Source organism: Enorma timonensis, assembly GCF_000321165.1.
GTDB lineage: Bacteria > Actinomycetota > Coriobacteriia > Coriobacteriales > Coriobacteriaceae > Enorma.
The window spans coordinates 1-95,384 of the sequence record NZ_CAPF01000032.1; the positions used below are offsets into that span (position 1 = coordinate 1).

Here is a 95,384-nt window from a genome sequence, read left to right on the forward strand (position 1 = left end):
GAAACGAGCGTTTTATGGGCACCCCCTGAAGTAGCACGGGGTCGCGCGCCAACGAAAGCGCAGGTAGCCGAGTTGCCCGTTTGCCGGCTACTCGGCTACCCCCTCATAAAACGCTCGTTTCGCGCACTTTGGGTTTTCGGCCGGGCGAGCGGAGCGAACACAGCCGGAGCCCTGCCCCTCAAGACCTACTCGACGGCCTCGTCAAGCGTCTCGCATCGGCGCTCGAGCTCGCGCACCGCCTCGGATGCGAGGAGCGCGACCACGGCCCCCACGACCATCGCAGCCGTTATCGCCATCTCACCCATATAACCACCTGCCTCGCATCGCGCACGTCCTGCATGCCAAGCATACGGCGCGCGCGTGAGTCGCCCGCAAAGCTCGTGTAAGCGCTCGGACAAGGGTGCGCCCGCCGCGCGAAGCCGTACAATGGGGTGCGATGGCGATGGAGAGGAGCACCGTGAAGGTCACCATCTACACCGACGGCTCGGCGCGCGGCAACCCCGGCAACGGCGGGTACGGCGCCGTGCTCCTGTACACCAACCCCCGCGGCCAGGAGTTCCGCCGCGAGCTCTCCGCAGGGTACGCGCGCACCACGAACAACCGCATGGAGCTCATGGCCGTCATCGCGGCGCTCGAGGCGCTCAACCGCCCCTGCGCGGCCGAGGTGTACTCCGACTCCCAGTACGTGGTCAAGGCCTTCAACGACCACTGGATCGACGGCTGGCGGCGCCGGGGCTGGAAGACGGCGGCGAAGAAGCCCGTGAAGAACGTCGACCTCTGGCAGCGGCTGCTCGCCGCCATGGAGCCGCACGAGGTCTCCTTCACCTGGGTGCGCGGGCACGCCGATAACGCGCTCAACAACCGCTGCGACGAGCTCGCGACCACCGCGGCCGATTCGGGTAGACTGATGGAGGACACCGGCTTCACCGAGGGCGACGCGGACTGACCGCGCCGGGCGAGGCCCTATCGAGGGGAGTTCATCTATGCTGCGCATCGCAACCATCGGCACGAGCCCCATCACGAGCGACTTCATCGAAGCGGTCGCGGCCTCCCCGGATGCCGTCTTCGTGGGCACGCTCTCGCGCGACGCCGAGCGCGCCCGCGCGTTCACGGCCGAGCGCGCAGGCACGATCCCCTTCACCGAGCTCGAGGCCCTCGCGGCGAGCGACGCGGTCGACGCCGTCTACATCGGCAGCCCGAACGCCCTGCATGCGCCCCAGGCGCTCGCGTGCATCGCGGGCGGCAAGCACGTGCTCGTGGAGAAATCCTTCGCGTCGAACGAGCGCGAGGCGCGCGCCGTCTTCGACGCCGCCGAGCGCGCCGGGGTCGTCGCGCTCGAGGCCATGCGACCGCTGCACGACCCCGCGTTCGTCGCCTGCCGCGATGCCGTGGCCGAAGTCGGGCGCGTGCGGCGCGCGAGCCTGCACCTCGGCAGCTACTCCTCGCGTTACGACGAGCTCAAGGCGGGCCGGCACACGAACATCTTCGACTGCGCGATGGCGTCCGGCGCCCTCATGGACATGGGCGTCTACACCGTCGAGCCCCTCATCGAGTTCTTCGGCGCGCCCGAATCCATCACCGCCGTCCCCGTGCTCCTGGACGAGGGGACGCGCGGGCTCACCAACGGCGCGCTCGACGGAGCGGGCACGATCATCGCGCGCTACGCCGACCACGTCGCGAGCCTGCACTGGTCGAAGATCTCGAACGACGAGCTCCCCTCGCAGGTCGAGGGCGAGGACGCCACGCTCACCTTCGCCGGCACCTCGGAGCCCGCGTGGCTGCGCATCCGCTACCGGGGGACGGTGCAGCGCTCCTCCGCCAAGCAGGCCCGGACGGCGGGCGCCCCGCACATCGAGGAGCGCGACCTCGAACCCGTTGAGAACTCCATGGTGTTCGAGCTCGCCGACTTCGTGACGGCCGTCAACGCGACCCGCTCGGGCACCCCCGCGCTCGACGCGCCCGCCGGCGCGCTCGGCTGCGTGCGCCATTTCCGGGACGTCACGCTCGCCTCGCTCGCGCTCATGGACGAGGCGCGGCGGCAGATGGGCGTCCGCTTCCCCGCCGACGAGGCGTGACGCCGCAGGGCGACGCCCGCTCCGGGCGCGCGGCCGCCCCTCTCAGACGCCGCAGACCCGCGCCCACCCCATCCCATCCGCGTTCCGAGGAGGCGCGATGAACATCTTCGACATGTTCCGCAAGCAGGACGACACCCCTCCCGCCGAGCTCAGAAGCCCGCTCGAGCGCGAGCTCATCGGCGCGCTCCAGGACCGGCTCGCGGACGAGGGCTCCACGGGCGCCCTCCGCTACCACCTGCTCTTCACCGGCAGGGTGCAGGGCGTGGGCTTCCGCTGGACCTGTCAGGAATCCGCCGACAAGCTCGGGATCACCGGGTGGGTGCGGAACCTGCGCGACGGCTCGGTCGCCATGGACGTGCAGGGCACGGCGGCGCAGCTCATCAAGCACCTGGACGCCATGCACCAGACGTACGACCGCATGCGCTGCCGCATGTGGCTCGAGGAGGCGCGCGAGCTGCCCGTCGACGGCGCGGCGGACGGCTTCCGCGTGCGGTATTGAGGTTTGATGAACAGCGCGCCTGATACGATGCGCCCCTGACGTGCAGGATAAAATGCTATCAAGAAACTGGTAAATTGGCGCGACGCGGTAGGACCGAGCGCCGCGACCGAGCGGGCAACTGAGGCGAGGAGGTGCCGGCGATGCAGAGACGCAACACGAGGCAGCGCAAGCTCGTGCTCGATGCGGTGCGGGCGCTGCACGACCACCCCACGGCCGACGAGGTCTTCACCGAGGCGCGACGCCACGACGAGCGCATCAGCCGGGGAACCGTCTACCGCAACCTCGCGCTGCTCGCCGAGGACGGCTCCATCCGCATGCTCAAGACGCCGGGCGGCAGCCGCTTCGACGATCGCTGCGACCGGCACGCGCACCTCATCTGCACCTCATGCGGCACCGTCCGCGACGTGGAGCTCCCCTACGACGGTGCGGCCGATGGCGCCGCCATGCGGGAGACGGGCTTCTCGCACGTCACGCACTATGCGTTCTTCGAGGGCGTCTGCCCCGCCTGCCAGGCGCGCGAGGACGAGGCCAAGGCACGGTAACGGGCGGCCGACGCTCCCGCGCCGAACCGCCCGCTCCTTCCGATATCGGGGTGCTTCCGCCCTACTCCACGACCTCGACGAGCTCGATGTCGAAGTTGAGGTCCTTGCCCGCCAGCTCGTGGTTCGCGTCGAGCTTGACGCCCTCGGGCGTGACCTCGACGACCGTCACCGGCACCGGCTGGCCGGCAGGGGTGGTGAGGAAGAGCTTGTCGCCCACACTGATCTGCTCGATGTTCGGGACCTGGGCGGCCGGGAACTCCAGCACGAGGTCGTCGCGGCGCTCGCCGTACGCCTCCGCGGCGGGGATGTGGACGGTCTTCTTCTCGCCCACCTCCATGTCGACGACCGCGGCATCGAAGCCCGGGATCATCTGGTGCGCCCCGCACACGAACTCGAGCGTCTCGCCGCGATCGTAGGAGCTGTCGAACTGGGTGCCGTCATCGAGCGTCCCGCGGTAGTGCACGCGCAGGGTCTTTCCGGTGTTGGACATCGGGTCCTCATTTCTCGTCGAATGCCGCACCCCTGTGGCGCGGATGTGAAGGCACTATACCCGAAAACGCGCGCCGGGAGCCTCCGTCGGGAAGGCTCCCGGAAAACTCGATGCGGTTGCGTGCGCGCGGCCGTCTCCACGGCGCCGCCACACCACAACCGGGCCGCCGCTTTTACAATGGGATGTCCGAAGTGGAGCGCGGGCGCATGCAGCACGCGGGAAGGAGCATGGTGAGACGCACGCAGGCACAGCCCCAGACCGCCCGGCGGTTCACCGTGCAGGCCGGGGCCGCCGCATACACCGTGCTCGTGACGCGCAAGCGCGTGAAGAACCTCAACCTGCGGGTTCGGGGCGACGGGAGCGTGGTGGCGAGCGTGCCGCCCAGGGTCTCGGATGCGCGCATCCAGGAGTTCCTCGACGGCCGCGCGCACTGGATCGCCGAGCACGTCAAGCGCCGGCGCGCCGCGCGCGAGCGCGCCGAGGGCGCCTCCTCCACGGTGCCTGAAACGGTTCCCCTGTGGGGCGCGGCCATGCCCACGGGAGAGCTCTTCGGCGACGCCCCGCGCGAGGGCACTCAGAAAGCCGCCGGCGAGGCGCCCGCGCCCGACCGCTCGACCTTCGACCGGCTCCTCGCCGACCGCTATCGCCGCGAGGTCGAGCGCGCCCTGCCCGCCGTCGTCGCATCCCTCGAAGGGCGCATGGGCATCCACGCCGCCCGCTGGCAGGTGCGCAGCATGAAGACGCGCTGGGGCTCCTGCACGCCGGGCACGCGCGCCATCCGCATCAACGCGCGGCTCGCGGCCTACCCGCCCGCATGCCTCGAGTTCGTCGTGGCGCACGAGCTCTGCCACCTGCTGGAGCCGAGCCACAACGCGCGCTTCCACGCGCTGCTCGACCGCTTCTGTCCCGAAAACCGCGTGCTCGCCGCGCGCCTCCGCCGGCCGACCCTGCCGGGCAGCCTACCGTAGCCGCACGATCTCCACGCCCGCGCTCGAGAGCGGCAAGCCGATCGGCGCCCACGGCTTCTTGATGCCCACCTTCACGCCCCAGAGCGCGGGGTAGCGGTCGAGCAGCTCCGCGGCGAGCGCCTCGGCGGCTGCCTCGATCAGCTTGTACGTGTGCTCGCGCAGGAAGGTGTCGATCGTGCGGCACACGTCCCCGTAGTCGATCGAGGCCTCGAGGTCGTCGGACGAGCCTGCCGCGGCGAGCGAGGTGTAGAGCACGGCCGAGACCACGAACTTCTGCCCCAGCTCGCGCTCCTCGGGGAAGACCCCGTGGTTCGCGAACACCTCGAGCCCCTCGATCACGATCTTGTCGGCCAGCGCGAGCTCGCCCGGGGTTATGGTCGCGAGCTCGCGGCGGCTCATGGGCAGCCCCGCCTTCTTGCGGTGCGCGAGGGTCGTCTCCTCGCTCTGCGACGTATCTTCGGGGATGGCTTTCGTCGGCTCCATACGTATCGCTCCTTCCAGCTGCTCGCCTCGCCAAGCCGACGCCAGGGGCGGCGCCGCGGGGAGGCAGATGTTTTTTGTGCCAGCTTTTTCTATACCCAAGATGCCCGCCCGGCTGCGGAACATATCCCCTTGACGCGCCACCGGGCGGCGCTACAATCCCGCATGACGATTCGGATGCGGGACGCGGTCGCGCGATCTCGGCCGCCGCCCGCAGTCGGAAAGGAAGCCATCATGGCCATCATGGATTCGCTGGTCATACTCATCCCCGCCGCGCTCTGCGCCGCACTCGGCATCTCCATGATCGTGTCGGGCAACCCCCGCATGCTCCATAGCTACCACTACGCCACGACGCCGCCGGATAAGCTGCCCAAGCTCGCGCGCGCAGAAGGCGCGGGGCTCGTCGGGCTCGCGATCGGCATCGCGCTCATGGGGTTCGTCTCCAATGCTCCCGGCGCGCTCGGCGTCGCGGGCGCGATTGTCGGCACCGTGCTCTTCGTGGCGAGCCTCGCCGAGATGCTCATCGCGATCGTGTACTACAACGGCGGGCTCATGACGTTCTCCGGGCAGACGGCACCCGGCCCCTTCGCCACCATGCGGCCGGCGTGGCGCGTCATCGTCTGCGCGATCATCGGCGCCGCACTCTCGCTCATGGGCATCCTGCCCGGCGTCCACATGATCACGACGGGCGACGTGAGCATGCTCCACAGCTACCACTACATGAACGTCTCCCCCGCCAACCTGCCGCGCCTCGCGACCGCCGAGGGCTCCTGCATGGTCGTCCTCGGCATCGCCGTCTTCCTGTGCGTGACCGCGGCGGCGGGGTTCGTCGGCACGCGTCCCTTCAAGCGCTGGGCGGTCGCGTGCATGGGCGTGGGGCTCGTGTGCCTCTGCGCCGGACTGGCGGGGCTCCTCGGCTTCATCATCTACTACAACGGCTCGCTCATGGGCTCGGCGACGCTCTAGGCACGGCCGCGCGCGGGGAGGCGGGCAAGGGCGCCCCGCTTAGACGCGAATGCTGAGATTCTTCTTCGCATCGCTCCACGAGCAGGCGGCGCGCACGTCCGCGGGGCAGGCGAAGCACGTGCGCGACGCCTTATCCGCTTGGTAGAGCAGCTGGGAGAGGGGCGCGGCGTCGGGGTCGAAGCGCCGGTGGGCGCGGATCGCCGCGCAGATGGCGCCGACCTCCTCAGGCGAGAACGCGCAGGCGGCCGGCAGCCCCTCGAGAATCTCCCGCGCCAGGCGCTCCCCCGCCACCTCGTGCGGCTCGCCGGATGCGTACTGCGTCGCCTTGCCCACATCGTGCAGGAGCGCCGCGGCGTACACCACCTCGCGATCGACGCCGCAGGCGCGTTCCAGGTTGAGGGCCCACATGATGCGCGCCGTGTCGAGCAGATGCGGCAGCCCATGGCGGCAGAACACGCGGTCCTCCTCGAGCGCTGCCAAGCGCTGGTATTCGCGCTGAAAGACCGCGCTCTCCCAGATGGCGTCGACGCGCGGCATCTCCTCCATACACTCCCCTCCCCCGTAAAATTACCCCAGGGGTATTTTTACATGCTCAGTCGTTGCGCACCTCGAAGCTGAAGCTGCACGAATCTCCCAGGTAGTCCTCGAGCCCGACCTCCATGAGCACGCCATCCTCGTCGTAGACGATGTTATCCATCTGCGCGATGGGCGTGCCCTCCGGCACGTTGAGGATCTGCGCCGTCGTCGCATCGGCGCCCGTCGCGCGCACCGTCCGCCGCGCGAGATCGGGACGTACGCCATACAGCTCGAACAGGGTCGAATACAACGAACTGACCTCGAAGTCATACGATTCGATATCTGGGAAGCGGTCGCGCGGCACCCATGTCTTCAAATGCTGGGAGGGCACCCCATCGGTGAAACGCACGCGCTCCAGGTAAAACCAACTATGAAACGGATCCTCAACCTCACGGGCCAACCGCTCGGGAAGCTCGCCTTCCCTGAGCGCCAGCACGCGAGTCGCGGGAATATGCCCGCTTAAGAGCGTCTCCTGGGAAAAACCGAGCAACGTGTTGCTCAGAGGGCCGCTGCGCATGGGCTGGACGAAGCTCCCCCTACCGCGCTCGCGGATAACAAGCTTCGCCCCCACAAGCGCGCCGTAGGCCTGCCGCACCACCGGGCGCGAAAGCCCGAGCGACTCCGCGAGCTCATCCTCTGTAGGAAGCTTGTCCCCGGCCTTGAGCGTTCCATCGCCGATTGCCCGCACGATCGAATCCTCAAGCTGCTTGTAGAGGGGCAAAGGCGAGCGACGATCAATCTGTATGTATCCGATATCCATAGGGTTCCGTTCGCGGCGCGAGATGTGCTCGCGCGAAAAGAGACTTGATATGTAGTTATCGATATGATAGCAGCAGCCTTGACGTTCGCGTAAAAACGACGAGGTCGCGCCCTTGCCATGAGGCAGAATTTGGCAAGCGAGCGCGCCGAACGAAGCCCGGCAAAGCGCCTGGCACGCAAAACGACGCGGCGGGCAGCAACCAGAGCCGCCCGCCGCGCCAAGAGATTACAATCCGACCGTTGACCGGCGCTCGCGTCCTACTCCTCGTCGTCGTAATGTGCGAGCGGCTCCTGGAACGGGTTCACGCCCGTGTCGATGAAGATATCCTTCGCGCCCTGCGCCGCGACGAACTGGAACGGCACCGTATAGGCGAGCGGGGCGGCGTACTTGCCAACGCAGTGCGAGAACACCAGGTCGCGCTCGTCGGCATCGGGCACATCGCACATGCTCACCACGTGCACGCGCGGGGTGTACTTCTTATAGGCATCGCGGAACACGAGCATGCGCTCGTACTCGGCCTCGTCGGAACCGATCATGAACACCGTCTGGTTGGGGCGTAGGCCCATGGTGGGGCCATGCGAGAACTCCTCGAGCTCGTACCCGATCGTGGGAATGCGCAGCATCTCGCCCACCTTGAGCATGGCTTCGAGCATCGAGCCGTAATCGATGCCGTATCCCAAGATGAACAGGCGGTCGCTCTGCAGGATGGAGCCCTTGTTCCGCTCGTACCACGCCTTGCCCTCGGCGAGCACCTGGTCGAAATCATTCACAAGTGCCTCAACCTCGGCGAGCGCCGCATCGTAATCGGCAGCATCGAGCTCGCCGCGGTCGCGCGCCACCTCGAGCGCCCAAAGATAGACGCTCAGCACCGACACCGTGTATCCCTTCGTCTCGGGCGGCGTGAGCTCGGGCCCCACGAGCAGATGCGTCACCACGTCGCAGAACTGCGTGATTCGGCTCTCAAGGTCGCCCGTAATCGCAAGCGTACGGCAACCGATCTGCTTACCGTACTCCATAACCTCGCAGGTAGAAACGGAGGTACCGGACTGGCTGATACCCACGAAGAGAATCTTCTCGTTCGGGATCGACCCCGTCCAATCCGGGCGCTCGTAGTGCTTGAACACGGTGGGATATTGCGCCTCCGCCGTGATGCCGGCGATGTGCTTCATGTAGTACGCCGCGATCTGCGACACGTTATAGGATGTACCGGAACCGAAGAAGATGATCTTCTCGATGCCGTGCTCGCGGATCTCGCGGGCGAAGGGCTCAACGAACACCGCTCGGTTCGCGAATACCTGCGGAAGCACCTCGGCCTGGCTCATGATGTTGCCGAGTACCGTTTGCTCCATGTTCCACTCTCCAATCGAATCGATACCCAGACCCTCCCGGCGCGCACAGGGGAGACGGCGCGCCGGGAGCGGGGTTACAGGAACTGCTTCGTGATGTTCTCGCGCGGATCGCTCGGCACGAGCTGGTCGAAGATTTCCACGCCGAGCTCTGCAAGCTCATGGAAAGCCTCGAGATCAGCGGGCGTGGCATATGCCGTTCGCGCGATCTGCTTGGAGCCCTCACGGCTCGAGATGTTACCCAGCGTCACGTGATCGACCGTGAAACCGGCGCGCGCCATCTGCAGGATAGGCACCGGGCTGTTGCATAGGATCATGACCTTGATGCCGTGATCGATGTGGCGTGAGAACTTATCCGCAGCCTTTGCCGTATCGAACACCGAGAGCTTGCAGCGCTCGGGGCACGCCATGCGCAGCATCGATTTGCGCAGGTCGTCTTTGGCAATGGCGTCGTCCACCACCACGATGCGATCGACATCGTACTTGGGAATCCAGAAGCTGCACACCTGGCCGTGCACGAGGCGGTCGTCGATGCGCGCGTCTACGATAGCCATGCGATCAACTCCCTACATCGCCACGAGGCCCGTGACACCCAGCACGAAGCCGATGACGCAGATGCCCGCGATGATGGCCGTGGTCTTCATGCCCTTCTTGAGGCAGCCATAGACGGCAAGCGTGCACACGAGCGGCAGGAACTTGGGGATAATCTGGTCCAGGTACTCCTGAATGGTGATGGTCATCTCGCCGATGGTGAAGGTGAGCGGGCAGGAGATGGACACCCACATCGCGATCATGGTGCCGATGGAGACCGCGCCGATGATGCCCGCGCAGTACGTGACGAGCTTCATCTGACCGTTCTTCTCAAGCTTTTCCAGGAAGGCGCTGCCCTGCGTGTAGCCGAGCTTGAGACCGAACCAGCGAACGAGCACGTTGGGGATGTTGAACACGAGCAAGAGGATGAACGGGGCGATGGGATTGCCCTGCTGGGCGAACGCGACGCCGAGCGAGCACGCAAGCACGCGGAAGATGCCCCAGAAGAAGGTGTCGCCGATACCGGAGAGCGGGCCCATGAGTGAAACCTTGATGGAGTTCACCGTGCTCGGATCGAGCTCCTTGTCGCGCTTGAAGCTCTCTTCCATGGCAATGGAGATGCCCATGACGAAGGTCGAGGGGGCGCAGGTCATGTTGAACGCTGCGATATGGCGCTTGAGCGCGGCGCGCAAGCCCTCCTCGTCATCTCCGTAGATGCGCCTGAGCGGCTTCATGATGCTGTACAGGAAGCCCAAGCTCTGCATACGCTCGTAGTTGAACGAACCCATGAGGGTGAAGCTGCGCCAGAATGCGCTGCGGAAATCACGCTTCGTGATCTGGGAAGCGGCCTGAGTCGTTTCAGCCATGATGCTAGTCCTCCCATTCGTCATCGTCTGCCACGGCGACCGTCTGCGCCGCAACGACCTGCTGCTCGGACCTGATCTGCCAGATAATCAGCGCGATGGCAACTGCGACGGCAGCCATGCCGACCATGTTGAGATCAAAGCCCACGAAGGCGGCGGGAACGAAGCCCAGGATGAAGTACGGCCACATCGAACCGTCCATGATGATGCTCATGAGCAGGGCGAAGCCCAGGCACGGGAGGAGCGCTGCGATGCCGTTCAGGCCGGCACTCACCCAATCGGGCAGACCGCCCACGATAGCGTCGATAAGATCGCCGCCGAGATACATCAGCATGAAGATGAGCACGAAGGTCTTGATGGCCGAAAGCAGTACGCACATCCAGTGCAGCGCAGTGAGCTTAGCGATCTTGAGCTGCTCGATAGCCTTGTCAGCCTCAAGCATCACGCCGGAGTACGCGGCCATGAGCAGCGTGTTCACGAACTGCATGATGACCGACACGGGGACGCCGAACATGATGGCGCTCTCCAGGCCGGTACCCGTAGCGATGGCAACCGCCGCGCCAACGGTGCCGCCGGTGCCGATGTCCAGACCAGCGGTGGGGCCAATCGCAGTCGCACCCATCCACATGAGCTGCATCTGCGCTCCGAGCACAAGACCCTTGGTGACGTCGCCCAAAATGAGGCCGACGAGGAAGCCCGTGACGATGGGCTCGCGCATCTTGTTCTCGCCGAAGATGTTGCCGTCGAGCTCGGTCAAAACGGCCACGAGCGCGATCAGCACAGCTTGCCACAGTGTGATCATGGTTTCTCACCCCTCTATCCGACAACCTGTCCGACGGGGCCGAGCTGGCCAGTCCCGTTCCCGTCGAAACGACATATTCAGGATATTGTTATATTGTTATCCTGAATTGGTTGAGCAGGGTAAACGGTCGGATTTCTCCGCGAACGGCATGGGCCAGCGCCATGTCAAATAACCCCAGGGGTATTTTTACATGCTGTGCGTGGCGTAGACGCGCTCGTCCTCCCAGAGGCGGACGGCGTCCGAGAGCGGGCAGCCCAGCTCGGCCGCCGCGGTGCGCGTCGCGTTCAGGTCGATGAGGCGCTGGTTCGAGGAGCCGCGGAACCGCAGGGAGATGTCGTGGAGCTCCTGCACCCAGGGGCCGTCCACGAGGATGTCGATGCAGTCGAGCATGCGCCCGGTCACCTCGGTGCGATGGCGCGCGCCCGGCATGAGCTCGTCGAGCGTGTCCCCCGTGAAGCACCAGATGGTCTTGGCAGGCGAGCCGTCCGGCCGCGCGCCGCGCGGGAAGCGCTCGCGCACGCGCTCGAGGAACTCCACGAGCCCCCGCTGGTTCTCGGGTTCCATGGGCTCGCCGCCGAGCACGGTGAGACCGTCGCAGAAGGGGTGGTCGAGGCTCGCGATGATCTTGTCCTCGACCGCGCGCGTGAAGGGCTCCCCCGCCGCGAAGCTCCAGGCGCCCGAGTTGAAGCACCCCGGGCACCCGCGCCGGCACCCGCTCACGAAGAGCGTCGTCCGCACGCCCTCGCCGTTGGCGATATCGAAGTACTTGATCTCTGCGTAGTTCATCGGACTCCCCTCACGCCGATGGCATCGGCTGCTTTCAGAACACTACGCGCTCAGCGGGCGCGCCTCATGGGAACGAGGCCGTAGACCCACACCTCGTCCGCTGTGCGATCGTACTCGTACACGAGGATGAACGAACCAACCGTCATCTTGCGAACCTCAGAGCCGTAGCGCTCGCGGATGGAATCGGCAACATCGGTGGAGCCGATCTCGGGAAACGATTCAAGCGCGGCGAGCGCCTGCACGAGGCTCCTTTTCACCCGCTCCGACCAGATGGCTGCGGCGTCGTCAAGGAAGCCCTCGGTGTAGATCATCCTAGCCACGTTGCGCCGCCCGGCGTTCGATCTCTGCGAGCGCGTCCTCCGTGCCCTCGACATAGCGGCCAGCAACCCTATCCGCGCGGCCGCGCTCAAGCACCATGGCCACCCGCGCCTCGGCGACGGCACGCTCGGCCGCGAGCTCGAGATTCCGGTCGTAAAGCTCCTCGCTCATGAGCACGAACGCAGCGTTCCCATTTTCGGTGATGTGAACGACTTGCTCGCGCGCAGCATCCTTCACCTCGCGCTGCCGCGTCTTGAGCGCCGCAGACGAATAGATCGCAGTCGCCATGGTTGCTCCTTTGAACGCAATCCGATACGTAATATCGTACCTGATAAGGCATCACATTGCGCACGATAACATACTCGTCACATCGCTCGCCCACCCAACTCATAGGGGCATGGCTATGGCAAACCCCCGAACACATCGGCCCATGCGCGGCGCGCAAGCGCCATCCGGGCACAAGACGATGTGTTCGGGGGTTCCACCCAAAAGCCGCTTCCCTACAGGTGCAGCACGCGGTCGCGGATCTCCTCGGTACGACCCTGGTTCCAGAACTGCGTCCCGATGTAGCCGCAGGTACGGCGCGCGACGTTCATCTTCTCCTGGTCGCGGTTGCCGCAGTTGGGGCACTCCCACACGAGCTTGCCGTCGTCCTCCACGATGCGGATCTCGCCGTCGTAGCCACACACCTGGCAGTAGTCGCTCTTGGTGTTGAGCTCGGCGTACATGATGTTCTCGTAGATGTACTGCATCACGCGGATGACCGCCTTGAGGTTGTCCTGCATGTTGGGCACCTCGACGTAGGAAATCGCGCCGCCCGGCGAGAGCGCCTGGAACTCGCTCTCGAACTTCAGCTTGTCGAAGGCGTCGATCTCCTCGCTCACGTGCACGTGGTAGCTGTTCGTGATGTAGCCCTTGTCCGTCACGCCCGGGATGATGCCGAAGCGGCGCTGCAGGCACTTCGCGAACTTGTAGGTGGTCGACTCGAGCGGCGTGCCGTAGAGCGAGTAGTCGATGTCCTCGGCGGCCTTCCACTCGGCGCACTTGTCGTTCATGCGCTGCATGACGGCGATCGCGAAGTCCTTGCCGTGCTCGTCGGTGTGGCTCACGCCCTTCATGTACTTCACGCACTCGTACAGGCCGGCGTAGCCCAGGCTGATGGTGGAGTACCCGCCGTAGAGCAGCTTGTCGATGGTCTCGCCCTTGTCGAGGCGGGCGAGCGCGCCGTACTGCCACAGGATCGGCGCGGCGTCGGAGATCGTGCCCTTCAGGCGCTCGTGGCGGCAGCGCAGCGCCTTGTGGCAGAGCTCCAGGCGCTCGTCGAAGATCTCCCAGAAGCGCTGCTCGTCACGGCCGGAGGAGCAGGCCACGTCCACGAGGTTGATGGTCACGACGCCCTGGTTGAAGCGGCCGTAGTACTTCGGCTTGCCGGGCTCGTAGTTCTTGGCGCGCGCCACGTTGTCGAAGCCGTTGCCCGAGCGGTCCGGCGTGAGGAAGCTGCGGCAGCCCATGCAGGTGTAGACGTCGCCCTCGCCCGGCTTCTCGCCCTTCGAGAGCTTGAGCTCGCGCATCTTCTTGGCGGAGATGTAGTCGGGCACCATGCGCTTGGCGGTGCACTTGGCCGCGAGCTGCGTGAGGTAGAAGTACGGGCTCCCCTCGTAGACGTTGTCCTCGTCGAGCACGTAGATGAGCTTGGGGAACGCCGGGGTGATCCACACGCCCTGCTCGTTCTTCACGCCCTCGTAGCGCTGGCGGAGCGTCTCCTCGATGATGAGCGCCAGGTCGTGCTTCTCGGCCTCGGAGCGCGCCTCGCCCAGGTACATGAACACGGTCACGAAGGGCGCCTGGCCGTTCGTGGTCATGAGGGTCACGACCTGGTACTGGATGGTCTGCACGCCGCGGCGGATCTCGTCGCGCAGGCGGTCCTCCACGACCTCGGAGATCTTGTCGCCCTGCGCCTCGAGGCCGAGCTCGGCGAGCTCGCGCTCCACCTGACGGCGAATCTTCTGGCGGCTCACCTCGACGAACGGCGCGAGGTGCGTGAGCGAGATGGACTGGCCGCCGTACTGGCAGCTCGCGACCTGCGCGATGATCTGCGTGGCGATGTTGCAGGCCGTCGAGAAGCTGTGCGGCCGCTCGATCATGGTGCCGGAGATGACAGTGCCGTTCTGCAGCATGTCCTCGAGGTTCACGAGGTCGCAGTTGTGCATGTGCTGCGCGAAGTAATCCGAATCGTGGAAGTGGATGATGCCCTCGTTGTGCGCCTCGACCACGTCGGCCGGGAGCAGCACGCGCTGGGTGAGGTCCTTGGACACCTCGCCTGCCATGTAGTCGCGCTGCACGGAGTTCACCGTGGGGTTCTTGTTGGAGTTCTCCTGCTTGACCTCTTCGTTGTTGCACTCGATGAGCGAGAGAATCTTGTCGTCCGTGGTGTTCTTCTGGCGCTTCAGGCTCTGCACGTAGCGGTAGATGATGTACTTGCGCGCCACCTCGAACTTGTCGAGCTTCATGAGCTCGTCCTCCACGAGGTCCTGGATCTCCTCGACCGAAACCGTGTGGCCGGCGTTCTCGCACGCCTCGGCGACGTTCTGCGATGCGTAGATGACCTGGCGCTCGGAGAGGCGGTCGCTGTCCGCGACGTCCCCGTTCGCCGCCCGGATGGCGTTCTCGATCTTCGTGATGTCGAACGCGACCTCGATGCCGCTGCGCTTGATGATCTTCATGGCGTGCCCTTCATGGTTATCGGCCTGGTGCCGTAAGATGTCCGTCTGAAAACTTCTGCCGCTCCATCTTACGCGAAGTTGGCATCACCATATGCTGTGAAAGTTTATTCACTGAGCACTATATATTGTGTTTCAGCAGCTCAGGGACGTGAGGCGGGCGGCGGGGCGGTCAGCGGTTTGTTGAGGGGAAAGATAGCTTTCGCGCACGCACATTTAGTACCTGCGGGGACGCACGGGGCGGCATTCGGAACCGCTTGCGGAAATCCATAACTTCTTCGGAAGCCCCTGCGCGCCATCCCCCAGAATCTCCAAAGATTCACCCTTGACCTAGATGTTGTGGCGGCGGCTCCACGCGCGCCCGCGCCCGCGCACGGGCTCGGAAACCCGACCGGGCCGCACCCCATTCAGGAGTACAATACCGCCTCGACAAAGGAGGCTGCATCATGACCGAATGGCTCGTCAAGAGGTTCGTCCGCGACTACGAGAACACCGCCGACCCCGCCGTGCGCACGCGCTACGGGCAGTTCGCGGGGATCGTCGGCATCATCTGCAACATCCTGCTCTGCGCGGGCAAGGGGGTGATCGGGCTCGCCTCCGGGTCGGTCTCGATCGTCGCTGACGCGTTCAACAACCTCTCGGACGCCGCCTCGAACATCGTGAGCCTGCTCGGCTTCAAGCTCGCGAGCCGCCCCGCCGACCCCGAGCACCCCTACGGCCACGGCCGCTACGAGTACCTCGCGGGCCTCGTCGTCGCCGCGCTCGTGCTCACCATCGGCATCAACCTCACGCTCTCGTCCATCCAGAAGATCATCGCCCCCACCCCCACCGAGTTCTCCGGCGCGCTCGTGGCGGTGCTCGCGCTCTCCATCGTCGTGAAGCTCTGGATGGCGGTGTTCAACCGCACCATCGGCCGGCGCATCGATTCCGACACGCTCACCGCGACGGCGATCGACTCGCGCAACGACGTCATCAGCACGGCCGCGGTGCTCGCCTGCGCCTGCATCTCGCACGTGACCGGCATCGAGCTCGACGGCTGGGCGGGCGCCGCGGTGGGCGCCTTCATCTGCGTGAGCGGCGTGCAGCTCCTGGGCGAGACCATCAGCCCGCTCCTCGGCCAGGCACCGAGCCCGGAGCTCGTCGCCCACATCCACGACAAGATCATGAGCTACCCCGGCGTCCTCGGCACGCACGACCTCATGGTGCACGACTACGGCCCGGGCCGGCAGTTCGCGAGCGCCCACGTGGAGATGGCGGCCGAGGCCGACCCCATGGAAAGTCACGACCTCATCGATAACATCGAGCAGGACTTCAAGGAGCACGACGGGCTCATCGTCACGCTACACTACGACCCCATCGTGACCGACGACCCGCAGGTGAAGAACATGCGCAACTGGATCGCCGAGCAGGCGCGCGAGATCGACCCGCGCATCACCGTCCACGACGTGCGCTGCGTGCCCGGCCCCACGCACACGAACATCCTCTTCGACTGCGTGCGCCCGACCGACCTCCCGCTCTCCCCCGCTGAGCTGCGCGAACGCATGACGAAGCTCGTGCAGGGGCACTACCCGCGCTCCATCGCGAAGATCACGATCGATGAGAGCTACGTGAGCTCGAAGCAGTAAGCGCGCCCTCCAGGGGCCCCTCAATCGGGCCGACGATCCCAAACGACGCGAAACGAACGGTTTATAGGCGCCCCTGGAAGTAGCAAGGGGTTGCACGCTAACAAACATGCAGGTAGCCGAGTCGCCCTTGTGTCGGCCACTCGGCTACCCCCTCATAAAACGCTCGTTTCGCGCACTTTGGGAAACCGGGCGCCGCAAGGCACGCTGTTTCCGCAGGATTGGGCAACGGGAAACGTAAATCTTCGGCAGTTCGGCGTCACCACTCCGCGGCAGACCCCATCTCGACGACGGGCGAGAGCAGGCGCACAGCGTTCTCGTCCACGAGGTAACGCGCCCGCGCGCGCTTGAACTGCTCCTTTACGGCGGAAGGCGCAGTCCCGCCCTCGGTGGTGCGCGCCGCGACGATGGCGTCGAGGTCGAGCGCGCCCGCGATGTCCTCGCCGAAGAGCTCGCTCGCCTCGTGGAACACCTCAAACGGCAGCTCGGAGATATCGCAGCCCGCCTTCTCGGCCTCGAGCACCAGGTGGCCCACCACGGCATGCGCCTCGCGGAACGGCATGCCGCGCTTCGCCAGGTAATCGGCCACGTCGGTCGCCGCGAGGTGCCCGCGGTGCATCACGGCGCGCATGCGGTCCGCGTTCACCGTCCAGGTGCCCACCATGCCCGTCATGACCGCGAGGCACTGCTCGAGCGTGCATGCCGCGTCGAGCGCGCCCTCCTTGTCCTCCTGCATGTCCTTGTTATAGGCGAGCGGCAGGCCCTTACACGTCACGAGCAACTGCACGAGGTCGCCCACCACGCGCCCGCACTTGCCGCGGATGAGCTCGGCGAAGTCGGGGTTCTTCTTCTGCGGCATGATGGACGAGCCGGTGGAGTAGGCGTCGGACAACGTGATGAAGCCGAACTCCTGGCTGCTCCACAGCACGATCTCCTCGGCGAGGCGCGAGAGGTGCACCGCCATGACCGAGCAGGCGTACTCGAGGTCGAGCAGGAAGTCGCGGTCGCTCACGGCGTCGAGCGAGTTCTCGATCACGCGCGAGAAACCCAGGAGCCCCGCCGTCATGTGCCGGTCGAGCGGATAGGTGGTGCCAGCGAGCGCTGCCGCGCCGAGCGGCGAGGCGTCGGCGGCGTCGAAGGCCGCGGTAAGGCGCGTGAAGTCGCGCGTGAGCATCCATGCATATGCGAGCAGGTGGTGCGCGAGGAGCACGGGCTGCGCGTGCTGCAGGTGCGTCATGCCAGGCAGGATGGTGTCGCCCGCGGCCTCCGCCGCGTCGAGCAGGGTGCGCCGAAGCCCCAGGTTCGCCTCCATGAGGCGCTTGGCGAGCGCCTTCGCGGCGAGGCGCGTGTCAGTCGCCACCTGGTCGTTGCGCGAACGCCCCGTGTGGAGGCGACCGCCCGCCGGACCGATGCGCCGCGTGAGCTCCGCCTCGATTGCCATGTGGATGTCCTCGTCGGCGATGTCGAAGACGAAGGAGCCGGCGTCGATATCAGCCTCGATGGCGTCGAGCCCCGCGCAGATGGCCTTGGCGTCCTCCTCGGGGATGATGCCCTGCGCGGCGAGCATCTTCGCATGCGCGCGCGACCCGGCGATATCCTGCTTGTACAGCGCCTTGTCAACCGGGAGAGACGCGCCGAACGCCCGCGTCACCGGCGCCGCATCCTCCTCGAACCTACCGCTCCACAGCGCCATCCGCGCCGACCTCCTCGTGCCATCCGCCTCGTCCGCGCGGATGGGTTGAAACGAACACGTCCCCAAATGACCCATCTACATGAGCCCGAGCTGCGCCGCGTGCGCGAACGGCCCGCACGCATGCGTCCACCCCTTGACGGTGTAGACCGCCTCGTGCTCCGTCGGCGCGGGCTCCGCGGATCCGAGCTCTGCGACGAGGGCGCGCGGCCCCTTGCCACCCTGCTCCGTCCACGCCTTGAGCGAGGAGGGAATCGCCTGCGCCTTCGCGATATCGATATCCATGCCGTACATGCTGGCCCCTTTCCGCGGGATGATGATCCTCCAAAGCAATGGCTGCCGGGCTAGAGCGCCGCCGCCTGGGCGACCGCGGGCTCCGCGGCACCGCCCTCGACGACGCCGAACAGCGCCTGCGCGCTCCCGCTCACCGCGTCCTCAGCCTGCGCGAGCTGTGCCTGCTTCATGGCCCAGGTCTTGATGGAGAGCGCCTGGATGTCGATGAAACCCTTCGCGGCCTTCTGGTCGAAGGCGTCGTCGTTGTCGTAGGTGGCGAGCGCCTGGTCGTAGAGGGCGGCGGCGCTGCGGCGTCCCACCACCACGCACGAGCCCTTGTACAGCTTGAGCTTCACCTCGCCGGTGAGCTGCGCCTGCGTCGCGCCCATGAAGGCGTCGAGCGCCTGCTTGAGCGGACTGAACCACCGGCCGTTGTACACCTGGTCCGCCCACGTCTGCTCGAGCCCGAGCTTCATGTGGAGCACGTCGCGCTCCAGGCAGAGGTCCTCGAGCGCCTTGTGCGCCTGGATGATGGCGAGGCCGGCCGGCACCTCATAGCACTCGCGGCTCTTGATGCCCACGTAGCGGTTCTCGATCATGTCGATGCGCCCGTAGCCCGCCGCGCCGGCGATGCCGTTCAGCTGCTCCACGAGCTCGACCAGGCCCATCTGCTCGCCGTTCAGGCTCACCGGCACGCCCGCTTCGAACCCGATCTCCACGTAGGTGGGCTCGTCCGGCGCCTCGGTGGGGTCGACGGTCATCGTCCAGATGTCCGCCGGTGGCTCGTTCCACGGGTCCTCGAGCACGCCCGCCTCGATCGCGCGTCCCCAGAGGTTGTCGTCGATGGAGTACGGCTTGTCGAGGCTCACCGGCACCGGCACGCCGTGCGCCTTGGCGTAGGCGATCTCGTCCGGGCGCATGCCCAGGTCCCACTCGCGCACGGGCGCGATCACCTTGAGCGCGGGGTCGAGCGCCATGATGGAGGTCTCGAAGCGCACCTGGTCGTTGCCCTTGCCCGTGCAGCCGTGCGCCACGGCGGTCGCGCCGTACTTGTGCGCGGCGTCGACGAGGTGCTTGGAGATGAGCGGCCGCGAGAGGGCGGAGAGCAGCGGGTACTTGTTCTCGTACATCGCGTTCGCCGCGATGGCGCAGGTGAGGTACTCGTCGGCGAACTCCTCGCGCATGTCCACGACCTCGCACGCCACGACGCCGAGCGCCTTGGCCTTCGCCTCGATCTTCTCCAGGCCGTCGTGCTCCTGGCCCACGTTGCCGAGCACGCAGATGACGTCGTAGCCGAGCTCCTCCTGGAGCCACTTCACGCAGACGGAGGTGTCGAGGCCACCGGAGTACGCGAGCACGACCTTTTCCTTGGCGGTTTCCTTGTTCATGGGTGCGTCCTTTCAAACAGGGGTGAAGCGGACGAGCCCGTCAAAGGATATGAAGATGTCCGGGGGTATGGGGCAGGCATGGCAAAACCGTAGCGCGTTCGCAGCAGGGCGATATGGGTAGCCCTGGGCGGCACGCTGCCCATACGATGGGACGACGACAAACCTTATCGGGACTCTTGTGCGCGAGATGCGCGGACAGAGACGACCGGTTATCGTCGTCGCGAGATTGCACGCTGGCGTCGCTGCTGGGCGTTGATGGCGCATGCGCCGGGCAGGATGGCGCTCATCGCCATCGCCTCGTATGTCGCCATCGTGTTCTGCACCAGATGCTCCCGTCGCGCGTTGCAATCCCAACTCCGCGAACGGTAGGTGTCGCGGGTTGAACGGTATCCTACCCGATGCCCAAACGCTTTGCCAAGCTAAAGTATTTCGCGATGCATAATGTTTCGAGATTATGAACGAAGGAGCGCGGGCCGCGCTTACCGACGCTGAGCCGCGAGCACGGCATCGATGACCTGCGCCACGCCGCGCTCGTTGTTGGAGGGTGCCACGAAGCGCGCATGCGCGCGCATGTGCTCCTCGGCGTTGGCGACCACGTAGCTGTGCCCCGCGACCTTGAGCATGGGGATGTCGTTGTACGTGTCGCCGAGCGCCATCGCGTCCGCGGGCGACGCTCCCAGGTGCGCGCACAGCCGCTCGAGCCCCTGGCCCTTGTCGACCCACGGGTTCATGATGTCAATCCACATCTTGCCGGCGTTCGTGACCGAGAAGCGCTCGCCCCAGCGGTCGCGGTACGCCTCGGCGTAGACCTCCTCGGCGTCGTGCTCGGGAAAGTAGACCGTGTACTTGTTGACGTCCGCGTCGAGCTCCTCGAGGGAGTCGAGGTAGACGATGTGCTTGTAGAACGTGCGGAAGTAGCTGTCGAAGCACTCGGCGCTCCGGGAGATGAAGCAGGCGTCGAGTCCGCAGACCGTGGGGATGCCGCGGCCGTCCGCAAACGTGAAGGCCAGAAGCTCCTGGTAGGCGGAGACCTCGATGAGGTCCTTGTAGACGAGCTCGCCCCGGTACGAGATGGCGGCGCCGTTGTCCGAGATGAACGCCATATGGTCGGCCACCTCGTCGAACATGGCGCGCAGCGTGTAGCTCGGCCGCCCGCTCGCCGCGCAGAACGTGATGCCCGCCGCATCGAGGGCGCGGATGCGGTCGGGCATGCCGGGCGGCATCGTGCCGTCGTCCGCGAGCAAGGTGCAGTCCATATCCGCCGCGATGACGCGGACGCGGTCGAGTGCGGTATCGTCGAGTACGGTCGCCATAGCTTCCCTTCAACCAGATGCGGTTCCTTCGCGTGCTCGGGTGCCGGAGGTGCTGCGCGAGACGGCAGGTGCGGCGGCCGGGCACCCGGGCACGGGCCGCCGCGCAAACGAGCCTCGCGCGGTGCGGACTACTTCGCGTCCGCCCAGGTCTCGCCGCACGAGACCTCGGCGATGAGCGGCACCTTGAGCGCGACGACGCCCTCCATCTCGGAGCGCACCATGTCAGCGAGCGCCTCGACCTCGTCCAGCGGGCACTCGAAGTCGAGCTCGTCGTGCACCTGCAAGATCATGCGCGCGCGGAAGCCGTCGTCGCGCAGGCGGCGCGCCACGCGGTTCATCGCGATCTTGATGATGTCGGCGGCGCTGCCCTGCATGGGGTGGTTCATAGCCGTGCGCTCGCCGAAGCTCCGCTGCGCGGGGTTGCGCAGCTTGAGCTCGGGGATGGGGCGGCGGCGCCCGAACATCGTCTCGGCGTAGCCCAGGCGCTTCGCCTCCTCGACCGTGCGGTCGAGGTAGGTGCGCACGCCGGGGTACGCGCGGAAGTACGCCTCGATCATCTCGCGCGCCTCCGCGAGCGGGATGTCGAGCGACTGCGACAATCCGAACGCCTGCTGGCCGTACACGATGCCGAAGTTCACGGCCTTCGCGCGGCTGCGCAGCTGGGGCGTGACCTCCTCGACGGGCACGCCGAACACGCGCGCGGCGGTCTCCGCGTGGAAGTCCTCGCCCTCGTTGAAGGCCGCGACCAGGTGCTCGTCGCCCGAGAGGTGCGCGAGCAGCCGGAGCTCGATCTGCGAATAGTCCACCGCCATGAAGACGCTGCCCGGCGCCACCGAGAACGCCGTCTTGACCGTGTGCCCCAGTTCGGAGCGCGTGGGGATGTTCTGCAGGTTGGGGTTGGACGACGAAAGGCGCCCCGTGGCGGTGATGGCCTGGTTGTACGTGGTGTGCACGCGGCCGTCGCCCATCTCGCGCGCGAGCGGCCCCAGCGTGTCGAGGTAGGTCGACTTGATCTTCGTCTTCTCGCGGTACTCGAGGATGAGGCGGACGAACTCGTTGTCGCGCGCGAGCTCCTCGAGCACGCGGGCGTTCGTGGAGTAGTAGCCGCGGTGCGTCTTCTTGAGGCCCTTCGTGGGGAGCCCCATCACGTCGAAGAGGATGTGCGAGAGCTGCATGGGGCTCGAGATGTTGAACGTCTCGTCGCCCGCGAGCTCGCGGATGCGGGCCGCGAGCGCGTCGATCTGCGCCCCGAGCTCGGCGGAGAGCTCGGCCAGGCGCTCCGGCTCGACGTACATGCCCGTGCGCTCCATGATGGCGAGCACGCCCACGAGCGGCATCTCGATGTCGTGGAACACCGCGAGCGATCCCTCGCTCTCGAGCGCCTGCTCGAGTTTGCCCACCACCGCGCGCGACACGACGGCCGAGCGCGCCGCCGCGCTCACGGCGTCCGGCGCGGCGCCCTCCTCCCCCGCCGCCGGGGGAAGCGCGGAGCGCAGGTAGGTGTCCGCGAGGTAGGCCGCGTCGAAGTCGGAGTGCACCGAGTCGAGCAGGTACGCCGCGACCGTGGTGTCAAAGAGGCGCGCGGGGGCTACCGCGAGCGGGTCGTGCGCCTCGGGCAGGGAGGAGTCCACGGGCGAGAGCTCGTGCATGAGCGCCTTCACGTCGGGCGAGGCGAGGCGCGCGCGGTCGAAGAGCAGCAACAGAACCCCCCGGATGAGCCCGGCGGCGCAGTCCGCGCCGTGCTCGGCGGCAACCGCGACGACCTCCGGGGTGGGCGCGGCGGCGCCGTCCGGCTCCTCGAACGAGAGGAGCGCATCGCCTGCGGCCACCCAGAGCGTGTGCGTGAGCCCGAAGAGCGCGCCGGCGGCCTTGTCGTCGTCGATGAGCGCAGCGACCCACTCCCCCGCCTCGATGGCGCCGTCGATGAGCCCGAAGGCCTCCTGCGCGGCGGCCGCGTCGTCCCCGCGCACCGTGAGCACGCGCGGCATCTCGAGCGCGGAGGCAACGGCGCCTCCCGCGTCCTCGCCCAGGAGCGCGAGGAAGCGGTTCTGCATGGACATGATGCCGAGCTCGCCCAGGGTGTCCGAGACGGCCTGGGCGTCGTAGGCCGGGAAGGCCGTGTGCTCGAAATCGAGCTCGACCGGGGCGTTCGTCTGGATGGTCGCCACGCGGCGCGAGAGCAGCGCGTCGTCGATGTGCGCGCGCAGGTTCTCGCCCATCTTGCCCTTGACCTCGTCGGCGTGCGCGATGACCTCGTCGAGCGAGCCGTACTGCGCGATGAGCGCGCTCGCCTTCTTGGGGCCGATGCCGGGCACGCCCGGGATGTTGTCCGAGGTATCGCCCTTGAGGCCGTAGAAATCCGGCACGAGCGCGGGCGTGATGCCGTGGTAGAGGTCCTCGACGGTCTCGGGCGTCATGATCTGCACATCCGAGAGTCCCTTCTTGGTGCCCACGACCTTCACGTGGTCGGTGGTGAGCTGGTACATGTCGCGGTCGCCCGTGATGAGGAGCATGTCGCAGCCGGCCTCCTCGCCCGCGCGCGCGAGCGTGCCCAGGATGTCGTCGCCCTCCCAGCCCTCGGCTTCGAGCACGGGCACGGAGAGGTGCGCGAGAAGCTCCTTCACGCGCGGGAACTGGGCGCGCAGGGCGGGGTCCATGGGCGGGCGCTGCGCCTTGTACTGCGGGAGCATCTCCATGCGCACGCGCGGCTTGCCCTTGTCGAAGGCGACGGCGACGCCGTCCGGGTGGAAGGCGTCGACCATCTTGAGGAACATGTTGAGGAAGCCGAAGATGGCGTTCGTGGGCGTGCCGTCCGGCGCGTTCATGGTGGGCGGCACGGCGTGGAAGGCGCGGTGCATGAGCGAGTTGCCGTCGATGACGGCGAACGTGCGGCGGGCGGCGCCCTCGGGCGCTTGGGCGGTATCTGACATGCGGGGCGTCCTCTCTTTCACGGGTTGGCTCACATCAGTCTACCCCATCACCCGGACATGAGCGCGGCGCGCCCCCTCCCCCGCCGCGAGATGATAAAAAGCGGACAGGCTGGTTTTATCACCAGCCTGTCCGCTTGCATGTATCCGTTGTTGGCAGGGTGGTGCCGCGAGCGCGCTACTTCGTCTTGGGCAGCAGGAAGAGTACCACGCCCGAGATCACGAGCGGCACCACGAGCGCCGCGAACCCCATCGAGAACCCGGCGGCGTCGGCGATGCCCGCGACGACCGTGTTGCCGAACATCGTGCCCGCGAAGCACAGCACGTTCATGGTCGCGTTGGCCGAGGACATCATCGACGGGGCGACGAGGGTGCCCGAGCCGTCGGCGCGCTCGGCGAACGGCAGGTTCAGGATGAGCGTGAACATGAGCGAGGCGAGGAACGTCGAGACGTAGAGGAACACCACGATGACGGCCAGGTTGCTCGACGAGGTCATGAGCCACATCGAGGCGGCCGCGCCCAGGCCGGACACCGTGGCGAGCACGCGCTCGCGCCCGCGGAAGTAGCGGCGCGTGATGGGGTCTGAGACCGCCATCGCGACGCCCATGACCACGGCGTACCCGATAAGGATCATGGTGATGAGCTGGGGGTTCGCCACCATCTCCGCCTGGATGACGGGGATGGTGTCCAGGTAGGACGGCAGCCAGATCATCATGACCATGCTCGCCATGTTGTTGCACAGCAGCGATACGCCGAGCACGATGACCGTCTTGTGCTTCCACGCCGAGAGCAGCGACACCTTCTCCTCGGGAGGCGTGCGCTTGTGCGGCACCACGGCCACCATGAGCACGAACGCCACGATGAAGAAGGCCGCGAGCACGAAGTACGCGAGCTGCCAGCTCTCGTTCACGAGCATCGTGAAGACGGTGTACACGAGGATGGACCCGATGCCCGTCGTGGTGAGGACGATGGCCTGCACGCCCTGGCAGACCTCGGGTTTGAAGCTCTCCACGATGGCCTTCGCCAGGCCGTTGGAATAGCCGGTCTGGCCGATGCCCACCACGAAGCGCGAGAACAGAAGCCCCATGAGCACGCCCGTGGCGCTGCCCGCGGCGGACCCCATGAAGCCCGCGAGCCCGAACGTCGCCGACGAGATGCCCAGCAGCGCCAGGCACGTGGCCATGAACGGCTTGAAGCCGAAGCGGTCCATGATGTAGCCGGAGACGAAGGTCATGATGATGTTGCTCGCGTAGTACATGTTCGTGACGTTCGCGAACTCCGAGGCGCTGTAGCCGAACTGCTCGCGGATGATGGGCGTCGCCACGCCGATGAGCGACTTGTCGATGCTGCACACGAGCCCCACGAAGAACAGGACGAGGAACACGGAGAGCTCTCGTTTGGTCAGTTTGCCGAGCATGCCTTACTCCTTCGGATCGGGATCGCCCGCATGGCGGCGGAGCCAGCCGAGCGCGACGGCCACGTGCGCCGCCACGCCGCACGCCAGCGCGGACTCGTCGAGCACCATCTTGCTGTTGTGCACCGGGGCCCAGCCGGGGGCGCCGACGCCGAGCTGCACGAACGCCGAGGGCACCGCCTGGCTCACGTACGAGAAGTCCTCCGACCCCGCCATGGGCTCGCATCGGTGCACCGCGTCCTCGCCGAGCACGCCGCCGATGAACTCGATCGCCTCGGGCAGGAACTGCGGGTCGTTCTCGGTGGTGGGCATCTCGATGAGGTCGATGTCGCACGTCCCGCGCCAGGCGCGCGCGATGCACTCGGCCATCTCGGGCACGCGGGCGAGCAGGTGGTCGCGGTCGGGCGTGCTGAGCGTGCGCATGTTCGCCTGCAGCACCGCCTCGTCGGGGATGATGTTGGTGAGGGTGCCGCCCGCGAGCGCCCCGATGGAGAACGTCACCATCTTGGAGGGGTCGGCCTCGCGCGTGAACAGCAGGTTGAGCTGGGTGTAGATCTGCGTGGCGATCATGTTGGGGTCGATGGTGAGCTGCGGCTGCGAGCTGTGCCCGCCGCGGCCGCGCACCGTGATGGCCCAGCAGTCCATGGACGAGGTAGACGCGCCGGGGGCGTAGAACACCTGGCCGAGCGGCTTGTCGGGCATGACGTGCAGGGCGAAGGCCGCGTCCACGCGCGGGCTCTCCAAAAGGCCGTCTTGCATCATGAGCGCAGATCCCATGCCCATCTCCTCGCCGGGCTGGAACATGAGCTTGACCGTGCCGGGCAGTTCCTCCTCGTGCTCCTTGAGGATCCGCGCCGCGCCCAGGAGCATCGCCGTGTGCGCGTCGTGCCCGCAGGCGTGCATGGCGCCCGCGCGCTCCGAGGAGAACGGCAACCCCGTCTCCTCGTCCATGGGCAGCGCGTCCATATCGGCGCGGAGCAGGATGCACGGGCTCCCGGAGCCGATCGTGGCCACGATGCCGGTCGTCTCCTCGTAATGGCCGTAGCCGCCGCGCTCGTAGAGGTCGATCGTCTCCTGCGGGATGGCGCCGCCGCACGGGCGCCAGGCGATGCCCATCCCGTCCAGGGCGCGCCCCACATACGCGGCCGTGTCCGGGGTCGCAAAGCCCACCTCGGGGCACCGGTGCAGGGCGCGGCGGTCTTGGATCGCGTCGTCCAGGACGCCCTCCGCCGCCGCTCGTATATCAAACATGGAAGCTCCTCTCACAAGGCGCCCCGCCTGGCCGACGCATGCGCGCGGGAAGACGGGGCACGGGACAGGCTTAGAAGCGCAGGGACAGGCAGGAGAGGCCGCCGTCGACCTTGCGGTACTCGGAGGTGTCGACCACGAGCGTCTTATAGCCCAGGTCCTGGACCGCCTTGAGCACGGTCGGGTAGCCCTCGGCCACGATGACGGTGCCGTTCACCCAGATGCAGTTCGCGCCGTAGGCCTCCTCCTCGGGCACGACGATCTTGTTGTACTGGGCGAAATCCGGCTTGTCGATGAACTCGCCCGAGACGAGCATGTTGCCGTTCTCGATGTAGTTCACGCCGGTCTTGAGGTGCAGCACCTCCTCGAGCGGCACCTCGGAGCCCTCGAGGCCCCAGCCCTCGAGGATCTCGATGAACTGGCGGATGCCCTCCTCGTTCGTGCGTGCGGAGCGGCCGACGTAGAAGTGGTCGCCCACCATCATGACGTCGCCGCCCTCGAGGGTGCCGGGAGCCTCGATGCGCTTCACGTGCTCGTCGTCGAAGAAGCGGCGGACGACCGGCTCGATGGCCACCTTCTCGCCGTTGCGGGTGGCCGCGCCGGGGTTGGTGATGATGGCGCCGCAGCGGGTGATGACCGCCGGGTCCTCGACGAAGCAGCTGTCCGGGTACTCCTCGAGCGCCGGCAGCACCGTCACGTCGACGCCGCACTGCTCGAGCGCGTGCTCGTAGTCGTAGTGCTCCTCGATGGCGCGCTCGTAGATGGGCTGGCCGAGCTCCGGGGCGCTCGTGATGCCCTGGCTGAGCGAGCGGCCGGGACGACGGATGATGACGTGGCTGAACTTGGTCATGGTTCCTCCTTTAGGTTCGGAGCGAGCGGGGCCTCGCCCGCCCGCCGCATGGGGACTACGGTACGCCCGCGCGCAGGGCGCGGCGCTCTTTTGCATATTGTATACAATTTATTAACAGAGGCGCATAGTTTCCGGTGAACGGTCGCGGGCGCCGCGGCAGCGCGCAGCCCCTATACTGGAAGGATGGATCATCACGGATAAGGAACGCCCATGGAAGCCATCCGTCGCCCGCTCAAAGACCATGTATACGAGCACATCGCCCATCAGATCGATGCGGGGGCGCTCTCCGCGGGCGACCGCGTGAGCGAGCAGGCCATCAGCGACGCCCTCGGCGTGTCGCGCACGCCGGTCCGCGAGGCCCTCATCGAGCTCGCCTGCGACGGCTACCTCGACAACATCCCCCGCCGCGGCTTCCGCGTGCGCGGCTTCGACCGGCAGAGCGCGCGGGAGGTCTTCGAGATCATCGGCCCGCTCGACGGGCAGGCAGCGTTTTTGGCCTGCCCGCGCCTCGAAGACGAGGATTTCGCGCAGTTCCGCTTCCTCATCGACTCCATGGACGCCGCCATCGGGCGCGGGCTCGTGAGCCGCTACGACGACCTGCAGCGCGAGTTCCATCACACCTACGCGCTGCGCAGCGGCAACGAGCGGCTCGTCGGGCTGCTCCGGCAGTTCGAGCGCTGCTTCATCAAGCACGGGTACGAGACGGTGGACGAGCCCACCGGGCGCGCGCTCCTGCAGCAGGCGAACGACGAGCATCGGCGCATCCTCGCACTGCTCGAGGCGCGCGACGCGGCGGGCGCGCGCGACTATATCCGCGACGTGCACTGGAGCGTCGAGAACGCCCCCTTCACCGCCTGGTAGTCACATGATAAAAAGCAGACAGGCTGGTTTTTATCATTGGACGACATGATAAAACCCAGCCTGTCTGCTTTTTATCAAAACGAGCGCCGCCGGCACACGGGCACCGGCGGCGCGATGCGTGCGTCAGGCTACGCGGCGAGGCGGCGCAGCGCATCGACGAGCAGCTCGTAGAAGCGCTCGAACGACGCGAGCTCCAGGTGCTCGTCGGGCGTGTGGACGTCCGAGAGCGTGGGGCCGACGGCGATGGCGTCCAGCCCGGGCAGCGCCTCGGCGAACAGGCCGCACTCGAGGCCGGCGTGGATGGACTCGATGCGCAGTTCCTTGCCGAAGAGCTCGCGGTAGCTCTCCTGGAAGACCTCGCGCACGTGCGAGTGCTCGGTATAGCTCCAGCCGGGGTACTCGTTCTCGAACACCGCGTCGAAGCCGAAGGCGTCGGCGAGCGTGCGGATGCGCTCCTTGACATCCTCCTGGAGCGAGGTGATGGACGAGCGGGGCGAGAGCAGGAACTTCACCTGGTCGGCCTCGGTGGCGACCACGCCGATGTTCGACGAGACCTCGACCGAGCCGTCCGCCGCGACGTTGCGGCGCATCACGCCGTTCGGAGCGAGGCGCAGCGCGCCCACGAACGCGCGCGCGTCAGCGTCGCTCATCACCTCGGCCCCCGCATCGTCCACGACCTCGATCGCGCAGGTGAACCCGGGGTCGAAGACCTCGAGCTCGGCGGTGACGGCGTCGACCATGCCCTGCGCGACGTCGGCGGCGGCGTAGGCCTCCGCGGCGTCCACGTACATGAGCACCGCCGTGCTCTCGCGGTTGATGGCGTTGTCCTTCGTGCCACCGTCGATGCTCACCAGGTGCGGCGCGCCCGTGCGCATGAGCTTCTCGATGATGCGCGCCATGATGAGGTCGCCGTTGCCGCGCTCGCGGTCGATGTCCTGACCGGAGTGGCCGCCCTGCAGGCCGGAGATCTCGAGCGTGAGCGACGCGCCATGGAAGGGCTCGCGGGTCACGGCGCGCGTGAGCGTCGCCACCACGCCGCCGGCGCACGACACGGTCGCCACGCCCTCCTCCTCGGAGTCGAGGTTCACCATGATGCGCGCGTCGATCTGCGACTTGTCGAGCGTCTCGGCGCCCACGAGGCCGGTCTCCTCGTCCGTGGTGAACACGCACTCGAGCGCCGGGTGCACAAGGGCGTCGTCGTCGAGCACGCACATCATGAGCGCCACGGCCACGCCGTTGTCCGCGCCGAGCGTCGTGCCGTTCGCGGAGAGCACGCCGTCGTTCACCACGAGGTCGATGCCGTCGTGCTCGAAGTCGTGCTCCACGCCGGCGCGCTTGTCGCACACCATGTCGATGTGGCCCTGTAGCATGACGGCCGGCGCGTCCTCGGCGCCCGCGCTCGCGGGCTTCTTGATGATGACGTTATACACATCGTCCTGGTAGACCCACAGCCCGCGCTCCTTCGCGAACGCGACGAGGAAGTCGCTGATGCCCTTCTCGTTGCCCGACCCGCGCGGGATGGCGCAGATGTCCTCGAAGAAGTGGAAGAGCTTCTCGGGCTGGTAGCCGGTGATCTTATATTCCATTATTCCTCCTTGCGTACCCGTGATCCCGCGCGCTACGGGCGCGTTCACGCACACTGAACACGTACTTGCATACCCATCATGCCAGATGCGCATGCGCGGGGCGCATGCAAATGGTGCCAACGGCCGGCGCCCATCCGGAAACGGTCACAAGTATGCACACAGCGAGAAAAAATATGCAAGATGTGCGCGGCGCGGGGCGCCTTTGAGGGGCGCTGCCCCTGTTCGAGCCTCGATACTGTGTGGGATGCGCGACCCTGTGAGTAGCCGCGCCCAAAAGCCGGCAAAACCGCAGGATTCGCGTGGGCGCAACGCGGGTCTACCCGGCACATCCGAGATCCCACACAGTATCGAGGCTCGAACGTGCGCGCGACCCCACTCTGGAGCGCGGCGCCTGTCCCCCGTCTCACGTTTCTCCGCCCCGGCACCGTGCTACCATGGCACAGGCAGCTACCCACCGAGGAAAGGACCCGACCATGGAACGTCCCTGCGCATGGAAGGCGTACACGCCCGACGCGCTCGCCGAGCTCGAGCAGCTCTGCGGCGAGTACCGCGCGTTCATCAGCGAGAACAAGACCGAGCGCGAGTGTGTGCGCGCGAGCGTGGCGCTCGCCGAGGCAGCGGGCTATCGCGACCTCGAAGCCGTCCGCGCCGAGGGCGGAGCCCTCAACCCGGGCGACAAGGTCTACGCCGTGAACCATAACAAGTCCCTCATGCTCGTGAACCTGGGCACCGAGCCCATGGAGCGGGGCATGAACATCCTGGGCGCGCACATCGACTCCCCGCGCCTCGACCTCAAGCAGAACCCGCTCTACGAGGCCGGCGACATGGCCTACCTCGACACGCACTACTACGGCGGCGTGAAGGCCTACCACTGGGTCGCCACCCCGCTCGCGCTCCACGGCGTCGTGTGCAAGAAGGACGGCACCACGGTCGAGGTCTGCGTGGGCGAGGATCCCGCCGACCCGGTGTTCTGCATCTCCGACCTGCTCATCCACCTCGCGGCCGACCAGATGAAGAAGCCCGCCGCCGAGGCCGTCGACCATGAGAACCTCGACGTCATCGTGGGCGGCAAGCCCGTCGTGATCGAGGGCGACGAGGAGCAGAAGGAGCCCGTGAAGCAGCTCTTCCTGAACATCCTTTCCGAGAAGTACGGCATCGACGAGGAGGACTTCCTCTCCGCCGAGATCGAGGTCGTGCCCGCCGGCGCCGCGCGCGACATGGGCTTCGACCGCTCCATGATCTTGGGGTACGGCCAGGACGACCGCGTGTGCGCCTACACCTCGCTCGCCGCGCAGCTCGCGGTGCCGCAGGTGACCCGCACCGCCGTCACCCTCCTCGTGGACAAGGAGGAGATCGGCTCCGTGGGCGCCTCGGGCATGACGAGCCGCTTCTTCGAGAACACCGTGGCCGAGGTCATGGAGCTCGCGGGCGAGTCCGGCGAGCTGCGCCTGCGCCGCGCGCTCGCGAACAGCCGCATGCTCTCCTCCGACGTGTCGGCCGGGTTCGACGCGCTCTACGCCGACCGCTTCGAGAAGAAGAACGCCGCAATCATGGGGCGCGGCCTGTGCTTCAACAAGTACACCGGCTCGCGCGGCAAAGCCGGCTCGAACGACGCCGACGCCGAGTACCTCGCGCTCGTCCGCGACATCATGGACGAGGCCGGCGTGGCGTTCCAGACCTGCGAGCTCGGCCGCATCGGCGCGGGCGGCGGCGGCACCATCGCCTACATCCTGGCAGAGTACGGCATGGACGTCATCGACTCCGGCGTGGCCGTGCTCTCCATGCACTCGCTGTGGGAGGTCACGAACAAGGCCGACGTCTACGAGGCGTACAAGGGCTACCAGGCGTTCATCACGCGCGCGTAACGCCCTCTCGACATAGGGGCGAGGAGCCCCCGGCCTTTCCCTTTGCTCGCGCGCTTCGCGCAAGCTCGCGCAGGGAAAGCCGGGGGCTCCCGCATAGCGGTAGCCGTAGCTGCTGAAGAGAACGCCTGGTTGCCCTTCGGGGTACGGGAACTAAGGCTAGAAGGGCATGACGAACTTCACGTGGGTGCGGGTCATGCCGTGGTTCTCGTAGAAGCGGTGGGCGTCGTGGCGGCGCGCGTTCGAGGTGAGCTCGATCTGCTCGCAGCCGGCATCGCGCGCAGCCTCGCAGGCGCGGGCGAACAGCGCCCCGCCGATGCCGCCGCTCCGCGCGGTCTCGTCCACCACGAGCTCCATGATCTCGGCGATGTCGGCCGCATGGTGCAGCTGCCCCTCGATGCGCATGTTGATGAAACCGAGCACACGCGCCTCGGTGTCGTCGGACACGTAGACGAACGCGTGCTGGCCGGGCGCCGCGAGCTGCGCCCCGAAGATCGCATCGAACGGTTCCCGCGGCAGCTCGCAGTCCTCGAGCTGGCACATGAGCCCGTACACGGCATCCGCATCGTGCGCGGTGACCGAACGAATCATAGGAACCCCTTCCTCGATGCCCGGCGCAGCACCGGGCCCCTTCCCCTCACATGCATCCCGCGCGGGCGCGCCCCGACGCGCCCTCCCGCCTACCGCTCAGGACGCTCCGCGCGCCAGCGGCCGTCGCCGAGGCCGGCGCGAATCAGGTGCAGAGCCATCGCGCCGAAGACGACGATCGCGACGATGAAGATCGGCGAGCCCTTGCCCACGAGGAACACCATCACGGCATATAGGACGCCGAACGCGCAGAAGAGCGCACCCAGAAAGCAGCCGATGCGCCGAAGCCACGTGGGCACCGTCCGCGCGGGCTTCTGCGCGGACTCGAGCTCGCCGCCCGCGCTCCCCGCTCGCTTCGCCCGCTTGTCCGCGTTCTTCGCCATGCATAACTCCTTGCGCGAAATGAATATCGCCATCACTATACCCTGCGCCAGGCGGCATCGCTACAGAAAGCTCTGGGAACGGCCGCTCGCCGGGGGCGTGCGCGCGGCGCGCCCGTTTCGCCGAAAGCCGCCGCGGGTACAACACACGTCGTATGAACGCCGCATACGGGAAGGAGCTCCCATGAAGGTCATGCTCGTGAACGGAAGCCCCCACAAGTCGGGGAGCACGAACCGCGCGCTCGAGGAGGTCGCGCGCACGCTGGAAGCCGAGGGCATCGAGGCCGAGATCTTCTGGATCGGCCGCAAGCCCGTGGGCGGCTGCGTCGCCTGCGAGGCATGCAGCCGCCTGGGGCGCTGCGCCTTCGATGACGTGGTGAACGAGTTCAGGCCGCTCGCCGCCGAGGCGGACGGCTTCGTGTTCGGCGCGCCGGTGCACTACGCCCACGCGGCCGCATCGCTGCTGGGGTTCATGGACAGGCTCTTCTACGCGAACGGCCGCGCTGGCACGGAGGACGTCCTCGCCTATAAGCCGGCGGCAGCCGTGGCGAGCGCCCGCCGCGCGGGCACGACCTCTGCGTTCGACGACATCAACAAGTTCTTCACCATCAAGGAGATGCCCGTCGTGAGCTCGCGGTACTGGAACAACGTCCACGGCAACGTCGCTGAGGAGACGGAGCAGGACGCCGAGGGCCTCTGGACGATGCGCCAGCTCGGCCGCAACATGGCGTGGCTCCTCAAGTGCATCGAGGCCGGGCGCGCCGCCGGCATCGAGGCGCCCGCGCGCGAGGCGGGGCAGGCCACGAACTTCATCCGGTAGCGCTCGGCGCGCCGGCCGCGGCGCGGGCGCACCTCCTAGGAGACGTACTCGTCCAGGAAGGCGAAGATCGTCTGGTAGTACAGCTCCGGGTCGACGTCCGAGCTCGCGCCGTGGCCGGCGCCGTCGACGATCAGGAGCTCCTTCTCGCCGTCGTAGGCGTCATAGAGCTCCTCGCCCATGTAGGTGGGCACGTAGTCGTCCGCGCCGCCGTGGATGAAGAGGATGGGCAGCTCGCAGGTCGCGAGCGCCGCCTCGGCGTCGGCGTCGGAGAAGAAGAAGCCGTAGCGCGCGGCGCACACGAGGTTCGCCGCCGGCAGGAACGGGAACTCGGGCAGGCCGAAGCGCTCCTGGAGCTGGTCGGTGAACATGGCGTAGGCGCTCGTGTAGCCGCAGTCCTCGACGACGGCCACCACGTTCTGGGGCAGGTCGTCCTCGCCCGACGCCATGAGCACCGTCGCCGCGCCCATGCTCTCTCCGTAGAGCACGATCTCGGCCTCGGGGTCGCGCGCGCAGATCTCGTTCGCCCAGGCGACGACGTCGCGCTTCTCGAGGTAGCCCATGGAGAGGAAGTCGCCCTCGCTGTTGCCGCGGCCGCGCTCGTCCGGGGTGAGCACGTTGTAGCCCGCCTCCACGAAGGGCACGATCGCGGGCGCGATGTCGCGATGGTCGACCGTGTAACCGTGCACGGCGAGCACGTAGCGGTGCGTGGGCTCGTCCGCCGGGTACAGCTGCGCCCACAGCTCGAGGCCGTCCTCGTTCTCGATCGTCCACGCGTCGAGCTCGCGGCCCTGCACCCACGCGTCATAGGTCTGCTGCGCCTCGGTGTCCTGCACGCCCGTATAGGGCTCGCCGTTCATGGAGCCGAGCGTGCCGTCGTCGTTCACCGTGAGCGCGTAGTCGACGAGGTAGTTCCCCGCGAAGCCGGAGATCCCCACGAAGGCAACCACCAGCACGATTGCAAGCCCGATGAGGACGCGCTTGAGCACGCGATGCCCGTTCCCGCCGGTTCGTCCCATATCCGCACCTTTCCCCCAACGCCGAAACGGGCCGCGATCCTCCGCGCCCGCCGCCGGCTCGATGTACACAGGTTGACGAATCTAACATAATCGTCAAGATACAATCGACGGCAACGGGCGATGCGCGGAAGAACCACAACCCGCTTCATGCTGGGGCGCGGGCGGCGCGCCCACCGCTCGATGGGCGCGCCTGCCTTACGCCGGATACGCGTCGTCGGTGACGGGCTCGAGCCACTCGTTCGAGCAGTTCTCGCCCGGGGCCTCGAAGGCGATGTGGCTGAACCAGCTATCGCGCGCGGCGCCGTGCCAGTGCTTCACGCCCGCGGGGATCACGACGACGGTGCCGGGCGTGAGCTCCTGCGGCTCCTTGCCCCACTCCTGGTACCAGCCGCGGCCGTCCACGCAGATGAGGATCTGGCCGCCGCCCTTGTCGGCGTGGTGGATGTGCCAGTTGTTGCGGCACCCCGGCTCGAAGGTCACGTTGGCGAGCGCCACGCCCGCCTCGGGGCCGGTCAGTGCGTTGAGGTACGACTGGCCGGTGAAATACTGCGCATACGCGTCGTTGGGGTTGCCGAGGCCGAACATCGGCGTGAAATCGGTCTGCTCGCTCATGTTTCTCTCCTCTTCTTGGTTTGCTCTTCGGTGTCGTGGGCGCTACTGCGCGGCGTTGTCCACGCACGTGAGCGCGTTCAGGCTGCGCGGGTACCCGATGTAGGGCACCATCTGCGAGACCACGCGGTACAGGAAGTCCTTGGTGCGGCCGAGGTTCAGGTTGCCCGCGGCGTGCGCCGTGACCTGGGGCTCGCAGCCGCCCTGCGCGGCGATGTAGCAGAAGGTCACCATCTCGCGGTCACGGTCGGACAGGCCGCCGCGCGTGTAGTAGTCGCCGAAGCAGTTCTCCGCGAGCCAGCGGTTGATGTGGGCACGCTCCGCAGGGCCCGTCTCCCAGCTCGCGCGCATGCCCTCGCCGAAGTACTCGACCTGCTTCTGGTTGCCCGCGTCGCGGCGCGTCTCGAGGGTGGTCGTGCCCTGCGGCTCGAGCGGGAGCTCGATGGCGTGCTCGGCGAGCACCTCGTTGAGCGCGCGCAGGAACGGGCGCACGCGACCGATGCCCAGGTAGGCCGTGGCCTGGTAGACGACCTCGCGCGCCTCGATGGGCGTCACGCCGTCGTCGAGCGCGTCTGCGAGCTGCACGGAGAACTCGTCCACGCTCTGGCAGCCCAGAAGCGCGGCCAGGATCACCAGGTGGCGCTCGCGCGCGGGCAGCTCCGCAGCAGGCTCGCCCGGCACCTCGGCGCCCGCGAAGTACGCGAACCGCTCGGCGAACTCCGGGTCGGTCCGCTCGAATTCAACCATGTCTGAAGTCAGCGACATCTCGTCTTCCTCTCTCGCTTCATGCCCATCCGATAGACCGTCGCGCTGCGTCGGCGCCAGCCGCCCAGGTACCGCTATGCGCGCAGGAACGCCTGGTCGTGCGCCGGCACACCGGCGTCATCGCTCAGGTAGCGCTCCGCGCGCATGTGCAGGTCGTACTTGTCGCGCAGCTCGGCGATCTTCGCCATCATGGGCGAGGCGTGGTGCTCGTCGAGCGCGGCCTGATCGCGCCAGGAATCGATGAGCAGCACCGTCTCGGGGTCGTCGAGCGGCTGGAAGTAGCGGTAGCAGAGGTTGCCCTCACGCGCACGGATCTGGTCGGCCGTGCCCGTCGCCTCCATCTCCTCCGCGAACTTGCGCGCGGCACCGTCCTTGCCCGTGTAGTACAGGTTCATCGTGATCGCCATGTCTGCCATCCCCTCTCTGCGCCCTGGTTGCTGTGCTGATGCCCCCCGGACGAGCGCTCTCTCCGCGACGGATCGATGCCCTAGGCCACGGCACCGCGCGCCCAGCCGGCGGCGTTCGATGTGCTCAGGAGCGCGCCGCGCTGCCAGGACACGGCCGGGTACTTCCGCGCGAGGCTCCGCTCTGCCCCGCCGACGCCCGACCCGCCCGAAGTCGCGAACGGGATGAGCGTCTTGCCGGAGAGGTCGTACTGCTCAAGGAAGGTGTCCACGATCGCCGGCTCGTGCCCCCACCAGATGGGGAAGCCCACGAGCAGCGTGTCGTACGCACCCATGTCGCGCACCGCGCTCGCGACGGCGGGGCGGATGGACGCATCATGATCCTCGCGCGAACTGCGGCTGCCGGGATCGTTCCAGTTGAGGTCCGCCGCCGTGTAGGGCTCCGCGGGAACGATCTCGAACAGGTCCGCTCCGATGGCGCGGGCAACCTCCTCGGCAACCCGCTTGGTCACGCCGCTCGCAGAGAAATATGCGACGAGCGTCTTCGATCCGGTCATAGGTTCCTCCTCACTCGAAACGGGCACCCGCGCGCCCCGGCTACTCCGCGCGCAGGCTCTCCTCGAACACCCGGACGACCTCGTCGCGCGTGAGCGCGTGGTAGCCGCCCTGCATGACAAGCGTGCTGTCGGCCAGGCCCTCGAGCATGTCCTCGGTGGCGCCGAGCTCGGAGATGCTCATCACGCAGCCGATCTCGCGCATCCAGGCCTCCATGGCGTCGAGGCCGGCGGCGGCGAGCTCCTCCTCGGTCTTCCCCGCCGCCTCGACGCCCCACACGGCGGTCGCGAAGCGCGCGAACTTCGCCAGCCCGTAGGGCATGACGAGGCGGTAGTACGGCAGCGCCACCGCGGCGAGCGTCATGCCGTGCGTGGCGTCGGTGTGGGCTCCCACGGCCTGGCCGAGCATGTGCACCTCCCAGTCCGTGGTCTTGCCGCAGGCCACGAGCGTGTTGAGCGCCCAGGTAGCGCACCACATGATGTTCGAGCGCGCCTCGTAGTCCTCCGGGTTCTCGACGGCGATGCGGCTCGCATGCACGAGCGAGCGCATGAGGCCCTCGGAGAGGTAGTCGCTCGTGTTGTCGTCCTCACCCGAGAAGTACTGCTCGGTGATGTGGTTCATGATGTCGAAGATGCCGGCGACCATCTGGTACCTCGGCAGGGTGTAGGTGAACTCGGGGTTGAGCACCGCGAACTTGGGGAACACGTCAGGGTTCGCGAAGACGTGCCCCACCTTCATCTTCGCCTCGTGGTTGGTGATGACCGATCCGCAGTTCATCTCGGAACCGGTGCCCACCATGGTGAGGACGGATCCCACAGGGACGACCGGGCAGGTGGGCTCATCGAAGTCGACCCAGTACTTCTGCCAGGGATCGACGTCCTCGGGCAGGTTCACCGAGACGGCCACGCCCTTGGCGTAGTCGATGCACGAGCCGCCGCCCACCGCGAGAATGAAGTCCACGTGGTTCTCGCGAGCGATCTTCACGCCCTCGTAGAGCTTCTCGACCGTGGGGTTCGGCATGACGCCGCCGTCCTCCACGACGGTCTTGCCGGCGGCCTCGAGCGCGGCCATCACCTGGTCGTAGATGCCGTTTCGCTTGATGGAGCCGCCGCCGTACACGAGCTGCACCACCGGGCCGTACTGCTTGAGCTCGTCGGCGAGCATGGCCATGGCGTCCGTGCCGAAGATGAGCTTGGTGGGGTTCTGATACGTGAAGTTGCCGAGCATGACCTGTCCTTTCGATCGATTGGTTCCTGCTAGTGAACGCGTGCGCACCACTTGTCACCTCGAGGCTTCCACCGAGCGGTACCCTAAACGGATAAGCAACGTTGCGTTACTTGACACTGCTTAATATAAGAAACGCTACGTTACTTGTAAAGTATTTTATTTTCTGAACGTTATCTACATAGAGATTTTCGTGCACGCCGTTACTTCTGGTATAGTGCAGGCTATCCGGAAAGGTGGAAGGACATGTCGGAATTCATTCGCGCCCGCAGCGACGAGCAGAAAGCCCAGCGCCTGGCTGAGGTCAAGGCGGCCGCGCGCAAGCAGTTCGCCGAAAAGCCGTATCACGAGATCACGCTCACCACGATTGCCGAAGAGCTCGGCTGGTCGCGCGCGAACCTCTATAAGTACGTGAGCACCAAGGAGGAGATCTTCCTGCTCCTCGCGGGCGACGCCTGCGCGGACTACTTCGACGCGCTCTTCGCCGCCCTGCCGGAGGGCTGCGGCTTCTCGGCGGCCACGGTCGCGGAGGTCTGGGCGGGCATCGCCAACGCGCACCAGGAATACTTCCGCCTGGGCGACCTGCTTTCCACCATCATTGAGACGAACGTGACGGTCGAGCGCCTCGCCGCCTTCAAGCAGGGCTACTACCAAAACGTCGACGCCATGGCGGAGCGCCTGCCCCGCATCCTCGACATCAAGCCGCGCGACGTCGAGCGCCTGCTGCTCGCCGTGTACTACCACGCCACGGGGCTCGTAAGCGGCTGCTGGAAGAACCCGCTCATCGCCCAGGCACTCGAGCAGATCGGCCGGCCGCGCCCCAAGATCGATTTCCGCGCCGAGATGCGCGAATTCATCGGGATGTGCATCGAGTACTACACCGCCTAACACCACCGCCTACCAAAACGAACAGCCTTTGAGGGGATAGTTCCTTCATTTATCCCTAAGTTCCGGTAATGTACAAGGGAAGCAGTTCAAGCATGCTAGGAGGTTTATATGCATGAGTGTAGGAAATGCCATGCGATATTCGATGGGGATACCTGCCCCCAATGCGGGGCTAAGGTAAGCGATATTGAGACCCCCCCCCCGGATGAGTTGAGCCCTTCGGAACAATCAAGCACCGCTGAGGAGCAAATTCCCTCTGACGCGCCGGATCAGAACATGGCTGATGGTTCAAGCGATTCGCCATCCACCGAGTGTCTCTCCGATCCTAAAGATACCCCTGGCAACGAAGGTCGCAGCTCGGAACATGAGAATGATGCGGTTGCTCAGGATGCGGAAAGCGCAGGAGTCGCAGACGGCGACGATCCTAAGACTTCAAAACCAAAAGATCCTAAGAAGTCAAAGAAACGCACTGCGATAATTTGCGCTCTCGCCGCAGTAATAATCGTTGTATTCCTTTTTTCCACTCATATCATCTGCTTCCATGACTGGCAAGACGCCACTTGCACCGAACCAGAAACCTGCAGTATCTGTGGGAGAACTCAAGGCGAGCCATTGGGTCATGCCTGGTCGGCGGCGACCTGCACCAAACCGAGAACATGCAAAGTCTGCGGCGCAACCGAGGGCGTTGCGCTGGGTCATGATCCAATTGGCGTAACATGCACTGAGGATGGAACCTGCTCTAGATGCGGTGCAACAATAAAAGCAACAGGACACCGCTGGACAGACGCAACTTGTACCGAACCAAAAACCTGCCTGACTTGTGGGGCAACGGAGGGGGAGCCTCTCGGACATACCACTTCAAACGGTATATGCGAGCGCTGCGGCAAGGAGATCTACTCAACACAAAGCGGCTCGGGAGATCAAGTTGTTTCCGGCATCTCGACCGGTAGCGATATATACCGAGTGCATTTTACAAATGAGGGTTCAAGCAATTTTGCCGTATGGGCTTATGACTCAACTGGCTCGCGCGACCTACTTGTTAATACCATCGGCGGCTATGATGGGAGAACGCTTCTCCTCGGCACGGAACCTTATTCTTTTGAAATCACCTCGAGTGGAAACTGGACATACACCATAGAACCGCTTGGCACGACGCAGCAAACGTCCTTTTCTGGATCGGGTGATTATGTGACCGATATTTTCCCAGCAACCAGCGGCTCTTGGCATTTTACACATGACGGATCGAGCAACTTCTCAGTCTGGGTCTATACAACCGATGGTCGCGACCTGCCCGTTAATACAATCGGCTCCTACGACGGAACCAAGATGCTGTCCATCCCATCTGACAGTAATGCATTTTTTGTCATTACCGCAGATGGTAACTGGTCAATAGAGCCAGTATCCTGATTTCCAGAAGATTATCTTTCAACCTGTAACGTCCATTCGATTAGTTGAACAGATGCGATGTAAAACGACGCGGTATGAGAACGTAATTCTCATACCGCGTCCCTTGTCCACCCGACTCGAGCAGATCGGCCGGCCGCGCCCCCAGATCGACTTCCGCGCCGAGATGCGCGAATTCATCGGGATGTGCATCGAGCACTACGTAAAATAACCCCAGGGGTTTTTCTACATCAGAGGGGTCGTAAAACGTTCGGGCCTCGATACTGTGTGGAAATCCGCATAGGCGCGATATACGGGGTCTTCAGCTCGCTGCGGCCTGCGAAAACGCCCTCGAAATCCCGCGGCTACTCGCCATGTCGCGAATCCCACACAGTATCGAGGCTCGAACGGCCGCACGTAAAATAACCCCAGGGGTTTTTCTACATCAACGGCGGGAGGCCCCGCCCGCAGCCAGCACCGCGAACGGGGCCTCCCCGCACGGAGGAAGGAACGGGCGCGCGTTGCCCGCGCACCCGGGACACCAAGGTCAGCACGCCGAAGCGCCCGCGCTACTCGAGGTTCTCCTCGGTCTCCTTGCTGAAGAAGTGCAGCGCGCCGCCACCGAAGGAGAACGCGATCTGCTCGCCGGGGTTCAGGATGAGCGGCCTGCCCTCGAGGCTCGTGGTCTGCGCGACGATGATGCTGTCGTGGCCGTACACGTTCACGTGCAGGTTGATGGAGCTGCCCATCATCTCGGTCACGTCGACGGTGCCGGCGAGCACGTTCTCGCCCTCCTCGAGCAGCGAGATGTCCTCGGGGCGCACGCCGAGCGTGATGGGCTGCGAATCGACGCCCTTCGCGGCGAGCGCGGCCTGCTTCTTCTCCGACGGCGTGATGACGGCGTCGCCGATGCGCACCTTGTACGAGCTGCCGTCGCGCTCGAGCTCCGCGTCGTAGAAGTTCATCTGCGGCATGCCGATGAAGCCGGCCACGAAGAGGTTCGCCGGGTGGCTGTAGACCTCCTGCGGGGTGCCGATCTGCTGCACCATGCCGTCCTTCATGACCACGATGCGGTCGCCGAGCGTCATGGCCTCGGTCTGGTCGTGCGTCACGTACATGAAGGTCGTGTTGATGCGCTCGCGCAGCTTGATGATCTCGGCGCGCATCTGGTTGCGCAGCTTCGCATCGAGGTTCGAGAGCGGCTCGTCCATGAGGAGCACCTTGGGCTCGCGCACGATGGCGCGGCCGATGGCCACGCGCTGGCGCTGGCCGCCGGAGAGTTCCTTGGGCTTGCGGTCGAGGTACTGGGTGATGCCGAGGATCTTCGCCGCCTGCTCGACCTTCGCGTAACGGTCCTCCTTGGACATCTTGCGGAGCTTCAGGGGGAAGGCCATGTTGTCGCGGACGGACATGTGCGGGTAGAGCGCGTAGTTCTGGAAGACCATGGCGATGTCGCGGTCCTTGGGCGCCACGTCGTTCATGAGCTTGCCGTCGATGTAGAGCTCGCCGCGGGTGATCTCCTCCAGGCCGGCGACCATGCGCAGCGTGGTGGACTTGCCGCAGCCCGAGGGGCCGACGAGCACCACGAACTCGCGGTCGGCGATGTCGAGGTTGAAGTCCTCGACCGCAAGGACGCCCTCGTCCGTCACCTTGAGGTTCGGGCCCTTCTTGGTGCCGTCCTGCTTCTTGGGGGCGGGACGCTTGCCGCCCGCATGGGGATACACCTTCTCGATGTGCTTCAGGTTCACTTCTGCCATGGTCTGTTCCTCCTCAAAGACCGTATGTCCTCGTTCTTCCTCACGTGCCGCGCGGGCGCAGCCGCGCCCTTGTTACCGCGGCTCCGGCAGCCGCTCGTAGAGCTCCATCTGCCGGTGCAGCCGCCGGGCGAGCTCGGGGGTCGTATACCCCGGCAGCGCGCGCCAGCACCAGTTGCCGCCGAGCGTCGAGGGCGTGTTGATGCGCGCTTCGCCCCCGAGCCCGAGCACATCGGGCATCATGGCGATCGCCGTATCGGCCACGCTGGACCAGATAGCGCGCATCATGCCCCACCCCTCCCCTTCCTCAGGGTCGAGGTGCAGGTACTCGCGGGCGAGCGCCACGTCCGCCGGGTCGGCCGACTCGAGCCAGCCGAGGGCGGTGTCGTTATCGTGCGTGCCCACATATGCCACACAATGGCGCGTGTAGGCATGCGGCTGGTAGACCCTGCCCCCGCCGTCGCGGCTGTCGAAGGCGAACTGCAGCACCTTCATGCCGGGGCAGCCCGTGTACTCCAGCAGCTCGTAGACCGACGGCGTGAGGAAGCCCAGGTCCTCGGCCACGATGGGGCATGCGCCCAGCTCGCGCTCGATCGCGTCGAAGAGCGCCTTGCCCGGGCCGGGGCGCCAGCGCCCACCCGCCGCCGTCTCCGCCCCCGCCGGGATGGCGAAGTACGAATCGAAGCCGCGGAAGTGGTCGATGCGCAGGATGTCGTAGAGCCCCAGCTGGAACCGGATGCGCCCGATCCACCACGGGAAGCCGTCCGCCTCCATGCGGTCCCAGGCGAACAGCGGGTTGCCCCAGAGCTGCCCGGTGGCCGAGAACCCGTCCGGCGGACAGCCGGCGACCTCGGTGGGGCGCAGCTCCTCATCCAGCTGGAACTGGTCCGGGTGCGCCCAGAGGTCCGCGCTATCCTCCGCCACGTAGATGGGCATGTCGCCCATGAGCCGGATGCCGTGGTCGTGCGCGTAGGCGCGCAGCCGCTCCCATTGCTCGAAGAACAGGCACTGCACCGCCTTCCAGAACGCGACCTCGCCCGCGAGCTCGCACGCCGCGCGCTCGAGCGCCTCGGGCTCGCGCATACGCAGCGGCTCATCCCACGCGGAGAGCGCCGCGCCGCCGCTCGCATCCTTGATGGCCATGAAGAGCGCGTAGTCGTCGAGCCATGCGCACTCGCGCGCGCAGAACGCATCGAAGTCGTCGCGCCTCGTCGCCAGCAGGCGCCGCACCGCGCAGCGCAGGACCCCGTAGCGCTCCCGGTAGAGCGCGCCGTAGTCCACCTGCGAGGGGTCGTCCCCCCAGTCGATCCCGGCGTACTCGTCGCGCTCGAGGAGCCCCTCGGCGCACAGGTCGTCAAGATCGATGAGGTAGGGGTTGCCCGCGAACGTCGAGGGCGACTGGTAGGGCGAATCGCCGAAGCTCGTGGGGCCGATCGGCAGCAGCTGCCAGATCGATTGCCCGGCATCGGCGAGGAAATCTATGAAGGAGCGCGCCTCGGCGCCGAGCGTGCCCACGCCCCAGGGCGAAGGCAGCGCGGTCACGGGCATCAGGATGCCGGCGCTTCTCATGTCTCCTCCTCTCATGCGACCGCGCAGCGGCCGCGTCCTCCGCGAGCCCGCGCGGCGGGCGGGCGAACCACCCGCTCCAAACCGCGCGCCCGCGCCTTACGGGTCATGCGACCCGAACCGGTTCCTGTTCCCGCGTGCACACGCTCTCGCGATTGAGCAGCTGGTAGGGAACCATCTCGCGCACCGGCTGCTCCTCGCCGCCGAGCGCCGCCAGAAGCGCTTCCACGCTCCGCGAGGCGAGCTGCCGCGTGTCCTGCCGGATCGTGGTCAGGCGCGGCACGCAGAACTGCCCGGCGGAAAGGCCGTCGTACCCGGCGATCGAGATATCGTCCGGGATCCGGAGCCCCATGTCGAACACCGCGCGCATCGCGCCGATGGCAATGGCGTCGCCCAGGGCGAAGATCGCCGTGAGGTCGCGCGAGCGCATGATGAGGCGCACCGCCGCGTCGTAGCCGTCCTCCATCGCGAAATGGCACGGCTCGAAGTCGCGCTCGTAGTCGAACTCGATCCCGTGCGTGCGCAGGGCCTCCTCCGCGCCGTGCAGGCGCCGGCCGCCCACCTGGGACAGCGAGCGCTCGCCGCCGATGATCCCGATCCTGCGGTGCCCGCGGGCATAGAGGTGCTCGATCACGTCGCGCGCGGCGGCGACGTCGTTCGTCGACACGCTCGACAGGTTCTTGAACCCCAAGCCCGCCGCGGTGTTCGTGACGAGCACCGCCGGCACCTCGATGCGCTGGAACCCCGCCTTGAAGTAGGCCGGGTCGCCGCCCAGAAAGACGATGCCCTTCGGGTGACGCAGGCGCTCGTAGCGCACCGCGTGCACGACCTCGTTGTCGTCCTCCCCCAGATAGACCACGTCCGGCTGCTCGCCCGCCTCGCGCAGGAGCGCCTGCACCCGCTCGAGGATGTCGGCGAACAGCATGTTCCGCGATCCCTTGACGAAGATGGCGACGGAGAGGTGCGACTGCATCTTCAGGTAGCGCGCGTTCGAGTTGGGCTCGTAGCCCACCTCTTCCACCACCGCGAGCACCCGCTCCCGCGCGCGCTCGCTCACGTTGGGGTGACCGTTGAGCACGCGCGAGACCGTCCCCAGGCTGTAGCCCGAAAGCCGTGCGATGTCGCGGATATCCATGATGCGCCTAGCCCTTGACGGCGCCTGCGGCGACGCCCTTGATGATGTGCTTCTGGCACAGCAGGTAGAAGATCACGACAGGGATGACCGCCATGATGAGCGCCGCCATGATGGCGCCCATGTCCACGCGGCCGTACGACCCCTTCATGAACTGGACCACGATGGAGATCGTCTTGTACTTCGTGGTGTCGAGCACCAGGTAGGGCAGCAGGAAGTCGTTCCAGATCCACATGGTCTGCAGGATGCCCACCGAGATGTAGGTGGGCTTCATGATGGGAAGCACCACGCTGAAGAACGTGCGGATGGGCGAGCACCCGTCGATGAGCGCCGCCTCCTCGATCTCGATGGGGATCGACTTCACGAAGCCGCAGAACATGAACACCGCGAGGCCCGCGCCGAAGCCCAGGTACACGATGATGATGCCCCAGGGCGTGGAGAGGCCCAGGCGGTCGGCCACGAGCGAGAGCGTGAACATGACCATCTGGAAGGGCACGACCATGGAGAGCACGCACAGCAGGTACACGCCGCGCGTGAAGCGGTTCGCCACGCGCGTGATGAACCAAGCGCACATCGAGCAGCACAGCAGGATCACGAACACCGAGCCCACGGTGATGAACACCGTCCAGCCCACGGCGTCGAGGAAGCCGTAGTAATCGATAGCCTGCACGTAGTTCTCGAGTCCCACGAACGTCTGGTCCGTGGGGAACGCGAACGGCTCGAGGCTGATGAACGTGCGGCTCTTGAACGAATCCATGAGCACGATGAGCACGGGCAGCACCCAGATGAAGCACAGGATGGTGAAGAACACCGTGCCGATCGTGCTCAAGATCTTTTTCTGCTTCATTTACTGCTGCACCTCCCTCGAGCGCGTCACGCGCAGCTGGATGATGCCGATCGCCACGACCACGATGCAGAAGATCACGGCCTTGGCCTGGCCGACGCCCTCCCAGCCCACGCGGCCGTAGAAGGTGTTGTAGATGTTGAGCGCCAGAAGCTCGGAGAGCTTCGAGGGCTCGCCGGCCGTGAGCGAGAGGTTCTGGTCGAACAGCTTGAAGCCGTTGGTGATGGACAGGAACGTGCAGATGGTGATCGAGGGCATCATCATGGGGATGATGACGCTCTTCAGGCGCTGCCACGGGCCCGCGCCGTCGACCTCGGCCGCCTCGAGCACATCGGTGGGGATGGACTGGAGCCCGGCGATGTAGATGATCATCATGTAGCCGATCTGCTGCCACGAGACCAGGATGACGAGGCCGGCGAAGCCGTACCACTCGTTCAGGTTGATGGCCTGGCTGTACTGGGCGAGGATGCCGTTGAAGATGAGCTGCCAGATGTAGCCGAGCACGATGCCGCCGATGAGGTTCGGCATGAAGAAGATGGTGCGGAACAGGTTCGTCCCGCGCATCTTCTGGGTGAGCGCGAGCGCCAGGGCGAACGCGACGATGTTGATCACCAGAAGCGAGACGATCGCGAAGAGCGCCGTGAACCAGAAGGAGTGCTGGAACATGGCGTCGCTGAACGCGCGGATATAGTTGTCGAACCCGATGAACTCCGCGTCGGTGACGGTGGTGAAGTCGCAGAACGACAGCCACACGCCCATGATGAACGGCACGATGAAGCCGATGACGAACGCCGCGAGCGTGGGCACCAGGAAGATCGGCCAGTATTTCTTGATCGTTTTCTCCACGTTGACCTCCTTTGCAAACAACGAGGCCGACGAGCGGGTTGGCCCCGCCCGCCGGCCGAAAGTTCAGGTGCCTAGCGGGGCCGCGCCCCACCGGACGATGCGCGTTTACGCCTTGGAGGCAGCGGCCTCGTCAGCCCAACCCTGGACGAACGCGGTCTGCACGGCCTCCCAGTTGCTGTCGGACTGGTCGGCGGCGTACGTGGTGAGCGCGGAGCCCACGCCGTTCTTCCACTCCTCGGACGGCATGGTGGAGAAGCACCACTTCACCGGGGTCTTGTCGGCGTTGATCTCGTCGGCGAGCTGGTTCAGCACGTTATCGGAGGGCAGGTTCTTCTCGAACGGGATCACGAAGCCCATGCCGGCCTCGCCGGACGGCATGGCGCCGTCGGCGCCGCACATGGCCTGGACGCCGGTGTCGGACGTGACGCACCAGTTGATGAAGTCGAGCGTCGCCTGGATGTCCTCCTCGGAGGCGTTCTTGTTCACGCACCAGTAGTTCTCGGAGCCCGTGCAGATGCCCTGGTCCTCTTCGCCCTCGACGCCGATGTAGATGGGCAGCAGGCCGATGTTGTCATCGGTGACGTTGCTCCCGTCGGTGACGATGTTCGCGTACTCCCACGTGCCGTTCTGATAGAACACGCACTGGCCGGTGTTGAACTCGGCGGTGGCGTCGTCGGCGGTCTTCGTGGAGAGGAGCGTGGGCTCGCAGGTGGCGTTGTTGATGTAGAGGTCCCAGATCTGGCGGTACTGCGGCAGGTAGGTGCCTTTGATGGCGTCGGTGGTGTCGATGCCGTCGGCCTTGTACTCATAGTAGATGGGCAGGTTCGCCAGGTGGGTCTTGAAGCGCCAGTCGGAGCTGGAGTCCATGCCGGCGGAGCCGAACGCGCTGAAGCCGAGCTCGTCCTTGCGGGCGGTGATGTCCTCAGCGACCTTCTTGAGGTCCTCGAAGTTCGTGATGTCGTCCGCGCTGTAGCCGGCCTGCTCGAGCAGGTCCTTGTTGTAGATGAGGCCGTAGGACTCGATGACGTAGGCGATGCCCTTCGTCTTGTCGTCGTCGCCCTTCAGGGCGTAGTCCTCCTTGGTGAGCTGGCCCATGATGTCCGTGTCATCGAGGTCGTAGCAATAATCGACCCAGTTGGCCAGGCCGACCGGCCCGTTGACCTGGAAGAGCGTGGGGGCATCGGTCTTGGCCATCTCGGACTTGAGCGTGGTCTCGTACTGGCCGGAGGCAGCGGTGAGGACGGTCACCGGCACGCCGGTCTCCTCGGTGTAGATCGTGGCGAGCTCCTGCCACTGCACATCCTGTTCGGGCTTGAAGTTGAGGTAGTAGACCTTACCGGACGCCTTGTCGGAGCCGCTACCGGAAGCGCTCTCGTTGGAGCCCGAGCAGCCCGTCGCCGCGACGGCAGCGACACCCGCCGTAGCACCGAGCCCTGCCGTGATGAATTGACGACGATTAAGCATGATGACTTCCTCCTCACGTTGTCATCCGAAATTGGAAACGTTTCCAATTTCTTCTGGTTCCATTATTCCACGCTTGGAAAACAATGGAATGAAACGTTTCCAAAATTACCGTTCGCGGAGGACGTGTCACCGCTCACCGTTCACCATTCGGCGAGCGGTCGCCGCCATGGAAACAGTTCCATCATGAGTCATTGGGGACGGGTTCAATTGACTCATATGTAAAATAACCCCAGGGGTATTTTTACATCGCATCATGCAAGAGTGCCCCTGGGGTTGTTTTACCTGGTACATCATCTCGGCTTGAGAGGGCGCCATGCTGCATGTCATCATCTCCCCCGCCAAACAGATGCGCATCGCGCGCGACTCGTTCTCGCCGCGCGGCATCCCGCCCTTCCCCGACGCGACAGAGCACCTGTACCGTGCGCTGCTCGCCATCGAGCGCGCGCACGGCGCGGACGGCCTCAAGGGGCTCTGGCGCGTAAACGACAAGCTTCTCGCCCAAAACGTCGAGCGCCTGCACGCGTTCGTGCCCGTCCGGGATGCGGCGCAACTCGAGGAGCCGGGCATCGCGCGCACGGTCTCGCCCGCCGCGTTCTCGTATATCGGCATCCAGTACCAGAGCCTTGCGCCCGAGGTGCTCGACCTGGACGCCCTCGCGTGGCTCGAGGAGCATCTCTGGATCCTCTCGGGCTTCTATGGCTGCGTCCGGCCGTTCGATGCCGTCGAGCCCTACCGCCTCGAGATGGGCGCGAAGCTCGCGGTGAACGGCGCGCGCGACCTCTATGCGTTCTGGGGCGATCGCATCGCGCGCGCAATCGAGGGTGCTGTGGCGGAGCGTGCGGGCACGGCGCCCGAGCCCGCCGTCATCGTGAACCTCGCGAGCGTCGAGTACGCCAAGGCGGTGCTCCCCCATGCGGCACCCACCACGCAGGTCATCACCTGCATCTTCGGCGAGGAGCTGCGCGGCGGCAAACCCATGCAGCGCGCCACGGCGAGCAAGATCGCCCGCGGCTCCATGGTGCGCTGGATGGCGGAGCAGCGCATCGAGCATGCCCGCGACCTCGTTCGGTTCGACGTCGGCTACCGCCACGCCCCCGAATTCGACCGCGAGCGCAGGCTCAAGACGGGCGCGACGGAGCGAACGCTCACCTTTATACGTTATGACGCCCAAGCATAAAGGCGCTCAGAACAAGTTCGAGCGTCCTCAAGGCCCCAAGCGGAGCCCGCAAGCCCCCGCTTACACCAGATAGCGCTCGCGCAGCAGCTCGACCTCGGCCGGCGTGACCTCGAGCGCCTCGTTGATGTAGCCCATGAGGCTGCCGTAGCGCTCGGTCGCGGCGTCGCGGGCGGCGCGCAGCGCGCGGATGACGGCCGGGTAGCTGAAGGACTGCTCGTTCGTCGCGAAGATGTTGGTCGCGAGGTAATCCGCCTCGATGTCCTCCCAATCCACGCCGAGCACCGTCTCCATGAGCGCCGAGGCGAGGCCGCAGCGGTCGCGCCCCACGGAGCAGTGCCACAGCGCCGCGCCCTCGGGGAGCTCGATGATCGAGCGCAGGAGCGCGCGGTAGCCGAGCATGCCCGACGCGCTCATGAGCAGGTAGCGGTACATGACCTCCATGCTGTCGTCGGTGTCGTCGCGCATGGAACGCTCGAACTCGCGGCGCTCGCGCGCGATCTTCTCGCGTGTCGCCTTCTCCTGCGTGATGCCCTCGGCGCTGCGCGCGAGGATGTCGGCGTGCACGTAGCGCGCGCCCGGAAAGGCGTCCATGGGGTCGGGGATCTCGATGAGCTCCTCGACGTTGCGCAGGTCGACGACGAGCCCCAGGTGGTACTCGTCGCGCAGGCGGTTGAGGTCGGCGTCGCTGCCGAAGCCGAGCGCTCCGGAGCGCAGCAGCAGCTTGGGCTTCACCCGCGAGCCCTCGGCAGCGGCCAGGCCACCCAGGTCGCGCGTGTTCGGCAGGTGGCCGAAATCGATCCAGCCGTAGGTCTCGCGCCCCGCCGGACCCATCGCCGCGGGGACCTCGACCTCGATGGGCGCATGCTCCTCGAAAAAGGCGATGCGGCGCGCGATGCGCTCCTCGACCTCCGGGATGCCGCCCGGAGCCGCCCCGGCGATGCTCCCCTCCTGCGGATACAGCTCTTCGGCGATTGCCATGGCGCTCTCCTTCGTCCTCACGTCGTTCTTCCGACGAACCATTGTGCCATCAAGCTGCACGAAACGCATCAAGCAACGGTAAGTACACGGAACGACCGCGGGGCGGCGGCGATGCAGGCGCGGGCGGATGGCGCGGCGGGCGCGACACAACCTACCGCGAGATGACCTCCGCGCCGAACGGCAGGAGCGAGAGCTGCGCCATCTTGAAAAGCTGGAGGCCGATGGGGATGCCGATGATGGTGATGCAGTATAGGCAGCCGAGGATGAGGTACGCGAGCGCCATCCACGCGCCGCACAGCACGAGCCACACGACGTTGGCGATGGTCGACGCCACGCCGCCCCCGTAGGCGATGTCCACGCCGAACGGCGCGAGCGTGAGCCGGGCCATCTTGAACGCCTGCAATCCGAGCGGGATGCCGATGACCGTGATGCAGAGGATGCAGCCGGCGAAGCACCACGCGACCGCGGTGGCGAGCCCGCCGAAGATGATCCAGATGATGTTGGCGATGAGCGACATCGTTCCTCCTATCGATGGGGCGTCGCCGAGCGTGCGCCGCCGAACGTTCGTACCAGACGCGTGTTTTTTGAGACAGTTCCGGGCACGTGCTCCCTTGCCCGTCGGGATACCGGCTGCTTTTCAGGTTCAATACTTAGAGGGGTTCCCGTTATCACGGTTTTGTATTCGCTGCGGTGGCTGCGCAGGCTCCGCCGCTGGATCGTCGTCACTGCAAGACGGCGTGCCGGGTGCGGTTTGTCCCTTTTATCCGCTCTCATGTGCTACCATGTGAGGTGGACGGCCGTTGTTGCACCGGTTCGGCCGCTCCTTTACAACAGCTTTTCAGGCTGGAGAGTGGCCGCTTTCGGTTATCCGAGGGCGGCCGCTTTCCTTTTCCGATGAGAAGCCCGAACGATATAGTCGCAACCGCCAGCCTAGCGATGCGCAGCCGTCCCATTTCCTCGCAGCAATCCGCCTTATACCTGCTCCGAAAGAACGCTCCCGGTTATCACCGTTCCTGTTCCGGATGCCCAGGGCATCGGAACGTCAACTCCGCTGCGTTTGATAGATGCGCAGATGGCGACCGCTCCAATAACTTGAAAACAAGTGAGAGCCCATCCCCTCTCTCCGCAAAAGACGTGCGCGGCTATCTCCTCGATGCGGCGGAGCGATATACAATCTCGAGAAGGAAATACGCGGGACCAGCCACACGCCTGATGACCGCATACGATTTCTGAAGGAGTCGGGGCTCGATGAAGGTGATTGACAGCTGGAATGTCGCGGGCATGACGCTCCTGACACTTTCCGAATCCATCCCAAAGGGCAGCTGGAACAAGGTCACCATCGATGGCGAGAGCTTCAAGCCCTTAATCCCGTTGTACGCAGGAGATATTTCCCGCGTGAAGAACAATTCGATCGGGATCCGAGGCGAGCACGACTTCACCGGTAAAACGATCGAGTTCGTCTAGCCTACCCGCATAATCAACCAATCCGCTAAATGATTGTTCAATAAATCGGACACCTGCATGTCTCGTAGGTGAGTCAAACAGGACGCCCAACTTGTAAATGGATCAAACGGGAACATGACAAAGGTCGTGCCGATCCGGAAGAAGTGAGTTTCCACGAGTGGTGAGCCATCGAGGGAACGAGGAAAGCGCGCGGCAAGCGACCTGCCGAACACGTTGAACCGGACTGCACAGCACAGGCACGTCAAGGGCTCGAAGGGGTGCGGTGAAAAGGCATCGTCGATGCGCGCGAAGGGTTCGTCCTTCCCCGCGCCGAGCCATCTGGTCGTCAGCGGGGATGAGGAGGATGGATTCAGAAGGCGCTATACCGGAAAGGGCACGCCGCGTCGGCTCTTTGAACGGGCAGGCGCACGTGGCGCAGATTGGACTGTCGGGTATATTGTCAACAAGGACAGATACGAAGCCTTGATCAGGGGATTCAAGATCCACTACTCGAAGCGCGGAACGCACATCGTGCCGTTCGAGGTATATGAGGAGATGGAAGATGCTTAGGGTAGCCGACATAGAGCACCTATTCGGCAAGGAGGTCAAGATAACCTGCACCGATGGGGAGATCGTGCGCGGCAGGTTCTACGGCAAGACCACCGAGGCGGACGACCCCGACGAGCCGGAGAGCATCGACATCACCGGCTGGAAGCACCCGATCACATGCATCGAGATGAATGAGATCGCGAGCATCGAGGAAGCGTGAACAGCGAGACGAACTTTCGCCAAACTCAAGTCTGTCGTGAGGTCGAACCGATTCAGCAAATCACTCTGCCCCTTGGTCAGTGCCATACCTTCTCCTCTCCCGCCTCCCTGCCCGACATGCCGTTATGGTTCTATCTCTCTCCGGGTTCACGACCACGACCGCATCCCGCTCTACGATTGCCCGCGATCTCCCTCTCCGAACGTCGACTATGGCTGCCTTTCGTTTGATTACCAGCCAGAATGCCGCTACGCCAAAACCTCTCCGCGGCTTCGCTCCATGTCCTCGCGAATCAGCCGCTTGATGTAGCCCGCCTTGTTCGGCTGGGAGTCCAGCCATTCCCACCGCTCGTCCTCGGCGGGGTAGAACGCCACCACCGCGCGCCGCACGTTGTTCTTCAGGTACTTCACCGTGGCGCGCTTCTGAGCCTCGGTGTACGGCATGGCTACCGCCTCCGGTTCTTGATCAGGAGGTACGCGACCCCCACGCCGAACGTCACGGCGAAAGCCCTGAGCACGTCGAGCACGAACTCGCCCATATGTCCTCCTTCGTGGTACCATGCGGGTGAGGCGGTGGGGCGGTTGCCGCCGCCCCTTCACCTCCTTATTTTCCGGGCTTGCGGAAGTGTTCGCCGTCACGCTTCGCTTCCGCTCGCCGCTCTTCCCGCCCGCTCAGGCGCTTGTCTATGGCGCAGTATATGACCGAGGCGTTTGATTACCAGTCAGAATACCGCTGCTCCAAAACCCCTAGGGCTTCACCGCGTCGATGACGCCCTTCGCGGCGCGCTCGGCCTCCTCGTCGGCGAAGCGCTCCATGATGGCGCGCTCGCAGATCTGGTCGAAATCGGGTTGCAGGCCATGCTCGGCGCGGAGCGAGTCCGCGACATCGCATTCGCTCTCGAACAGCTGGAGCTCGTCCGCCGGAAGTGCTTCAAGCATTCTGGAAAGAAGCATTGAATCGTCCTCGACGGTGAACTCTGTTCTCCATTCGGCCCAAAAATCGCTCCAAATGCTCAACTCGCGCCCCCGTTTGACTACCAGTCTGAACGCCACTGCTCCAAAACCAGTGGGCTGCTACTCGTCATCCCTGCCGGCGTAGGGGTAGGCCGCCTCGACGCCGGGGATGGGTCCGTCGAAGTCGAAGACCCTCGAGTACTGCTTATAGAGCCCGTCGTAACGTATAAGCGCGACCATGGGCTTCGGCGGGAGGGACTTGACCATGTCGATATACGCATCGACCCCATATGTCCCGGAATCGATCGCATCGAAGATCATGCTGCCCGTCAATTTGACGGCCTCGGTGTAATCGTCGTAGTCGATTCCGAGCAGGCGACTCTTCTCGTGCACATCAATGGCCGTCATCTAGAACACGACCCCTTCTTCCGCGAGCCGCTCCATCTCGGGAATAACGCCCTTCCAGGGGCTGTAGTCCGCCTCGTCGTCCCACGTCTCGCCGCACTCGATGCAGTCGAGCATCGCCTGCCCCTTGTCCCACGTCTCGAGGAACTCCACGGACGGCCACATGAAGGGCAGGATCGGAGTCCTTGCGTCGAGGCCGAAGACCTCGTGGTAGCGGGCCTCTATCTCCTCGGTCTCTTCCCAGCTATGCTGCGCCATTCGGAATCGCCTCCAAAAGCCCGTCCATGGCGTGTGTCGCCTGTGGGATGGAATACGATTGTACCAACCAGCCACTCGGATGGCTCAAATCTAGGGACGGTTAGGGAAATGATACGGTTCTCGCTCGACAGCATCGACGACCGCACGGCGGTGTACACGTTTCTGCCCGAGAACGATGCCTCGGTGCCCGGCAAGGCGATGATCGACCGTGAATCGGGCGAGGTGTCCGTGGTTGAGGAGTCGAGCGCTGACTTCAACCACGTCTACGCCGGCCACATGTTCTCGAAACTCCGCGAGTTCAACGAATCCGGGCGCTTCGAGGAGTCCGGGTATGCAATCTGGTGGTAAAGGCCGCCACGACGAAAGCGCAGCAGAGCCCCTGCGAGGAGGCTCCTGCCAAGCTAAGCCCTACTCTTGAAGAGCTCTGTGTGCTCCGCCCTCACCTCTTTCGATACCTTCGCATAAGATCGCCGAATCCATTCAGGCCAGTCCGAGGTGTCGGAATACGGGTCATACGACGCGGTGTCATCGTCATCGATCAGAAGGCCGAACTCATGGTCTTCTAAGATGACCTCGCCTTCCTCATCCTGAACCATCTTCGCTCCTCATTCTCCTCAACGACCATCCGAAGGGTGGCGTCTTCGATGATGCGCCGGTTCGATATATCGGGGTTATCTGCCCTGGTTATATCACAATATTATTCTAATACCTCGATTACCTCGGGGGTTTCGCGTGCAATCTCCCATTGCGTACCGTCGCGGCACGTAATTACCGACTCCCTGATCCAACCGTTCCCGGCCACCGTCTTTATGTCAATCCATGATGGCGGCGTGCCGTTGGGATGGTTGCGCGACAGAACGACTCCTCTTCCTCTCGACGCAGCCTATCAACGCCAGATGCTGGTTTGATTGCCCGCCAGAATGCCATTGATCAAAACGGTATAATAGATTTGCTTTTCGGTTCCGCTCCGAGCTCGGCTTGGTTCTGGAACCGTTTTTTATCTCGCGATGCGCCCATCCATACCGCGCTTGTCTATGAGAAGCGCCTGGGGAGTTGCTTGATTACCAGCCAGAATGCCAGCGCTACAAAACGGCGGTTCATTCCGCCATCGCGCCGCCGCATCGGCTGCGGCATGCCTATACGGGAGCCTCGGCGGCTCCCCTGCCTGACGGGATGCTATGCCCGGTGTCACGCGGCATGAAAGAAGCCCCCTCGCGGGGGCTCCCGTTGAATCGAGTTGTCGGGCCGCCCTACTCCCCGGGCGCGTGCGCCAGGGCATAGGCGCGGAACTCTGGCGTCAGTTCCATGTCGTACTTCTCGAAATGGTACGCGTCATCGCTATCCCAGCAGAAGCCGTCGCGCCCCGTCGCCGCGAGCGGTATGTCGGTCCACTCGCCCGTCACCTTGTCGATGACGTACCCGGCGGCGAAGATATCAAACTCTGAGGCTTCGAAGAAGCGAGCGATCGCCGCCTTGTCGGGATCAGGCTTGCCGAACACGCGGCCACTTGCGCGGTCATATGCGTACCTCATGCCTGCCCCTCCTGCTCCTGCGGGTGGAACGTCACCCTTTCGCCGTCATCGTCGTATTTCTTATCCCCTATTGCAACCCTTCCATCTGGTTTGCTTACCAGTCAGAATGCCACTACTCCAAAACATTACGTGAGAGAGACATCTCAGAGATTCGTTGACGACGGAACGCTTGATGAGGTGATCATCATCCGCCCTGGCGGGGATCTCATTCATCTTAGATAAGCGGAAAGGCGCTACTCTGCCTCGGTTCTTAACCGGGGGGGTGTGCGCCTATCCAATCTGATTATACCTCAACGGGGTGTGGCGGAAACGGCAGACGCGCGTGCCCAGAAGCACGTGGGGGACCCGTGCGGGTTCGAGTCCCGCCGCCCCAACCATAGGAGGAAGAGATGGACATCCCGTTTGATTACCAGCCAGAATGCCAATGCCCCAAACCTCGAAAGGACATATAGGAAAGACCGCGTCCCTGCACGGGATCGGAACCTCTCTTATTGCGTCACGATCAAGCCCAACTACAGGGGCAACCCAAGTAGCCGGCTTCAGCAAAACAGAAGCCCGCCCTGCGCCATCCAGCCTTGTCCAAACCCTATTTTCGCTCCGAGAATGCGGCGACGATGTTGTTGCCATACTGCCGACGATACACCTTCTGGTTGCACTGGAACACGCATGCAGCGAGCACCTCGGCCGCATAGATGACCCCGGCATCCGTCCCCATCGAAGCGGATGGAACAGAGCGATCGCTGATTTCGAGCACCTTGATGTGCACATCCGCAATCTCGACGAGTGGGCTCTTCCCAGCATTCGATATCGCGATAACGGGAATCCCGCGACTCTTCGCATATTCCGCGATGCCGACCGATTCCGACTTCTCGCCGGACTTCGACACGATGATGACCACGTCTCGTTCGGAATCGAGCTGGAACACGCGTCGCTTGGTAAGAATGGCATTGCTTTCGCACAATGCTCCCTTGCCGATCTCGATAAGCAGCTCGCAAAGGTACGACGCGAAAAGATTGCTCGTCGTATATCCGTAGCAAACGATGTTGCGCGCGCCGTCGATCAACTTGGCAGCACGCGCGAAACACTCCGCATCATTGCTCTGGCGAATGGACTGGATGATGTCGCACGTGCGCTTTTCCAGCTTATCCAAGATGTCAGAAGGCGTATCCGATTCGATGATTTCCGAGGTAGACTCCCCCACCGAATTCTTCGCGTCATCGATCATCTCGCCAAACATGCGATACCCGAGCTTCTTTGAGAAGCGGACTACGGTCGCCTGCCCGATTCCCAAGCGCTCCGCGAGATCATATGAGGTCATTCCGCCCACATCAGCACCGTTGATGATGAGGTAGTCCGCGATCTTCTTCTCGGTCATCGTGAGCTTGGTGTAGAGACTGTTTACTTTGGTTGAGAACATCGTGTGCCTCGCTGAGGGGTGGGAACGTGATGGCTCCACTATATCTGAATCGGGCTCCGTGCACGAAAAACAATCGGCTGGTGCAGATGAATAACGTTCTACCGGATGCGGAAGCGCCCCGTGCACGCTACGCGCGGGGCGCCTTCGCGGCATCCTATCCCAGCACCCGAGAAAACACCTCGGGCACCCGGCGCGGACACGAAACCTCACGCGCCGCGTCCGCGAGCATCTCGAGCGCCAAGCGCTCGCGGGGCTCGCACGGGTCGAGTTCGGTCACCGCGCGCACCGCCGCGTCAATACCGAGTTCGCGTATCAGGCGCGCTATCTCCACCGATTGCGGCTCAGCGTCGTCTTCGTAGCAGAAGCCATGTGCCGCTGCACGCAAGATGAAATACGGGGTGATTCCTTGCTCAATGCAAAGCAAGGCCGGCCCCAGGAACCGATCGCCTTTCTTGAGCTTACGAATCGGCTGTCGAACGATTCGTGCGATACGGTCGTGGAAATAGGGCGTGTCGAATTTCTCCATCATGGTTCTGATGGCGGCCTCGTCCGGCACGGGAATACCGTACGCCGCTTCAAGCGCGCGCCTGCCTTCAAACCACGCATAGAGCGCAAGGGCGCCGATACGCGCGTCCTCGATCGCCTCGTTGACCGTCGTGTATCCGGCGAACGCGCCCATGAATCCCAGCGAGCAATGGATGAGGTTCTCACTCCAGATCTTCTCGATCATGCTGAGCTCGACATCCGGATCGATGTGGAAGAACGAGGGAAGGCGATGCCCCACCTTAAAGGGCAGGCAATCCTCCACGGGTAGCACGGACTTGTTGTCGCCGGTGAGCGCGAACCGCTCCGCCCCCGCGCCCGCATGAACCACCTTCCGATTCGCTTTCGAGGTGGCAAGCGCCACATACGTGCGGGCGTACGCACGCTCGTCCTCGTTGAGCTGCGCCTCGATAGCGCGTTGGAAATACTCGTGGAGCCCCACGAAGTTCCCGCCCAGTATGACGGCTACCACGTCCTCCACACCGCGCGCCTTCCGGACGCGCACCATTTCGGCAAGATCGCAGGCAACGTCATCGAACGATTTGGGAAACACCGCAACCGCAATGTACGTCGCCCGAGCCAGCGCATCAAGGTAGGCGTCGCGATCAGCCACGTCCACGCACGAGAATCCGTCTACGCGCACGTGCTCGACGGAGCCCGTAAGCAAATCCTTCTCCTCAACCGTGTAATACCCCTGCTCGCGCAGGCCGCGCACGAGCGCCGCGTCGGTGTCGGCAAAGGTCAGCTCGTAGCAGCCCTCCTTATAGAAGAGGGCACCGAACATGCCGCGTCCGGTCTGGCCCGCGCCCACGATCACCACGCGTTCCGGCTCCATGGGTCACGCCTCCTTCGCATGGTAGGAGATCGCGATGCAGTCCATGTCACCCTGCAGCTCGAACGGGCCGAAGCCTGCTGGGACGAGCAGCGTCTCCCCCATGCCGATCGACGTGCCGCCGACGCTGCCCGCGCCCGCCACGCAGGTGATGAACAGAAACGAGTCGTATCCAAACGACGTTTCCCCTTCAACCTTCATGCGCAGGGCGACGTACTCGCCGTCCACATCGTGGTAGGTGATGAGCTTCATGCCCGGTACCTGCACCGGATGCGGTGGCTCCGCGCGAAACGGAACCTCCGGAAAGTGCACGCAGGCATAGACGTCATCAAGGGCGAGCGGGCGAGCGGGATCGTTGCGGTCATTGTCGAAGAACCGATACGTGATGTCGCCGTTCGTCCCGAACGTCGCCGAGACCGCGCCTGCACCGTTCCCGCCATGGATGACACCCGCCGGCGTGTGGACGAAATCACCGTCGTGCACCTTAAGGGTGTCGAACAGACGATTCCAGTCGCGCCGCTCCACACAGTCCTTGAACTCCTCGAGCGAAGCGACCTTATGGCCGAAAAGCCAGGTACCGACATGCCCCTCGTCATCAAGCGTCACCGCGCCCGACACCTTTCCACGACATCCTTCGTGCGCAAGCGCATAGGCATCGTCAGGGTGGAGCTGATAGGACTGGAAGCCCTCGTTGCAGGTGATGGTCATGCGCACGGGGAAAACCTCGTCAGGGCAGGCGAAAAGCTCACGATGCGACGCATAGAACGCCGAGAGGGGCTCGCCGGTCTCGCGCACGATGTTATCCAGCTCGCCGGGCAGCGCGATGACGCAATAGATGGTCCCCACATTGGGCAGGTCGGTATCGATGCCGAAACGGTCTATAAGCTTCTGCCCTGCCCAAACAAACGATTTATAAATGGGCTCGATATGGTATATCCGCTTCATGGGTCTCCCCTACAGAATTCCCACGAGGCCGAGCACGAGGACGGCGGCCATGAGACCGAAGATCATCTTGGTAACCGATACGCCCTTCTTGGAGACCAGGTACCAGCAGCCCACGACGAGCAGCAAGCTCAGGATGTTAGGGAACACGCCGTCGATGACCTCTTGCAGCACGACAGGATCGGCATCGGCGGAAGCGGCGAACGAAAGCGGCGTAGTGAGCTTCACGTAGCTCGCCGAGAGCGCGCCGATGATCACGATACCGAAAAGCTGCACCGCGACTTTGATCTTCTCAATTGCCGAACCCATGAGCATGGTGATGGCGTCCTTGCCAAGCTCATAGCCCTTGTTGAACAGGAAGCGCGCATAGACCCACAGCAAGATGGGCGTCGCCACGATAAACGCGATCACGCCGAGCGGGCTATACGGGCCGGTTCCCGTGAGCGAGATGGCGATGGTGGTAAGCAGCGGAAGCACCGTCGCCTGGATGAGGCTGTCACCGATGCCGGCAAGCGGCCCCATGAGCGAGGACTTCACCGTACGAATCATGTCGTCGCCCACATCCGCACCGAGCGCCTTCTGCTCCTCCATGCCCACGAGGATGCCCCACAGCACGCTCGCCGTGGTCTGCTCCGTGTTGATGAAGTCGATCATGCGAAGCATGCCCTGCTTCTGACCCTCAGCGTCATAGTATTTCTTGTACAGGGGAATCATGTCGTACGCATAGCAATTGCCATGCCAGTTCTCAAGGTTGCAGCAGTACAGGTACTGCAGCTGATAACGCCAGAACAGCGCGTTGAGCTCCTTCTTCGAAAGCGGCTCTGCGTGCTTAGGGGTCGTCTCCTGGATGATCTGATCGCTCATGTTACAGCTCCTCATCATCGTCAGCAGCCGCAGAAGCGCCCGCGACCTGGGGTTGATCGTTCTTTTCAATGAGGTAGTAGAAGAACGCGATCGCAGCGGCAACGATACCGATCGCAATGAAGCTCATGCCCATGACGGACATCATCATGAAACCGAGCACGAAGAAGATGAACATCCAGTTGCCGGAGATGTTGAACTTGAGCAGCATCGCCATACCGACAGCGGGAAGCGTGTTTCCCAGCAGGCCAAGGGCGTGGAGCACGTTCTCAGGAATGACGGCCAAGAGCCCATCGACGGCATCGGCGCCCAGATAGAGAAGGATGAACACAACGAAGAAGTTCTTCGCGATAAGGAACAGCTGGGGAAGGACCACGTTGCCCATGAAGATGGTTCGATAGTTGGTATGTTCAATCCCTTTGTGCACGATGCTGGTGCAGAACGTGTTGAACGCGCGCATCACATGCACGAGGTTCGCGGTGAGCACCGAGACAGGCGCGGCAAGCGCGAGCGCAGTACCGGTATCAAGGCCGTTGATGATGGAGAGCGCCATGATCGGGTACGACGCAACGCCGACGTCGATGGTCACGGCACCGCCCACGGCAAACGCGCCCATGTATGCAAGCTGGAATGCAATCCCCAGCTCGAGGCCCTTTTGAAGATCACCGAAAATCAGTCCGACGAGCAGGCCGCCCACCAAGGGACGCTGGCAGGTATAGCGGCCAAACACCATGCCGCCAAACGAAGCGAACGTATCGGTCAGGTAATACAGAATCGCGACGAGTAATACCTGGATGAAGTATGTCATGAATGCACACCCGCTTTCGACTTGGCATTTGCCCACGTGAGATTCGGCGTGGTAAATGCCGGGTTGATGATGAGATCGGTTCCGTGCGATTCGAGAACATTCAAGTCCTCGATCTGCTCGGGCGTGAGATACAGCATCTTCTCTATGAGCGTCGCCCCGGAAACGTTGGGTTGTGGTCCCACGTTGAGCACACCGCTGAACGCATAGCCATGCTCAACGAGATCGCGTGCAGCACGCGTGGTCTTGAACACGACGAGATAGCGCTTCTTCGACTGCTCGGCTTCGGGAAGCTTCACCAGCGCCCGCTCTTCCGTAAACGCGAGCAGACGCGTCGAGCCGAGCGCACTTTTGAATACCGTCTGCATGAATGCATCGCCGGCGATCTCATCGTCGACGATAATCACGCCATCGACCGGATGCTCCTTGGTGATTCTCGTGGTCGTCTGACCATGCACGACCCTGCTGTCAATGCGATAATGGACGATCATCAACCCACCTCTCGATCTATCAGGACTGTTGATGCGAAGGCCTTCGTCGCTATCATGCCATAGTTTCCTGCCAATAAGTCAAATAATTCAAGATTTTGTCTAAACGGTTGAATTATTCGGTTTATCGGTAGGTGCGGAGGTTGGCGCCTCCCCCAACCCGCGTATAATGTCGCCAACGCTTGCGCGGCGCATCGCCCCGTGAGCGGGGACATATCGGGGAGCTTGCGGGAAACGGCAGGCTGAGAGGGGGCGTGCCCGCCCCGACCCGCAGAACCTGACATGGGTAATGCCAACGAAGGGAGCCGCATCATGGATGCACCGCAGAACCCAGCCACAAACAACGCCGACACCGCGACCGCACAGGCCGCCGGCACCCCCACCCGCCCGGACGGCAGCCCGTACGTCACGCAGATCGACTTCGCGCGCGCGGGCGTCATCACGCCGGCCATGCGCGCCGTCGCCGAGCGCGAGCACCGCGACTCGGAGTTCATCCGCGCGGGCGTCGCCGCCGGGCGCATCGCCATCCCGGCCAACGTACGGCACCTCGCGGCCGGCCTCAAGCCCGCGGGCGTGGGCGCGGGCCTCTCCACGAAGGTCAACGTGAACCTGGGAATCTCAGGCGACGTCGCGGACGCCGACGTGGAATGGGAAAAGGTCGCCACGGCCGAGCGCCTGGGCGCCGACGCCATCATGGATCTCTCGAACTCCGGCAAGACGCGCTTCTTCCGCCAGGAGCTCGTGAAGAAGACCCCGCTCATGGTGGGCACCGTGCCCATGTACGACGCGATCGGCTACATGGAGAAGCCCCTCGTGAAGCTCACCGTCGACGACCTGCTGGAGGTCACGCGCGCCCACGCAGAGGACGGCGTGGACTTCCTCACCATCCATTGTGGCATCAACAAGAGCGTCGTCAAGACCTTCAAGGAGACCGGCCGCCTCATGAACATCGTGAGCCGCGGCGGGTCGCTCCTCTTCGGCTGGATGGAGGTCACGGGCAACGAGAACCCCTTCTACGAGTACTACGACGAGATCCTGAAGATCTGCCACGAGTACGACGTGACGATCTCGCTCGGCGATTCGTGCCGCCCGGGCTGCCTCTTCGACGCGAACGACGCCGTCGAGACCGCTGAGATGATCGAGCTCGGCAAGCTCGCGAAGCGCGCCTGGGACGCCGGCGTGCAGGTGATGATCGAAGGCCCCGGCCACATGGCCATCAACGAGATCGCCGCCAACGTGGAGCTCGAGAAGCGCCTGTGCCATGGCGCGCCCTACTACGTGCTCGGGCCCCTCGTCACGGACATCGGCGTGGGCTACGACCACATCACCGCGGCCATCGGGGGCGCCATCTCCGCGAGCGCCGGCGCGGACTTCCTGTGCTACGTGACGCCGGCCGAGCACCTCTGCCTGCCCGACGCCGACGACGTGCGCGAGGGCCTCATCGCCACGAAGATCGCCGCGCACGCGGCCGACATCGCCAAGGGCGTGCCGCACGCGCGCGACGTGGACGACCGCATGGGCGACGCGCGCCGCCGCCTCGCGTGGGACGAGATGTGGAACTACGCGCTCGACGCCGACACCGCCCGCGCCCGCTACGAGGCGTCGCCCGCATCCACCGAGGGCACGTGCACCATGTGCGGCAAGATGTGCGCGGTGCGCACGGTGAACAAGGTGTTCGAGGGCACCACGATCGACCTGGACGCGGAGTAATAGGCGCCTGACGCGGGCCGGGTCGGCCATACCATCCCGTGCTCAGACAGCGCTTCGCGAACTGCGCGCGGGACGGTATGGCCGACCCGACCCCCACAGCATCACCCCTCTCCGCGGCCAGGTCGAGCGCGGTGCCGCTCCCACCGATCACCCAAGGTGCGGAGAGATGGAAGGGTTGCAACCATTCTTTGTTTTGGATGGTCAACCTGCTTGAAATGGGTACGAGAGCAGGTGATGTCGCCCCGCCCCCTCACCGTATCGTTCCGCGCGCAGTTCGCGCAGCGCTGTTTGAGCACGGGATGATACGGTGAGGGGGCGGGGCGGCAGATCATCCCCACGCTTTGGAAGCGAGGTTATTGTTTATGCAGGTAAAGACCATCCCCGCCGTGCTGTCTATCGCTGGGTCGGACTCGAGCGGCGGCGCGGGCATCCAGGCGGACATCAAGACCATCGCGGCGCACCACCTCTTCGCCGAGACCGCCATCACGGCGCTCACCGCGCAGAACACGACGGGTGTGCGCGCGGTGCTCGAGGCCACGCCGGAGTTCGTCGCCCAGGAGATCGACGCCGTGTTCGAGGACATCCCGCCGGCGGCGGTGAAGATCGGCATGGTGTCCTCCGCCGCCATCATCGAGACCATCGCCGAGCGTCTCGAGCACTGGGGTGCGCGGAACATCATCGTCGACCCCGTGATGGTCGCGACGTCCGGCGCGCGCCTCATCGACGAGGGCGCAATCGAGGCGCTCACCGCGCGCCTGTTGCCCATCGCCACCGTCATCACGCCGAACATCATGGAGGCGGAGGCGCTCGCCGGGCGCGCCATCGAATCGAGCCGCCACCAGGCGCTCATCGCCCAAGACCTCGTCCGCCGCTTCGGCTGCGCCGCCCTCGTGAAGGGCGGCCACAACGTCAACGACGCCAACGACGTGCTGGCAGAGCCCGTGGCGAACGCCGACGACGAGCCGCGCATCACGTGGTTCCGCCACACGCGCGTCGAGACGGAAAACACCCACGGCACGGGCTGCACGCTGTCCTCGGCCATCGCCTGCGGCCTCGCCCAGGGCAGGACGCTCCCCGATGCCATCAACCAGGCGAAGGAATACCTCACCGGCGCACTCGCCGCGGGGCTCGACCTCGGGCACGGCTCCGGCCCGGTCGATCACATGTGGCAGATCTGATGATAAAAAGGTGACTGACACCATTTTATCATCAGAGGTGCAGACGGCCCAGGAGCTCGGGATATCCCTCGTCGATCGCATCGTTGAACTGGCGCGCGTAGAGACCGATGGCCGCGAACCACGCCGCCGCGAGCGCGAGCGCGACCATGAGGAGCACGGCGACGCCGGCGATGAGGACGGCTGGCGTCAAGCCTGCCCGCGAGACCATGAGCCCGATGAGCGCCAGGCACCCGAGGGGCACCGCGACGGCGAGGATGCGCAGGGTGCGACGGCGCGCTCGCTGACCGCGCAGCAGCGCCGCATGGAGCTCGGCGAGCTCTTCGTGCGTGAAGCGGCGCTCGAGGAGCTGCGAGCGCTCGCGCGCGCTCAAGCGGTTGATATAGATATGCATCGCGAAGCTCCCTTCCCGGCCCGTCGCCCCATTCTACCGCCGATCGGCAGGCGGCCAGCACGCGGCCAGCACGCCGCGGTGAAATGTGGCAGTATGCATGCTCATATCGCTATTTGCGACTAAACGAACAGCATTCTTGATTATCGGCCGGTAATCCGGGTAGAAGAGTAGTAACAACGTGCCTCCCGACCGACTCACGGATGGGAGGCTTTTTCGTTAGGAGGAGTCATGCAGCACTTCGATCCGGATCACGATTACGTGAACGAATATGTAAACCTATGGAATCGCAGGATCGGCAGCGCGAAGATCTGGATGATCGTCTTGGGCGTCCTGCTCGTCATCTTGGGCATCGCGAGCGCCGCCGCGCCGCTGGGCATGTATGCCTTCATCCAGGGCTTCATCGCCGCCGTGCTCATCATCCGCGGCGTATCCGACATCATCGGCTACGTTCAGACGCCCGCGTTCTTCCGCGACGGCGCCACGCTCGCGGCAGGCATCCTGAACGCCCTGCTCGGCGTGCTGTTCCTGGCGCTGCCGACGGTGTTCACCGCCACCACGCTCGGCCTCTTGCTGGCCTTCCTGCTCATCATGACCGGCATCGAGCGCCTCTCCTTCGCGCACAGCATGCGCTACTACGAGCTTGAGGGGTCGTCCGCCGGCACGGTCATGGGCATCGTGAACATCATCCTCGGCGTCATCCTCGCGTTCACGCCGCTCTTCACGGGCGTGGTGCTCACCTACCTCATCGCCGCCTACCTCATCGTGGCGGGCGCGACCCTCATCGTCGAGGGCGTGATGATCAAGCGCATCGAGCGCTGATCCAGCCCGCGCGGCGCGTGCCCGTCACCAAACCCGCGTAACCGAAGCGACCGGAGCGAGATGCCCGTCATCCCGCTCCGGTCGCTTTTTCATGCCGGTTGCGAGCGCGACGGCCAAGACCCATGACTCGGTGGCAAGCGCCGCCCGTCCCAGGCGGGTGCGCTTACAGGTACTTGCGCCAGTCGTCCTCGTCCTCGTCGTCGTCCGCCTGCGCCTCGCGCGCCGACTCCTCGGCGGCAGCACGAGCCGCGGCCTCGCGCGCGGCCTCGGCATAGGACGTGGCGGGCGCCTCGGGGAACGCGCTAAACGCGTGCTCGAACTTCGCGAGGTTGTCGTCGTAGCGCGTGCGCGGAATAGCGAACACGACCTCCTTCACGCCGTGGACGCCGCTCGCGAGCTCCTCGCGGAAGAGCTCGGCGACCTGCTCGGCATCCCAGCCGAAGACGCCGCAGCCGTACGCGCCGAGCACGGCCTTCTCCCTACCGAGCGCGTCGATGATCGAGAGGACGAAGCGGATGCGGTCGCGCATGGCGGCCGCGAGCGTGTCCTCGGCCACATGGTAGTCCGCGCGGGCACGCTGGGCATTGGGCGCCGCCGCCACGATGACGTCCGCGTACGCGTGCATCTTGCCGCGCTCAAAGCGCACGGCGGGCACCATGAGCGCACGGTCGCGGTACAGCTCGCAGTTGATGTTGCGACGGCGGTTCTCCCCGTACCAATCGCGCTGCTCGTTGAGGACGTTGTACAGGTACGACTCGGTGCAGAGCGCCTCTTCCTGCGCGAGCCCGCCGCGGATGTAGCCGCCGCCCGGGTTCACGAACGAGGCGAAGTCGAGCACGGCGAGATCGCAGAACTGGGCGTACCCGCGGCCGTGCTCGAGGATGGCCGCGACGGCGTCGGTCGCCTCGACCGTCACCGCAGGGACGCAGGCCTCGGCGACCTCGGTCTTCGGCGCGCCCTCGTAGCGCACCACGCCCTCGAGCGAGCGGGCGATATCCTTCGCGAGCCGCGTGGCGACCTCGTCCGTATGCTGCTCAGCAGCCACTCGCCGCGCCTCGCGCCGCGGGTTCTCGCGACCGCCCCCGCGGTTTCCGCCGTTTCCCTGCCCGCCGCGCGCGCGGCGATCGTTCCTGCGCTCCATGTCATCACCTTCAGCGTCTGAAGCCGGCCAAACACCCTTTAAGGATACCCGCAAACCGCGCGCGGCGCACGGCCTTGAGCGCACGGGATCGCGAGCGCGCAACCGGGTGCCGACGCGCCCCGGGTAGCGCCGCCTACGCCCCGATGGCGCTCGTCGCGATGGCAACCGCCTCGGACACGTCGTCGGTGATATGGACGAGCTCGGGGTCGAGCTCGGAGATCATGTTCTCCGCGCGCAGCGTCCCCTCGATCCACGTGAAGAGCCCGCTCCAGTACGCGCGGTCCATGAGCACGACCGGCGTGCGCGTGACCTTGTGCGTCTGCACGAGCGTGAGCAGCTCGAACAGCTCGTCGAGCGTGCCGAAGCCGCCGGGGAACACGATGGCGCCCTGGGAGTACTTCACGAACATCGTCTTGCGCACGAAGAAGTACCGAAATGACATCCCCAGGTTGACCCACCTGTTGAGCCCGTCCTCGTACGGGAGCTCGATCCCGAGCCCCACCGAGGTGCCGCCGCATTCCGCCGCGCCGCGGTTCGCCGCCTCCATGATGCCCGGACCACCGCCCGTGATGGTCGCCACGCCCGCCTGCGCCAGGCGGCGCCCCACCTCGCGCGCCTGGGCGTAGCGCGCGTCTTCGCGCGGGGTGCGCGCCGAGCCGAACACCACGACCGCCGGCCCCACCTCGGCGAGCGCCCCGAAGCCGTCCACGAACTCCGCCTGGATGCGTAGGACGCGCCAGGGGTCCATGTGCAGCCAGTCGGTGGACGCCTCGGGCGCGAGGAGGTTGCCCATCACGGTGTCGCTCGGCATCATGGACCCGCGCATGATCACGGGGCCGCGCTGGTGCGCGCGCCCGCCCTCGTAGCCCCGCTCGTCGTCGGGGATGCCATCGACCGGGCAGTGCCCGCGCACGGTATCGTCGCTCATCGCCGTCCTCCTTCTTCGCGCACGGGGCGCGGGAAGCTCCTAGTAGTCCGCCGCCGCGGGCGAGTCCATCCAGTCGCGCACGAACGCCTCGTAGCGCCCCTCGATGATGGCCTGGCGCGCGCGGCGCATGAGGTCGAGCAGGTAGTAGATGTTGTGCATCGAGAGCAGGATGCCGCCGAGCATCTCCTTCTGCGCCACCATGTGCCGGATGTGCGCGCGGGTGTAGCCGCCCGTGCACACCGGGCAGGTGCAGTGCTCGTCGACGGGCCGCGGGTCGCGCGCGAAGCGGGCGTTGCGGAAGTTCAGGCGCCCCTCGCTCGAGAACGCGGTGCCCATGCGTCCGGTGCGCGTGGGCAGCACGCAGTCGAACATGTCGATGCCGCAGGCCACGCCGCGCACGAGCGTGGTGGGGTTGCCCACGCCCATGAGGTAGCGCGGCTTGGTGCGCGGCATGTACTCGGCCGCGAGCGGCTCGAGCGTCTCGAACATGACCTCGTGGCTCTCGCCCACCGAGTAGCCGCCGATACCGTACCCGGGGAAATCGCCCATGTCCTCGAGGCGCTGCAGGCTCTTTATGCGCAGGTCCATATGCATGCCGCCCTGCACGATGCCGAAGAGCGCCTGGTCAGGGCGGGTATGTGCCTTGTAGCAGCGCTCCGCCCAGCGGCTCGAGAGGTCGGTCGAGCGCTCGACGTCGCGCCGCTCCACGGGGTAGCCGATGCACTGGTCGAGCTGCATGCAGATGTCGCTGCCGAGCTTCTGCGCGATGGCCATGTTGTCCTCGGGCGTCCAGAACACATGGCTGCCGTCGTAGTCCGTGGCGATGAAGCGCACGCCCTCGTTCGTGAGCTTCACGGCGTCCGAATGGCTGAACACCTGGAAGCCGCCGGAATCCGTGAGGATGGGGCCGTGCCAGTTCATGAACTCGTGCAGGCCGCCCAGCTCGGCGATGAGGTCCGCGCCGGGACGCATGGCGAGGTGGTAGGTGTTCGAGAGCACGATCTGCGCGCCCAGGTCGCGCACCGTCTCCCACGGGATGCCCTTCACCGTGGCGCGCGTGCCCACGGGCATGAAGATGGGGGTCTCGATGTCGCCATGCGGCGTATGCAACACGCCCGCGCGTGCGTGCGTGCGCGGGTCCTCGGCGATGATGTCATAGGTGAACAGGGACTGATCCATAGGCATCCGTTCCTCGCGTGGTAATCTCATACCGGGTGTTAGGGTACCACGCGCGCGCCGGCGGCCGCGGACGCCCCTTGGGAAAACCAGATGCGGGGCCGGACGCGACGGGCGCGGGCGGGTGCAGCGACGAAGGGAGCGCTATGGCAGAGCGGACGGAGAGCGTCCTCGCCTCACGGCAGAAGACGGCGGAGCACATCATCAAGAACCTCGCGCGGCACGGGATGGACGGCTACTATTGCGCCACGAGCGCGGAGGCGGTCGAGCTCGTGCGCTCGTGGATGGCCGCGGGCGAATCCGTGACCTGGGGCGGCAGCGAGACGTTCAAGGAGAGCGGGATGAAGCCCGCGCTCGAGGATGCCGGCTGCTACCGCATGCTCGACCGCGCGAGCGCGACGGCCCCCGAGGAGCAGCGCGAGATGTGGCGCGACCGCGCGAGCGCGGACTGGTTCTTCATGAGCGCGAACGCCCTCACCCTGGACGGTGAGCTCGTGAACATCGACGGCAACAGCGACCGCCTCGCGCTGTTGCTCCACGGCCCCGCGCACGTGGTAGTGCTCGCGGGCGTGAACAAGATCGTGGCGGACGTGGAGGCGGGCTTCAAGCGCATCCGCACCGTGACGTGCCCGCTCAACGCCGAGCGCCTGCACACCGAAACCCCCTGCGAGCTCACGGGCGCCTGCTCGCTGTGCCATGCGCCGAAGTGCATGTGCTGCAACCTCGTCGTGACGCGCCATTCCCGGCACGCAGGGCGCATCCGCGTGGTGATCGTCGGGGAGGAACTCGGCTATTAGCGTAGAGCCCCGGCACAACGCGAGGGGCGGCACCGTCTCTTCGGTACCGCCCCTCGGCAAACTCAATACTTTGGACTCACCTCAAGCCATCAAACGCACCTCGGGCTTCACTCCCTCTGGAACGAAACCCCCGTCCATAGGTGCCTTCGAGCTAGTCTGCGTCTCGTCTTCGGCTTCTCTCCGTGCTGCGACGGAAAACAATGGGTTGCCCTCTGGCAGAGACCCCAGGCGCTAAGCCTCGAATCCGCAGGCTACGAGCCCGAACGCTTGCGGTTCATCTTCTAAACCCATTGGACTCGCCTCCTTCGGTCGTCGCTTGCTTCTCTGAAGCGACCCTGTTCTGTCATTGCGTATATTCCCGTGCATGCTCCGTATATACCAGAATTCGAGAATCGAGGCATATATGCCGCGAACGGTCGGTATGCGTCCGCGAGCGGTACAGCCGGGGGCGAACTATGGCGCAGCCTCGCATCACCACAGCATTCCCGCAGGTAGACGCCCTTACGCTTCCGCCTCCGCGGCGAACTTCGCGAGCACCCCGGGGATGTCGATCTGCTGCGGGCACACCGCCGCGCAGCTCCCGCACCCGATGCACGCGCTCGGCCGCTTGTCCGCGTCCATGGTCTGCAGGCGCATGCGCGAGATGAAGTCGCCGTTGCCGGTGATCTGGCGCTGGTTGTAGAGCGAGAGCAGGTCGGGGATGTCAAGCCCCTGCGGGCAGTGGCTCGTGCAGTAGCGGCATGCGGTGCAGGGCACGGTGCCCTGGCCGAGCATGTCGGCCACGATCTTGGCGAGCACCGCGCGATCCTCCGCCGTGAGCGGCCGCTCCTCCTCGAAGGTGGCGATGTTCTCCTTCAGCTGCTCGAAGCTCGACATGCCGGAGAGCGTGACGCAGACCTCGGGGATGCCCTGGATGAAGCGGAACGCCCAGGCCACCGGCGTCTCGTCGGGGCGCTGCGCGGTGAGCTTCGCAGCATCCTCCTCGGATAGGTTCGCGAGCTTGCCGCCGCGCACCGGCTCCATGACCCACACGGGCAGGCCGTGCTCGGCGAGCAGCTCCACCTTGCCCTTGGCGTCCTGGAACTCCCAGTCGAGGTAGTTCAGCTGGATCTGGCAGAACTCCATGTGCTCCCCGTATGCCGCGAGGAAGCGCTCCATGACGGGGATGGCGCCGTGGGCGGAGAAGCCGAGGTGCCGGATGCGCCCGGCCTCCTTCTGGGCGAGCAGGTAGGGCATGATGCCGTGCGCAGGGTTGAGGTACTCGTCGATGTTGAGCTCGCACACGTTGTGGATGAGGTAGAAGTCGAAGTAGCCCATGCCCGTGCGCTCGAGCTGCGCCTCGAAGATCTCCTCGACCTTGTCCATGTTCGCGAGGTCGTACCCGGGGAACTTCGTGGCAAGGTAGAACGAGTCGCGCGGATGCGGGGCGAGCGCGCGGCCGAGAGCCGCCTCGGAGGTGCCGTTGTGGTAGCCCCAGGCGGTGTCGAAGTAATTCACTCCGTGCTCGAGGGCGTAGGCGACCATCTCGTCCGTCGCGGCCTGGTCGATCGCGCCGTCATCGCCGTCCACCACGGGCAGGCGCATCGCCCCGAACCCGAGCGCCGACAGCTTGAGCCCCTTGAAATCCTTGTACAGCATGGCCTTCCCCCTAACGGATCCCCTACCGGTTCACGAACAGCACGACCGCGACGATGATCGCGACAACCACGATGACGATGCCCGCGATCGCGCCGATGAACCGCGCGCGCGAGCCGCGCGTGCGCTCCCGCACGCTCCGCTCCACGTTCGCGAGCTGCTCGACCTCCGCCGCCTGCTGCTCCCGCTCCGCGCGGTCCGCCTCGAGCCGCGCGGCGATGGTCTCCGTGACCTCGGGGTGCGCGTGGATGTCGTTCGCCTCGTCGATGAGCGCCTGGGCGTCGCGCGCCTCGTCCTGGGCGTCCTCGGCCGCCTGCTCCTGCTCGCGCTTGGCCTTCTCCTGGGCAGCGATGCGCTCCTTCATCGCGCGCTGGCGCTCGGAGGCGGCATCGCGCGCCTCGCGGTAGGCGTTGCGCGCCTCGTCCGCGGCACCGCTCACCTCGTTGAACGAGCGCTTCGCCTCGTCCATGGGCTTCTCCGCCTCGGCCACGGCACGGCGGGCGTGCTCGAGCGCCTCGGCGAGCTCGCGGGTGATGCGGGGCAGGTCGTCCTTCGCGAGCGTCAGGTCGTGCTCGGCGTCGGCGATCTCCTGGTCGAGCTCACCCGAGCGCACGCTATAGGCCGCGGAGTTCGCCGAGGGGTTCCGTTGCACCTCCGAGCGCTCCTCGCGGAGCATGGTGAGGCGCGATTCGGCGCTCTCCACGGCCGTCTGCGCGGCGGCAACGCCGTCCTTCTGCTCGCGCTCGGCGCGCTCGAGGTTCTTCTTGGCGTCGTCGAGCCGACGCTGCAGGCGCGCGCCGTTCTCGCGCGCGGACGCCTCGCGCGCCTCGGCGGCGTCGAGCGCGGCCTTCAGGCGCTTATCGGTCTGGGCGTCGGCATCCTTCATCTGCTGGAGCTCGCCCTTCAGGGCGTCGATCTCGCCCTGGATGCGCTTCTGCTCGCGCACGGCGGCCGAGCCCGCCTGAACGGCCGCCTCGCGGCGCGCCGTCTGCTCCGCGACGATCTGCTCGAAGCCCGCCTCGACCTCGCGCCGGTGGGCGAGCTCCGCCTCCTCGCTCGCGATGGTGCTCTCGAGCGACTCGAGCTGGCTGCGCGCCTCGGCGTGCGCGCGGCGGGCGTTGCGCATCTCGTTCATGGCCGCGGCGCCCGAGGTGAAGAACGACCCCACCGCCTCGACGGCGGATGGCCCCTCCACGCCGGCCGGCGCGACCTCAGTGCCCGCATCGCCCGTGGGCGGCGCGGCGTCTTCTGCATCGTACGTTTGCGGCTTCTGCTCGTTCAGATCTTCCGGCATGATCCACTCCCCCAATGCATGGGCGAACTGTTTCTCAGCTCAATGATATATGCCCGCGCGGACACGCGGGCACGCGATCGTTGATTTTTACCGAGCGGCGCGGGGCGGAAAGGCGACGCCCGGCCGGCGGCGCCCCGGCGCATCCACCCGGCCGAGAGCCGGCGGAACCCCTGGGGCGCGCTACTCGATGAGCATCGCGTCGCCGAAGCTGAAGAAGCGGTAGCGCTCCGCCACGGCCTCGGCATAGGCGTCCATGATCTGCTCGCGGGTCGCGAGGGCGGAGACGAGCATCATGAGCGTCGAGCGCGGCACGTGGAAGTTCGTGATGAGCGCGTCGACCACATGGTAGGTCGAGCCGGGCATGAGGTAGAGGTTCGTAGTCGCGTCCGCGCGTGCCACGATGTCGCCCGCACCCGCCACGGCGGCGGAGTCGGGGGCGTTCTCGAAGCGGCGCGCGACGACCGCGGGGTCGGACGCCGGTGCCGAGGCCTCCCAGGCGCTCTCGAGCGAGCGCACGGCCGTCGTGCCCACGGCGATCACGCGGTGCCCGCCCGCCTTCGCGGCGTGCACGGCGTCCACGACCGCCTGCGGCACGTGGTAGCGCTCGGTGTGCATGACGTGCTCGGTGGGGTCGTCCTCCTCCACGAGGCGGAACGTGTCGATGCCCACCTCGAGCTCGACCGTCGCCCAGCCCACGCCCTTCTGCTTGATGCGTTCGATGAGCTCGGGCGTGAAGTGCAGGCCCGCCGTGGGCGCCGCGGCGGAGTGCTCCTCGCTTATGGCGTAGACGGTCTGGTACTTTTCGGGGTCGCCCTCGTAGTCGGTGATGTAGGGCGGCAGCGGCACGTGGCCCGCCGCGTGGATGGCCTCGTCGAGGGTGCGCGGGCGGCCGTCGGCGCCCTCGCCCTGCGGCGTGAAGCGCACGATGCGCCCGCCGCGGCTGTCGGGCACGAAGTCGACGATCTCGCCCGTGAGCACCACGGGCGCGGTCTCGGGGGCGTGCGGGCCACCCGCGCGGTACTCCACGACCGCCCCGGGCTTCAGGCGCTTGCCCGGGTTCACGAGGCACTCCCACACATGCCCGAGCGGGTCGAGGTCCTCGCGGCGCGTGAGCAAAAGCGTCTCGGCCATGCCGCCCGTTCTGGCCTTGCGCCCGATGAGGCGCGCCGGCATGACGCGCGTCTCGTTCGCCACGAGCAGGTCGCCGGGCTCCAGGTAGTCGATGATGTCGTAGAAATGGCGGTGCTCGACGCTCCCGCCGTGCGCGAGCGGCACGACATCGCCCGTCGTTGCGAGCGGCTCGCCGCGGTGCAGCACGAGCAGGCGGCAGGAGTCGCGCGGCTCAGCGGGCGCCTGGGCGATGAGCTCCTCGGGAAGGTTGTAGTCAAAATCGTCGGTGCGCATGGCGACCTCGCTTTCCGTGTTCCGGCTGAATAGCTTAGCACGCTTGCGCACGTGAGGTGCGGGGCGTGGGCGTTGCCCCCGACGGGCACGGAGCGCGGCGTCACCCGAAGAGCTCGTCGAGCGTGGCGTCGATGAGGGCGGCCACCGTGCGCTCGAGGGCGTCGGCGTGCAGGATGCCGCGGTTGAGCAGTACCAGAGCGAGCGTCTTCTGCAGGTTCTGCACCGCATGGCGGTCGACGCCCGCGCGCGCGTCGGCGATCTCGTCGACCACCCAATCGACGAGCTTCCCGTCCACCGCGGGGTCGAGGCTGCGCCCGCGGGGGAAGCCGCGCGCGAGGTAGGCGTACTCCTCGGCGGTGGCGATGCGGAAGATGTTCCGGTCGCTCCCCCAGATGCGCTCGAGCCACCCGCGCAGGGCATCGCGCCCCAGGCGGCGCTCCGCCTGCCGGTGCATCTCGTCCAGCATATCGACGGCCCGCTGGCGGTTCTCCATGAGCATCGCGTAGATGAAGGCGCCCTTCGAGGGGAAGAAGTGGTAGAACGTGCCCTTGGCGATGCCCGCCGCGCGCGCGATCTCCTCGACGCGCAGCGCGCGCACGCCGCCCGCGCAGAGCGCGCGCCATCCCGCCTCGACCATGCGGAGATGGAGCTCGTCGCGGTGCTCGGGCGTGAAGATGGCGGGCATGGCTACCTGCCCTTCCGCGCGCCGGCGAGCCCATGGGACGCGGCGCGCGCGGCCCCGTGCCCGCCAGGTGCCTGCGTGCGGCGCTCGCGGTAGTTGAGCCATTCGCGCACGAGCGCCAGGACCACGCTCGCGCCCACGATGAGGGCGAGCACATGGAAGGCCAGGTGCATGCCGTCCATGAAGACGTCCGGCCTGCCCGCGACGTAGCTCGTCACGGGGTAGCCGATCGAGCTCGACATGCCGCCATAGAGCAGGGCCGAGCCAGCCGTGATGCCGACCGCCTGCCCCAGGTAGCGCATGAGGTTGCCGAGCGACCCCACGAAGCCGAGCGACCCTTCGGGCGCGTGCCCCATGACCATGGAGTTGTTCGGCGCCTGGAAGATCGCGCTGCCGAGCGAGGTGAACATGATGCAGGGGATGAGCACGAAAAGCGGGGTGTCGAGCGCCACGAACCCCATGATGGCAAGGCCGCAGGTGTAGATGACCTGCCCCACGAGCGTGGGCTTCTCGCACCCCATCTTGTCCGAGACCGCGCCCGAGATGGGACCCACGATGGAGTTCACGAGCGGATAGCACGCCATGATGAGCCCGGCCGCCCCGGCGCCGATGCCGCGCGCCTCCTGCAGGTAGTACGGGAAGATGAAGGTGTAGGCGGACATGGCGAGGAAGACGAGGGCCATGTTCACGAGGTCGATCACGAAGCGCACGTCCCGGAAGACCCCGAGCGTCACGAGCGGCGAGGTCGCGTGGTTCTCGACCACCACGAACGCGGCGAGCAGCACCGCGCCGCCCGCGAGCATGCCGATGGTGAGCGGGGTGACGCCGCGCTCCATGAGCGTGATGGCGAAGAAGATGGCGAGGATGGCCGGGATGAGGAGCGCGGTGCCGAGGGCGTCGAACGACGGGCGGCGCGCGGGGCGATGGTTGCGGAGCACCTTGAGGCCGATGATGAACGAGATGACGCCGATGGGCAGGTTGATGATGAAGATGAACTCCCACGGCAGCGACGCCACGATGAGGCCGCCGAGCGTGGGGCCGCACATGGCGCCGAGCGCGGTGAAGGTCGCCACGAGCCCGAGCGCGCGCCCGCGGCTCGTGGGGAAGGTCTCGGTGATGATGCCCTGGTTGTTGGCGAGCGACGCGGCGCCGCCGAGCGACTGGACGGCGCGGGCGACGACGAGCAGCTCGAACGTGCCGGAGAGCGCGCAGAGCGCCGAGCCCGCGGTGAAGAGCGCCACGCCCACCTGGAAGATGCGCACCTTGCCGAACATATCGCCCAGGCGGCCGAACACGAGGAGCGCCGCGCAGGTCACGATGCTGTAGATGCTCGCGACCCACTGGATGGACGCCATGTCCACCCCGAGCTCCTGCTGCATGGAGGGCAGCGCGACGTTCACGATCGTGCCGTCGAGGATCTCCATGAACGTCATCGCGAGGATGACCACGAGCGCCGCCGCCGTATGCCCGCGCGGCACGTCGCTCACCAATCCAACCGGCTTCTCGTCTTCCATCTGCATCGCCTTCCATAATATGACTATTCACAACGAATAGTCATATTATGCCCATGGCCGAGGTTTTGAAAGGGGCGGCGAAAGGTTACGAGGCGGACCCGCGATGCCTGGCCTTGCGCTCGTCGCGCAGGCGGGCGCGGTCGAGCGCCGCCTCGGCGGCGGAGAAGCGGCAGCCGCAGTACTGCTGGCGGTACATGCCGAGCTCGCGCGAGCGGCGCGTGGCCTCGCCGTACCAGGGACGGAAGTCGCGGATGACGGGCGTGAGGCCGTTCGCGGCGGCGAGGCGCGCGAGCACGTCGTTGCAGGTCTCGAAGAGCTGGTAAGGGGACACGGCGAGCGTCGTGGCGATATGCGTGAAGCCCGCGCGCTCGGCCACGCGGCACGCCTCGGCCAGGCGGAGCGCATAGCAGGCCCGGCAGCGGTGACCACGGTCGCGCGCACCGATGGGCGCCACCGCGCGCTCCCAGCGCTCGCGGTCCTCCCCCGCCTCGATGAGCGGGATGCCCTCCGCGGCGCACCAGCGGCGGAGCTCGGCGAGGCGGCGGTCGTGCTCCTCGACCGGTTGGATGTTCGGGTTCGTCCAGCAGATCGTGGGCTCGAAACCCTCCTCGACGAGCAGGCGCACCGGCTCGAGCGAGCAGGGCGCGCAGCAGGCATGCAGCAGCAGGCGCGTCATGGGCGCACCTCCCCGTGCGCGTCCGCGCCAGGAGCGGCAGGCTCGTCCCCGGCGGCCTCGTCGCCCGCATCGTCCGCGCCGAAGAAGCGCACGCCGGACGCCGTGTCCTCGCAGTGCGTGATGAGCGGGTCGGCGGCGATCTCGCGCACGTACTCCCAATCGCCCGCGCAGCCCGAGAGGTGGAGCGTCGCCGCGAAGGCGCCCGCCACGGGGCAGCCGCATGCGAAGCCGGCGGCGATCAGGGCCGCGGTCACCACGAACGTCGGGGCGAGCGCGATGACGAGGTACTGCGCGCGGGTGTAGATGACGCCCTCCGTGCTCGCGTAGAGCATGCCGCGCTTCCAGTTGGCGCCGAAGGTCACGCGCGCGCCCGCCGGCGCGAATGCCTTGAAGAAGATGCCGTGCACGAGCTCGTGCGCGATGAACGACACCGCCGTCGCCACCGCGACCCAGGCGATCCACAGCACATAGTCGATGAAGCCCCGGCCGTCCGCGGCGAAGATGCCCGAGAGCAGCCCGTCGAACAGCCCGGGCGCGAACATCGCGAGCACGATGCCGAACACGAGCGTCGCCCCGAGCCCGATGACGAAGGCGGCCGCGGAGTCCTGCGCCACGCGGCGGAGGAACCCCTCGTCCTCGAAGGTCTGTATGTCGCCTCGGAATCTCATGCGCCCAAGCATACACGCAATCCGGCGCGCTGTGCCATAATGGGCACGTAATTGGACGGTTCGACCATATCTGCAGGAGACCGCATGGCACCCAAGCTCAGCATCGATTCGCGCCCCACCTGGCCGCGCCGCGCCATCGTGACGGCCGGCATGCCCTATGGCAACAAGAACCTGCACTTCGGCCACGTGGGCGGCGTCTTCATCCCCGCGGATTTCTACGCGCGCTTCCTGCGCGACCGCATCGGCCGTGAGAACGTGCTCTTCGTCTCGGGCACCGACTGCTACGGCAGCCCCATCATGGAAAGCTACCGCAAGCTCCACGACGAGCAGGGCTACGATCGGTGCATCGCGGACTACGTCGAGGCGAACCACGACCGCCAGGCCGCGACGCTCGCCGGCTACGAGGTGGAGCCGGACTTCTTCGGCGGCAGCGCCCTCGAGCCCGCCGCGCACGTGCACGAGCAGATGACCGACGAGATCATCCTGCGCCTGAAGGAGCGCGGCGTGCTGGAGAAGCGCGCCACGAAGCAGTTCTACGACCCGAAGGCCCAGCAGTTCCTGAACGGCCGCCAGGTCATCGGCCGCTGCCCCATCCAGGGCTGCAAGTCGGAGAAGGCCTACGCCGACGAGTGCGACCTCGGCCACCAGTTCGAGCCCGAGGAGCTCATCGCGCCCAGAAGCGCCCTCACCGGCGAGACCCCGGAGCTCCGCCCCGTCGACAACATCTACTTCGACCTCCCCGCCTACCTCGACTTCCTGAAGCGCTACACGAAGGGCCTCGAGGGCGACGAGACCGTGCGCCCCGTGGTGGTGAAGACGCTCGAGGAGTGGCTCAACCCGCCGCAGCTCTACATCCAGAACAAGTTCCGCGAGGCGTTCGACGCCATCGAGGGCCAGCTTCCGCTGCACACCGTCACCGAGCCGGAGGGCAACAAGAGCTCGTTCACCGTCACGTTCCCCAGCTGGCGCGAGCGCGACGCGGCGCACGAGGTGCTCGGTGCCGCCGGCGTGCGGTTCCGCTCGGGCAAGGCGCTCGTGCCCTTCCGCATCACGGGCAACATCGAGTGGGGCGTGCCCGTCACCGACGAGTGCGGCTGCGCGGGGCTCACGTGCTGGGTGTGGCCCGAGAGCCTCTGGGCGCCCATCAGCTTCACGCGCACGGCGCTCGGCGCGGACGAGGCGGCGGGCGCGCACCGCTGGTCGACGGACGACTGGCGCGCTTGGTGGTGCGACCCCGATGCGCACGTCTACCAGTTCATCGGCCAGGATAACATCTACTTCTACGGCATCGCGCAGACGGCGATGTGGGAGGCGCTCGGCTGGGACATGCAGCAGAGCACGCTCGTGGCGAACTACCACGTGCTCTACATGGGCAAGAAGGCCAGCTCGAGCAGCAAGACGCCCCCGCCGCCCGCATCCGAGCTACTCGGCCACTACAGCGCCGAGCAGCTGCGCGCGCACTTCCTGTCGCTCGGGCTCGGCGAGAAGCCGGTGAGCTTCAGCCCCAAGGCGTACGACACGCGCGAGACCGGCAAGAACCCGGACGGGACGGCGCTGCTCGCCCGCGACGACAAGCGCGTGATCGACCCGGTGCTCAAGGAGGGGACGCTCCTCACGGGCGTCTTCAACCGCCTCGCGCGCTCGTGCTTCTACGGCGTGGCCGAGAAGGAGGGCGATCCGAGCGCGGTGCGCACGGGCTGCATCCCGGCGGGCGCCGCCGCGCCCGAGGTGGCCGAGGCCGCGGAGCAGGCGGTCCTCGCCTTCGAGCAGGCCATGTGGCGCACGGAACTCCATCGCGCGCTCGGCGTGTGCGACGCCTACCTGCGCGCCGCCAACAAGCGCTGGAGCGACGCGAGCAAGGCCGCCAAGGCGGCGCAGAAGGAGGATCAGGCCGCGGGCGACGCGCTCATGCACCAGGCGCTCGTGGACGCCTTCCTCGAGCTGCGCGTGGCGACCGTCCTCATGCACGGCATCGTGCCCGCCGGCTGCGAGCTCATCTGCGAGTACTTCGACATCGCGCCCGAGGCGTTCTTCAGCTGGGAGCACCTGCTCGATCCGATGGACGCCTTCGTGGCGAGCCTCGGCGAGGAGCCGGGTGCGCATCGCGTGAAGGCGCTGCCGCCGCGCTTCGACTTTTTCTCGTTCTAAGCGGCGCGCGCAAGACGAGCGATTCCTGCTGCGGCGGTCGGGTGCCTAGCGCTCGGCCGCCGTTCCCTTTGAGGCGACGGCGCCGGTGGGACAGACGTGGTAGCAGTTGCCGCACTCGTCGCAGCGCTCGCCGATGATGCGCATGGTGCCGCTCGGGTTGGCGGCGATGGCCTTGTGCGTGCAGGCGCGGGCGCAATCGCCGCAGCCGATGCAGCGGAACGGGTCGATCGAGAGGCCGGGCTCCTCGAACGCGTCGCCGCCGAAGGCGAACCGCTCGCGCTGGATCTTGTGGTCGCGGTGCACCATGTTGAAGTCGTAGTCGTAGTACTCGCCATGGAAGCGGTCGAGCACGAACACCACGGTCTCGGGGTACTTCGCGATATCGTAGACGGCGACGTTGAACAGCGGGTTATCCGCCGCCTTCGCATCGACCTCCTCCTGGGTGAGCTCCCGCACCGTGCCGGAGACGCGCACCATATACCCCGGCTGGAAATGCGGCATGTTGTCGTCGTCCCAGGTGCACGGCGCCGCGGTCTTCTCGGCCGAGACGCTGAGCGCCCTCCCCTCCTTGAGCTGGCGGTAGAACGGCTTCACGCGCATCGTGCGCAGGTAGAGGCCCTCGTCGTCATAGGCGAAGAAGTGCGCGATGCGGCTCTCGACCCCGCCCGCGCCGTCGAGCGTGGCGAAGCTGCAGCAGCCCGCCGCGTCGAAGAGCCGGTACACGTCCTGCATGGTCTTCATGGGTCCACCCTTCCCTGCTCTCAGGCGACCGCCCCGCGGCATGGCCCGGGCGCGCCACCTGCACCTAACCCGCCAGCGCGCGCCAGCGCTCCGCGAGGTACGCGGCGTGCTCCGCCATGAGGTCGAAGCCCAGCAGCTCCTCGCAATCCTCCGAGACGTTCGAGACGGAGTTCGCATCGATGAGATAGGCTGCGTCCGCGGCCTCGATCACATCGAAGCTCCCGAGCTCGAAGCCGAGGAGCTGCGCGGCCGCCTCCGCAGCATCGACGACCGCGCGCGGGCAGTCCTCGTACGCCTCGTAGGTCGAGCCCACATGGTAGGAGGAGAGGCCGTTCGCGGCGATGCTGCGCTTTTGCACGTGGGCGGCGCGGCCGGCAACGATCTCGATGCGCGTGAGGAAGCCCGCGCGCGCCGCGAGGTATTCCTCCACGATGAAGACCGTACCCTCGGGCGCCGCGGCAAGGAAGCGCCGCGCCTCATCGGCGTCATGCAGCACCGCCGTGCACGCGGAGCGGCCGCCGCAATCCGGCTTGATGACGCACGGGTACGCGAGCGCCTCCGGGTCGATGCGCGCGGGCACATCGCAGGCGAAGACGCGCGGCACCGCGAAGCCGGCGCCGCCGAGCGCTTCGGTAGCGGCGCGCTTGCTCACCTCGAAGGCGTGCGCCCGTGCCGGGTTGACGAGCACGATGCCGCGCGCCTCGACCTCGGAGACGACCTGCGCCATGTGCTCGTGGGAGCGGGCGTGCCCGCGCGCGAGCGCGCTCGCGAACACCCGGCTCGCGAGCATGGCGCAGGCAAGGGTTGCCTCCACAGCATCCGGTCGCTCCATATCGATGAGCCGCACGGGCACGCCGCGCGCGCAGAGCTCGGTTGCGAGCTTGAAGTCCGACCACTCGCTCGATTCGTAGAGCACGCCGAGCACGGGCTCGGCGGCGCAGGCATCCACCGCGCTCACACGCTCCATTCCAGCAACCTCCCCAAAAACCGCTCGAGCTCGGGCGTACCCGGGCTCTGGAAGAGCCGGGCGCTCTCCCCGTACTCCAGCAGCGCCCCGCCGTAGAGGAACGCCACCTTGTCGCACGCGTGGCGCGCGAAGCCCATCTCGTGCGTCACGACGATGAAGCGCGCGCCCGCGTCCTTGAGGTCGCGCAGCATGTCGAGCACCTCGCCCGTATACTCGGGGTCAAGCGCGCTCGTGGGCTCGTCGAGCAGCAGGAGCCCCGGCCGGGGAGCCACGGCGCGCGCGATGGCCACGCGCTGCTGCTGCCCGCCGGAGAGCTGCGCCGGGCGCTTCTCCGCCTCGGCCGTGAGGCCGAACCGCTCCAGGAGCTCATCGGCGCGCGAGCGCGCCTGCGCCTCGTCGACGCCGTGCACGGCGCGGAGCGGCAGCGCGATGTTCTCGCGCGCGGTGAGGTGCTGGAAGAGCCCGCCCTGCTGGAACACGAAGCCCAGGCGCGCCCGATACGCGCAGAGCTCGTCCTCGCGCTCCGGGAGCGGCCGGCCATCGAGCTCGACCGTCCCGGCACTCGGCGGCAGGAGCCCCGCCATGATGCGCAGCAGCGTCGACTTGCCGCCGCCCGAGGGGCCGATGATCGCGAGCGTGGTCACGTCGTCGTCGAAGTCGACGCCGCGGAGCACCGCGCGCCCGTCGAAATCCTTGGACACGCCGCGCAGACGCAGGTGCAGAGCCTGGCCGTGCGGCGCGGTGCGCGAAGACGCCATCGCTACCCCAGCCTCCTCTCGATGACGCGGCTCGCGAAGGCGAGCGGCAGCGTGAGCACCAGATACAGCGCCCCCAGCAGGAAATAGCAGCCAAACAGGTTGAAGTTCGTCGCGCTGATCTCGCGCATGGTCTGCGTGAGCTCGATGACGGCGATGACCGAGAGCAGCGACGAGTCCTTGATGACGCTCGCGAACTGCCCGGTGAGCGCGGGAAGCGTCCGCGCGGCGAGCTGCGGCACCACCACGTAGCGCAGCGCCTGCACGCGGGTGAAGCCCACGGCGCGGGCGGCCTCGAGCTGCACGGGATCGATGGAGAGCAGGCTGCCGCGCATGATCTCGGCGATGTAGGCGCCCTCGAAGACCGAGAGAATCGCCACGCCCGCCACGAACCGGTTCTCGATGCCCCAGGCCGTGCCGATGATGTAGAAGAAGAGGTAGATCTGCACGAGGAGCGGCGTGCCGCGGATGATCTTCACGTACAGGTCGCTCAGGTAGCGCACGACGAGCACGCGGCTGCCCTGCGCCACCGCCACCACGATGCCGATGGCGAGGCTCATGAGCAGGCTCAGGGCAGAGATCTGCAGCGTAAGCATGAAGCCGTCCGCGATGCGGGAGCCGTAGCGCGCCACGAAGCTGAAGTCGAGCGAGACCCCCACCGAGATGAGCGCCGCCCACACGCCGGCGACCACGAGGGCGCATACGAGCAGGTAGTTGAACGCGGCGCGCAGGGGCGGCACGCGCCCGGTCGCGGGCGCGATGAAGGGGTTGCGGGACGCTGGTCCTGTCATGGGCATCTCCCTCCCTGAGCGCGGGCTACTCGAAATCGAAGAACCAGGTGAAGCCGAGCTCGTCGAAGGCGGCCTTCTCCTGGGCGAGGTACTTCTCCGTGAGCGCATCGAAGGTGCCATCCGCGCGGCTCTGGGCGATGAACTCGTTCAGCTGATCGAGCAGCTCGGTGTTGCCCTTCTGCACCGCGATGCCCCAGTACTCCGGGTCCTGGAAGGGGATGAACACGGCCTCGGTGGTGTCCGGGTTCGCCTCGTGGTTGCGATAGATGGTGAGCTGGTCGTAGAGGAAGCCGTCCGCGCGGCCCTGCACGACCTCCGTCACGCAGGCGCTCTCGTCGGCAAGGCGGAGGATCTCGGCGTTCTCGAGGTGGTTCGTGGCGTAGACGTCGCCCGTGGAGCCCGTCTTGACCGCCACGGTCATGCCCTCCTGGTCGAGGTCGGCCGCCTCGGCGATGCCGCTCTCGCTGTTGGCGAGGATGGCGAGCTGCGCCTGGGCGTACGGGTCGGAGAAGTCGACCGTCTCCTCGCGCTCTGGGGTGATCGTGATGGAGCTCATGACGCAGTCCGCGCGTCCGGTCTGCAGCGACGGGATGAGCCCGTCGAAGGCCGTGTTCTCGATGGTGACGTCGTAGCCGTACGCCTCGCCGAAGGCGCGCATGAAGTCGACGCTCACGCCCGCGGGCTCGCCCGCGTCATCCTTCGTCTCGAACGGCGGGTAGGCAAGCTCCATCGCCACGGTGAGCTTCGAGTCCGCACCGGAGGCTGCCGAGCCCTGGGTTGCGCCCTCATCCGAGCTGCACGCGGCGAGCGCCGGCGCTGCAAGCGCCACGGCGGCAGCCGCGAGCGCGCCGCGGCGGGTCACCGCCATACCGCCCACGCCACTCTCCGTATCCTGCATGTTCCGTATGTCTTGCATGGTGTGCTCCGTTCTCGTATGCATATCGTTCGCTCCCCCGCCGCGCCCGGGGCGCGCAGGGTGCCTGCCGGCCGCTCGCGCATGGCGCGATCGTGCTCGGGCGACGGGACGCGGCGTTTCACGGCCTGTCTCGTCGATACCCGCTCGACGGGGCTTCCCTGTGGTTGATAGTAAAGTATTTGCGCGCGCATCGGCACCCCACAGTTCGTCCACACGGCGAGCGGGCGCGCAAATCGCCTGAATCGGCATGGAGAATCGATGCGCGGGAATGTGTCCGCCCCCACGCGGGCGCGCTCGGGCATAATCTGCTGGTTCGAAATGCAAAGGGGGGAAATCGATGCGGAACGAACTTACCTTGCGGCGCGCCGAGGCGGGCGACGCCGAGCGCGTGCTCGCCATCCTCGAGGACGGCAAGCGGTCGATCGCGCGCTTCGGAATCGCGCAGTGGCAGTGCGGCTACCCCAACATTGGCTCCGTGCGCGCAGACATCGACCAACGCGCCTGCTACCTGGCAGAAGACCCCGCGGGCAGGGCACTCGGCGCCATCTCCGTGCTCTTCTGCCCGGATGCCGAGTACGACGCCGCACCGGTCGCGTGGCTCACGGGCGACGCGGCTGCCGAGGGGCGCGCGGGCGCGTCCGAGCCCGTCTACGCCGCCGTCCACCGCTGCGCCACCGCCGCCGAGGCGCTCGGCCAGGGTGTCATGTCCTACCTCTTCGCGCAGGCGGAGGAGCTCGCGCGCGCTGCCGGCCGCCGGAGCCTGCGCATCGACACGCACCCCGGCAACGCCGCCATGCGCGGCTTCCTCGCCCGCCAGGGCTTCACCGAGCTCCAGGAGTTCGAGCTCACCACAAAGGGCGACACCGAGCGCGACCTCACGCGCATCGCCTACGAGAAGCTCGTCTGAACCCGCCGTTGGGAGGCACCGATGCAGAAGCTCTATCTCATGCGCCACGGCCAGACCGTCTACAACACCCAGCACATCCTGCAGGGCCGCTGCGACTCGCCCCTCACCGATGAGGGCATCGCCCAGGCGCGGCGGGCGGCTGCGTGGCTACGCGAGCACGGGCGCGACATGGAGGCCGTGGACCTTGCCGCCTCCTCGCCGCTCGGGCGCGCCGAGGCCACGCTCGACATCGTGCGCGCCGAGGTCCCGCAGCTCGCAGGAGCCGAGCGCGCCTCCGTACCCGGTCTTGCGGAGCGCGACTACGGCACCTTCGAGGCCGGCCCCGTCGAGCGGCTCGGCGTGAGCCCCTGGGATCCGGGAGATGCCGCCGTGCGCCGAGGCGGCGAGACGAACGCGTGCGCGCGCTACCGCATCGTGAGCACCCTGCGCTCGCTCATGAATAGCTGCGAGGGCAACGTCCTCGCTGTGAGCCACGGCTCCATCAGCCTCGCCTTCAAGACGTACTGGGCGCCGTATGCCCGCTGCGCGCAGGACGTGCCGCTCGGCAACTGCTGCATCCTCGTCTTCGAATACGACCGCGCACGGCGCGCCTTCGCCAACACGGAGATCGTCAACCCTGCATAAGCGCGGACGCGAGGGCGCGCGGGCTAGCGCTTGCCGTGGGAGTTTCGCCAGATCTCGCGGCCGAGCATGAGCGCGAGCACGAGCGCGAAGAAGTACCCCAGAAAGCCGATGATGGGGATGCCGAAGATGACCGGCTCGATCTTTGCGTAATAGACCACCGAGGAGCCGATGAAGAGGCCCGCGATGACGATCGACATCGAGAGGCGGTCCACGATGCCGCCCAGGCGGCGCAGCACCGCGTCGGACCCAAGCACCTCGGCGTTGATCTTGAGCTGCCCGCGCGTGAGCATGCGCGACGCGAGCCCCAGGTACTCGGCGGTCTGCAGGTTCCCCCGCGCCGCGCGCACCGCGCCCTTGCCGAACTCCTCGGCCGCCTCGCGCATCCGGGCGTAGGCGCTCTTCTCGTGCGCGATGTGCACCTGGATGATCTCGATCATGTTGACGTCGGGCAGGTACTCCGTGAGCAGGCCCTCGAGTGTCACCATGCCGCGCGCGAAGAGCGTCACGACGCTCGGCAGCTCGATGGAGTTCTTCCGCGCCAGGTTGATGAGCGTGGTGAGGAAGCGGCCGATGTCGAGGTCCTTGAGGTTCGCGCTGCCGAAATCCTGCACGATGTAGTCGAGGTCGGTGAGGAAGGCCGTGTGGTCGATGGAGGCGGTGTCTCCGCGCGAGACCGCGAAGCGCATGAAGGCGTCCTTGAGCTTGGGGACGTCGCTCTCCGCCACCGCGAAGATGATCTCCTTCACGATGCCGCGGTCGTGCTCGGACATGCGGCCCACCATGCCGAGGTCGATGAAGTAGATGACGCCGTCCTTCAAGATGATGTTGCCCGCGTGCGGGTCCGCATGGAAGAAGCCGTCGTCGAGCACCTGCGTGGCGTAGTCGTCGACGATGCGCTCGCCCACGTCGCGCAGGTCGTACCCGGCGCGCTTGAGCGCGGCGGGCTCGGAGATCGATATGCCGTCGATGTAGTCCATGACCACGACGTGCTCGGTGCACAGCTCGAGGTACGAGCGCGGGCAGGAGATGCCGGGCGTGGATTTATGGTATGCATAGAACTCGCTCAGGTTGCGCGCCTCGGCGAGGAAGTTCGTCTCCTCGCGGAACGACCGCCACAGCTCCTCGACCACCTCGCGCATGTCGATGATCTGCTCGGTCTTGATGAAGCGCGTGACGTGCCGCGCGAGCGACCGCATGATGTCGATGTCCTGCGCCATGACCTGCTGCGCGCCGGGGCGCTGCACCTTCACCGCCACGTCCTCGCCCGTGACGAGGCGCGCGCGGTGCACCTGCGCGAGCGAGGCCGACCCGAGCGGGTTCGGGTCGACGGCGTCGAAGATCTCGCCGAGCTCCTGGCCGTACTCCGCCTCGAGGCACTCGAGCACGACGGGGTACGGCACCGGGTCGACCTCCGTGCGCAGGCGGCGCAGCTCGTCGCAGTAGCGCTGCGGCAGGATCTCCGAGCGGTTCGCAAGGATCTGCCCCATCTTGACGAACATGGGGCCGAGCTCCTCGAGCATCCGGCGCAGGCGCACGGGGGTCAGGTCGTGCCAGACCTCGTACTTGCGGGCGATGCGCAGGATCTCCGCGATGCGCCGCCGGCGGCCGGTGAGCGTGAGCTGGTACTTCTCGGTATCCGCCATCGCCTCGGGCTCGTCGGGCACCTCATCGACCGCGCGGGCGCGCCGGAAGCTCGTGCGCGAGGGCACGAAGTCGGCCTGCTCCGCCGCGGCGTCAGCGGCACCCGCGGGTTCCGGGCTCGGTTGTATCGTCTCATCCTCAGCGCGGCCCATGGTCATAGGGCACCGTTACTGGGCGGGGGCGTCTTCTGAGGCGTCCTCGGAAGCGTCGTCCACGGTCTCCTCGACCTCGACCTCCTCGGTCTCGACCTCGACCGACTCGACCGGCACCTCGACGGCGGCGTCGGGCGCGTTCGCCACGAGCTCCTCGACGTGCGCGATGAAGGCCGCGCGCTCGGTCGCCGAGAGCGGGCGCACGCGCGCGAGGATGAGCTCGTCCAAGATGCGCTCGGCGACGGTCGCGCCCTGGGCGCTCATGCGCTCGGTGACGTCGTGGAACGTGCCGCCCGCGCGCTCGAACGCGTCCGCCATCGAGCGGCCGAAATCGGTGTCGGCCGCATCGGCGCGCACCTGGGCGCCGCGCGCGGTGAGATCGTCCAGGAACTCCTTGCCCTTGTCGGCCGCCATCGCGGCGGCTCCCAAGCTCACGTTGACCATGTTGTTCATGAGGTCTTCAAACGATGTGGCCATGATGCCTCCCTAATCCGCATGAAGCCGGCCTTCCCATCATCGGCCGACATGCCCCTCTTGTACCCCGATTCACCCACACGAGATGATAAAAACCAGCCTGTCTGGGTTTTATCACTCAGCGCTCGTTGTCGGACATCGCGAAGCCGTTGCGCATGGCGCAGCTCATGGTGTAGAGCACCTTGGCGAGCAGATCCTCGGTGGCCTGCTTGAGCTTGACGGCGAGCGCGTCGTTCGCGCGGGCGAGGCACGGGCGCACCTCCCCTTCCGGAAGCGCCGCCGCCTCGGCATCCGTCCGGTAGAGCATCGCGTGCCCCGCCGCCGCCATCTTCTCCTGGTAGCCCTGGACCGCCGCCGCGTTCTCGTGGAAGCGCGCGTCGGCGAGGGCGGCGATGAGGCGGTTCGCCCAGTAGAAGCTCTCGCTCGTCACGCGGGCGGTCGTGTTGCCCAGGTACTCCGGCAGCGCGTCGACGTTCGCGTAGAGAGGCACGAGCGCGTTGAAGGGGTTCGAGCCGAACGCCATCCACTGCACGGCGCGCCAGCCCTCGGGCGCGTAAGGGCGCAGCTGCAGCACGGCGAGCTGGCCGTTGCGGTTGATGCCGATGGGCCGGTACAGGCCGCGCGAGGCCGGGGTGCCCTTGTAGCCGTAGGGGTCGAACGGCGTGCCCTGGTAGTGGGCGGAGAGCACGTCCTTCACGTCCTCGATGGTGAGCTTGCGCTCGGGGACGCGCGCCCACGGGATGTCATCGGACTCGGGCGTGAACGCCGCGGCCGGGCCGTCCCAGCCGTCGCCCGGGTTCAGGCAGCGCTGCATGTACCAGGCGCGCGGCGTGTTGTACACGTGGTCGGTGTCGGTGTGGCTCCCAAACGCCTCGCGCGGGTTGAAGATGTCGCCGGCGAGCACGCCCGCGCGCACATCCTCGAGCAGGTCGAGCAGGTCCTGGTCGGCCCCGTCCCCCGCTTCGCCCCCATCCGCATCGACGAGGTCGTCGTAGAGCTCGTCGAAGGCGTCGAGCTTGAGGAGCGTGAGGTCAAGATGGTGCGCGTGCATCCAGGAGCGCAGATCGGCGCTCGCCATGTGCTCGACCTGGTCCCCCTCGGCGTCCGCGAGGTCGAAGTAATCGATCCCGAGCTGGTTCGGCATGGTCACATACGCATCGTCCGGCACGCGCTTCGCGATCCAGTGGTGCCCGCCGATCGTCTCGAGCCACCAGATCTCGTCGACGTCCGAGAACGCGACGCCGTTCATCTCGTAGGTGCCGTAGCGCTCCAGGAGCGCTCCCAGGCGGCGCACGCCGTCGCGCGCGCTCGTGATGTAGGGCAGCACGAGCGTGACCATGTCCTCCTCGCCGATGCCGCCGGGCTGCTCGGCCACGTAGCCGGGCTCGCCCTCGACGCCCTCGGCGGGGCGGTAGGTGACGAGCGGGTCCGCGCCGAGCACGCGCGGGTTCGAGGTGATGGTCTCGGTCGCGCTCATGCCGACGTTGCGCTCATTGAAACCTGCCTCCGCCCAGGGGCCGTGGCCGGGGATGGCGTCGGGAACCGCCGTGTAGCGCATGGGGTCGTCCGGGAGCTCGATGGTGAGATGCGACGCCGTGGAGGTGTAGGTGCGCGGCTGGTCCTCGGGGTGCACGACCGTGAGGCGCTTGGGCTCGAACTGGCCGTTGGGGGAATCCTCGTTGCGCGCGACGATCGTCGACCCGTCGTAGCTCGCGCTCTTGCCGATCAAGATGGTGGTGCAGGCCATATGCCCTCCTTACCCCGAAGCACCCGCAGGTGCCGTCCCCGCGCGCGGCGGAGCCTTCGTGTCATGGCATCAGTGTAGCGCTCTGCAAGGGATTCGAATGCATGCATATTTTATGGCACGAACGCGCACGCGTCGGGGTATCATCTTTCACCAGTGTCCGCGCCCGCGGGCACGCTACCCGCTCCGCCGGAGCGTAGATGAGGAAGGTACAGTATGGCAACCGGTACGGTCAAGAAATCGTTCTTCCGCGAGAAGGGCTACGGCTTCATCGCCCCCGATGACGCGCCCGAGAACGCCTCGAAATCCGACGTGTTCGTGCACTTCAGCGCCATCCAGATGGACGGCTACAAGTCCCTCGACGAGGGCGATCGCGTCGAGTACGAGATGGGCCCGGGCAAGAAGCCCGGCGAGACGCAGGCGATCAACGTCCGCAAGATCGGGTAAGCACGAGCGTACCTCGTTTGCCCGCGAGCGCCCGGCCGCATGGCTGGGCGCTTTTTTCATATCAAGGCGCGGCCGAGCCTATGCGCGCGGCGGCTGCATGCCCAGGTGCTCGAAGGCGGCGAGCGTCGCCATGCGGCCCTGCGGCGTGCGCACCATGAGCCCGCGCTGCAGCAGGTACGGCTCGTAGACGTCCTCGAGCGTCGAGGGATCCTCGCCCACCGCGCTCGCGAGCGTACTGAGCCCGACGGCGCGGCCATGGAAGGTGCGCGCGAGCGTCTCCAAGATGCGGATGTCCATCCAGTCGAGGCCGAGCTCGTCGATCTCGAAGAACTCGAGCGCCTCGCGCGCGATGTCCACGTCGACCGACCCGCCGCCGCGCACCTGCGCGTAATCGCGCACGCGCTTGAGCAGGCGGTTCGCCAGGCGCGGCGTCCCGCGCGAGCGCGAGGCGATCTCGGCGGCGGAGTCGTAGTCCACCGAGACCCCCAGGATCGCCGCGGACCTGAGCACGATCTGCGCGAGGTCCTCGACGGAATAGTAGTCGAGCCTGAACGAGATGCCGAAGCGGTCGCGCAAGGGGCCGGTGAGCATGCCCGAGCGCGTCGTGGCGCCCACGAGCGTGAAGTGCGGGATCTCGAGGCGGATGGAGCGCGCCGCAGGACCCTTGCCGATCACGATGTCGAGGGCGAAGTCCTCCATCGCGGGATAGAGGACCTCCTCGACGGAACGGTTGAGGCGATGGATCTCGTCGATGAACAGCACGTCGCCGGGCTGGAGGTTGGTGAGGATCGCCGCGAGGTCGCCCGTGCGCTCGATGGCCGGGCCCGAGGTGGTCTTGATCTGCGCGCCGAGCTCGTTGGCGACGACGGTCGCGAGCGTGGTCTTGCCCAGGCCGGGAGGACCCGAGAAGATCACGTGGTCGAGCGTCTCGCCGCGGCTCTGCGCGGCCTCGATGAGGATGCGCAGGCTCTGCTTGATGTGCTCCTGGCCGCAGTAGTCGTCGAGGCGCTGCGGGCGCAGGCTCCGCTCGACGTCGAGGTCATCCGAGGTGAGGTTGCCCGTCACGAAGCGGTCGCCATGCGACGAGCCCGCGGCGGCCCCGCCGCCCCGGCGCGGCACGTCCTCCCATAGGTCTTGGCTTGCGTCCGCTTCCCACATCATGCATCCATCCCCAGTCGCTTCAACGCGGCGGCAAGCAGGTCCTCCACCCGCATGCCGTCATCATCATACCCGTCGAGTGCGAGCTCCGTCTCCTGCGGCGTGAAGCCCATGGAAAGGAGCGCGACGCGGGCATCCTCAAGCGGACTCGTCGCGGCGCGGGCGACGGGGATGCGCCCGACCGCCGGCGCGGGCGCGCCCGCGAGCTCGCGGTCGTTCGCAAGGGAGCCCTTGAGCTCGAGCACAAGGCGCTGGGCGGTCTTCTTCCCCACGCCCGAGACGGCCGACATGCCGGCGAGGTCCTCGGCCATGACGATGGCGTACACCTGCGAGACGGTGTACTTCGACAGCACGGCCAGCGCGAGGCGCGGCCCCACGCCCGACACGGCGACGAGCCGGTCGAACATGGTGCGCTCCTCGGGCGTGGCGAAGCCGAAGAGCGCCACGGCGTCGTTGCCCACGCGCATCCGGGTGAAGAGGCGCGCCTCCTCGCCGAGCGGCGGCAGGGAGGCCGCGGTCATGCCGGAGATGCCCACCTCGAAGCCGATGCCCGATACGTCAAGCACCGCGACGGAGGGCGTCGCCTCGACGAGCGTTCCTCTAAGCTGAGCGATCATGCGTAGGGGTTTCCCTTCTCCTTGATGTAGGCGCCGTTCGTCGCCGCCGCGGTGCGCCAAAGGTTGGCGTGGCAGATGGCGCACGCGAGCGCGTCCGCGGCGTGGTCCGGCTTGGGATCGTGATCGAGGTGCAGCAGGTTCCGCACCATATACGTGACCTGGTGCTTATCCGCGGCGCCCGTGCCCACGACGGCCTGCTTGATCTGCATGGGGGTGTACTCCCCCACCTCGACGCCGGCGAGCGAGCACGCCACGAGCGCCGCGCCGCGGGCGTGCGCGGTGGGTATGGCGGAGCGCACGTTCGCGCCGAAATAGATGCCCTCGACGGCGGCGGCATGGGGTTGATAGCGGTCGACCACCATGGTGAGCTCGTCCACGATGCGCCTCAGGCGCGACGCGAGGTCGGCATCGCTCGCCGTATGGATGCACCCGTACGCGCGGCAGCGGCACGCGCCCCGCCGCTCCTCGATGATGCCCCAGCCGGTATTCGCCAGACCCGGGTCGATGCCCAAGACGACCATGCGCGCCCCCTCTCACGTGCTCACGAACATTTGTTCTACTATAGCACAGCGGAAGGGCGTGCCGGCCGAGAAAGCTCGTCCTGAGAAAATCGGGCGCGCGGGACGCCGCGAGGGCGACCAAGCCGAAGTGCCGCGCCGCACAATCACCTAGTTGCGCGAGAAGAAGGGCATGCCGTGGGAGCCGGCGAGCCTGCCGCCCCCTTGCTCGAAGAGCTGCTGCAGCGAGCGCTGGATCTGTTCCTCGACCTGCGGAAGATTCGCGCCCAGGCGGGCGCGGCCCTCCTCCGAGCCCAGCTCCTCGAGCTGCTCCGGCGTGATGCCGAGCAGGTTGCTCACGAAGCCCACGAGTTCGTCGCGCATGCGCTCGCCCATCTCGGCGCCGCGCGACTCGGCCCGCTCGAGCTCGGCGCGCACGAGCGCCTCGAGCGTCTGCGGCTCCGCCCCGCGCAGCCCGAGCTCGGACCACGCAAGTGATGCCGGCCAGGCGCGCTCCGCGAGCGAGCACGCAGAGACGGACGGGTACCCCGGCAGCGCGCGGCGCGCCGCCTCGCCGTGGCGGACGAGCATGAGCAGCACGGCGACGGCATCGGGGCGCTGGGAAGCGAGCGGGATCTCGTCGAAGGGCAGCGCGCGGTCGATATGCGCCTCGAGCACGCCGTCGACCTCCGCCGGTCCCAGGCTCCGCAGGAGCTCTGCCGCACGCGCGCCGAATTCCGGTGCGATGCGCGCGGGAAGCGACGCACGCGCGAGGATGCCCGCAAGCGCGGCACGAACCGCGCGGAGCGTGGCGAGCGGCGCGGGCAGCGTCGAGCCCGAGCCGTTGCGCCAGCGCGCGAGGAACTCGAGCGCCGTGAGGTACACGTCACCGAACGGCGCAACCGCCCCGACGGGGCCCGCCGCGCAGGCGTCGGGCGCGAGGGCGTAGTCGGTCTTGCACAGCGCGCGCACCGGCAGCGCCTGCTCGCGCTCCGCGACATCCGCGAGCACCATCTGCTCGAAGGCATCGGCGGCGCGCGCGGAGGCGCCCGTGCGGCCGCGCTCCCCATCGGTGCCGGCGGGCGGGGCGTCTCGGTCCAAGAGCTCGGAGAACGCCGGCTCCACGCGCTCCACGGTGCGGATGCGCAGGCCCGAGGCGACCGCGCGCGCCCGATCGAGCCGCTCGCGCTCGGCCTCCTCGTCCTGCGGCGTCAGCGCCCGGGCGCGCTCGATGACGATGCCCACGACGTTGCGGGAACCGAACGCGTCCACGCAGAGCGCCGCCGCGAGCGAGCTCGGCAGGTCGCCCGCGAGCACCACCGCTGCCCCGCCGATGCCGCGCGCACAGGCGGCATCGGCGAGCCAGAGGCGCAGCGCCTCCCAGAGCCATTCGCTGCGGTCGAAGTGGGGCAGCAGATGGTCCTCGATGCACGGCACCGTGATGCCGCGCTGCACGTCCTGCACGAGGAGGGCCTCCTCGAAGCACGGCGCCGCAGCGATGACGCGCCCGCAATCGTCCATGAAAAACGAGCCCCCGGTGAAGGCCGTCTCGTCGAAGCCGCCCACCGGCGCGACGCATGCGAGCCACATGCTGCGCTGGGCGACCTGCGGGCGGAAGTGCCCGTCGGCGACCGACGCGACCGCGGCCGACTCCGCGCGCGCGGCGCAGAACGGCGCCGCCTGGAAGTAGATGACCACGTCGCAGCCGGTGGGCACGAGGTCGATATCGCGCTCGAAGTCGAACACGGGCGCGCAGCGCAGGCCGTCGACCTCGAACACGGGCGGCTGCCACAGATCCTCGCCCGCCCGCTCGCCCCGGAGGGCGGCGAGCGCGCGGATGGGCACGACGCGCCCCTTCCTGAGCAGGAACGTCTCGAAGAGCGCCGTCCCCTGGTACTCCACGACCGCGGGCACGAGCAGGGCGATGTCGAGCAGGGCGACGCGCTCGGAAAGCGCGGAGAGCCCGGAGAGCATATCGTGCATGAAGCCGCGCGACGCCATGAGCATGCCGGGCATCGTGCCCGTGAGGAGCGGGGCGGGGGCGCAGAGCAGGCGCGCGCCCTGCTCGTGCGCGATGACGGCCTGGCTCTCAAGGCGGCCGCAGATGGCGTCGATGTCCCCCAGACGCATGTCGACCTGCGCGATCGCGATCTTCATACACGCCCCCTCCCCCGTGCCCCGAACGAGCAGCATGGTTTCGATTGTACGCGAAAAGGGGTCACGCGCGGCGACCCCTCATCACATCGGTTGCGATTCGGCGCGCAGGCTCACCCGCGCGCCCTGTGTGTGGAACTAGGTGGAACTAGAACTCGGCCTTCCAGAGCCCGTGCAGGTTGCAGTAGGCGTACACGGTGCCGGACTTCACGCCGCCGGGGAAGTAGGTCGTCGGCGACTGGCCGGGCTTGAGGACGTGCATCTCGAGCCTGCCCTCGGCCTCGAGCACGATCCACTCGATGTAGTGCTCCTCGAGCATGGGGTGCTCCGTCGAGCCGACGGTCACGTGGATGAGCCGGCCGTCGCTCTCGATCTTGATATCGGGGACGTGCTTCTCCTGCGCGGCGTCGGTGCTGCCTGCCACGAGCTCGGTGTAGCCGCTCGGCGCGGGAACGTCCGCCGACGGCGCGATGATCAGATGCTTCTCGGAATCCTGGAAGAACGCTGCCATGATTGCCTCCTACGGTTGATGTGCGAATAGGCGTACGGCTCGATTATGCCCGCTCGGCAGCGGTGCTAGTCATGCGCGGCGCATGCCCACCGCTCGTCCACGCCGATAACCACCAGCCCGTCTCGGTGTTGTCGATCGCGGCGCCGGGGTCTCGGGCACATTCTTTCACTTCTCCTCCACAAACGGCGGCCACGCCTATACAATATCTTCATATGCACACGCGCCAAGAGACGCAACGTTGCGGACGCGTGGGAAAGGACATCGCATGGGATTTCGCTCCTGGCTGCGCGAACGGTTCTCGCGCAGGTCGCGGAAGCGTACGGCGGCGGATACACGCACCGCGCCGCGCGCTGAAATCGCACCCGGGCTCCCCGCGGACGAATGGGAAGAGGTTCCCGCATACCTCCCCGTCGACCCCGCCGAGCACATGCCCGCGTGCATCATCGCCTCGGCCATCGCCGCAGGCGCCTATGAGCACAGCAAGCTCGTGGTGAGGCGCGTGAGCGTCGCCAACCCCGAGCATCGCCGCGTCGCCGTGATCGCCACGGCACTCGGCGCGGGGGCGCTCGATAAGAGCACCTTCAGCGTGAAGCGCATCTACAAGAAAAAGGAACAGAAAGGTATGGGAAGCGAACATGCTGCGTAAATTCAAGATCTCGATCGACGGAACCCAGTACCTCGTGGAGATGGAGGAGGTCGGCGCCCCCGCGGGTGCCGCCCCCGTCGTCGCCGCCCC

The 95,384-nt window shown here is 66.4% G+C and carries 99 protein-coding genes and 1 tRNA gene; 27 read left to right on the forward strand and 73 right to left on the reverse strand.

Annotated elements, in window-relative coordinates:
* The first annotated feature begins 436 nt into the window (after positions 1-436).
* The 4 genes from rnhA (at position 437) to BN423_RS03330 (ending at position 3,116) form a co-directional block, all read left to right on the forward strand.
* Complete coding sequence (rnhA, locus tag BN423_RS03315; RefSeq protein ID WP_019238845.1) at positions 437-946, forward strand: ribonuclease HI; 510 nt, start codon at positions 437-439, stop codon at positions 944-946.
* Between the two features lie 37 nt (positions 947-983).
* Positions 984-2,075: a Gfo/Idh/MocA family protein gene (locus tag BN423_RS03320; RefSeq protein WP_019238846.1), complete on the forward strand. Its 1,092-nt coding sequence runs from the start codon at positions 984-986 to the stop codon at positions 2,073-2,075.
* Between the two features lie 97 nt (positions 2,076-2,172).
* Positions 2,173-2,574, forward strand: a complete 402-nt coding sequence (locus tag BN423_RS03325) for an acylphosphatase (protein WP_019238847.1) — start codon at positions 2,173-2,175, stop codon at positions 2,572-2,574.
* Positions 2,575-2,714: 140 nt separating this feature from the next.
* Positions 2,715-3,116, forward strand: a complete 402-nt coding sequence (locus BN423_RS03330; RefSeq protein ID WP_019238848.1) for a Fur family transcriptional regulator — start codon at positions 2,715-2,717, stop codon at positions 3,114-3,116.
* Positions 3,117-3,177: 61 nt separating this feature from the next.
* Here the strand turns inward: BN423_RS03330 and BN423_RS03335 are convergent, their stop codons facing one another.
* Positions 3,178-3,606, reverse strand: a complete 429-nt coding sequence (locus tag BN423_RS03335; RefSeq protein ID WP_019238849.1) for an FKBP-type peptidyl-prolyl cis-trans isomerase — start codon at positions 3,604-3,606, stop codon at positions 3,178-3,180.
* A gap of 227 nt (positions 3,607-3,833) precedes the next feature.
* On the opposite strand from BN423_RS03335, the gene BN423_RS03340 reads away from it, so the two are divergent.
* Positions 3,834-4,574 (forward strand): M48 family metallopeptidase, encoded by a 741-nt coding sequence (locus BN423_RS03340; RefSeq protein WP_019238850.1) that lies wholly within the window; start codon positions 3,834-3,836, stop codon positions 4,572-4,574.
* Here BN423_RS03340 and folB read toward each other — a convergent pair.
* Entirely contained in the window at positions 4,566-5,057 is a 492-nt protein-coding gene (gene folB, locus BN423_RS03345; protein WP_019238851.1) for a dihydroneopterin aldolase, read from the reverse strand. The genes BN423_RS03340 and folB overlap by 9 nt on opposite strands.
* Before the next feature lie 231 nt (positions 5,058-5,288).
* Here folB and BN423_RS03350 point away from each other — a divergent pair, with 231 nt between their 5' ends.
* The gene (locus BN423_RS03350; protein WP_019238852.1) at positions 5,289-6,020 is read left to right on the forward strand and encodes a hypothetical protein; all 732 of its coding nucleotides are present in this window, start codon (positions 5,289-5,291) and stop codon (positions 6,018-6,020) included.
* A 39-nt stretch (positions 6,021-6,059) separates the two neighbouring features.
* Here BN423_RS03350 and BN423_RS03355 read toward each other — a convergent pair whose 3' ends face one another.
* The 10 genes from BN423_RS03355 to nrdD all read right to left on the reverse strand — a co-directional run bounded on the left by BN423_RS03355 (position 6,060) and on the right by nrdD (position 14,725).
* Positions 6,060-6,566, reverse strand: a complete 507-nt coding sequence (locus BN423_RS03355; protein WP_019238853.1) for an HD domain-containing protein — start codon at positions 6,564-6,566, stop codon at positions 6,060-6,062.
* A 46-nt stretch (positions 6,567-6,612) separates the two neighbouring features.
* Positions 6,613-7,356, reverse strand: a complete 744-nt coding sequence (locus BN423_RS03360) for a GntR family transcriptional regulator (protein WP_019238854.1) — start codon at positions 7,354-7,356, stop codon at positions 6,613-6,615.
* Between the two features lie 257 nt (positions 7,357-7,613).
* Positions 7,614-8,705: an SIS domain-containing protein gene (locus tag BN423_RS03365; RefSeq protein ID WP_019238855.1), complete on the reverse strand. Its 1,092-nt coding sequence runs from the start codon at positions 8,703-8,705 to the stop codon at positions 7,614-7,616.
* Positions 8,706-8,779: 74 nt separating this feature from the next.
* A complete protein-coding gene (locus tag BN423_RS03370) occupies positions 8,780-9,256 on the reverse strand; it encodes a PTS system mannose/fructose/N-acetylgalactosamine-transporter subunit IIB (RefSeq protein ID WP_019238856.1) in 477 nt (158 codons plus the stop codon).
* 12 nt (positions 9,257-9,268) lie between these two features.
* On the reverse strand, positions 9,269-10,099 hold the full coding sequence (locus BN423_RS03375; RefSeq protein WP_019238857.1) for a PTS system mannose/fructose/sorbose family transporter subunit IID: 831 nt from the start codon (positions 10,097-10,099) through the stop codon (positions 9,269-9,271).
* 4 nt (positions 10,100-10,103) lie between these two features.
* Entirely contained in the window at positions 10,104-10,898 is a 795-nt protein-coding gene (locus BN423_RS03380) for a PTS mannose/fructose/sorbose/N-acetylgalactosamine transporter subunit IIC (protein ID WP_019238858.1), read from the reverse strand.
* A gap of 186 nt (positions 10,899-11,084) precedes the next feature.
* Positions 11,085-11,684: an anaerobic ribonucleoside-triphosphate reductase activating protein gene (nrdG, locus tag BN423_RS03385; RefSeq protein WP_019238859.1), complete on the reverse strand. Its 600-nt coding sequence runs from the start codon at positions 11,682-11,684 to the stop codon at positions 11,085-11,087.
* A 50-nt stretch (positions 11,685-11,734) separates the two neighbouring features.
* Complete coding sequence (locus BN423_RS03390) at positions 11,735-11,995, reverse strand: type II toxin-antitoxin system RelE/ParE family toxin (RefSeq protein ID WP_019238860.1); 261 nt, start codon at positions 11,993-11,995, stop codon at positions 11,735-11,737.
* Position 11,996: 1 nt separating this feature from the next.
* Entirely contained in the window at positions 11,997-12,290 is a 294-nt protein-coding gene (locus tag BN423_RS03395; protein ID WP_019238861.1) for a type II toxin-antitoxin system Phd/YefM family antitoxin, read from the reverse strand.
* 212 nt (positions 12,291-12,502) lie between these two features.
* Positions 12,503-14,725 (reverse strand): anaerobic ribonucleoside-triphosphate reductase, encoded by a 2,223-nt coding sequence (gene nrdD / locus BN423_RS03400; RefSeq protein ID WP_019238862.1) that lies wholly within the window; start codon positions 14,723-14,725, stop codon positions 12,503-12,505.
* Positions 14,726-15,168: 443 nt separating this feature from the next.
* On the opposite strand from nrdD, the gene BN423_RS03405 reads away from it, so the two are divergent.
* Positions 15,169-16,347, forward strand: a complete 1,179-nt coding sequence (locus BN423_RS03405) for a cation diffusion facilitator family transporter (protein ID WP_019238863.1) — start codon at positions 15,169-15,171, stop codon at positions 16,345-16,347.
* Positions 16,348-16,603: 256 nt separating this feature from the next.
* On the opposite strand, the gene argH is transcribed toward BN423_RS03405, so the two are convergent.
* The 8 genes from argH to BN423_RS03455 form a co-directional block, all read right to left on the reverse strand.
* Positions 16,604-18,037 carry an argininosuccinate lyase gene (gene argH / locus BN423_RS03410; protein WP_019238864.1) on the reverse strand — a complete coding sequence of 478 codons (1,434 nt, stop codon included), beginning with the start codon at positions 18,035-18,037 and terminating at the stop codon, positions 16,604-16,606.
* Positions 18,038-18,112: 75 nt separating this feature from the next.
* A complete protein-coding gene (locus BN423_RS03415; RefSeq protein WP_019238865.1) occupies positions 18,113-18,328 on the reverse strand; it encodes a hypothetical protein in 216 nt (71 codons plus the stop codon).
* A gap of 50 nt (positions 18,329-18,378) precedes the next feature.
* Positions 18,379-19,695: an argininosuccinate synthase gene (locus tag BN423_RS03420; protein WP_019238866.1), complete on the reverse strand. Its 1,317-nt coding sequence runs from the start codon at positions 19,693-19,695 to the stop codon at positions 18,379-18,381.
* Between the two features lie 479 nt (positions 19,696-20,174).
* The gene (locus BN423_RS03425) at positions 20,175-21,008 is read right to left on the reverse strand and encodes an HAD family hydrolase (protein ID WP_019238867.1); all 834 of its coding nucleotides are present in this window, start codon (positions 21,006-21,008) and stop codon (positions 20,175-20,177) included.
* Between the two features lie 128 nt (positions 21,009-21,136).
* Positions 21,137-23,938 (reverse strand): DNA polymerase I, encoded by a 2,802-nt coding sequence (gene polA, locus BN423_RS10695; RefSeq protein WP_019238868.1) that lies wholly within the window; start codon positions 23,936-23,938, stop codon positions 21,137-21,139.
* A gap of 175 nt (positions 23,939-24,113) precedes the next feature.
* A complete protein-coding gene (locus BN423_RS03445) occupies positions 24,114-25,352 on the reverse strand; it encodes an MFS transporter (protein WP_019238869.1) in 1,239 nt (412 codons plus the stop codon).
* A 3-nt stretch (positions 25,353-25,355) separates the two neighbouring features.
* On the reverse strand, positions 25,356-26,600 hold the full coding sequence (locus BN423_RS03450; RefSeq protein WP_019238870.1) for a M20 metallopeptidase family protein: 1,245 nt from the start codon (positions 26,598-26,600) through the stop codon (positions 25,356-25,358).
* Positions 26,601-26,670: 70 nt separating this feature from the next.
* The gene (locus BN423_RS03455) at positions 26,671-27,447 is read right to left on the reverse strand and encodes a dimethylarginine dimethylaminohydrolase family protein (RefSeq protein WP_019238871.1); all 777 of its coding nucleotides are present in this window, start codon (positions 27,445-27,447) and stop codon (positions 26,671-26,673) included.
* Positions 27,448-27,657: 210 nt separating this feature from the next.
* On the opposite strand from BN423_RS03455, the gene BN423_RS03460 reads away from it, so the two are divergent.
* On the forward strand, positions 27,658-28,308 hold the full coding sequence (locus BN423_RS03460) for a GntR family transcriptional regulator (protein ID WP_019238872.1): 651 nt from the start codon (positions 27,658-27,660) through the stop codon (positions 28,306-28,308).
* 128 nt (positions 28,309-28,436) lie between these two features.
* On the opposite strand, the gene BN423_RS03465 is transcribed toward BN423_RS03460, so the two are convergent.
* A complete protein-coding gene (locus tag BN423_RS03465) occupies positions 28,437-29,894 on the reverse strand; it encodes an aminoacyl-histidine dipeptidase (RefSeq protein ID WP_019238873.1) in 1,458 nt (485 codons plus the stop codon).
* A 473-nt stretch (positions 29,895-30,367) separates the two neighbouring features.
* On the opposite strand from BN423_RS03465, the gene BN423_RS03470 reads away from it, so the two are divergent.
* The gene (locus BN423_RS03470; RefSeq protein ID WP_019238874.1) at positions 30,368-31,759 is read left to right on the forward strand and encodes an aminopeptidase; all 1,392 of its coding nucleotides are present in this window, start codon (positions 30,368-30,370) and stop codon (positions 31,757-31,759) included.
* 156 nt (positions 31,760-31,915) lie between these two features.
* Here BN423_RS03470 and BN423_RS03475 read toward each other — a convergent pair whose 3' ends face one another.
* Both BN423_RS03475 and BN423_RS03480 read right to left on the reverse strand, forming a co-directional pair.
* A complete protein-coding gene (locus BN423_RS03475; protein WP_019238875.1) occupies positions 31,916-32,347 on the reverse strand; it encodes a GNAT family N-acetyltransferase in 432 nt (143 codons plus the stop codon).
* 89 nt (positions 32,348-32,436) lie between these two features.
* Positions 32,437-32,727: a hypothetical protein gene (locus BN423_RS03480; protein WP_019238876.1), complete on the reverse strand. Its 291-nt coding sequence runs from the start codon at positions 32,725-32,727 to the stop codon at positions 32,437-32,439.
* Between the two features lie 181 nt (positions 32,728-32,908).
* Between BN423_RS03480 and BN423_RS03485 the strand changes: the two genes are divergently transcribed.
* Entirely contained in the window at positions 32,909-33,544 is a 636-nt protein-coding gene (locus tag BN423_RS03485; RefSeq protein WP_019238877.1) for a flavodoxin family protein, read from the forward strand.
* A gap of 35 nt (positions 33,545-33,579) precedes the next feature.
* Here the strand turns inward: BN423_RS03485 and BN423_RS03490 are convergent, their stop codons facing one another.
* The 6 genes from BN423_RS03490 to BN423_RS03515 all read right to left on the reverse strand — a co-directional run bounded on the left by BN423_RS03490 (position 33,580) and on the right by BN423_RS03515 (position 38,120).
* Positions 33,580-34,560: an alpha/beta hydrolase gene (locus tag BN423_RS03490; RefSeq protein WP_019238878.1), complete on the reverse strand. Its 981-nt coding sequence runs from the start codon at positions 34,558-34,560 to the stop codon at positions 33,580-33,582.
* A 195-nt stretch (positions 34,561-34,755) separates the two neighbouring features.
* Entirely contained in the window at positions 34,756-35,172 is a 417-nt protein-coding gene (locus BN423_RS03495; protein WP_019238879.1) for a cupin domain-containing protein, read from the reverse strand.
* Between the two features lie 42 nt (positions 35,173-35,214).
* On the reverse strand, positions 35,215-35,934 hold the full coding sequence (locus BN423_RS03500) for a carboxymuconolactone decarboxylase family protein (RefSeq protein WP_019247044.1): 720 nt from the start codon (positions 35,932-35,934) through the stop codon (positions 35,215-35,217).
* A gap of 74 nt (positions 35,935-36,008) precedes the next feature.
* A complete protein-coding gene (locus BN423_RS03505) occupies positions 36,009-36,341 on the reverse strand; it encodes a putative quinol monooxygenase (RefSeq protein ID WP_019238881.1) in 333 nt (110 codons plus the stop codon).
* Positions 36,342-36,421: 80 nt separating this feature from the next.
* Entirely contained in the window at positions 36,422-36,895 is a 474-nt protein-coding gene (locus tag BN423_RS03510; protein ID WP_019238882.1) for a flavodoxin, read from the reverse strand.
* Between the two features lie 40 nt (positions 36,896-36,935).
* On the reverse strand, positions 36,936-38,120 hold the full coding sequence (locus tag BN423_RS03515) for an iron-containing alcohol dehydrogenase (RefSeq protein ID WP_019238883.1): 1,185 nt from the start codon (positions 38,118-38,120) through the stop codon (positions 36,936-36,938).
* A 243-nt stretch (positions 38,121-38,363) separates the two neighbouring features.
* Between BN423_RS03515 and BN423_RS03520 the strand changes: the two genes are divergently transcribed.
* Complete coding sequence (locus BN423_RS03520) at positions 38,364-39,005, forward strand: TetR family transcriptional regulator (RefSeq protein WP_019238884.1); 642 nt, start codon at positions 38,364-38,366, stop codon at positions 39,003-39,005.
* Between the two features lie 273 nt (positions 39,006-39,278).
* Positions 39,279-40,409 carry a hypothetical protein gene (locus BN423_RS11535; protein WP_154820276.1) on the forward strand — a complete coding sequence of 377 codons (1,131 nt, stop codon included), beginning with the start codon at positions 39,279-39,281 and terminating at the stop codon, positions 40,407-40,409.
* Positions 40,410-40,954: 545 nt separating this feature from the next.
* Here the strand turns inward: BN423_RS11535 and BN423_RS03525 are convergent.
* From BN423_RS03525 to BN423_RS03550, 6 genes are all read right to left on the reverse strand, one after another.
* On the reverse strand, positions 40,955-42,142 hold the full coding sequence (locus BN423_RS03525; protein WP_019238886.1) for an ABC transporter ATP-binding protein: 1,188 nt from the start codon (positions 42,140-42,142) through the stop codon (positions 40,955-40,957).
* Positions 42,143-42,214: 72 nt separating this feature from the next.
* Entirely contained in the window at positions 42,215-43,708 is a 1,494-nt protein-coding gene (malQ, locus tag BN423_RS03530) for a 4-alpha-glucanotransferase (protein WP_019238887.1), read from the reverse strand.
* A 103-nt stretch (positions 43,709-43,811) separates the two neighbouring features.
* Positions 43,812-44,840 carry a LacI family DNA-binding transcriptional regulator gene (locus BN423_RS03535; protein WP_019238888.1) on the reverse strand — a complete coding sequence of 343 codons (1,029 nt, stop codon included), beginning with the start codon at positions 44,838-44,840 and terminating at the stop codon, positions 43,812-43,814.
* 7 nt (positions 44,841-44,847) lie between these two features.
* On the reverse strand, positions 44,848-45,684 hold the full coding sequence (locus BN423_RS03540) for a carbohydrate ABC transporter permease (protein WP_019238889.1): 837 nt from the start codon (positions 45,682-45,684) through the stop codon (positions 44,848-44,850).
* Positions 45,685-46,527: a carbohydrate ABC transporter permease gene (locus BN423_RS03545; protein ID WP_019238890.1), complete on the reverse strand. Its 843-nt coding sequence runs from the start codon at positions 46,525-46,527 to the stop codon at positions 45,685-45,687.
* 105 nt (positions 46,528-46,632) lie between these two features.
* A complete protein-coding gene (locus BN423_RS03550; RefSeq protein WP_019238891.1) occupies positions 46,633-47,991 on the reverse strand; it encodes an ABC transporter substrate-binding protein in 1,359 nt (452 codons plus the stop codon).
* 313 nt (positions 47,992-48,304) lie between these two features.
* Between BN423_RS03550 and BN423_RS03555 the strand changes: the two genes are divergently transcribed.
* Complete coding sequence (locus BN423_RS03555) at positions 48,305-49,168, forward strand: YaaA family protein (RefSeq protein WP_019238892.1); 864 nt, start codon at positions 48,305-48,307, stop codon at positions 49,166-49,168.
* Between the two features lie 60 nt (positions 49,169-49,228).
* Here the strand turns inward: BN423_RS03555 and BN423_RS03560 are convergent, their stop codons facing one another.
* Positions 49,229-50,146 carry a tyrosine-protein phosphatase gene (locus tag BN423_RS03560; RefSeq protein WP_019238893.1) on the reverse strand — a complete coding sequence of 306 codons (918 nt, stop codon included), beginning with the start codon at positions 50,144-50,146 and terminating at the stop codon, positions 49,229-49,231.
* A gap of 151 nt (positions 50,147-50,297) precedes the next feature.
* Positions 50,298-50,663, reverse strand: coding sequence for a YccF domain-containing protein (locus tag BN423_RS03565; RefSeq protein WP_019238894.1), 366 nt, complete (start codon positions 50,661-50,663; stop codon positions 50,298-50,300).
* A 731-nt stretch (positions 50,664-51,394) separates the two neighbouring features.
* Here BN423_RS03565 and BN423_RS03570 point away from each other — a divergent pair.
* From BN423_RS03570 to BN423_RS03580, 3 genes are all read left to right on the forward strand, one after another.
* Positions 51,395-51,610, forward strand: coding sequence for a hypothetical protein (locus BN423_RS03570; protein WP_019238895.1), 216 nt, complete (start codon positions 51,395-51,397; stop codon positions 51,608-51,610).
* 213 nt (positions 51,611-51,823) lie between these two features.
* A complete protein-coding gene (locus tag BN423_RS03575) occupies positions 51,824-52,159 on the forward strand; it encodes a polymorphic toxin type 50 domain-containing protein (RefSeq protein ID WP_071784289.1) in 336 nt (111 codons plus the stop codon).
* The gene (locus BN423_RS03580) at positions 52,152-52,358 is read left to right on the forward strand and encodes a hypothetical protein (RefSeq protein ID WP_019238897.1); all 207 of its coding nucleotides are present in this window, start codon (positions 52,152-52,154) and stop codon (positions 52,356-52,358) included. Before BN423_RS03575 ends, BN423_RS03580 begins: the two co-directional genes overlap by 8 nt.
* Positions 52,359-52,603: 245 nt before the next feature.
* Here BN423_RS03580 and BN423_RS03585 read toward each other — a convergent pair whose 3' ends face one another.
* The 4 genes from BN423_RS03585 to BN423_RS03605 form a co-directional block, all read right to left on the reverse strand.
* Complete coding sequence (locus tag BN423_RS03585; protein WP_019238898.1) at positions 52,604-52,798, reverse strand: hypothetical protein; 195 nt, start codon at positions 52,796-52,798, stop codon at positions 52,604-52,606.
* Between the two features lie 303 nt (positions 52,799-53,101).
* Positions 53,102-53,308: a hypothetical protein gene (locus BN423_RS03595; protein ID WP_232385485.1), complete on the reverse strand. Its 207-nt coding sequence runs from the start codon at positions 53,306-53,308 to the stop codon at positions 53,102-53,104.
* A 120-nt stretch (positions 53,309-53,428) separates the two neighbouring features.
* Positions 53,429-53,716: a hypothetical protein gene (locus BN423_RS03600; protein ID WP_019238901.1), complete on the reverse strand. Its 288-nt coding sequence runs from the start codon at positions 53,714-53,716 to the stop codon at positions 53,429-53,431.
* Positions 53,717-53,971 carry a hypothetical protein gene (locus tag BN423_RS03605; RefSeq protein ID WP_019238902.1) on the reverse strand — a complete coding sequence of 85 codons (255 nt, stop codon included), beginning with the start codon at positions 53,969-53,971 and terminating at the stop codon, positions 53,717-53,719.
* Positions 53,972-54,079: 108 nt separating this feature from the next.
* On the opposite strand from BN423_RS03605, the gene BN423_RS03610 reads away from it, so the two are divergent.
* Entirely contained in the window at positions 54,080-54,319 is a 240-nt protein-coding gene (locus BN423_RS03610; RefSeq protein ID WP_019238903.1) for a hypothetical protein, read from the forward strand.
* Between the two features lie 53 nt (positions 54,320-54,372).
* Here the strand turns inward: BN423_RS03610 and BN423_RS03615 are convergent, their stop codons facing one another.
* A complete protein-coding gene (locus BN423_RS03615; protein ID WP_019238904.1) occupies positions 54,373-54,567 on the reverse strand; it encodes a hypothetical protein in 195 nt (64 codons plus the stop codon).
* Between the two features lie 654 nt (positions 54,568-55,221).
* Positions 55,222-55,503 carry a hypothetical protein gene (locus BN423_RS03620; protein WP_019238905.1) on the reverse strand — a complete coding sequence of 94 codons (282 nt, stop codon included), beginning with the start codon at positions 55,501-55,503 and terminating at the stop codon, positions 55,222-55,224.
* 294 nt (positions 55,504-55,797) lie between these two features.
* Between BN423_RS03620 and BN423_RS03625 the strand changes: the two genes are divergently transcribed.
* A tRNA-OTHER gene (locus BN423_RS03625) sits at positions 55,798-55,880 on the forward strand.
* Between the two features lie 209 nt (positions 55,881-56,089).
* Here the strand turns inward: BN423_RS03625 and BN423_RS03630 are convergent.
* The 6 genes from BN423_RS03630 to BN423_RS03655 form a co-directional block, all read right to left on the reverse strand.
* The gene (locus BN423_RS03630) at positions 56,090-56,920 is read right to left on the reverse strand and encodes a MurR/RpiR family transcriptional regulator (RefSeq protein ID WP_019238906.1); all 831 of its coding nucleotides are present in this window, start codon (positions 56,918-56,920) and stop codon (positions 56,090-56,092) included.
* A 154-nt stretch (positions 56,921-57,074) separates the two neighbouring features.
* A complete protein-coding gene (locus tag BN423_RS03635; RefSeq protein WP_019238907.1) occupies positions 57,075-58,298 on the reverse strand; it encodes a mannitol dehydrogenase family protein in 1,224 nt (407 codons plus the stop codon).
* A gap of 3 nt (positions 58,299-58,301) precedes the next feature.
* The gene (locus tag BN423_RS03640) at positions 58,302-59,240 is read right to left on the reverse strand and encodes a cupin domain-containing protein (protein WP_019238908.1); all 939 of its coding nucleotides are present in this window, start codon (positions 59,238-59,240) and stop codon (positions 58,302-58,304) included.
* A gap of 9 nt (positions 59,241-59,249) precedes the next feature.
* Positions 59,250-60,101: a PTS system mannose/fructose/sorbose family transporter subunit IID gene (locus tag BN423_RS03645; RefSeq protein ID WP_019238909.1), complete on the reverse strand. Its 852-nt coding sequence runs from the start codon at positions 60,099-60,101 to the stop codon at positions 59,250-59,252.
* A 1-nt stretch (position 60,102) separates the two neighbouring features.
* Positions 60,103-60,906 (reverse strand): PTS sugar transporter subunit IIC, encoded by an 804-nt coding sequence (locus BN423_RS03650; protein ID WP_019238910.1) that lies wholly within the window; start codon positions 60,904-60,906, stop codon positions 60,103-60,105.
* Complete coding sequence (locus BN423_RS03655) at positions 60,903-61,394, reverse strand: PTS sugar transporter subunit IIB (RefSeq protein WP_019238911.1); 492 nt, start codon at positions 61,392-61,394, stop codon at positions 60,903-60,905. Before BN423_RS03655 ends, BN423_RS03650 begins: the two co-directional genes overlap by 4 nt.
* Before the next feature lie 309 nt (positions 61,395-61,703).
* Between BN423_RS03655 and thiC the strand changes: the two genes are divergently transcribed.
* Positions 61,704-63,101 (forward strand): phosphomethylpyrimidine synthase ThiC, encoded by a 1,398-nt coding sequence (gene thiC, locus BN423_RS03660; protein ID WP_019238912.1) that lies wholly within the window; start codon positions 61,704-61,706, stop codon positions 63,099-63,101.
* 362 nt (positions 63,102-63,463) lie between these two features.
* Positions 63,464-64,279 carry a bifunctional hydroxymethylpyrimidine kinase/phosphomethylpyrimidine kinase gene (thiD, locus tag BN423_RS03665; protein ID WP_019238913.1) on the forward strand — a complete coding sequence of 272 codons (816 nt, stop codon included), beginning with the start codon at positions 63,464-63,466 and terminating at the stop codon, positions 64,277-64,279.
* A 31-nt stretch (positions 64,280-64,310) separates the two neighbouring features.
* On the opposite strand, the gene BN423_RS03670 is transcribed toward thiD, so the two are convergent.
* Positions 64,311-64,670: a hypothetical protein gene (locus tag BN423_RS03670; RefSeq protein WP_019238914.1), complete on the reverse strand. Its 360-nt coding sequence runs from the start codon at positions 64,668-64,670 to the stop codon at positions 64,311-64,313.
* Between the two features lie 228 nt (positions 64,671-64,898).
* Between BN423_RS03670 and BN423_RS03675 the strand changes: the two genes are divergently transcribed.
* A complete protein-coding gene (locus BN423_RS03675) occupies positions 64,899-65,489 on the forward strand; it encodes an HdeD family acid-resistance protein (protein ID WP_019238915.1) in 591 nt (196 codons plus the stop codon).
* A 163-nt stretch (positions 65,490-65,652) separates the two neighbouring features.
* Here the strand turns inward: BN423_RS03675 and BN423_RS03680 are convergent, their stop codons facing one another.
* The 3 genes from BN423_RS03680 to tgt all read right to left on the reverse strand — a co-directional run bounded on the left by BN423_RS03680 (position 65,653) and on the right by tgt (position 68,737).
* Positions 65,653-66,534: a TIGR02452 family protein gene (locus BN423_RS03680; protein ID WP_232385486.1), complete on the reverse strand. Its 882-nt coding sequence runs from the start codon at positions 66,532-66,534 to the stop codon at positions 65,653-65,655.
* A gap of 229 nt (positions 66,535-66,763) precedes the next feature.
* On the reverse strand, positions 66,764-67,558 hold the full coding sequence (locus BN423_RS03685) for an LOG family protein (RefSeq protein ID WP_019238917.1): 795 nt from the start codon (positions 67,556-67,558) through the stop codon (positions 66,764-66,766).
* 39 nt (positions 67,559-67,597) lie between these two features.
* Positions 67,598-68,737, reverse strand: coding sequence for a tRNA guanosine(34) transglycosylase Tgt (gene tgt / locus BN423_RS03690; protein WP_019238918.1), 1,140 nt, complete (start codon positions 68,735-68,737; stop codon positions 67,598-67,600).
* Between the two features lie 143 nt (positions 68,738-68,880).
* On the opposite strand from tgt, the gene BN423_RS03695 reads away from it, so the two are divergent.
* Positions 68,881-69,531, forward strand: a complete 651-nt coding sequence (locus BN423_RS03695; protein ID WP_019238919.1) for a lactate utilization protein — start codon at positions 68,881-68,883, stop codon at positions 69,529-69,531.
* Positions 69,532-70,032: 501 nt separating this feature from the next.
* On the opposite strand, the gene BN423_RS03700 is transcribed toward BN423_RS03695, so the two are convergent.
* The 7 genes from BN423_RS03700 to BN423_RS03730 form a co-directional block, all read right to left on the reverse strand.
* Positions 70,033-71,169 (reverse strand): aldo/keto reductase, encoded by a 1,137-nt coding sequence (locus BN423_RS03700; RefSeq protein WP_019238920.1) that lies wholly within the window; start codon positions 71,167-71,169, stop codon positions 70,033-70,035.
* A gap of 22 nt (positions 71,170-71,191) precedes the next feature.
* Positions 71,192-72,460, reverse strand: coding sequence for a coiled-coil domain-containing protein (locus BN423_RS10700; RefSeq protein ID WP_043359598.1), 1,269 nt, complete (start codon positions 72,458-72,460; stop codon positions 71,192-71,194).
* A gap of 180 nt (positions 72,461-72,640) precedes the next feature.
* A complete protein-coding gene (gene queA, locus BN423_RS03710; RefSeq protein ID WP_019238921.1) occupies positions 72,641-73,864 on the reverse strand; it encodes a tRNA preQ1(34) S-adenosylmethionine ribosyltransferase-isomerase QueA in 1,224 nt (407 codons plus the stop codon).
* Positions 73,865-73,964: 100 nt separating this feature from the next.
* On the reverse strand, positions 73,965-74,549 hold the full coding sequence (locus BN423_RS03715) for a TetR/AcrR family transcriptional regulator (RefSeq protein ID WP_019238922.1): 585 nt from the start codon (positions 74,547-74,549) through the stop codon (positions 73,965-73,967).
* Between the two features lie 2 nt (positions 74,550-74,551).
* Positions 74,552-76,060 (reverse strand): MFS transporter, encoded by a 1,509-nt coding sequence (locus BN423_RS03720; RefSeq protein WP_232385487.1) that lies wholly within the window; start codon positions 76,058-76,060, stop codon positions 74,552-74,554.
* Between the two features lie 85 nt (positions 76,061-76,145).
* Complete coding sequence (locus tag BN423_RS03725; RefSeq protein WP_019238924.1) at positions 76,146-76,736, reverse strand: epoxyqueuosine reductase QueH; 591 nt, start codon at positions 76,734-76,736, stop codon at positions 76,146-76,148.
* Positions 76,733-77,404, reverse strand: a complete 672-nt coding sequence (locus BN423_RS03730) for a DUF3267 domain-containing protein (protein WP_019238925.1) — start codon at positions 77,402-77,404, stop codon at positions 76,733-76,735. The genes BN423_RS03725 and BN423_RS03730 overlap by 4 nt, the downstream gene beginning before the upstream one ends.
* 84 nt (positions 77,405-77,488) lie before the next feature.
* Between BN423_RS03730 and BN423_RS03735 the strand changes: the two genes are divergently transcribed.
* The gene (locus BN423_RS03735) at positions 77,489-79,552 is read left to right on the forward strand and encodes a class I tRNA ligase family protein (protein WP_019238926.1); all 2,064 of its coding nucleotides are present in this window, start codon (positions 77,489-77,491) and stop codon (positions 79,550-79,552) included.
* A 45-nt stretch (positions 79,553-79,597) separates the two neighbouring features.
* Here the strand turns inward: BN423_RS03735 and BN423_RS03740 are convergent, their stop codons facing one another.
* The 5 genes from BN423_RS03740 to BN423_RS03760 all read right to left on the reverse strand — a co-directional run bounded on the left by BN423_RS03740 (position 79,598) and on the right by BN423_RS03760 (position 83,722).
* Positions 79,598-80,293, reverse strand: a complete 696-nt coding sequence (locus BN423_RS03740) for a 4Fe-4S binding protein (protein WP_019238927.1) — start codon at positions 80,291-80,293, stop codon at positions 79,598-79,600.
* A 64-nt stretch (positions 80,294-80,357) separates the two neighbouring features.
* Positions 80,358-81,260 carry an ATP-grasp domain-containing protein gene (locus BN423_RS03745; RefSeq protein ID WP_019238928.1) on the reverse strand — a complete coding sequence of 301 codons (903 nt, stop codon included), beginning with the start codon at positions 81,258-81,260 and terminating at the stop codon, positions 80,358-80,360.
* Complete coding sequence (locus BN423_RS03750; RefSeq protein ID WP_019238929.1) at positions 81,248-82,018, reverse strand: amino acid ABC transporter ATP-binding protein; 771 nt, start codon at positions 82,016-82,018, stop codon at positions 81,248-81,250. Before BN423_RS03750 ends, BN423_RS03745 begins: the two co-directional genes overlap by 13 nt.
* A 2-nt stretch (positions 82,019-82,020) precedes the next feature.
* Positions 82,021-82,806, reverse strand: a complete 786-nt coding sequence (locus BN423_RS03755) for an amino acid ABC transporter permease (protein WP_019238930.1) — start codon at positions 82,804-82,806, stop codon at positions 82,021-82,023.
* Positions 82,807-82,831: 25 nt separating this feature from the next.
* Positions 82,832-83,722, reverse strand: a complete 891-nt coding sequence (locus BN423_RS03760; protein WP_019238931.1) for a transporter substrate-binding domain-containing protein — start codon at positions 83,720-83,722, stop codon at positions 82,832-82,834.
* Positions 83,723-84,059: 337 nt separating this feature from the next.
* On the opposite strand from BN423_RS03760, the gene BN423_RS03765 reads away from it, so the two are divergent.
* Both BN423_RS03765 and BN423_RS03770 read left to right on the forward strand, forming a co-directional pair.
* On the forward strand, positions 84,060-84,629 hold the full coding sequence (locus BN423_RS03765) for a GNAT family N-acetyltransferase (RefSeq protein ID WP_019238932.1): 570 nt from the start codon (positions 84,060-84,062) through the stop codon (positions 84,627-84,629).
* Positions 84,630-84,650: 21 nt separating this feature from the next.
* A complete protein-coding gene (locus BN423_RS03770; RefSeq protein WP_019238933.1) occupies positions 84,651-85,253 on the forward strand; it encodes a histidine phosphatase family protein in 603 nt (200 codons plus the stop codon).
* 23 nt (positions 85,254-85,276) lie between these two features.
* Here BN423_RS03770 and BN423_RS03775 read toward each other — a convergent pair whose 3' ends face one another.
* The 3 genes from BN423_RS03775 to BN423_RS03785 all read right to left on the reverse strand — a co-directional run bounded on the left by BN423_RS03775 (position 85,277) and on the right by BN423_RS03785 (position 89,267).
* Positions 85,277-87,052, reverse strand: coding sequence for an ABC1 kinase family protein (locus tag BN423_RS03775; protein ID WP_019238934.1), 1,776 nt, complete (start codon positions 87,050-87,052; stop codon positions 85,277-85,279).
* 9 nt (positions 87,053-87,061) lie between these two features.
* Complete coding sequence (locus BN423_RS03780) at positions 87,062-87,523, reverse strand: hypothetical protein (RefSeq protein ID WP_019238935.1); 462 nt, start codon at positions 87,521-87,523, stop codon at positions 87,062-87,064.
* A gap of 115 nt (positions 87,524-87,638) precedes the next feature.
* The gene (locus tag BN423_RS03785) at positions 87,639-89,267 is read right to left on the reverse strand and encodes a C69 family dipeptidase (RefSeq protein WP_019238936.1); all 1,629 of its coding nucleotides are present in this window, start codon (positions 89,265-89,267) and stop codon (positions 87,639-87,641) included.
* Positions 89,268-89,480: 213 nt separating this feature from the next.
* Between BN423_RS03785 and BN423_RS03790 the strand changes: the two genes are divergently transcribed.
* On the forward strand, positions 89,481-89,711 hold the full coding sequence (locus BN423_RS03790) for a cold-shock protein (protein WP_019238937.1): 231 nt from the start codon (positions 89,481-89,483) through the stop codon (positions 89,709-89,711).
* A 78-nt stretch (positions 89,712-89,789) separates the two neighbouring features.
* Here BN423_RS03790 and ruvB read toward each other — a convergent pair whose 3' ends face one another.
* From ruvB to BN423_RS03815, 5 genes are all read right to left on the reverse strand, one after another.
* Positions 89,790-90,869 carry a Holliday junction branch migration DNA helicase RuvB gene (gene ruvB / locus BN423_RS03795; RefSeq protein ID WP_019238938.1) on the reverse strand — a complete coding sequence of 360 codons (1,080 nt, stop codon included), beginning with the start codon at positions 90,867-90,869 and terminating at the stop codon, positions 89,790-89,792.
* Positions 90,869-91,486, reverse strand: coding sequence for a Holliday junction branch migration protein RuvA (gene ruvA / locus BN423_RS03800; protein WP_019238939.1), 618 nt, complete (start codon positions 91,484-91,486; stop codon positions 90,869-90,871). Before ruvA ends, ruvB begins: the two co-directional genes overlap by 1 nt.
* Entirely contained in the window at positions 91,483-92,007 is a 525-nt protein-coding gene (ruvC, locus tag BN423_RS03805; protein ID WP_019238940.1) for a crossover junction endodeoxyribonuclease RuvC, read from the reverse strand. Before ruvC ends, ruvA begins: the two co-directional genes overlap by 4 nt.
* Positions 92,008-92,154: 147 nt before the next feature.
* The gene (locus tag BN423_RS03810; protein WP_019238941.1) at positions 92,155-94,140 is read right to left on the reverse strand and encodes an NAD(+) synthetase; all 1,986 of its coding nucleotides are present in this window, start codon (positions 94,138-94,140) and stop codon (positions 92,155-92,157) included.
* 145 nt (positions 94,141-94,285) lie between these two features.
* Complete coding sequence (locus BN423_RS03815; RefSeq protein WP_019238942.1) at positions 94,286-94,648, reverse strand: desulfoferrodoxin family protein; 363 nt, start codon at positions 94,646-94,648, stop codon at positions 94,286-94,288.
* 265 nt (positions 94,649-94,913) lie between these two features.
* Here BN423_RS03815 and BN423_RS03820 point away from each other — a divergent pair, with 265 nt between their 5' ends.
* Positions 94,914-95,294 (forward strand): hypothetical protein, encoded by a 381-nt coding sequence (locus BN423_RS03820; protein ID WP_019238943.1) that lies wholly within the window; start codon positions 94,914-94,916, stop codon positions 95,292-95,294.
* Positions 95,295-95,384: the final 90 nt, after the last annotated feature.

Excerpts from the sequence above, each read along its gene's own strand:
- BN423_RS03730 (WP_019238925.1), bottom strand. The coding sequence starts at position 77,404 with ATGAGATTCCGAGGCGACATACAGACCTTCGAGGACGAGGGGTTCCTC.
- BN423_RS03350 (WP_019238852.1), top strand. The coding sequence starts at position 5,289 with ATGGCCATCATGGATTCGCTGGTCATACTCATCCCCGCCGCGCTCTGC.
- BN423_RS03780 (WP_019238935.1), bottom strand. The coding sequence starts at position 87,523 with ATGGCCACATCGTTTGAAGACCTCATGAACAACATGGTCAACGTGAGC.
- BN423_RS03330 (WP_019238848.1), top strand. The coding sequence starts at position 2,715 with ATGCAGAGACGCAACACGAGGCAGCGCAAGCTCGTGCTCGATGCGGTG.
- queA (WP_019238921.1), bottom strand. The coding sequence starts at position 73,864 with ATGCGCACCGACGATTTTGACTACAACCTTCCCGAGGAGCTCATCGCC.
- BN423_RS03415 (WP_019238865.1), bottom strand. The coding sequence starts at position 18,328 with ATGTACGGCATGGATATCGATATCGCGAAGGCGCAGGCGATTCCCTCC.
- BN423_RS03620 (WP_019238905.1), bottom strand. The coding sequence starts at position 55,503 with ATGAGGTACGCATATGACCGCGCAAGTGGCCGCGTGTTCGGCAAGCCT.
- BN423_RS03505 (WP_019238881.1), bottom strand. The coding sequence starts at position 36,341 with ATGGCGATCACGATGAACCTGTACTACACGGGCAAGGACGGTGCCGCG.
- BN423_RS03485 (WP_019238877.1), top strand. The coding sequence starts at position 32,909 with ATGAAGGTCATGCTCGTGAACGGAAGCCCCCACAAGTCGGGGAGCACG.
- BN423_RS03390 (WP_019238860.1), bottom strand. The coding sequence starts at position 11,995 with ATGATCTACACCGAGGGCTTCCTTGACGACGCCGCAGCCATCTGGTCG.
- BN423_RS03810 (WP_019238941.1), bottom strand. The coding sequence starts at position 94,140 with ATGAAGATCGCGATCGCGCAGGTCGACATGCGTCTGGGGGACATCGAC.
- BN423_RS03320 (WP_019238846.1), top strand. The coding sequence starts at position 984 with ATGCTGCGCATCGCAACCATCGGCACGAGCCCCATCACGAGCGACTTC.
- BN423_RS03370 (WP_019238856.1), bottom strand. The coding sequence starts at position 9,256 with ATGGCTATCGTAGACGCGCGCATCGACGACCGCCTCGTGCACGGCCAG.
- BN423_RS03815 (WP_019238942.1), bottom strand. The coding sequence starts at position 94,648 with ATGGCAGCGTTCTTCCAGGATTCCGAGAAGCATCTGATCATCGCGCCG.
- BN423_RS03785 (WP_019238936.1), bottom strand. The coding sequence starts at position 89,267 with ATGGCCTGCACCACCATCTTGATCGGCAAGAGCGCGAGCTACGACGGG.
- BN423_RS03340 (WP_019238850.1), top strand. The coding sequence starts at position 3,834 with ATGGTGAGACGCACGCAGGCACAGCCCCAGACCGCCCGGCGGTTCACC.
- BN423_RS03820 (WP_019238943.1), top strand. The coding sequence starts at position 94,914 with ATGGGATTTCGCTCCTGGCTGCGCGAACGGTTCTCGCGCAGGTCGCGG.
- BN423_RS03475 (WP_019238875.1), bottom strand. The coding sequence starts at position 32,347 with ATGATTCGTTCGGTCACCGCGCACGATGCGGATGCCGTGTACGGGCTC.
- BN423_RS03560 (WP_019238893.1), bottom strand. The coding sequence starts at position 50,146 with ATGGCAATCGCCGAAGAGCTGTATCCGCAGGAGGGGAGCATCGCCGGG.
- BN423_RS03755 (WP_019238930.1), bottom strand. The coding sequence starts at position 82,806 with ATGACAGGACCAGCGTCCCGCAACCCCTTCATCGCGCCCGCGACCGGG.
- BN423_RS10700 (WP_043359598.1), bottom strand. The coding sequence starts at position 72,460 with ATGCCGGAAGATCTGAACGAGCAGAAGCCGCAAACGTACGATGCAGAA.
- tgt (WP_019238918.1), bottom strand. The coding sequence starts at position 68,737 with ATGGATCAGTCCCTGTTCACCTATGACATCATCGCCGAGGACCCGCGC.
- ruvC (WP_019238940.1), bottom strand. The coding sequence starts at position 92,007 with ATGGTCGTCTTGGGCATCGACCCGGGTCTGGCGAATACCGGCTGGGGC.
- BN423_RS03460 (WP_019238872.1), top strand. The coding sequence starts at position 27,658 with ATGGAAGCCATCCGTCGCCCGCTCAAAGACCATGTATACGAGCACATC.
- BN423_RS11535 (WP_154820276.1), top strand. The coding sequence starts at position 39,279 with ATGGCTGATGGTTCAAGCGATTCGCCATCCACCGAGTGTCTCTCCGAT.
- BN423_RS03580 (WP_019238897.1), top strand. The coding sequence starts at position 52,152 with ATGCTTAGGGTAGCCGACATAGAGCACCTATTCGGCAAGGAGGTCAAG.
- BN423_RS03740 (WP_019238927.1), bottom strand. The coding sequence starts at position 80,293 with ATGAAGACCATGCAGGACGTGTACCGGCTCTTCGACGCGGCGGGCTGC.
- polA (WP_019238868.1), bottom strand. The coding sequence starts at position 23,938 with ATGTCAGATACCGCCCAAGCGCCCGAGGGCGCCGCCCGCCGCACGTTC.
- BN423_RS03630 (WP_019238906.1), bottom strand. The coding sequence starts at position 56,920 with ATGTTCTCAACCAAAGTAAACAGTCTCTACACCAAGCTCACGATGACC.
- rnhA (WP_019238845.1), top strand. The coding sequence starts at position 437 with ATGGCGATGGAGAGGAGCACCGTGAAGGTCACCATCTACACCGACGGC.
- BN423_RS03495 (WP_019238879.1), bottom strand. The coding sequence starts at position 35,172 with ATGAGCGAGCAGACCGATTTCACGCCGATGTTCGGCCTCGGCAACCCC.
- BN423_RS03510 (WP_019238882.1), bottom strand. The coding sequence starts at position 36,895 with ATGACCGGATCGAAGACGCTCGTCGCATATTTCTCTGCGAGCGGCGTG.
- BN423_RS03425 (WP_019238867.1), bottom strand. The coding sequence starts at position 21,008 with ATGGCGACCGTACTCGACGATACCGCACTCGACCGCGTCCGCGTCATC.
- BN423_RS03775 (WP_019238934.1), bottom strand. The coding sequence starts at position 87,052 with ATGACCATGGGCCGCGCTGAGGATGAGACGATACAACCGAGCCCGGAA.
- BN423_RS03455 (WP_019238871.1), bottom strand. The coding sequence starts at position 27,447 with ATGACCAAGTTCAGCCACGTCATCATCCGTCGTCCCGGCCGCTCGCTC.
- BN423_RS03640 (WP_019238908.1), bottom strand. The coding sequence starts at position 59,240 with ATGAAGCGGATATACCATATCGAGCCCATTTATAAATCGTTTGTTTGG.
- BN423_RS03355 (WP_019238853.1), bottom strand. The coding sequence starts at position 6,566 with ATGGAGGAGATGCCGCGCGTCGACGCCATCTGGGAGAGCGCGGTCTTT.
- BN423_RS03420 (WP_019238866.1), bottom strand. The coding sequence starts at position 19,695 with ATGAACAAGGAAACCGCCAAGGAAAAGGTCGTGCTCGCGTACTCCGGT.
- nrdG (WP_019238859.1), bottom strand. The coding sequence starts at position 11,684 with ATGAACTACGCAGAGATCAAGTACTTCGATATCGCCAACGGCGAGGGC.
- folB (WP_019238851.1), bottom strand. The coding sequence starts at position 5,057 with ATGGAGCCGACGAAAGCCATCCCCGAAGATACGTCGCAGAGCGAGGAG.
- BN423_RS03645 (WP_019238909.1), bottom strand. The coding sequence starts at position 60,101 with ATGAGCGATCAGATCATCCAGGAGACGACCCCTAAGCACGCAGAGCCG.
- BN423_RS03770 (WP_019238933.1), top strand. The coding sequence starts at position 84,651 with ATGCAGAAGCTCTATCTCATGCGCCACGGCCAGACCGTCTACAACACC.
- malQ (WP_019238887.1), bottom strand. The coding sequence starts at position 43,708 with ATGAGAAGCGCCGGCATCCTGATGCCCGTGACCGCGCTGCCTTCGCCC.
- BN423_RS03565 (WP_019238894.1), bottom strand. The coding sequence starts at position 50,663 with ATGTCGCTCATCGCCAACATCATCTGGATCATCTTCGGCGGGCTCGCC.
- BN423_RS03490 (WP_019238878.1), bottom strand. The coding sequence starts at position 34,560 with ATGGGACGAACCGGCGGGAACGGGCATCGCGTGCTCAAGCGCGTCCTC.
- BN423_RS03515 (WP_019238883.1), bottom strand. The coding sequence starts at position 38,120 with ATGCTCGGCAACTTCACGTATCAGAACCCCACCAAGCTCATCTTCGGC.
- BN423_RS03325 (WP_019238847.1), top strand. The coding sequence starts at position 2,173 with ATGAACATCTTCGACATGTTCCGCAAGCAGGACGACACCCCTCCCGCC.
- BN423_RS03600 (WP_019238901.1), bottom strand. The coding sequence starts at position 53,716 with ATGACGGCCATTGATGTGCACGAGAAGAGTCGCCTGCTCGGAATCGAC.
- ruvB (WP_019238938.1), bottom strand. The coding sequence starts at position 90,869 with ATGTGGGAAGCGGACGCAAGCCAAGACCTATGGGAGGACGTGCCGCGC.
- BN423_RS03395 (WP_019238861.1), bottom strand. The coding sequence starts at position 12,290 with ATGGCGACTGCGATCTATTCGTCTGCGGCGCTCAAGACGCGGCAGCGC.
- BN423_RS03405 (WP_019238863.1), top strand. The coding sequence starts at position 15,169 with ATGACCGAATGGCTCGTCAAGAGGTTCGTCCGCGACTACGAGAACACC.
- BN423_RS03615 (WP_019238904.1), bottom strand. The coding sequence starts at position 54,567 with ATGGTTCAGGATGAGGAAGGCGAGGTCATCTTAGAAGACCATGAGTTC.
- BN423_RS03745 (WP_019238928.1), bottom strand. The coding sequence starts at position 81,260 with ATGGAGCGTGTGAGCGCGGTGGATGCCTGCGCCGCCGAGCCCGTGCTC.
- BN423_RS03550 (WP_019238891.1), bottom strand. The coding sequence starts at position 47,991 with ATGCTTAATCGTCGTCAATTCATCACGGCAGGGCTCGGTGCTACGGCG.
- nrdD (WP_019238862.1), bottom strand. The coding sequence starts at position 14,725 with ATGAAGATCATCAAGCGCAGCGGCATCGAGGTCGCGTTCGACATCACG.
- BN423_RS03610 (WP_019238903.1), top strand. The coding sequence starts at position 54,080 with ATGATACGGTTCTCGCTCGACAGCATCGACGACCGCACGGCGGTGTAC.
- BN423_RS03790 (WP_019238937.1), top strand. The coding sequence starts at position 89,481 with ATGGCAACCGGTACGGTCAAGAAATCGTTCTTCCGCGAGAAGGGCTAC.
- BN423_RS03380 (WP_019238858.1), bottom strand. The coding sequence starts at position 10,898 with ATGATCACACTGTGGCAAGCTGTGCTGATCGCGCTCGTGGCCGTTTTG.
- BN423_RS03555 (WP_019238892.1), top strand. The coding sequence starts at position 48,305 with ATGCTGCATGTCATCATCTCCCCCGCCAAACAGATGCGCATCGCGCGC.
- BN423_RS03480 (WP_019238876.1), bottom strand. The coding sequence starts at position 32,727 with ATGGCGAAGAACGCGGACAAGCGGGCGAAGCGAGCGGGGAGCGCGGGC.
- BN423_RS03695 (WP_019238919.1), top strand. The coding sequence starts at position 68,881 with ATGGCAGAGCGGACGGAGAGCGTCCTCGCCTCACGGCAGAAGACGGCG.
- BN423_RS03750 (WP_019238929.1), bottom strand. The coding sequence starts at position 82,018 with ATGGCGTCTTCGCGCACCGCGCCGCACGGCCAGGCTCTGCACCTGCGT.
- BN423_RS03535 (WP_019238888.1), bottom strand. The coding sequence starts at position 44,840 with ATGGATATCCGCGACATCGCACGGCTTTCGGGCTACAGCCTGGGGACG.
- BN423_RS03595 (WP_232385485.1), bottom strand. The coding sequence starts at position 53,308 with ATGCTTCTTTCCAGAATGCTTGAAGCACTTCCGGCGGACGAGCTCCAG.
- BN423_RS03635 (WP_019238907.1), bottom strand. The coding sequence starts at position 58,298 with ATGGAGCCGGAACGCGTGGTGATCGTGGGCGCGGGCCAGACCGGACGC.
- BN423_RS03605 (WP_019238902.1), bottom strand. The coding sequence starts at position 53,971 with ATGGCGCAGCATAGCTGGGAAGAGACCGAGGAGATAGAGGCCCGCTAC.
- BN423_RS03735 (WP_019238926.1), top strand. The coding sequence starts at position 77,489 with ATGGCACCCAAGCTCAGCATCGATTCGCGCCCCACCTGGCCGCGCCGC.
- thiD (WP_019238913.1), top strand. The coding sequence starts at position 63,464 with ATGCAGGTAAAGACCATCCCCGCCGTGCTGTCTATCGCTGGGTCGGAC.
- BN423_RS03375 (WP_019238857.1), bottom strand. The coding sequence starts at position 10,099 with ATGGCTGAAACGACTCAGGCCGCTTCCCAGATCACGAAGCGTGATTTC.
- BN423_RS03570 (WP_019238895.1), top strand. The coding sequence starts at position 51,395 with ATGAAGGTGATTGACAGCTGGAATGTCGCGGGCATGACGCTCCTGACA.
- BN423_RS03655 (WP_019238911.1), bottom strand. The coding sequence starts at position 61,394 with ATGATCGTCCATTATCGCATTGACAGCAGGGTCGTGCATGGTCAGACG.
- BN423_RS03445 (WP_019238869.1), bottom strand. The coding sequence starts at position 25,352 with ATGCTCGGCAAACTGACCAAACGAGAGCTCTCCGTGTTCCTCGTCCTG.
- BN423_RS03360 (WP_019238854.1), bottom strand. The coding sequence starts at position 7,356 with ATGGATATCGGATACATACAGATTGATCGTCGCTCGCCTTTGCCCCTC.
- BN423_RS03365 (WP_019238855.1), bottom strand. The coding sequence starts at position 8,705 with ATGGAGCAAACGGTACTCGGCAACATCATGAGCCAGGCCGAGGTGCTT.
- BN423_RS03650 (WP_019238910.1), bottom strand. The coding sequence starts at position 60,906 with ATGACATACTTCATCCAGGTATTACTCGTCGCGATTCTGTATTACCTG.
- BN423_RS03540 (WP_019238889.1), bottom strand. The coding sequence starts at position 45,684 with ATGAAGCAGAAAAAGATCTTGAGCACGATCGGCACGGTGTTCTTCACC.
- BN423_RS03760 (WP_019238931.1), bottom strand. The coding sequence starts at position 83,722 with ATGCAAGACATACGGAACATGCAGGATACGGAGAGTGGCGTGGGCGGT.
- thiC (WP_019238912.1), top strand. The coding sequence starts at position 61,704 with ATGGATGCACCGCAGAACCCAGCCACAAACAACGCCGACACCGCGACC.
- BN423_RS03585 (WP_019238898.1), bottom strand. The coding sequence starts at position 52,798 with ATGCCGTACACCGAGGCTCAGAAGCGCGCCACGGTGAAGTACCTGAAG.
- ruvA (WP_019238939.1), bottom strand. The coding sequence starts at position 91,486 with ATGATCGCTCAGCTTAGAGGAACGCTCGTCGAGGCGACGCCCTCCGTC.
- BN423_RS03720 (WP_232385487.1), bottom strand. The coding sequence starts at position 76,060 with ATGGAAGACGAGAAGCCGGTTGGATTGGTGAGCGACGTGCCGCGCGGG.
- BN423_RS03715 (WP_019238922.1), bottom strand. The coding sequence starts at position 74,549 with ATGCCCGCCATCTTCACGCCCGAGCACCGCGACGAGCTCCATCTCCGC.
- BN423_RS03500 (WP_019247044.1), bottom strand. The coding sequence starts at position 35,934 with ATGTCGCTGACTTCAGACATGGTTGAATTCGAGCGGACCGACCCGGAG.
- BN423_RS03765 (WP_019238932.1), top strand. The coding sequence starts at position 84,060 with ATGCGGAACGAACTTACCTTGCGGCGCGCCGAGGCGGGCGACGCCGAG.
- BN423_RS03725 (WP_019238924.1), bottom strand. The coding sequence starts at position 76,736 with ATGACGCGCCTGCTGCTGCATGCCTGCTGCGCGCCCTGCTCGCTCGAG.
- BN423_RS03525 (WP_019238886.1), bottom strand. The coding sequence starts at position 42,142 with ATGGCAGAAGTGAACCTGAAGCACATCGAGAAGGTGTATCCCCATGCG.
- BN423_RS03700 (WP_019238920.1), bottom strand. The coding sequence starts at position 71,169 with ATGCTGTACAAGGATTTCAAGGGGCTCAAGCTGTCGGCGCTCGGGTTC.
- BN423_RS03675 (WP_019238915.1), top strand. The coding sequence starts at position 64,899 with ATGCAGCACTTCGATCCGGATCACGATTACGTGAACGAATATGTAAAC.
- BN423_RS03470 (WP_019238874.1), top strand. The coding sequence starts at position 30,368 with ATGGAACGTCCCTGCGCATGGAAGGCGTACACGCCCGACGCGCTCGCC.
- BN423_RS03335 (WP_019238849.1), bottom strand. The coding sequence starts at position 3,606 with ATGTCCAACACCGGAAAGACCCTGCGCGTGCACTACCGCGGGACGCTC.
- BN423_RS03450 (WP_019238870.1), bottom strand. The coding sequence starts at position 26,600 with ATGTTTGATATACGAGCGGCGGCGGAGGGCGTCCTGGACGACGCGATC.
- argH (WP_019238864.1), bottom strand. The coding sequence starts at position 18,037 with ATGGCGCTGTGGAGCGGTAGGTTCGAGGAGGATGCGGCGCCGGTGACG.
- BN423_RS03520 (WP_019238884.1), top strand. The coding sequence starts at position 38,364 with ATGTCGGAATTCATTCGCGCCCGCAGCGACGAGCAGAAAGCCCAGCGC.
- BN423_RS03685 (WP_019238917.1), bottom strand. The coding sequence starts at position 67,558 with ATGAGCGACGATACCGTGCGCGGGCACTGCCCGGTCGATGGCATCCCC.
- BN423_RS03670 (WP_019238914.1), bottom strand. The coding sequence starts at position 64,670 with ATGCATATCTATATCAACCGCTTGAGCGCGCGCGAGCGCTCGCAGCTC.
- BN423_RS03465 (WP_019238873.1), bottom strand. The coding sequence starts at position 29,894 with ATGGAATATAAGATCACCGGCTACCAGCCCGAGAAGCTCTTCCACTTC.